This is a genomic window from Glycomyces sp. L485, from assembly GCF_022548875.1.
Lineage (GTDB): Bacteria > Actinomycetota > Actinomycetes > Mycobacteriales > Micromonosporaceae > Glycomyces.
The window spans coordinates 57,672-173,014 of the sequence record NZ_JAKZEW010000003.1 but is presented as its reverse complement, the minus strand read 5'-3'; the positions used below and the strand labels follow the sequence as shown (position 1 = coordinate 173,014).

Below are 115,343 nucleotides of genomic sequence, written 5' to 3'. Positions count from 1 at the left end.
GTCGACGAGGGCGGCCGCGAGACTGGTCGACACCGACCCGGCCGCCGCGTCCGAACGGCTCGACGAGGTCGAGACGCTCGCGGCCGACGCCATCGCCGAGCTGCGAGCGGTCATCGTCGAACTGCGCCCGGCCGACCTCGACGCCCACGGCCTAGTCGAGACGCTGCGCCGCCACGCAGCCCTGCTCGACAGGCTCCACGACACCGACGTGGTCTTCACCGTGAACGCACCGGTCGACCTGTCCCGCGAACAGGAGGTGGAAGTGCTCCGGCTCGTCCAAGAGGCCCTCGGGAACGCCTTCCGGCACGCCCGCGCCCGCCGCGTCGAGGTCACGGTCGACGCCGAGCGCATCAGCGTCGCTGACGACGGGGAGGGCTTCGACGCCGACGAAGCCGCCACACGCGGGCTCGGCCTGCTGTCGATGCGCGAGCGGGCCAAGGCCCTCGGCGGCTCGCTCGACGTCGCCACCGCATCGGGCGATGGCACCGTCGTCACCTTGGAGCTGAACCGTGACTGACCTGATCCGACTCCTGCTCGTCGACGACCACCCCGTGGTCAGGCAGGGGTTGCGCGCCTACCTCCAGCTCGAAGCGGATTTCGAGGTCGTCGGCGAGGCCGGGGACGGCGAGGAGGCGCTGGAGGCAATCGCCGCATCCGAACCGGACGTGGTGCTCCTCGACCTCAAGATGCCCGGAGTCGACGGCCAGAGTGTGCTGGAGCGCCTCGACGAGGGCGCGCCCCGGATCATCGTCCTGACATCGGCCACCGACGGCGAGCGAGTGCCCGCGGCGATCGAGGCGGGCGCGGCCGGATTCGTTTACAAGGACATTGATCCCGACGCGCTGGCGGCCGCCATCCGGACCGTCCACGCCGGACAGGCGCTCCTGGCGCCCGCGGCGATGCGAGGGCTCATGGCAGGTGGCTCGGGCGCCGCCGCGCCGTCGCTGACGCCGCGCGAGCGGCAGGTGCTGGGCCTGATCGCCAAGGGGCAGACGAACCGCCAGATCTCAAGGGCGCTGGGGGTCTCCGAGAAGACGGTGAAGACGCACGTGACGAACCTGCTCCGCCGCATCGACGCGGCCGACCGGACCCAGGCGGCCTTGTGGGCCGTCCGCCACGGCATCGGTTGAACCGTCTATTGAAGATTCACGAAGCGTGCTCGCTTATGGTCACCGCGTGCCCCTTTCGTGCAAGTCGCTGACGACCCTCGCCCCGCTCGCCGCAGTGATGCTGAGCGCGACCGCCTGCGCCGAGATCGAACCGCTCGAGACCACCGGAGTTTATGAGATCTTCACCGGCTCTAGTGAGAACCCTTGGTGCGGCCGGGAAGATGAGGCCTGGCTGGGGGACGCCGGTGCGGACCTGATGGGAGCGCACTTCGCGGTCACCATGCTGTGCCAATTCGCCGTCGACGAAGTCCCTGAGCACATGGCCGAGCAGACCGAGCGGCTGGCCGATCTGCCACTGCTCGTCGACGGCGCGGAGCTCTTGATCAATCAGCTCGCGCTCACCCCGACCCATCAGCCGGAAGACGGCGGCGGCCCGCTCGAAGTCTGGGTCGAGGCCGGAGACCGGCGGATCGATCTGAAAGCCCTGCCGCCGCGCGGCGGTTTCGTCGCGGTCAGCGTTCGAGCCGGTGAGGACGCTGTGCTGTGGGTCGAGGACGATGGTCGCGCCCAGGGACTCGACTTCCGCACCGGTGAGCAGGTCGACCCGGTCCTCGCCTACTACAACGAAGTCGAACTGGGCGCCTTCGAGCTCGACGGATACGAGTACGAAGACGTCCTCATGCGGAGTAGCGAGTCCATTTGGCATACGACCTGCACCAGCCCTTGGGGTGAGGTCACCCGGGGTGTCTGGAACGAGGATCGGGGCTGGGCGACCGAGGGCACTGTCTTCATCGTCGTCGCGTTCAGGTGGTGCGGTTCCGAGTCGTCCTTCGAGGGAAAGGCGAGTTGGCTGCTCGATCTGGAACGGGCCGTAAGGGTGTCGGATGGCGATTCGACCTATGCGCCGGTGGATTGGACCAAGCGCAACGCCACCGGCAATGCGGTGATGGAGAAGACCGTGTTCGAGGTCCCCGCTGAGGCGACAGGCGTCACCGTCGAATTCGTACCGGTAGGTGACATGCACGACAACCAGAGAGACGAGGGCCTGACACTGGTCGACTCCCTTGAAGTCACTGTATGGGAAGTGAACTTCTGACTCGGCTCTGCAGCAACAGTCGAGGCGTCTGGCGACGTGCCGGCCGCGGGGCGGCATAATACGGGTATGCCCTGGGCCGGGATCGTGCGCGTGTCCGTCATCGTCCTCATCGTCGTGGCGCTGGTGTTCCTCGCCGTCTGGTTCGGGCAGCGGTCACTCATCTACCACCCCGATGAGTCGACCCCGTCCGTCCCTCCCGACGCCGCCGCGGTCACGCTGCACACCGCCGACGGGCTGGACCTCACCGCCTGGGAGTTCGCTCCCGAACCATCCATCGACCGAGAAGCGGCCGTCCTGGTGGCACACGGGAACGCCGGGAACCGGGCCGGACGAGCGCCACTCGGCCGGGCGCTCGCCGCCGAAGGGTTCACCGTGCTGCTGCTCGAGTACCGCGGCTACGGCGGCAATCCCGGTTCACCGAGTGAGAACGGCCTGTACGACGACGCCCGCGCCGCCTGGGGCCACCTGCGGGAACGCTTCGCGGCCGACCGGATCGCCCTGTTCGGCGAGAGCATCGGCGCCGGCGTCGTCACTAGACTGTCCACTGAGGTCGACCCTGCCGCGCTCGTGCTGCGCTCGCCGTTCACGAGCCTGGCCGACGCCGGCAAGGAGCACTACCCACTACTCCCTGTCGACCTGATCCTGCGCGACCGCTTCCCCGTCGTCGAGGACCTCGCTTCCAACGGCGCACCGGTCACCGTCGTCTACAGCGACGCCGACGAGATCGTCCCGGCCGACCAGAGCAAGGCCGTCGCCGGGGCCGCCGAGGCGGCCGGAACCCCGGTGACCCTGGTCCACGTCGAGGCGACCGGCCACAACGATCCCGCTCTGGTCGCCGGCGACGAGGTCGTCGACGCCGTCGTGGAGACGGCCGACGGCCTCGGCCTCACCACCGGTCGTTGACCTGCCCGTCGAGGATCTCGGCCACCGCTTCGGGCCGGGTCATGATCGAGAGGTGATCGCCGTCGAGGCGGCGGACCGGCCAGCCCAGTCGGGACGCCTCGGCCTCCTCGTCGCGATAGCCGTCGCTGAGACGCACGTAGGCGCATCGCCGCGGCGGCCATGACTCCGGCGAAGGCGCGGTCTCCTCGAAATAGGCGAGCGGCGTCCGCGGCAGCTCCCCGATGAAGCGGCGGCGCTGTTCGGGATCGGGGAGGAGCCCTTCGATCACCTCGGGCGGAAACCAGTCGCTCCACCTCGGCAGACGGTCCCCGTCGACCAGGCCCTTCAGGTGCTCGCGCATCTCCGGAGGAACGGTCGCGAACCAGTTCCGGCCCGGGTGAGGCAGCAGCGCATCGACGAACACCGCACCCTCGACCTGCGGGACCGCCGCGGCGATCGCGGGCAGCAGCGCACCGGCGCCGCTGTGCGCCACCAGCGTCACAGGGCCGTCGGGCCCGGCTTCGGCGATCTGCCGACCGACCCGGCCTGCGATCGCCCGATGGTAGGGCGGGTCGGCGTCGAATGCCTCCACGAGCGTCGGCGCCACCACGCGCAGGCCGCGCCGGCGCAGCGAGGCGGCCACCGGCTCCCACGCGGCAGGGCCGGTCAGCGGGCTGTGCAGCAGAGCGATCAGCACCGGTTCACCTCTCGTGGCCGCCGGGGTCGATGCCCTGACGCTCGCCCGTTTCGAGGGCGTCGATGGCGTCGAGCTCCTCTTCGGTCAACGCGAAGTCGAACACTTGGAGGTTCTCGGCGATCCGCTCGGTGTGCGAGGACTTCGGGATGACCACGCACTCGCGCTGGAGGTGCCAGCGGATGACCACCTGCGCGGCGGTCTTCTCGTGGGCCGTGGCCGCGTCGACCACCGCCCGCTCGTGCAGCAGCGAGCCGGTGCGCTGGCCCAGCGGCCCCCACGACTCGGTGGCGATGCCCCTTTCGGCGTGCCAGGCCCGCAGGCGCGGCTGGTTGAAGTACGGGTGCAGTTCGACCTGGTTGACCGACGGCCACGCGCCGGTCTCGTCCTTGACCCGTTCAAGGTGCTCGGGCAGGAAGTTGGACACCCCGGCCGAGCGGATCAGGCCCTCCTCCTTCGCCTTGAGCAGCGCCTGGAACGTCTCGACGTACAGGTCCTGCTTCGGGGACGGCCAGTGGATCATGTACAGGTCGATGTAGTCGGTGCCGAGGTGTTCGAGGGACGCCTCCAGAGCCCGGCGGGCCGAGTCGTAGCCGTGGTGGTCGTTCCAGAGCTTGCTGGTAAGGAACACGTCGGCGCGGGGGAGTCCGGAGTTCGCGACGGCGGAGCCGACGCCGACCTCGTTGCCGTACATCTCGGCGGTGTCCACCAGCCGGTAACCCAGCTCCAGGGCCGTCTCGACGGTCTGCCGCGCCTTGTCGTCTCCGACCTTGTAGGTCCCGTATCCGATGCGGGGCATGGAAACGCCGTCGTTCAGTTCGATCGGTGCGTTGAATTCGGTCATGCCCGCGATCGTATCCATTCGAGCGTGGACCCAAGCCCGTATCGGCTGCCCGAAATCCTCAGGCGCCTTCGCCGAGCGCGGCGCGGTCGGCGTCGACCATGATGCGGGCCAGCTCGTCCCAGTGGACCTTCGCCTTCCAGCCGATCTCGCGGGCGATCTTCGAGGGGTCGCCTATGAGCTCGGGGACGTCCGCGGGCCGTTCGTACCGGTCGTCGTGCTCGACGTGGTCGCGCCAGTCGAGCCCGGCGTGGGCGAAGGCGGCCTCGGCGAAGTCGCGGACGGTGGCGGACCGCCCGGTTGCGACGACGTAGTCGACCGGCTCGGAGTGCTGGAGCATGAGCCACATCGCCTCGACGTACTCCGGCGCGTAGCCCCAGTCGCGGACCGCGTCGAGATTGCCCAGGTAGACACGCTTCTCGATGCCGGCCTTGATGCGGGCGACCGCCCTGGTGATCTTGCGGGTCACGAACGTCTCGCCGCGGCGCGGGCTCTCGTGGTTGAACGCGATGCCGCTGACGGCGAACATGCCGTAGGACTCGCGGTAGTTGACGGTCGACCAGTGCGCGAACAGCTTCGCGATGCCGTAAGGGCTGCGCGGATGGAACGGGGCCCGCTCGTCCTGGGGCGGGGCGGTGAGACCGAACATCTCCGAAGTGGACGCTTGATAGACGCGGGTGTCGATCCCCGAGGCGCGCACCGCCTCCAGCAACCGGATCGCGCCGAGCGCGGTGACGTTCGCGGTGTAGTCGGGCAGGTCGAAGCTGACACGCACGTGGCTCTGCGCGGCCAGGTTGTAGATCTCCTCCGGTCGGATGTCGCGGATGAGGTTGACCAGCAGCCCGGCGTCGGTCACATCGCCCTTGTGGAGGAAGAGCCGGCGTCCCGACTCGTGCGGGTCCTGGTAGACCGGGGCGAGGCGGGAGGTGTTGGCGATCAGCGACGAGGTGTGCCGGACGATCCCGTGGACCTCGTAGTCCTTGGCCAGCAGCAGCTCGGTCAGATACGAGCCGTCCTGTCCGCTGATGCCGGTGATCAGTGCCTTCTTGGCCGTCATTCGCCGCCCGCCTCGTCCTCGCCGTGACCACTGTAGTGCGCCGACCGGCCCAGCCAGTCCGCGCACAGGCTCATGCCCTGCTTCCTGGCCTCGGACATGTCGCCGACGTCGGCGAGGCGCATCGCGCCGTCGGCGACGTCGGCCGAGAAGCAGACCGGGTCGGAGACGGTCGCGTTGTCCTGGCGGGCGAGGATGACGCCTTCGACCAGGCCGAAGACGAGTCGCGAACGCTGGTGCAGCTCGCCTGGCGTGTAGAGGAGGCCGGCGGCGGTCTGGCTCAGCAGCTGCTTGTAGGTGTCGCGCAGCCTGTCGCGCAGGTCCCGGAACGACTCGAAGGCGGGGCGGCGCACCTCCGGCAGCAGGTAGAGTGCCCCCAGGTTGTGCCGGGCTCCGGCCAGCTGGGCGGCGTCGATGCGGGTCAGCGCCCACAAGCGGGCCTCGGCCATCGCCTCGCGCTCCGTCAGCGCCCAGCGGGCGAATTCGAGGGACGGGGCCACGGTGGTTTCGAGGAGGGTGCGAAGCAGCTCCTCCTTCGAGGCGAAGTAGTAGTACATGCTGGCCTGGCGGAGGCCGGCCTTCGCGGTGATCGCCCGCGTGGAGGTGGCGGTGTAGCCCTGGGTCGTGAAGAGTTCGGCGGCGGCGGCGAGGATCTGCTCGCGGGGTTCGGCGCCGTCGTCCTCGGGGGCGACGCGGGGGCGGCCCACTCGCCGCCGGGGTCGCTCTGTCATGGGCTCTTTCGCTGCCATCGAGATCGGTTGTGCCTTCCTGTCCGTGGTGCGCGGCCAAGTCTAATGCAGGCCATGCGGACTCCGCGCGTCTCGACCGAGCGGGCGACCTCCCCCGGCGCATGTGGAAGCGCTTCGCCGGATCGACTCACACGTGCATGTTTCACTTGTGCGGAGAGATTCATGTGAACGAAATAAATTCTATCGACCGATCGAAACCCCGAGGCGGTTGATTTCTGTCAATTGATAGAAATCGGCTCCCGGAAGGTTCCTGATGATACTCCTCGGTGTAGGACTCTCCATCCTCATCGTCCTGGCCATCGGTCTCGCGGTCTCCCGCAAGGTCGAGGGCGACTCCGGACGCTACCTCGTGGCAGGCCGCACGCTCGGTCTGCCGCTCGTCGCCGCCGGGCTCATGGCCCAGGCCGTCGACTCCAACGCCACCCTCGGCAACACCGACCTCGCCTACGGCTTCGGCTTCTGGGCCGGAGCCAGCCTGCCCATCGGCCTCGCCCTCTGCCTGGTGCTCACCGGCATCTTCTTCGCCAAGCCCATGAACGCCGCGAAACTCCTCACCCTGCCCGACTGGTACGCCCGCCGCTACGGCCGACAGGTCGAGGTCTCCTCCTCGGTCCTCATGGTCGTGGCCTATGTCGTCCTCCTCGCCGGGAACCTCGTCGCGGGCGGTTTCCTGTTCGAGCACTTCCTCGGCATCGACTATTCGATCGGAGTGCTCCTCATCGTCGCGGTGGTGCTCACCTACACGGTCGCCGGCGGCATGTTCGCCGACGCGTACACCGCCGCCGCGCAGATGGCCATCACCGTCGTCGCCACCGCCGCCCTGTTCGCGTGGGTCGCCCTCACCCATGGCATCTCCGTGCCGGAGGGCATGGGCGCCTTCGACTTCGAGCAGTTGACCTCCACGGCCGGAGGCGCGCCGATCAACTGGGCGACCCTCATCGCGCTCGGCGTCGGCGACATCGTGGCCATCGACTTCATGCAGCGCATCTTCGCCGCCAAGAGCCCGCAGGTCGCGCGCCGCGCCTGCTTCCTCGGGGCGGCCGGCACGCTCCTCATCGGCATCCCGTTCACCTACGTGGCGCTCTCGGCGGTCGACATCGTCGGAGCGGACGGGGGAGAGGCCGTGCTGTTCACCCTCCTCGAAGACCACGCGCCCACCGGGCTGGCCATGGCGGTGCTGGCGGCGATCGTGGCCGCCTCGTGCTCGACCGCCAACGGGGCCATCCTCGGGACCGGCGCGGTCGTCGCCCGCAACATCGCCGGGATCCGCGACACCGACAACGGCAGGCTTCCGGGCTTGAAGATCTTCGGTGCCGGGAAGGACCCGCTGCTGCGCGCGAGCCGATGGGCGATGTTCCCGATCGTGATCCTGTCGGTGGTCATGGCGGTCCGGGTGCCGCAGACCGGCATCTTGCTCACGCTGGCGTTCGACCTCATGCTCGCCGGGCTGGCCGTGCCGTTCATCGTCGGCCACTACTGGCGGCGCGGCGGGGCGGTCGCGGCCCTGGCCGCGATCGCGGTGGGCACCGGAGTCCGGCTGGTGCTCTTCGCGGTCACGCCCACGATCTACGGTGCACCGAACGACCTGCTCTACTTCGCGAACGACGTGGTGACACCGGCCTTCGACGGCTGGCCCACGTTCATCGCCGTCGCGAGCGGACTCGCGGCCTACGCGGTCGCCGCTCTGGTGCGTCCGGCGAGGGCCGCGCTGACGGCGCCGGCCTCGGTCCCGATCCAGGCCCAGCCGGAGAAGGTTCCGGTGGGGGCCGAGGACTGAGCTGAGCGCGGACGAAGGGGCGCGGGCGGAGCCCGCGCCCCTCGTTCGTGAGCGGTAGGAAACCGCGACGAAACATGAAGGCAATTCCCCCGATCGCAACGAACTGTAGTTTCTATCAAACGATAGAAATTCGAAATCGGAGGCCACGATGACTGATTCCTCGACTTCGACGACCTATGCCGCCCGAGAACACGCCCGCGCGCAGGAGGCCGCATCGACCGCACTCGACCGCCCCTGGGTTCCAGCGAGCGCTTTTCCCGGGGTTCCGGGCGAGCTCGCCGACGAGCACATGGTGTGGGCCGAGACCGTCCGCGGCGGCGGCTACACCCACAAGGTCCTCGCGCCGGGCACCGTAGTCGAACTCACCGACCTCGACGGCGACGCCTGCGCCCAGATCGCACTCGCCTGGGCCGGACGGCCCTGGGAGCGCCTGTGCGTCGCCGACACCGTCAAGGTCCAATGGAGCGCCTACCTCGGCGAGGGCGGCCTCCTCCTGTCCGACCAGGGCCGCGCGCTCGCCAGCCTCGCACTGGACGAATCCGGCCGCCACGACACCTTCTGCGGCGCCGCCACCGCCGCCCAGAACCGGGAGCGCTACGGCGACGGCAGCCCCTGGAGCACCACCCCCGCCGCCCGCGAGCTGCTCAAGCTCGCCGCCGCCAAACACGCCCTCACCGCCCGCGACCTGCCGCCGGTGGTCAGCCTCTTCAAGGGCGTCAAGGCGGACGAGGAAGGCCGCCTCCACTGGACCGGCGGCGCCGGAGCCGGGAAGCGCGTCCGCCTCCGCGCCGAGGCCCCGCTGCTGCTCCTGCTCGCCAACACCCCCCACCCGCTCGACCCGCGTGACGAATACACCGCCACCAGCCTTCGCGTCCTCGCATGGAAGGACCGGCCCACCGCCCCCGGCGACCCCCTGTGGACCTCCACACCCGAGATTCGCCGAGCCCTGTCCAACACCGCCGAATTCCTCGGAGCCGCAGTATGACCGCCAAGACCCTCGCCGAGCACGTCGTCGCCGCCCGCGCGCCCTGGTCCGGCATCGTCGAGGCCGGGCGGTCGCTCACCATCGTCGACCTCGGCGGCAACCAGGCCGTCGACTTCCTGCTCTACGACGCGCACGACACCGACCTGCGCTACAGCGCCCAGAACACCGTCGCCGCCGCCGGCAACCTGTTCCTCACCACCGGATCGGTCCTGCGCGACGTCGAGCACCGTCCCATGGCGACGATCACCGCCGACAACTGCGGCCGCCACGACACCATCGGCGGCGCTTGCTCCAAAGAGTCCAACACCCTCCGCTACGGACACCAGACCTGGAGCCAGCACGCCTGCGTCGAGAACTTCCTCCACGAGGGCGCCAGATGGGGCCTCGGCAAACGGGACCTGACCGGCAACATCAACTGGTTCATGAACGTGCCCGTGGAGGCCGACGGCTGCCTCGGCATCGTCGACGGCATCTCGGCCCCCGGACTGGAGGTCACCGTCCGCGCCGAGCGCGACGTCATCGCCCTCGTCTCCAACTGCCCCCAGATCAACAACCCGTGCAACGCCTTCAACCCCACGCCGATCAAGGTGATCGTGACCGAGGAGGACCCGGCTTGACCTTCGACACCCTGCTCGTCGCCAACCGCGGCGAGATCGCCGTCCGCGTCATCGCCACCGCCAGACGCCTCGGCCTGAAGACCGTCGCCGTCTACTCCGAGGCCGACCGCGGCGCCGCGCACGTCGACGCCGCCGACGAGGCCGTCCCCATCGGCGGACCCGCCCCGGCCGACTCCTACCTGCGCGCCGACGCCGTCCTCGAAGCAGCCCTGGCCACCGGCGCCGGAGCGATCCACCCCGGATACGGATTCCTGTCAGAGAACGCCGCCTTCGCCCGCGCCGTCGAAGCCGCCGGAATCGCCTTCGTCGGACCCACGCCCGCACAGCTCGACCTGTTCGGCGCCAAGCACACCGCCCGCGCCGCCGCCGAGGCCGCCGGAGTCCCGCTCATGCCAGGCACCGGCCTGCTCGGCGACGTCGGCGAAGCGCTGGCCGAGGCCGACCGCATCGGCTACCCGGTCATGCTCAAGGCGACCGCGGGCGGCGGCGGGATCGGCATGCGGCCCGCCTCGACCGCCGAGGAGCTGCGTGGGGCCTGGGAGGGCGTCAAACGCGTCGCCGAGGCCGGTTTCGGCGATGCCGGGCTCTTCCTCGAACGGCTCGTCCGCCGCGCCCGCCACGTCGAGGCCCAGGTCTTCGGAGACGGCGCCGGCGACGTGGTCGTGGTCGGCGACCGCGACTGCTCCCTCCAGCGCCGCAACCAGAAGGTCGTCGAGGAGGCCCCCGCGCCGAACCTCCCGGCTCCGCTGCGCGAACAGATCCGGGAGGCGGCACGGCGTCTGTGCTCCTCGGTCGGATACCGCTCGGCGGGGACCGTCGAATTCCTCTACGACACCGACCGCGGAGACGTCGCGTTCCTGGAGGTCAACACCCGCCTCCAGGTCGAGCACCCGGTCACCGAGGCCGTCTTCGGCATCGACCTGGTCGAATGGATGATCAGACTCGCTCAAGAAGACAAATCGATGATGGGGTGTTCGCTGACGCCGAGCGGACACGCCGTCCAAACCCGCCTCTACGCCGAAGACCCCGGCAAGGGCCACCAGCCGTCCACCGGCACCGTCACCCACCTCCGGCTGCCCGAGCGGGTCCGCGTCGACACCTGGATCGAGGCGGGGACCGAGGTCGGCCCCCACTACGACCCCATGATCGCCAAGCTCATCGCCCACGGACCCGACCGCGCGGCGGCGGTCGCGGCGGCGGCCCGAGCGCTCGGCGAACTCGAGGTCGCCGGGATAGAGACGAACCAGGGCCAGCTCGCCGCCGCCCTCGCCGACGACGCTTTCACCGCCGCCGAGCACACCACCGCCACCCTCGCCGACATCGCTGACCCGCGGCCGCGCATCGACGTCGTCAGCGGCGGCACCCAGACCACCGTGCAGGACTGGCCCGGCCGCGTCGGCTACTGGCAGGTCGGACTCCCGCCCTCCGGGCCGATGGACGACCGCTCGTTCCGACTCGGCAACCGCGCCCTGGGCAACCCCGAGGGCGCACCCGGACTCGAATGCGTCGCCCAGGGCCCGACCCTGCGCTTCAGCGCCGATACCCTCGTCTGCGTCACCGGCGCGCCCACCGAAGTCACCGTCGACGGACGCCGGGCGTCGCAATGGGAACCGGTCACCGTCCAGGCCGGAGCCGAACTCGCGATCGCCGCTCCCCAGCAGAGGGGTCTGCGCACCTACCTGCTCGTCCGAGGCGGCCTCGACGTCCCCGCCTACCTCGGCTCCGCCGCCACCTTCACCCTCGGCGAGATCGGCGGCCTCACCGGAGGCGTGCTGCGCACCGGCGACGTCGTCCGTCCCGCGGACCCCGACGGCCTTGCCGAACCGGCGCCGGTGGCCGAAGCCGACCGGCCGCACTTCACCAACGCGTGGGAGCTGCCCGTCGTCGAAGGCCCGCACGCCGCCCCGGACTTCTTCACACCCGAGGACATGGCTGAGTTCTACGCCGCCGCTTGGGAAGTCCACTTCAACTCCGCGCGTACCGGCGTCCGACTGACCGGCCCGAAACCGCGATGGGCCAGAGAGGACGGCGGCGAGGCCGGCCTCCACCCGTCCAACATCCACGACAACGCCTACGCGATCGGAGCGGTCGACTTCACCGGTGACATGCCCGTCCTCCTCGGACCCGACGGGCCCAGCCTCGGCGGCTTCGTCTGCCCCGCGACCGTCACCTCCGCCGAGCGCTGGAGGCTCGGACAGCTCCGGCCCGGCGACACCGTCCGCTTCACCAGGGTGGACGACACTCCGCCCGTGCTCGCCGAGTCGCCGGCCGGACCCGACCGCCCCGAGGCCGTCTACCGGCGCTCCGGCGACGACAACGTGCTGGTCGAATACGGCCCGCACACGCTCGATCTGGCGCTGCGCATGCGCGTTCACGTGCTGGCCGAGGCGGTCGCCGAGCACCTCGGCGAGGAACTGATCGACCTGACCCCGGGTGTCCGCAGCCTCCAGATCCACTTCGACCCTGCCCGGATCGGCCAGCGCGAACTGGTGGATCTGCTCGGCGGGATCGAGGAGTCGCTGCCCTCGACCGACGAGCTCGCCGTGCCGAGCCGCGAGGTGTGGCTGCCGCTGTCGTGGGACGACCCGTCGACCCGCGAGGCCATCGACCGGTACATGAACGGCGTCCGCGACGACGCCCCCTGGTGCCCGTGGAACATCGAGTTCATTCGCCGCATGAACGGGCTGGACGATGTGGACGAGGTCCACCGGATCCTCTTCGACGCCGAGTACATGGTGCTCGGGCTCGGGGACGTCTACCTCGGCGCTCCGGTGGCGACGCCTCTCGATCCGAGGCACAGGCTGGTGACCACCAAGTACAACCCGGCGCGCACCTGGACTCCGCAGAACGCCGTCGGCATCGGCGGCGCCTATCTGTGCGTCTACGGCATGGAGGGCCCCGGCGGCTACCAGTTCGTGGGCCGCACGGTGCAGGTGTGGAACACCCACCGCCAGCGGGGCCCGTTCGAGCCGGGCAAGCCGTGGCTGCTGCGCTTCTTCGACCGGATCCGCTGGTATCCGGTCGAATCCGAGGAGCTGGGGGAGCTGCGGGCCGAGATGGCCGCGGGCAGGTTCATGCCGAGAACGGTCGAAGGGGAGTTCCGCTACAGCGACTACCGGGACTTCCTCGATCGCAACGCGGCTGGCATAGCCGAGTTCAAGGAGCGCCAGTCGGCGGCGTTCGCGGTCGAGCGGGCCGCCTGGGAGGCCTCCGGTGAGTTCGACCGCCAGCAGGCCGAGCCGGCCGCCGCGCCGCAGTCGGCGATCGAGGCCCCGCCAGGAGGAGCCGTCGTGGAGTCGCCGCTGGCGGCGGCGGTCTGGAAGGTCGAGGTCGAGCCCGGTCAGGCCGTCGAGGCGGGCCAGACCCTGTTCGTCCTGGAAGCCATGAAGATGGAGACGCCGGTCGTCGCCCCGCAGCACGGTCGGGTCCTCAAGGTGCTTGTGGAGCCGGGAAGTCAGGTGGCGGCCGGATCTGCTGTGGCCGTTCTGGACCGGCAGTGAAGGATGGCGGTTCCGCACGCCGCCTGCCATCGGCTTCGCGTCTTCGCTGCTCGTGGAGGAGCGCTCGTCGGTGCGAACGTGCCACCGCGGATACACGAGGGCGGTCGCGCCGCAGCGGTGGCGACTGCGGCGGGGCTCGGTCCGCGCTCGACCGCTTCCAGGTCGATGGCATCTCGGCGCCGACGCCCCGGTCTTCGCCGGCGTGCTCCGCGCCGCCGATCGGGCTCGGGCGATCCGACCGGTCGGATGGTCCCACCGGCGCGCTTTGGTGGTTACCATGTGATCCAGGTATCCCTGCCAACGGAGTCGGTGATAGTGAATGCCCGATATCGAAGTCGACCTGGCCATCATCGGTGCCGGCCCGACCGGTCTCTACGCCGCGTATTACGCGGGATTCAGAGGCCTGTCGACGGTCGTCGCCGACGCGCTGCCCGAGCCCGGCGGCCAGATCACCGCCATGTACCCCGAGAAGCTCATCTTCGACGTCGGCGGCTTCCCCGAGATCAAGGGCCGCGAACTGGTCGACAACCTGGTGCGGCAGGCAGCGCCGTTCCACCCCGACTACCTGCTCGGACGCCGCGCCGAGAAGCTCACGCACGCCGAGCGCGGGCCGGTGCTCGACTTCGACGACGGCACCCGCGTCAACTGCGGTGCGGTCATCATCACCGGCGGGCTCGGCAGCTTCGCCTCCCGGCCGCTGCCCGCCGCGGCCGACTTCGTCGGCGAAGGCGTCGTCTACTTCGTTCCCGAGCTCGCCGCGCACGCCGGAAAGGACGTCGTGGTCGTCGGCGGCGGCGACTCGGCCTTCGACTGGGCGCTGGCCCTGCATCCCGTCGCCCGCAGCGTCACTCTCGTCCACCGTCGCGACCGGTTCCGCGCACACGAGGGCTCGGTGGCCCGCGTCAGGGACCTCGGCGTCCCCATCGTCGTCAACGCGCAGGTCTCGCGCCTGATCGGTGATGAGCGCGTCACCGGCGTCGAAATCGACGTCAAGGGCGAGTCCGAGTCGCGCCGGCTCCCGGCGGACACGGTCGTCGCCGCACTCGGCTTCACCGCCGACCTCGGGCCGATGACCGAATGGGGCCTGGACATCGAGAAACGCTGCATCCTCGTCGACTCCACCATGGCCACCAACCTGCCGGGCGTGTTCGCCGCGGGGGACATCGCCCAGTACCGGGGCAAGGTCCGGCTCATCGCCACCGGCTTCGGCGAGGCCGCCACGGCGGTGAACAACGCCGCGGTCGCCATGAACCCGGACGCCCATCTGTTCCCCGGCCATTCAAGCGAAGGAACGTAAGTCTTAGGATTCGGTTCATGCTTGCCTTGACCGTTGCAGACGGGAACCTCGTGTCCGACACGGTTCCCGACCCGGAACCCGGACCCGAAGAGGTCCTCATCGAAGTCGCCGCGGCCGGAGTCAACCGGGCCGACCTCCTCCAAGTGGCCGGGCACTACCCGCCTCCGCCTGGGGCTCCCGCCTGGCCTGGCCTGGAGGTCTCCGGCAGGATCGTCGCCGTCGGCGGCGACGACAACAGTGCATTGGTGGACACCGAGGTGTGCGCGCTGGTGCCCGGCGGCGGCTACGCCGAGCTGCTGGCCGTCGACGCTGGACTCGTTCTGCCCAAACCCGAGGGTGTGGACCTGATCGACGCCGCCGCCCTGCCGGAGGCGGCCGCCACCGTCTACTCCAACCTCGGCTATCTGCTCGGCCGTCACAAGGAACGGCCGCGTGTGCTCGTCCACGGCGGCGCCGGAGGGATCGGCACCTTCGCGGTCCAGTTCGCCCACAAGCTCATCGGCGCCGAGGTCTGGACGACCGCCCGAGCGGGCACGCAGGAGCGGCTCGAAGCGCTCGGAGCCGATCACGTCGTCGACTACCGTGAGGGCGACTTCGCCGCCGAACTGGCCGCGGCCGACGGCGCCGACGCCATCTTGGACATCATCGGGGCGGCCAACCTCGAACAGAACCTCAAGGCCCTCGCGGTCGACGGTCGGCTCAGCGTCATCGGTCTCCAGAAGGGACGCACCGCCGAGATCGATCTCGGCAGGCTGCTCGCCAAACGCCACACCGTCACCGGCGCTCTTCTGCGCAGCCGCCCCATCGAGCAGCGCCGCCAGATCCTCGCCGAGGTCTTCGAACACGTCTGGCCCGCACTCGACTCGGGGGAGATCAAGCCCGTCGTCACCACCCGCCTGCCGTTCCGGCAGGCTCAGGAGGCCCTCGGCCTCATGGAGGCCGGCGGTCACTTCGGGAAGATCGTGCTCGAGAACTACTAGTGAGGGTCGCCGTCCAGTGCCGTCCGAACGATCGCGGCGATGGCCTTCGCGGCCAGCTCTGACGACAGCGTCGGGTAGGCGCCGTCGAGCGACTGCCCGGGCATGAGCGGCACGTGGACGAACCCGCCGCGCAGGCCCGGGCGGCGGGTCGCCACGAGGTGCATGAGCCGGTAGAACACGGTGTTGCACACGTACGTGCCGGCCGTCATGGACTCCGCCGCGGGGACCCCGGCCGCGCGCGCGGCTTCGACGCACGACCGCAGCGGCAGACCGGTGAAGTAGGCGCCGGGACCGTCGGCGACCAGTACGTCGCCGATCGGCTGGCGGCCGTCGTTGTCCGGCATGGAGGCGTCGACAAGGTTCACCGCCACCCGCTCGACGGCGACGGCGGCCCTGCCGCCCGCCTGGCCGACCGCGACGACCACCTCCGGATCGAACGCCTCGATCGCGGCCTCCATGGACAGGGGTGCGCCCGAGAACGTCACCGGAAGCAGCACGGTCTCGATCACCGCGCCCTCGATCGGGTGCTCGGCGGCCAGCTTGACCGCCTCCCACGACGAGTTGCCGTCTATGAAACCGAACGGTTCGAATCCGGTCAGCAGAACTCGGCGCATGATCACACTCCTTACAAGGGGGCGGGAAGCGCCCGCCGCGGGATACGCGGCGGGCGCGTCGAAACCTTCTGGTTTCAACCGTACTGTCAGGAGCGGCGACCCGGCCCGCAGCGGTCGCGGCATTCGCCGTTCACTCGGTCTCACCTCGGAGCCCGATCCAAGGTCACGGCTTCACTGAGGGAAATACCCAGGGACCGGCCACCCGCGGGCAATGCGTTGGAGCACGGGCGGTGCCGACGACTACCATTGACGCGAATGTGCAGCGCCGGGTCGAGACCCGGCCGAACGTGATCGAGGGAGAACCGTGGCATCCGCAGCGCCGAACAACAGTCCAGCCGTCGTCGAACCGCTCTGGGTGACGGCTGGCACTACGTGCGCCGACGCGGTGGCCGGGGCCGGGCTCCCCGCCCATGGCCCGGACGCGATCGTCGTCGTCCGCGACCCGGAAGGTCAGCTGCGCGACCTGGACTGGGTTCCCGAGGCCGACACCAAGGTCGAGCCGGTCGCGTTGAACAGCCCCGACGGGCTCAACGTCATGCGCCACTCGGCCGCGCACGTCATGGCGCAGGCCGTGCAGGAGCTGCGCGAGGCGAAGCTCGGCATCGGGCCGCCGGTGACCGACGGCTTCTACTACGACTTCGACGTCGCCGAGCCGTTCAACCCCGACGACCTGAAGACGATCGAGAAGCGCATGCTGCAGATCATCAAGCAGGGCCAGACCTTCCACCGCCGCAGGTACGCCTCGCTCGACGAGGCCCGCACCGAACTGTCCGGCGAGCCCTACAAGCTGGAGCTCATCGAGACCAAGGGCGAGGGCACCGACGCCGACGAGGTCATGGAGGTCGGCGGCGGCGAGCTCACCGCCTACGACAACGTCGACCCCAAGACCGGCCAGCGGTGCTGGTCGGACCTGTGCCGGGGCCCGCACCTGCCCTCGACCAGGCTCATCGGGGCGGTCAAGCTCATGCGCTCGGCCGCCGCGTACTGGATGGGCTCGGAGAAGAACCCGCAGCTGCAGCGCATCTACGGGACCGCCTGGCCGACCAAGGCCGAGCAGAAGGAGTACCTCCAGCGCCTGGAGGAGGCCGCCAAACGCGACCACCGCAAGCTCGGCGCGCAGCTCGACCTGTTCTCCTTCCCCGACGAGCTCGGCTCGGGCCTGCCGGTGTTCCACCCCAAGGGCGGCATCGTCCGCCAGGAGATGGAGTCCTACCTCCGGCAGCGGCAGAAGGAGGCCGGGTACGACCTGGTCAACACCCCGCACATCAGCAAATCGAACCTGTTCGAGACCTCGGGGCACCTGCCGTACTACGCCGACTCGATGTTCCCGCCCATGGAGTTCGAGGGCGCCGACTACTACCTCAAGGCCATGAACTGCCCGATGCACAACCTGATCTACCGCTCGCGGGGGCGCTCCTACCGGGAGCTTCCGCTGCGCCTGTCGGAGTTCGGGTCGGTGTACCGCTACGAGAAGTCCGGCGTCGTCCACGGCCTCACCCGGGTGCGCGGCATGACCCAGGACGACGCGCACATCTACTGCACCCAGGAGCAGGCCTCCGAGGAGATCAAGAGCCTGCTGACCTTCGTGCTGTCGCTGCTGCGCGATTACGGCCTCAACGACTTCTACCTGGAGCTGTCCACCAAGGACGACTCGCCGAAGTTCATCGGCGACGACGCCAGGTGGGAGGAGGCCACCGCCGTGCTGCGGGAGGCCGCCGAGGCGTCGGGACTCGACCTGGTGGCGGACCCCGGAGGCGCGGCCTACTACGGCCCGAAGATCTCGGTGCAGGCCAAGGACGCCATCGGCCGGACCTGGCAGATGTCGACCATCCAACTGGACTTCAACCAGCCGGAGCGCTTCGCGCTGGAGTACTCCGCCGCCGACGGCACCCGCAAGCAGCCGGTCATGATCCACCGGGCCCTGTTCGGCTCGATCGAGCGATTCTTCGGAGTGCTCCTCGAGCACTACGCGGGCGCCTTCCCGGCCTGGCTGGCCCCGGTGCAGGCGATCGGCATCCCGGTGCGCGACGAGAACGCCGACTACCTGGACGGGTTCTTCGCGAAGCTCCGCGAGGCCGGGATCCGCGGCGAGGTCGACCACTCAGACGACCGCATGCAGAAGAAGATCCGCAACGCCCAGCAGCAGAAGATCCCCTTCATGGTCATCGTCGGCGACGACGACCAGAACGCGGGCGCGGTCTCGTTCCGCTACCGCGACGGCTCCCAACGCAACGGCGTCCCGATCGACGAGGCCGTCGCCCACGTGGTCGAGGTCGTCGAATCGCGCGTCAACGAAGGCCCCTCGGCCGCGGCCGAAGGCGAGTAGCGAGACGCGGCGGCGCGCACCGCTCGGGTGCGCGCCGTCTCAGTCCTTGCCGCTCTCGCCGAGCCAGCGGGCCAGTCTTCCAGCCCTGGTCAGAGCTGTGAGGCGTTGCTCAGTGGCCTCTCTCAGCCTGGGTGAGGTCACCACGATGAGCTGGTCGCTCGAGCGCAGCCGGTCGCTCATCTCGGGGACGAACAGTCGCTTCTCGCGGACCACCCCGGCGATCGCGCTGCCCTCGGGAAGTCGGAGCTCGAACAGGCGCAGACCCGCCAGACCGGAGCGCTTCGGGATCGTGATCGTCAGGACCTCGCCGTCCACCGCGTCCAGCGGCGCGGTTTCGATCTCGACCTCCTGGACGACCTCTGGGCTCGACAGTCCGAGCCGCCTGGCCACCCACGGCAGGGTCGGACCCTGCAACAGCGTGAACGCCACGACCAGGATGAACACGATGTCCCACAGCGCCTGGCCCCCGGGCAGGCGCTCGGACTGCGGAATGGTGGCCAGGACGATCGGGACCGCCCCGCGCAGCCCCGCCCAAGAGATCAGCGTCTGCTCGCGAAGCGAGAACCGGAACGGCACCAGGCACAGCACCACCGACAGCGGCCGCGCCACCAGCGTGAGCACCGCGCCCAGGATGAGGCCCGGCACCAGCGCGTTCATCAGGTTCGCCGGGCTCGCCAGCAGGCCCAGCATCACGAACATGCCCAACTGCGCCATCCAGCCCAGGCCGGCGGCGAACGACAGTGTCGCCGCCCGGTGCGGCAGGTGCGAGTTCCCGAGGATGAGCGACGCCAGATAGGCCGCGATGAACCCAGAGGCGTTCAGCGCCCCCGCCGCCGCGAACGCCGCCAGGCCGAGGCTGAAGACCGCCAGCGGGTAGAGCCCGGACATCGGCAGCGCCAGGCGCCGCAGCAGCCACGCCCCGCCGAATCCGACCGCCACCCCGATCGCCGTGCCGGCCGTCAACTGCCAGACCAGCGTGCCGATGAGGTTCACCGTGCTCGGGATCCCCGCCGCCGATGAGAACGCCAGAACCAGGATCACCGCCGGCGCGTCGTTGAACCCCGATTCCGCCTCCAACGTTCCCGACAGCTTCTTCGGCAGGCCCACCCCCCGCAACTCGGAGAACACCGCCGCGGCGTCGGTCGAGGCCACCACAGCCCCGAGGATCAGCGAAGTCTGCCAGGAGAACCCGAGCAGATAGTGCGCGCCGAACGCGACGACGGCGACGCTGACTCCCACGCCGGCCGTCGCCAGCAGCCCCGCCGGGGCCAACTGCCCCGAGATCGCCCGCCAGCGGGTCGACAGGCCACCCTCGATGAGGATGAGCGCCAGCGCGAACGTGCCGATGACCTGCGCGATCTCGAAGCTGCCGAACGCGATGCCCAGACCGTCCTCTCCCAGCGCCATGCCGGCGCCGAGGAACACCAGCAGCGCGGGCAGCCCGAGCCGGTGGGTGGCGCGGATGGCCGCGATCGACACGAGCACGGTGGCGCAGCCTATGAGCAATACGAGGTACAGCTGAGGCAACGTCACGCTCCGAAGCATATCCGGGCCTCAAGGGACGAAAGCGGATAGTTTTGACACCGAAGGCGGAGCCCGCGCGCCACTTCGCGGCGGTCGACGCCGCCCCGGGCGGTGGCCTAGGATCGTCTCCGTGAGCCAAGTTGCATCCGAAGGAGCCGGTGTCCCCGACGATTACGAGCGACTGTGGACGCCGCACCGGATGGCCTACATCAAGGGCGAGGGGAAGCCGACCGGGGACGACGCCGACATCGAGGGCTGCCCGTTCTGCGAGATCCCCAAGCTCGACGACGCCGACGGGCTCATAGTCGCGCGCGGCCAGTGCATGTACGTCGTCATGAACAAGTTCCCCTACAACTCCGGCCACCTCATGGTCGTGCCGTTCCGCCACGTGCCGGACTACACCGACCTGGACGTCGAGGAGGTCGCTGAGATGGGCTCGCTCACGCAGGAGGCCATGAGGGTCGTCCGCGCGGTCATGGGCGCCCACGGCTTCAACATCGGGATGAACCAGGGCCAGGTCGCCGGGGCCGGCATCGCCGGGCACCTGCATCAGCACATCGTGCCCAGGTGGGGCGGGGACTCGAACTTCATGCCGATCATCGGCCGCACCAAGACCCTCCCGCAGCTGCTGGCCGACACCCGCACCGAACTGGCCGCCGCCTGGGGTCGGCCGTAATCGCAAGGGCACTATAGAGTCAATACCCACCACCAGCCCAGTGCCCGAACACCCAGTGGGCGACGCCAAGAAATCAGGAGACCATGGCGAAGTTCCTTCGGACCTCCGGACGAGCGGGGCTGCGGCGCTATGTCGACGCCGTGGCGAAGGTCCTCATCCGCATCGGCGTGTCCGCGAACGCCGTCACCCTCGTCGGCACCGCCGTGGTCGTCGTCGCCTCGATACTGCTGCTGTCGCAGGGGCGGCTGCTCGCCGGCCTCATCGTCATCGGCCTCTCGGTACTGACCGACATGCTCGACGGGGCTATCGCCCGCGTCAAGGGCACCACCAGCCGTTTCGGAGCGCTGCTCGACTCGACCTGCGACCGGCTGGCCGACGGCGCGATCTTCGGCGGCCTCGCCTACTGGGCACTCGCCGAGGAGCGGTTCCTCTTCTGCGCGCTCGCGCTGGCGGTGCTGGTCACCTCCCAGGTCGTCTCGTACGTCAAGGCCCGCTGCGAGGGCCTGGGGGTCGAGTGCAACGTGGGCATCGCCGAGCGGCCCGAGCGGATCATCATCGCCGGTGTCGCCGTCGTCGCCGAGATCCTCGGCGTGCCCTACGCGATGGAGGTCGGCATGGCTGTGCTCGCCGTGCTCACGACGGTCACCGTCGTGCAGCGCCTGGTCCACGCCCGTGCGGGCCTGAACGCCCTGGAGCGTGCCGATGCGTGAGCGACTCACCGAATGGGCGTACCTGTCCGCTTGGCGCGGCATCCGCCTCACGCCCCAGAGGCCGGCCTCGGCCTTGGCCCGCCGTTTCGCCGACCGGGCCTGGCAGAAGAACGGCCGGGAGGTCCGGCAGCTGCGGCGCAACCTCGCCCGCGTCGTCGACGGCGAGGTGAGCGAGGAGCTGGTGCGTGAGGCCATGCGCTCCTACGCCCGCTACTGGCTTGAGGCGTTCAGGCTGCCGTCGATGAGCCGCGAGGACCTCGACCGCAGCTTCGAGATGAACGGCTACGAGCCGGTCGCCGAACGCTTCGCCGAAGGCAAGGGCAGCATCGTCGCCCTCCCCCACAGCGGCAACTGGGACTTCGCCGGGGCCTGGGTGCCTCAGATCGCAGGGGACCGGCTCACCACCGTCGTCGAGCGCCTCAAACCCGAGGGCGTGTTCCGCCGCTTCCTGGAGTACCGCGAGTCGCTGGGGATGAACATCGTCCCGGCCTCTGGCGGCGACCGGGACCCGCAGGCGGTGCTGGGCGAGCGGCTCGACGCCGGCGACGTCGTCGCCCTCGTCGCCGACCGCGACCTGGGTCGCAAGGGCATCGAGGTGAAATTCTTCGGCGAGACGACGACGTTCCCCACCGGACCGGCGCTGCTGGCGATCCGCAACAGGGTCCCGTTGTTCACCGCCCGCATCCACTACGAGCCGGACCGGGCCGTCTGCCACATCACCGGGCCGCTCGACACCGGCACCGGGCGGCTGCGCGACCGCGTCGCCTCCACCACGCAGGCCATGGCCGACGCCTTCGCCGAGGGCATCGGCGCCCACCCGCAGGACTGGCACATGCTCCAGCGGTTCTGGTCGGCCGATTTCGAGCGCACGGAGCCCTGATGGGTGACCTGCGGATCGGGATCGTGAGCCCGTACTCCTTCGATGTGCCCGGCGGCGTGCAGTACCACATCCGCGACCTCGCCGAGACCCTCATCGACGTCGGCCACGACGTGTCCGTGCTCGCCCCCGCCACCGACACCAGCGACCTGCCCGACTTCGTCGTCCCCGGAGGCAAGACCGTCGCCGTCCCCTACAACGGTTCGATCGCCCGCCTCGCCTTCGGGCCGCGTTCGGCCGCGCGCGTGCGCCGCTGGTGCCTCGACGGCGGCTTCGACGTCGTCCACGTCCACGAGCCGCTCACGCCGAGCCTGGCGTGTCTGGCCGTGCTCACCGCCCGCTGCCCGGTCGTGGCCACCTTCCACACCGCCATCACCCGCTCGCGGATGCTCGCGGCCGGGAAGAACATGGCGCAACTGGTCCTGGAGAACCTCTCGGCGCGCATCGCAGTCAGCCCCTATGCCCGCAAGGTGCAGGTCGAGCACCTCGGCGGCGGCGCCGTCGAGATACCCAACGGCGTCCCGGTCGCCTTCTACCGCAAGGCCGATCCACTCGCCTCCAAGCCCGAGGGCGCCACCATCGGCTTCATGGGCCGGTACGGTGAGCCGCGCAAGGGCTTCGGGATCCTCCGCGACGCCTTCGCCCGCCTCGCCGCAGACCGGCCCGACCTGCACCTTCTCGTCGTCGGTAGCGGCGATCCCGATGCCGCCGTCGCCGGGCTCGCCCCCGACGTCGCCGAGCGCGTCCATTTCCTCGGCGCGGTCCCCAACGGGGAGAAGGCGAGCATGCTCGCCAGCGTCGACCTCTACGTCGCCCCCAACACCGGTGGCGAGTCGTTCGGCATGATCCTCACCGAGGCCATGGCCGCGGGCACGTGCGTGCTCGCCTCCGACATCGAGGCGTTCAGGAGCGTCCTGGACGACGGCCGCGCCGGCGGCCTGTTCGCTGTCGGCAACGCGGCCGACCTCGTCGAGAAGGCCGGCCGGCTCCTGGACGACGCCGCCCTGCGCGCCGAGTACGTCGAGGTCGCGAACGAATGGGTCAGACGCTACGACTGGCCCGAGGTCGCCGCCCGGGTCACCGAGGTCTACCGCGCCGCGATCGAAGCAGGCGCCGAGCGGCGTTGAGCGCCGGAATCTTTACCCGGCGTGACTTTCCGGGTACATAATGAGGGCAGCGGTCCGTGTATCCCCGTGCAGCCGCACGCGCACGGATCGGACGGAGGGCTGTCGTATGGCCGATGTCTCACGCAGGGGTGACCTCACAGGCCACCCGGACGTCCATGAAATGCGAACCCGCTACGCCAGGATGATGGGCCGGAGGGACGTGGCGTTCATCGACGCCCCGGTATTCCTGCTCGGCCTGTACTGCGTCATCTCTCCCTGGGTGGTGAACTTCTCGGCCACCCAGGCTGAGCTCGCGACGCACAACCTGGTCGTCGGCATCGCGATCGGCCTGCTCGCGCTCGGATTCACCGTGGCCCCGGAGCGCATGTACGGCATGAGCTGGGCCATGAGCGCGATCGGCATCTGGATGATCTTCTCGCCATGGGCGGTCGGTACCGATCCCGGCACCGGGGTCATCTGGAACAACATCATCATCGGTGCGCTCGCGTTCCTGCTGGGCCTCGTCTGCGCCCGCCAGGTCATGAGCCGCCGTGAACGGAACTCGACAGGGGAGTGACGGCTATCGAAGGAACACCGACGAAGACTTGAACGCGGCGCCCGCGTCGAAATCGCCCAGGAGCGGTCCGGCGGCGGGCGCTCGGCCGTGACCGGCCCGGTGGGCGCCTCGGGCCGCACCGGGCCGCACCGGGCCGCACCGGGCCGCGAGCCGCGCCCCATTACGATGATCCGGATGTGGTGGCTGGCAGTACTCGTGGCGGTCGTGGCAGTCGTCGGCGCCTATGCGACATGGACGGTCACGCGGGTCGAACGCCTGCACCGCCGTGCCCGCACCGCCGAGACCGCGCTGCTCGCCAAGCTCGACGAGCGCGCCGAGACCGTCCTCAAGTTCGTCGGCCGCCCCGGATTCGAGGAGGCCGTCGCCCTCGCCTTGTCCGTCGTCGCCGTACCCGCCGACACCCGCCGACAGCGTGAACTGCGCGAATACGCCGAGAACGACCTCACCCGGGCCCTGAGGGAGCTCGACGACGGCCACATCGGCGCCGGCGACCTGGAGGCCGCCAATCGGCGCGTCGCCCTGGCCCGCCAGATCCACACCGACTTCGTGCGCGACGCCGTCGCCTCCCGGTCCCTGCCGATGTCCGTGGTGCTGCGCCTTCACCACCGGCTGCCCCGCCCGCGGTACTGGGAGATCGACGACCCGCTGCGCTAGCCGCACCTGTCTGTACCAAGGGGCTGTGAGGCCGGTCGCGGCGTAGAATCGTCCAGGTCAGGCACCCCTAACGTTGACCATCAGATGGAGCCGGTGACCGTGTCAGAGACCCAGAAGACCGAGGCCGAAGTCGGGACCGCCCGCGTCAAGCGAGGCATGGCCGACATGCTGAAGGGCGGCGTCATCATGGACGTCGTCACGCCCGAGCAGGCCAGGATCGCCGAAGACGCCGGAGCGGTGGCGGTCATGGCGCTCGAACGCGTCCCCGCCGACATCCGCGCCGAGGGCGGCGTGTCGCGCATGTCGGACCCCGACATGATCGACGGCATCGTCGAAGCCGTCTCGATCCCCGTGATGGCCAAGGCCCGCATCGGCCACTTCGTCGAGGCGCAGGTCCTGGAGACCCTCGGCGTCGACTACATCGACGAGTCCGAGGTCCTCACGCCCGCCGACGAGGCCAACCACATCGACAAATGGAAGTTCACCGTGCCGTTCGTGTGCGGTGCGACCAACCTCGGCGAGGCGCTCCGGCGCCTGTCCGAGGGCGCGGCCATGATCCGCTCCAAGGGCGAGGCCGGCACCGGCAACGTCGTCGAGGCCACCCGCCACATGCGACAGATCCGCGCCGACATCGGCCGCCTGACCAAGCTCGACGAGGCCGAGCTTTACGCCGCCGCCAAGGAACTGCGCGCCCCCTACGAGCTCGTCGCAGAAGTCGCCCGGCTCGGCAGGCTCCCGGTCGTGCTGTTCACCGCCGGCGGCATCGCCACGCCGGCCGACGCGGCCATGATGATGCAGCTGGGCGCCGAAGGCGTCTTCGTCGGCTCCGGCATCTTCAAGTCGGGCGACCCCGCCAAGCGCGCCGCCGCGATCGTCAAGGCCACCGCCTTCTACGACGACCCGAAGGTCGTCGCCGAAGTCTCGCGCGGTCTCGGCGAGGCCATGGTCGGCATCAACGTCGACACCCTCCCCGAAGACCAGAAGCTCGCCGGCCGCGGCTGGTAAATCACCGCAGGCAATAGCGGGCCGGGAGTCGCACTCCCGGCCCGCCTTCGCACTCCGGGCTAGATGTCGAGCAGGTGCCCGCCGGTTGCCAGGTTCGCCTCGCAGCGGTTGGCGAAGGTCCCTGTGAAGAACTGCCACGTCTCGTGCCAGTGGCCGATCATCATCACGCGCACCGGGGCGTATTCCTTGGTGCAGAACCCGCTGACCGGTTCGATCCGCTCGATGGATCCGCCGGCGCCCTCGATCTGAGCGCACGCCTGCTCGGCGTTCGGGTGCTCGCTCCACTCCTGCGGGCAGGCCAGTGAGACGGTGGCCGATTCGCCGCCGTCGACCGCGGACCAGTGGATCATGAACCTGCCGTGCGGGCCGTCCGAGGCGGGAGCGGCCTGCGCGGGAGCGGAGAACGATACGAGTGCGATCGCGCCGAGAGCGGCGGCGATGCGCGCGAGCCAGTTGAACATGGCTCGATCCTAAGTAGCCGGGCGCTTGCAATCGCCCATCGACACTCCGATTTCCGTGCGCGCGCCTACGCTTGAAGCATGAACGCAGACGACCTCGACCGGCTCTCGACCTCGGAGCTTCAGCACCGGGCGTTCGCGCTGGCGCGACACCGCTACGACTGGCGGTTCTTCATCGAGCTGTTCCGCCACACCCCGGCCGCCGGCCAGGCGGACAACCTCGACCCCGACGTCGCCGAGATCGGCGTGGCCATCGACGACCTGGTGGCGATGTGGCGCGAGGCGACCCAGGGACGATGGGGCGAGAGCGAGCCGCTGGCGCGCGCGGCGTTCATCGACTACCTCCGCCGCCACGGCGGGGCGCCGAGCGGTGAAGACGAGTCCCGGTTACTTCGAACTGCGGTCCATCCAGTGCCTGATGTCGGCCGAGAACAGCCACCACAGCGACAGCACCGAGGCGAACACCCAAGGCGCGACCAGGTAGCCGAAGACCGTCGTCATGAGCATGCCCGCGAGGAACAGGACGATCGACGCCGCGATCGCGCTGCGGCGCACCACCTTCATGCGGTTCTTGAACCGCATCGCGCACAGCGCCGCGACGATCGCTGCCAGGATCGTGATCCCGGCGATCGTGAGGTTCGCGGCCAGGAAGCCCGTGGTCTGGTAGTACTCGTGGGCGTCGCGGGCAAGTGACGCGGCCGCCTCGGCGCCCTCGGTCTCGGTGAAGGCCTCGGTGAGGTCGGCGGCCGACATGGACCGGTAGGTGAACACTGTGACGGTCAGGAAGTTGCCGGCCAGCACCGCGAGCGCGGCCTGCACCCACAGGGCGATCCGCAACCGGCGGAACTGCTTCGGCGGTCCCTCGACCTCGTCGTCGTTGTCCTCTGGGCCTGAGGAGGGGCCGAAGTTCGGTTGCGGGAGCATTGGCGATCGCCTTCCGAGCGGTTTAGTGGTTGAACCAGCGGCGGGCGAACCGCTCGGTCAACGTTCCGATGATGGTTACTGGAACGATAGCCAACGCGATGCACAACGCCCAGTACAGGCCGCCGGTGACCATGAGCCACACGAGGCCGACCAGGCTCAAGACCTGGCTGAGCAGGACCAGCAGCCACAGGACCCGCCACTGGGTGCGCAGGAGCAGCACCGCCAGGACCAGGAACAGCGCCAAGGCGCCGAGGCCCGCGGCGCCGCGGTAGACGTCATGCTCGGCGGCGGGCGGGACCAGGCCGCGGGCGGTGTGGTGGGCCAGGACGAGGAGGCCGCCGACGGCGGCGCTGATCGCCGCCTGGAACCACAGGGCGTTGCGTCCGGCCCGGACCGAACGGGGCATCGGGTTGCGCTTGACAATCTCAGGCATGGTCCTAAAGCTCCTAGGGGTGCTGCACGTTCGCCCGCAGAGCCTAACGGATCGGTCCCAGCGTGCAGTAATCGGTCACAGCGCCGATTGCCCAGGTAGGCGGCGCGTTGTGGCCGAACTACCCTTGTATCGCCCGATGAATGCGACATTTGGAGTTCTCTGATGACCGTGGTGCCCGAGATCGGCGTGCTCGCGCTGCAAGGCGACGTCGTCGACCACATGCGCGCGATCGAGGCCGCCGGTGCCCGCGCGGTGCCGGTCCGGCGTGAATCCGAGCTCGACTCGGTCGACGGCCTGGTCATTCCCGGCGGCGAGTCGACCACGATGAGCAAACTGCTGACCGTCTTCGAGCTGTTCGAGCCGCTCGCGAAGCGCCTGGACGCGGGGATGCCCGCGTTCGGGTCGTGCGCCGGCATGATCCTGCTCGCCGGCGAGGTCCTCGACGGCCGGACGGACCAGCGCTCCTTCGGAGCGATTCCGATGACGGTCAGGCGCAACGCCTTCGGCCGCCAGGTCGACTCGTTCGAGTCGCCGGTCGAGTTGACCGGCGTGGAGGGCGGCCCGTTCCACGGCGTCTTCATCCGCGCGCCGTGGGTCGAGCGCATCGGCGAAGGCGTCGAGGTCTTGGGCCGCGTGGACAGCGGGGACGGACCGGCCGCCGAGCCGGGCGGTAGGATCGTCGCCGTACGAGCGGGAGCATGCATGGCGACCTCCTTCCACCCGGAGGTGACGCCGGACGCGCGTGTGCACCGGTACTTCGTGGATATGGTCCGGCGCTCCGGTGCCGGAACGGTTGAGTAGTAGGACAGGGGACTGCTGGCATGAGTGGCCACTCCAAGTGGGCGACGACCAAGCACAAGAAGGCCGCGATCGACGCCAAGCGGGGCAAGATCTTCGCGAAGCTGATCAAGAACATCGAGGTCGCGGCGCGTACTGGTGGTCCCGATCCCGCCGGCAACCCCACGCTCTTCGACGCCATCCAGAAGGCCAAGAAGAGCTCGGTGCCCAACGACAACATCGACCGCGCGGTCAAACGAGGCGGCGGACTCGACGGCGGCGGTGTCGACTACGAGACGATCATGTACGAGGGTTACGCGCCCGGCGGGGTCGCCGTGCTCATCGAGTGCCTGACCGACAACAGGAACAGGGCCGCCTCCGAGGTGCGCGTCGCGCTGACCCGCAACGGCGGTTCGCTCGGCGAGGCCGGCAGCGTCGGCTACCTGTTCTCCCGCAAGGGCGTCATCGCGGTGCCGAACGCCGACGGCCTGACCGAGGACGACATCCTCATGGCGGTCCTCGACGCCGGTGCCGAGGAGGTCAACGACCTGGTCGAGGACGGCTTCGAGGTGCTGTGCGAGCCGACCGACCTGGTAGCGGTGCGCACCGCGCTGCAGGAGGCCGGCATCGACTACGACTCGGCCGAGGCCGGGTTCCAGCCCTCCACCAGCATCGCCGTCGACGCCGAGGGTGCACGCAAGGTGATGCGGGTCGTGGACGCGCTCGAAGACAGCGACGAGGTCCAGAACGTCTACACGAACGTCGACATCTCCGACGACGTCCTCGCCGAGCTCGACGCGTAGGGCGGTCGGCGGCGGGGTACGCCTGCCGAATGACCGACGAGACGTTGAAGATCCCGGCCGGGCCCGTCGAGTTGGAAGGGCACCTGGCGGTTCCCGGCGACGCGGCGGGCGTCGTGGTGTTCGCCCACGGCAGCGGCTCCAGCCGCCACAGCAGACGCAACCAGTACGTGGCCCGGACGCTGAACGAGGCCGGACTCGGCACGCTCCTGTTCGACCTGCTCACGCCCGCCGAGGGCGACGACCGCGCCAAGGTCTTCGACATCGCGCTGCTGGCCGGGCGTCTCGCCGAGGTGACCAGCTGGCTCCAGAGCCGGCCCAGCCCCGAAACCGAGTGGATCGGCTACTTCGGGGCGAGCACCGGAGCGGCGGCCGCGCTGCGCGCCGCCACGGCACCGGGCATCGAGGTGCGCACGGTGGTCTCGCGCGGGGGACGGCCCGACCTGGCGGCCGAGGACCTGCCGAACGTCAGGACGCCGACGCTCCTGATCGTAGGCGAGCGCGACGAGGAGGTCCTGGGCCTCAACTACGCCGCGCAGCGGCTACTGGGCGGGCCGAGCCGGATCGCGATCGTCCCGGGAGCGACGCACCTGTTCGAGGAGCCCGGTGCGCTCGATTCGGTGGCCCAACTCGCCCGCGACTGGTTCAACGAACATCTGGGCCCCGCCTAAGCGGAGTCAGGCCCTGACCGCTCGTCGAGCAGCTCGCGGACCTCGTCGTCACTGGTCTGGTCGAAGACCTGGTACGACTGGCCGACCGCGGCGAACGGCTCGGGGTTCATCGCGCACACCATCTCGTCGACCAGGCCCTCCAGCTCCCGGCAAGCTGAGACCGGTCCGGTCGGGACGGCGACGACCAGCCGCTCGGGGCCGAGGGACCGCACCGCCTGAATCGCCGCGCGCATCGTCGAACCGGTGGCCAGGCCGTCGTCGACCAGCAGTACCGTCTTGCCCTTGAGCTCGAGCGGAGGACGGTCGCCGCGGTAGGCGCGCTCGCGCCGGCTCAGCTCGACCGACTCGCGCTCGGCGACCCGCTCGATCTCGCCGCGGCTCGTGCCGCTGAACCGGACCACTTGGTCGTTGAGCACGGTGACGCCGCCGCTGGCGATGGCGCCCATGGCCAGCTCCTCGTGGCCGGGGACGCCGAGTTTGCGGACCGTGAACACGTCCAGCGGAGCCCGGATCGCGCGGGCGACCTCGTGGCCGACCGGCACCCCGCCGCGCGGCAGTGCGAGCACCAGCACGTCGGAGCGGTCCCGGAACCGGTCGAGCAGCGCGGCCAGCGCATGCCCGGCATCGCGCCGGTCGCGAAACACTCGGTTGTGCATATCGGGGAGGTGCCCGGCCCGGCCCGGGATAAACGAAAGCGGCCGGCCGCCCGCGTCTTAGGCCGCGACAGGCCGCCTGCGGTAGACGCGGATGGTCGCCACCACCGCGATCGCCGTGCCGATCCCGTAGACCACGATGCCCCCGGTCATGCTCGCCAGGCTCACCCCGCCCAAGGTGGCCAGGGCCGGAAGCGCGCCGCCGGCGGCCATCTGGAGCGAGCCCATGAACGCCGAAGCGGTTCCTGCGACCTGCGGCCGCTGCGACGACATAGCCGCCGCCCCGGCGTTCGGGAAGATCACGCCGCAGCCGAACATCATCGAGGCGATCCCGATCGTCACGCTCACGAGGCCGACCAGCCCGAGCATCTGCACGCCCGCGATCCAGGCAACCCCCGTCAGGGAGATCGCCAGGCCCACGACCATGCGGGCGCCCGACTCGACGCGGTCGATGAGCACCATGTTCGCCTGGTTGCCCAGCAGCAGCGCCAGCGTCCCGACACCGAAGACCGCCGAGTAGGCCCCTGCCGAGGCGCCCAGCTCGTCCTGCGAGACGAAGCTGAACGTCGAGACGTAGGTGAACAGCATCGAGAAGTTCAGGCACACCACAAGCGTCGGCGCGATGAATCGCGGATCGCGCACCAGGCCGCCGATGGTCGCCGCGAGCTCGCGGCCCGTCTGCGACTGCCGCTGGTCGGCCGGGAGGCTCTCGGGCAGGTAGTGCCACACCAGGACGGTCGCCAGCGCCGACATGACCGCCATGAACACGAACACGATCGGCCACGGGCCGACGTGGATGAGCTGCGCCCCGATGATCGGGCCGAGCATCGGCGCGAGCATCGTGATGAGCATCATCTTGGCGGTGAAGCGGGTCATGGCGTCGCCCTCGAAGTGGTCGCGGATGACCGCTCGGGTGATGACCATTCCGGCCGCGCCGCTCAGGCCCTGCACGAACCGGATGGCGATCAGCTGGTCCGCGGTGGTGGCCACGGCGCACAGCAGCGCGGTCAGCGTGAACACGCCCATGCCGATGAGCAGCGGGCCGCGGCGGCCGAACCGGTCCGAGAGCGGTCCGATGACGGCCTGGCCCAGCCCGAGGCCCACCATCATGGACGTCAAGGTCAGCTGGATGTGGTTCTCGGTCGAGCCCAGGGCTTCGGCCATGTTCGGGAAGGCCGGGAGGTAGAGGTCGGTGGCGAGCGGCGCGGTCGCGGCGAGCGTGCCGAGCACGAGCACCATCATGGTGATGTAGCGGCGCGAGTGGCCGCTCTGGGCGGCCCCCGGATTGAACGCGGCAGCGGACACAGTCAACTCACAGAAGTCTTGGGGATGCGGAAGAGATCGGGGCCCAGGGCGGCGTCTTCGTCTCCTGGCCTCAACGAACGTAACCCTCTTCCTAGCCGCTCGGCAAGTGATTTATGGGGGATGCCACGAGCGTCACGGGAAACTCCTGTCATTCCTCCCGGATAAGCTGGCGCGAACGACAGATCGGAGGCACGAGTGCGCGTCATGGGGATCGACCCGGGGCTGACCCGCTGCGGCGTCGGCGTCGTCGAAGGACGGCCCGGTGCACCCGGCCGGATGATCGCGGTCGGTGTCGTCCGCACCGATCCCGAAGCGCCCCTTGCTGATCGGCTGCTCGCATTGGACGACGGCCTGCGAGCGCACATCGAGGACCACCGGCCCGAGGCCGTCGCCGTCGAACGCGTCTTCAGTCAGCACAATGTGGCCAGTGTCATCGGCACCGCGCAGGCCTCGGGCATCGCGCTCCTGGCCGCCGCCCGCGCCGGGATCCCCACCGCCACCTACACGCCCTCCGAAGCCAAGGCCGCCGTCTGCGGCAACGGCACAGCCGACAAGCGGCAGGTCACCACCATGGTCACGAGAGTGCTGCGCCTGAGCGAGCCGCCCAAGCCCGCCGACGCCGCCGACGCGCTGGCGATAGCCATCTGCCACCTTTGGAGGGGCGGCATGAAGGCCAGGCTCGCCGCGGCGCAGTCGGAGCAGAGCCGAGGACCGAGATGATCGCGCAGCTTACGGGATCCGTTGCCTCCGTGGGGGAGTCTTACGCCGTCATCGATGTCGGCGGTGTCGGTTACGCCGTCCACGCCGGTGCCCACACCCTCGCCAACCTCAACGTCGGCTCGCAGGTCGTCCTCCACGTCTCCACGATCGTCCGCGAGGACTCGATCACCTTGCACGGCTTCAACAGCCCCGTCGAGCGGGATCTGTTCGAGCTGCTCCAGACCGCGCAGAAGATCGGCCCGCGCATCGCCCGCGACGCGATCGAGGCCCTCCGCCCCGACGTCATCCGCCACGCCATAGCCACCGGCGACACCGCCACACTTTCGCGGATCCCCGGCGTGGGCAAGAAGAGCGCCGAGCGGATCGTCCTCGACCTCGCCGACAAGATCGGCCCGGTCGACACCGGCCTGCCCAAACAGGCCGGTTCGCGCCCCGGCGGCTGGCGCTCCCAAGTCAGCCAGGGCCTCCAGGCGCTCGGCTGGTCTGCGAAGGAGGCCGAGGCGGCGATCGAGAAGCTCGACGCCGAGGGCGTCGACGGCGCCGACGTGCCCACGCTGCTGAAGCAAGCCATCCGACTCCTCGGGAAGCGATAGGCCATGGACGAACCCGAATACACCCCTGAGACCGAGTTCAGCTCTGACGAGTGGGCCGCGGCCCTGACGGCCGCCGAGGCCACCGAGTTCGACCGCCTCGCCGAGGCCGGCATCCGTCCCGGCAAGCTCGACGACGTCATCGGGCAGACCAGGGTGCGCGAGCAGATCAGCCTGCTCCTCGAAGGCGCCCGGCGCCGCGGCTCGTCCCCGGACCACCTCCTGCTGTCCGGTCCGCCCGGACTCGGCAAGACCACCCTGGCCATGATCGTCGCCACCGAACTGGGCGTCGGCCTGCGCCAGACCTCCGGGCCGGCCATCGAGCGCTCGGGCGACCTCGCCGCGATCCTCACCAGCCTCGGTCCCGGCGAGGTCCTCTTCATCGACGAGATCCACCGCATCGCCCGCCCCGCCGAAGAGCTCCTCTACACCGCCATGGAGGACTTCCGGGTCGACGTCATCGTCGGCAAGGGCCCGGGCGCCACCGCCATCCCGCTCGAACTCGAACCGTTCACCCTCGTCGGCGCCACCACGCGCGCCGGGCTCCTCACCGGGCCGCTGAGGGACCGCTTCGGCTTCCTCGGCCAACTTGAGTTCTACGACACCGCCGAGTTGGAGGCCATCGTCAGTCGCTCGGCGGGAATCCTCAACGTCGAGACCACCGACGAGGGCGCCGTCGAGATCGCCTCCCGCTCGCGCGGCACGCCGCGCATCGCCAACCGGCTGCTGCGCCGCGTCCGCGACTTCGCCCAGGTACGCGCCGACGGCACCATCACCAGGACCGTCGCCGCCGAGGCCCTCGCGCTGTACGACGTCGACGACCTCGGTCTCGACCGGCTCGACCGAGCGGTTCTCGGAGCCCTCGTCAAGACCTTCGGCGGCGGACCGGTCGGCATCGCCACCCTGGCCGTGGCCGTGGGTGAGGAGTCCGACACCGTCGAGCAGGTGTGCGAGCCCTACCTGGTCCGGGCCGGTCTCCTCGCCCGCACGCCCCGCGGCCGCGTCGCCACCGCCGAGGGCTGGCGCCACCTCGGAATGACCCCGCCCTCCACCGACGGGCTCTTCGAGGCCGGCAACGCGTAGGGTGGAAGACGCAGCGGGCTCTGGCCTGCGCTGACGCGCACGTTAGACTCCGCTGGCAACAGACAGCCACCAATGAAAGGCACCAGCGTGCAAGACCTGTCATTCCTGATCATCATCGCGGGGTTCATCGCCCTGATGTACTTCGTCATGATCCGGCCCCAGAAGAAGCGGCAGCGCGAGCAGCAGGAAATGCAGAACAAGGTCGAGCCGGGCACTCGCGTCATGACCATCGGCGGCCTGTACGGCGCCGTCGTGGACTCCGATGACGAGACCGTGACCCTGGAGGCCTCCGACGACGTTTTCCTGGTGTTCGCCCGCCAGGCCATCGCCCGTGTGCTGTCCTCCGACGAGGAGAACCCCGCCGAGGAGGAGGAGTCCTCCATCAGCGAGGAAGAGGCCACGCTCACCGACGAGGACCTCGAGAAGCTCCGCTCCTCCGACGAGGGCGACGACAAGCACACCGGCAAGTCCGACCGCAAGGAGTACTAGGAAGGACTCCGGTCTCGGCGAGGCCGGCGAACCCCTGCACGGCCGCACACGACGGCGCCCGCAAGTCCGACTTCAGGCGGGGCGAAGCCGTTGAGAGCGGCCGTCTAGAATGAGCCGCGCCGACACTGCGTGTGCAAGGCCACTCCCTCCGATCGGCGCCCGCCCGAACGGCGGAGCCACGGAGGCCGGCACAGCCGGACCGGGCCCTCCCTGTGCCCGCTCCGCATCGACTCGAGGAAGAGACTGACCATTGCCGTCGAACATGGGTGCAACCACGGGCGCTGACCGCCCACGGAAGAAGATCCAGCGCAAGCGCCTGCCCGTCGCCCCCTACTTCCTGGCGCTGCTGGCCGTCATCGGGGTCCTCTGGGCCGCGTCCGTGGCCGGAGCCGGATGGAAGTTCCCCACGCCTAAGCTCGGTCTCGACCTCCAGGGCGGGCTGTCGATGACGCTCACCGCCTACCAGCAGGGCTCCGACGAGCCGCCGGACGCCGAGACCATGGAGCAGGCGCGGCAGATCATCGAGAGCCGCGTCAACTCCACCGGTGTCTCCGAGCCCGAGGTCTACGTCGAGGGCAACGAGAACATCGTGGTCAACGTCGCGGGCAACGACACCGACGAGGACGCCCTGCGCGACGTCGGTGCCCCCGCCGAGCTGCGTTTCCGCATCGTCACCGACCTCACCGCCGACGCCTCCGGCCTGGAGGACCTCGCCGGGACCGAACCGGACACGAGCGGTGAGGAGTCCTCCGAGGGGGAGCCCACCGAGGACGGCGAGACGCCGACCGGCGAAGACGGCGAAACCCCCGCGACCGAGGAGTCGACCGACGACACCTCCGGTTCACCCCAGGTCGGGACCTCCGATGAGAACATCACGATCGACGACGTGTGGGCAAAGGTCGGCGAGGAAGCCGCAGGGGTCGCCCAGAGCCTGACCGCCGCTCCCGACGAGGCCACCGCGGCCGGACTCGAGCCCTTCGGCGAGCTCACCGCCGAGGAGGTCGGCCTCCTGCCGGCCAGCGTCCAGTTCTACGTCCCGCAGATCACCTGCGAGCAGCTCGACGCCCGCCCGCCCGGGTCGGTCCAGCAGGCGGACGTCGAAGTCACCGCCTGCTCCGCCCCCGAGCCGATCTCCGAAGAGGACGGCGCTCCCTCGATCTCCTACAAGTACCTGCTCCAGCCGGCCACCGTGCTCGGCTCCGACGTCACCAACGCCGACGTCGGCAGCGACCAGGCCAACCTCAACCGGTTCGTCGTCCAAGTCGAGTTCACCAGCGACGGCGCCGCCAGGTGGGGCTCCCTCACCAGCGAGAACGTCGGCCAGCAGGTCGCCATCGTCCTCGACAACGAGGTCGTCAGTGCACCGGAGATCCAAGAGGCCTCGCGCAATTCCACCCAGATCTCCGGCGACTTCACCGCCACCGAGGCCAACCAGCTGGCCGACCAGCTCAACTTCGGCTCCCTGCCGACCACGTTCGTCGTCGAGACCCTCAACCAGGTCACCGCGACGCTCGGCGTCGAGCAGCTCGAAGCGGGCCTGCTCGCCATGGTCATCGGCCTCGCGCTGGTGTTCCTGTACTGCCTGGCGTACTACCGCGTCCTCGGCTTCGTGGTCCTCGGCAGCCTCTTCGGAGCCACCGTGGTCCTGTACCCGCTCGTGGCCCTCCTGGGCTCCCAGATCGGACTGACCCTCACGCTCGCCGGCATCGCCGGCTTCGTCGTCGCCATCGGCATCACCGCCGACTCGTTCGTCGTCTACTTCGAACGGATCAAGGAGGAGATGCGCGACGGGCGGTCGGCCCGCTCGGCCGTGCCCAGGGCCTGGGTCCGAACCAGGCGCACGATCCTCTCGGCGAACACGATCTCGATCATCGCCGCGCTGGTGCTCTACATCCTGGCCATCGGCCCGGTCCGGGCATTCGCCTTCGCGCTCGGAATCTCCACCCTCGTGAACATCCTGGTGGTGTTCCTGTTCACCCATCCGATCGCCGAATGGATGGCACGCGGCAGGATCCTCAACAACGTCCACCTGTCCGGGCTGCACTCCAGGGCGATCCCGGCCCCCGGCAAAGCGGCATCGCGCGGTTAAGGAGCACCCATGAGCACTGAGCAGAACAACGCCGAGACCAACAGGCTCTCCGTGTGGAGCAAGCTCTACCGGGGCGAGACCGACTTCCAGTTCGTCGCCAGCCGCAAGCGCTGGTACCTCGGGTCGGCAATCGTCATCGCAGCCTGCATCGTGATCATGCTCATCAGGGGTTTCACCCTGGGCATCGACTTCGCGGGAGGCAACCAGTACACCGTCCCGACCGGCGGCTCGACGATCACCGACGTCGAGAACGCCGCCGCGGGAGCGGGAGCCGACGTCGCCTCCGGACAGATCGCCGGCGTCGGCCAGGACCAGACGTTCGTCATCCGCACCGCCGAGCTCGACGGCGACACCTCCCAGGCCGTCCGACAGGCCATGGCCGACGAGGTCGGCGTCAGCTCCGACCAGATCTCCGTCTCGGAGGTCTCGGCCACCTGGGGTGCCGCGGTCTCCCAGCAGGCGCTCATCGCGCTGGTCGTGTTCCTGTTCCTGATCACCGTGTTCATCTGGCTGCGTTTCGAGCGGCGGATGGCGATCGCCGCGCTGGCCGCGCTCGGGCATGACCTCGTGCTGACCGCCGGGATCTTCTCGCTGGTCGGATTCGAGGTCACGCCGTCGACGATGGTCGGCATGCTGACGATCCTCGCCTACTCGCTGTACGACACGGTGGTCGTATTCGACAAGGTCCAGGAGAACACCGCGAACCTGCTCCAGACGCGGCGACAGACCTTCGCCGAAGGCGTCAACGAGGCCGTCAACGAGACGCTCATGCGCTCCCTGAACACCTCGCTGATCGGTGCCCTGCCGGTGGGCGCTCTGCTGTTCATCGGCGTCGGCATGCTCGGCGTCGGCACCCTCAAGGACCTGGCGCTGGTGCTGTTCGTCGGCATCGTCACCGGTACGTACTCCTCGGTGTTCCTGGCCGCCCCCTGGGTGGTGGACATGGCCGAGCGCCACCCGGTCTACAAGAAGCACAACCAGAAGGTCGCGAACAAGCGCAGCGGCGGGACCGACGAAGGCGACGAGGACGACGACCGGCTCCGGACCGCCAAGACCAACGAGGTGCCGCTCGAGCTGCTGGAGGAGACGACCGCCTCGGTCGGCGCCCCCAGCTCGAGCCCCTCGCGCCCGCAGCAGCGCCGCAAGAAGCGCCGCTGACGATCTGAGAACACGTCAGAGCGGGCGGATCCGGTTCCGGGTCCGCCCGCTCTTCGCGTTCACTGAGCGTGGCAGGCTATTCGTCCCGCTTGCTCCTCATCTTGGAGATGGCGCGGACCACTCGCGAAAGAGTACGACCGCGCCTGAGATACGCCCCCAGTCGATCCCCGAACGCGACTCCAGGCCATACCCGGCCACCGGCCCCGAGAGGACCGCCTGGCAGTCCACGCACCGCATCGACTGGAACGAACCCGCCGTATGAAGCCTGGAGCGTCGATCGGCTCCGGCGACAGCCTGCGGTAGCTGAGATCCGATGGGATGCTGGACGAATGGACGACTCCGGCCGCGACTACCGGCCGCCGAGCGAATCGCCTCCGCCAGGGACGCCAGCGCCAGGCGGGTATCTTCCGGAGCGCGGACCGTCGCCGCACGGTGGACCGCCGTTCCAGGCGCGGCGACAGCCGAAGCAGCCGTTGCCCAAGGCGGTGCTGTGGGTGATCGCGGGTGCAATCGCGGCCGTCATGTTCACGGTCGGCGTGGTCACCGGAGGCGTTCTTTACAGTCCGAAGCCTGGCGAGGTTCCGATCGCGACCGAACCGACGACCAGCGCTGAGGAAACGGTGACCGGCGAGCCGTCCCTTGAGCCGGAAACGGATGATGCGACACTCATGCTCGATGCGGCGTTGACGGAATGCGCCGAGGGCTCCGAGTTCTTCCGACTCGGCGACAACGGCCGCACGATCATCGGTGAAGGTATTGCCGCCGAGGACAACGCGGATGATTCTGTGGAAGAGCTCGCCTGCATACTGGGATTCCTCGGTGCCTCCGAGGCGGACCTATCGCACATCTCGTCGACCCGTGCAATAGACGGCCGACAAGAGGCGGAGTTCGGGTCTTATCTCGCGGCCTGGACGTATGGTCCAGACAGCGGTCTGCACATGACAATCACCGTGAATGAGTGATACGAAGGCGCTCTACCACGAGATCCGAGGAAGGCGTCCTTCTCCGGACCGACCGGGAAGCCGACCCGCCAATCGGCGTTGTGCGGCAGCGGCGATCTGTCTGGCCTGGAACGGGAGTCGACGACGTCGGAGGTGCGCTTCGAGGAGCCCGGCAATGGGCGTGGGGGCGTTGGCGGGAGTGATGAAACCAGGTCGAACGCTGGTTCGGCCTCATCCAGAACAAGCTGCTCGCCCGCGGTGAGTTCGACTTGACCGCCGACTCAAAGCCCAGATCGACGCCTGGGTCAAGCACTACGACACCGAACCCAACCCTTTCGTCTGGACCAAGCCCGCCAAAGAGAACATCGGGAAGCACCTGCGAATACAAGACCGACTATTGCAACGAACCTCCGGATCAGGACACTAGGCGATCCGGCGCGAGAAGACCGTCCTTATCGAGGTCGGCGCTTGCCTTAGATGAGGCTCGGAGGTGCTCCTCGCTGAGAATGCCCGCGCGATACGCGAGCGCGCCGAGCGCCTCCGCCGACGGCGCGCCGAGCGTGTCGGACATATCGCGGATGTCGCGGTTGACGGTGCTACGCGAGAGGAAGAGCTCCCTGGCGATGGCGTCGCGCGTCTTTCCGCGGACCAAGTGGATGAGGATCTGACGCTGGCGAGGGGTGATGTGCTCGATGGGATCGAGGTCTGGGTACTGGCTGCCGGGCATCCGAAGTTCTCCTAGCTACGCAGATTGCATACGATCGGGCCTATTTGAACCGTATTCAGATGGTGCAAGTCGGAGGTTTAGCCAATCGGTCGTCGGATCGGATCGACCGGTCATGCGGTGCTCGGGCTTGCTCTCAGGAGCATGATGCCGATGCCCGCTTACAGTTGACTTACTCGATCCTTCGGCTCTTCGGCGGCCTCGGTGGACCGCGGATCCAACCGAATCGGTCTGCCGGGCGTCGTCCGGGTTCCCGCGAGATGCCAGCGCGCGATACTGCGAATCGGCGCAAAATGCGCATTCAGATGGGCAGGCGAGTCCGCCCTACCCTGTCCGGACCAGGCATTCCCTAGCAAGGCCGGTGACGAATGCAAGCAGCGTCAGATTCTTTCGAGCTCAAAGTACTCGGTCCGATGGAGGTGACGAGAAACGGCGAGCGACTGCTCCTGAGGGCCCAAGCCCAGCGGAGGCTGTTGGCCGGACTGCTTTCGAAGACGGGGCATCCGGTGACTGTGGATTCACTGATTGAAGCGATCTGGGGCGAGGAACTCCCATCGAATGCGCGAAGCGCGTTGATGGTCCACATGCATCGACTGCGCCATAATCTGGGCGATCCAGCTCGTATCGCCCATCAAGTAAATGGCTACCGCATCCAGGTCAGCGCGGATGAATTCGACGCGAAGGCATTCGACGAACTGGCGACCGCCGCGCGACGCGCACGGGGCAAGGGGGACCTTGAGCGGGCCCTTTCCTTGTTCACTGCAGCAGCGCAATTGTGGCGAGGGGCGCCGTTCGACGACATCCAGGCGTTCGGCATAGTCGCCCGAGAGGTCCAGCGCCTTGAACAGGACCGTCTCCTCGCAGGGCAGGAGCTGCTCGAGGTCAGGCTAGACCTTGGCGACCATTACGCACTGATCGCCGAGATCGAACCGTTGTCCAGAAGCAATCCGTTCAGTGAGCGGTTGGCCGCCCTGCGAATGCTCGCGCTGTACCGTGCTGGCCGACAGGGCGAGGCGCTCCGGGTCTTCCACGAGACCAGAAGAATACTGCGGGACGAGATGGGCATCGCGCCCGGTGCGCAGCTACAGCGCGTCCACGAGGCGATACTGTGCCACGAGGGGATTTTGGATACAGTCGCAACAGAGAGCCTTGACGGGACGTGGACACCGCTTGAACGGTCGGTGGTCGAGGCGGGCGCCACAGAGCCGGCCCGCCCACGCGAACTGCCGGCTGGTGTCATCGACTTCACCGGGCGCGTCGCCGAACTGATCGAACTGGAGTCCGTGCGTCTCGGAGACGAGGAAAAGGGAATACCGCCCTCGACCGTCGTGGTCATCGCGGGAATGGCCGGTGTCGGCAAGACCTCCATGGCGGTCCATTGGGCGCACCGGATAGCCGACGAATTCCCCGACGGACAGTTGTTCGTGAACCTGCGCGGGTTCTCCCCGCTGCCCTCGCTCCGTCCCATCGAGGCGCTCTCGTCCCTGCTGAGATCGCTCGGACTCAGCAGCGACCTGATCCCGACCGAGCTCGAACAGGCGGCCGCCAGGTTCCGCACCGAGACGGCCGGGAAACGCATGCTGGTCCTGTTGGACAACGTCGCCTCGGCCGAGCAGGTGATCCACCTGCTCCCGGGGGGCTTCGACTCGCTGGTGATCGTGACGAGCCGCGACCAGCTCGGCGGTCTCCTCGCACAGCGAGGCGGCTTCCTCATGCAACTCGCTCCCCTGTCCTCCGAAGAGGCCGGAGAGCTCCTGAAGACACTGCTGCGGGTGCCGCGCTCATCCGATCGGCCCGAGGTCCGCGAGCTTGCGTGGCGCGGCGGCAACCTTCCGCTGGCGTTGCGCATAGCCGCGGTCTTGACCGGAGCACGGGATCCCGAGGGCGTCGCCGCGCTCGCGCGTCTGTTCACCTGGTACGCGGACGTGACCGACGCCGTGAGCGGCCTCCTGTACTCCGGGCACGCGAGACTCACTGCCCCCCTCGCCCAGACGGAATCGGCGGTGCCCGGATCGGAAAAGGCATTTCGCTGGCTCGAAGACGAGCGGCAGAATCTCCTGTCCGTGGCACGGTCGTCCAGTGCCAGCGGCTTCGGGTCGGTCGCCTGGCGGCTCGCCGACGCCCTGAGGGGCCACGCCTGGGTCGAATGGAGCGCGACCGATTTCCTGGCCCTGGGCCATGCGGCCCTGCAAGGAGCCCGAGGAGAAGGCAGCCGCGCCGGGGAGGCGGTCGCAGAACTCGCACTGTCGACCGCCTACCTCAAGGCGCAGGTCTTCACGCGGGTCATTCCGCACGCGGAGCGTGCGATCGAACTGTCGCGTGGCCTCGGCTGGGACGCCGGGCGCGCCTCGGCCAACCACAATATGGCCGTCGCCTGCTGGCAGGGGGGCAGGCTCCAGGACGCCGCCGACCACGGCGAGGCGGCGCTCGGGATCAACCGCGCCGGTAACCGCCTTCGGGCACAGTGCGTCAATCTTGGTGCCCTAGCGGTGACGCGCGGCGCGCTGGGAGATCTGCGAGAGGAACTGCGGCTGCACCGAACCGGGCTGACCATCGCCGAACAGATCGGCAGCATCACCCTCCAGGCCACGCACCTCCGCGACCTCGTCCTGACACTCATCGACCTGGGTCGCGTGGCCGACGCCGAAGTGCACGTGGATCGGCTGGTCAGCCTCGAGGCGGGCGGCGAAGGCACGCTCAGCCGGGGGACCTGCGAGACCATGGCGGCCCTGTACTCCGAGCTGGGAGACCAGGACACCGCCCTGAAATACGCGCGCGCGGCCGTCGACAAGGCGTCAGAAGAGGGCGCGCGACGACACCTCGCGTCGGGACTCACGGAGGCGGCGATCGTGCTCAACCGGCTCGAGCGGCACCGTGAGGCGGTGGGCACGTCGACCCGTGCGCTGGAAGTCACCGGCACCGACCTGATAGGAGCGAGGATCGATGCCTTGACCGCCCGGTCGGTCGGGCACATCGGCCTCGGCGAGGTCGCCGTGGCGAGACGGGACGCCGAGGAGGCACTGGAACTCGCGGCCGCGGGGGGCTTTCGGATCGCCGCGGGACTGGCACTGAACCTCGTGGCTGAGACCGACCTACGTCAAGGGGCGTTGGAGAGCACCGCCGAATCGGCGCGTCGGGCGGCCGCGATTCTCGGCGCGGCCGGACACCGGACGGGGGAAGCCTGGGCGCTGTGGCTGCTGTCGCGCTTCGCCGCCGAGTCGGGCGGTGCGGAGGTGGCCCGTCAACTCCGGAGCCAGGTTGCGCGGGTGCATGCCGAGATCGGCGTCCCGATTCCCGCGAGATTCGCGATCACCGCGGACACAGAGGGATGCGCCAGGATTCGGTAGGCAACGTGCCGACGGCGGTGTCGACATCCAGGGCAGGTAGTGCGCCATCGGGCGCACCGTTGAGCCGATCGATTCAACCTGCGTCGCAAGACTTGTGCGGCGCATCGTTCGCTGCAATGGTGATTCACGCCGGATGCCGATGGCTCCCAAAGGCGATATCCACAAAATACTGACAAGGAGGAGCGGTTCATGATTATCAGATCGAGACTGCGCGTGTCGCTGGTTCTGGCGCTCGCGTTGATCCTCGCAGCCGGATTGGTGACCGCCGACCCGGCCGCGGCGAGAGCCGATGGCGATGAACTCGTCCCGGCGGGCGAATCCGAGCTCGGTGCGATGCTGGAAACCCGGTACGAATCGCAGCCGGACGGGTACTTGAAGATAACCGAGTATGAGGGTGGCACCGAGGTCGTCGGCGTTCTCGCCGGCTGCATCCTGACCTCCATCGCATACAAGCCCAGAAAGTCGACATCGGGACGTATACGCGGGTCGGGATACTACAAGATCTCAGGGTGCGGGAGCAGTCCTTTTACGGTCACACTCAGCGTCAAGGCGCACTCCTACAGGGACTTGTGGGACACGCTGACTTCATGGAGCTTCCGGACCTATCCACCGACCAGCGGCAAAGTCAGCACCAGCACGTCTTGCCAGAAGGGCACCGTGGCCACTGAGCTGCTGATCAAGCGGAACAGCACCGAACACTGGCACAGAAGCGCGTCGTTGTACGTTACGTCGTGCTGATGAGCAGCCGAAAGGAAAGAACCGTGAAGTATCGACGATTTTTCACCAAACTGGCGGTGACGCTGACGGCCATAGGCGTCGGAGTGCTCGGCGCGGTCGTACCGGTATCACCCGCAGCAGCTGCGGCTTGCTCCCTCACCACTGAGATCAGCAGCCCGTATAGGTCCGGGTCAAAAATCCACACCACATACCGTATTCAAGTATCCGGGTGTGCCGGCAAGTACTGGACGGCATACAGCCATCTCCACGGGCCCTCGAAAAACAGCCGTACTAAAACCTACAGGGGGAATCTCCACATCGTGTACACATTGACAGCGCCTTGCAGGACAGGAACGTACCGGTCGTACCTGCAGGTCATCGGCGAAGGCTTCGATGGCTTCAGGGAGACCGCGCGGTATATCAGCTGCTGAATGGCAGCCTGCCCCTGGTCGGGACCTTCGATATAGAGCGGTCATCAGGTTGATGACCGCTCTTGAAGACTGTGGTTATGCCGCCACTGGAATCAGGGCTTGACCAAGTTCCCGAGGGTTCGGTTTGGCGAGTGATGCCAAGGAAGGGCAGGGTTCGTCCGGGTTCGGCACAGCGGCGAGTTGGCGCCTGGCAAGGCGTCTGCGGCCCACAGCTGTTCGTATGGTCAGGGCTTGGATTCGGCTCCGGTCAGGCGGTAGGCGTCGTAGACGCCGTCGATCTTGCGGATCACCTTGATGATGTGGTCCAGATGCTCGGGGTTTGCCATCTCGAAAGTGAAGCGGGACAAGGCGACGCGGTCCCTCGTGGTGGTGACCGTGGCCGACAGGATCGACACGCGCTCTCCCGACAGGACCTGGGTGACGTCGGCGAGCAGCCGGTGGCGGTCCAGTGCCTCTACCTGCACGGCGGCGACGAAGGTCGCCTGGTCGTCCTCGGCCGACCAGCGGACTTCAAGCACCCGGTCAGGTTGCAGCTCGACGCGCTCCTCGGCGTTCTCGCAATCGCGGCGGTGCACGCTGATCACGTGGTAGCGCGTGGCGAAGCCGATGATCGAGTCGCCAGGGATCGGGTTGCAGCAGTGGGCAAGGCGCACCGGCATGTCGCCCTCGTCCATGCCCGCCACCGTCACTCCGACGTGGATGTCGCCGTGCTCCTCGGGCACGATCCGCGCCGGCTGGGTCGGGGCCGTCGCCTCCGCCATGTCCTCGGTGGCGCCCTCGGCGCCTCCCTGGACCTCCAACAGGCGCGTCACCACATGCGTCGGGCTGATGTGGTGCTCGCCGAGCGCCGCATACAGCGCCTCGACGTCCTTGAGGTTCAGGTCCTTCGCGAGCGACGTCAGGTTGTCGTGCGTCAGCATGCGCTGCATCGGCAAACGCCGCTTGCGCATCGCGCGGGTGAGCTCTTCCTTGCCGAGCTCGATCGCCTCCTCGCGCCGCTCGCGCTTGAAGTGCTGCTTGATCTTCGTCCGGGCGCGCGGGCTCTTGACGAAGTTCAGCCAGTCCTCGCTGGGCGAGGCGTCCTGGGAGTTGGACGTGAACACCTCGACCACGTCGCCGTTCGACAGCGTCGACTCCAGCGGCACGATCTTGCCGTTGACCTGAGCGCCGATGCACCGGTTCCCGACCTCGGTGTGAACGGCGTATGCGAAGTCCACCGGTGTCGACCCCGCGGGAAGCGCGATCACATCGCCCTTGGGAGTGAACACGTACGCCTCGGATGACGCCAGGTCGAAGCGCAGCGCGTCGAGGAACTCCGACGGGTCCGCCGCCTCGCGCTGCCAATCGAGCAGCTGGCGCAGCCAGGCCATGTCGTCGATGTGCGCCGGCGGACCGGCCACGGTGGAGTTCTTGGTCTCCTTGTACTTCCAGTGCGCCGCGATCCCGTACTCGGCGGTGCGGTGCATCGCCCACGTGCGGATCTGCATCTCGACGGGCTTGCCGTTCGGTCCGATGACCGTCGTGTGCAACGACTGGTACATGTTGAACTTCGGCATCGCGATGTAGTCCTTGAAGCGCCCCGGCACCGGCTGCCAGCACGCGTGGATCACCCCGAGCGCCGCGTAGCAGTCGCGTTCGTTCTCGACGAGGATCCGCAGGCCCACCAGGTCGTAGATGTCGTTGAAGTCGCGGCCGCGCACGATCATCTTCTGGTAGATCGAATACAGGTGCTTCGGCCGCCCCGACACCTCCGCTTTGATGCGGGCGTCCTTGAGCTGCTCCTTGACCTGCGCGGTGACCTGCTGGAGCAGCATCTCCCGCTGCGGGGAGTGCTCGGAGACCAGCCGCGCGATCTCGGCGTACCGCTTCTTGTACAGGGTGGCGAAGGACAGGTCCTCCAGCTCCCACTTGATGGTGTTCATGCCCAGGCGGTGTGCCAGGGGAGCGAGGATCTCAAGAGTCTCGCGGGCCTTCTGCTCCTGCTTCTCCGGGGCCAGGAACGTCAGCGTCCGCATGTTGTGCAGCCGGTCGGCGAGTTTGATGACCAGCACGCGCGGGTCCTTGGCCATCGCGACGACCATCTTGCGGATCGTTTCGGCCTTCGCCGCGTCTCCCAGCTTCACCCGGTCGAGCTTGGTCACACCGTCGACGAGCAGCGCGACCTCGCCGCCGAACTCCTCGGAGAGCTCTTCAAGCCTGAAATCGGTGTCCTCGACGGTGTCGTGCAGCAGCGCGGCGACGAGCGTGTTCGTGTCCATGCCGAGTTCTGCGAGGATCGAGGCGACAGCGAGCGGGTGGGTGATGTACGGGTCGCCGGACTTGCGGAACTGGCCGTTGTGCAGCTCCTCGGCGCGTGTGTACGCCTGCTGAAGCAGCCGCACGTCGGCGCGCGGGTGGGCGGCGCGGTGGGCCGCGACCAGCGGTTCGAGGACCTCGGGCAGCGTCGAGGACTGCCACGGAGCGTTGAACCTCGCCAGGCGGGCGCGCATGCGCCGCCCTGTGGGGGGCCCGACCGAGACGTCGGCCTCCGAGCCGGAGGCCGACGTCTCGGTGTCAGCGGGCTTGCCGCTGGGCCCTGCGGCTCGTTCGGTAACCACCGTCGCCTCCTCGAAGCTCGAATCGCCGGTATCGCTCATCAAGCTTAGGTTCCCATCCTATCCACAGCCAGCTGCGGGTCGAGCGGTGTGAGGTCACATTGCGCCCGCGGCGGCGACCTCCTCGACGACGTCGAGGCCCGAGGTCACCTGGCCGAGGATCGTGTAGGAGGCGGGGTTCAGCGTCGAGTCGTCGTAGACGATGAAGAACTGGCTGCCCGTGGTGCCCGCGCCGGCGTTCGCCATCGCGAGGGTCCCGGCCGGGTAGTTGTTCTCGCCGTCCGCGGGCAGGTTCTCCTCGGCCATCTGGTAGCCGGGGCCGCCCATGCCCGCGCCCTCGGGGGTGCCGGCCTCGATCGCGGCGCGCGCGTCGGGGTCGCCGCACTGGAGGACGAAGATCCCCTGGGTCACCAGGCGGTGGCACTGCGAGCCGTCGAAGTAGCCCTGCGAGGTCAGATACGTGAACGAACCGGCGGTGCAAGGGGCGTTCGCGGTGTCGATCTCGGCGGTGATGGCGCCCACGCCGGTCTCGATCGTCATCTCCTGCGTGCCGACCGCGGGCTGCTCGGCCGGCGGTGCCTCGGAGCCGGTCGTCGGCGTGTAGACGCACTCGGCCGTCTCGCCCGACTCGGGGTCGCTCATGGTCATCGAGTCGATGATGACCTCCTGGACCGGTAGGCCGTCCGGCACAGCGGTCTCGGTGGACTCGGTGGGAGCCTCGCTGGTCGCCGTGTCGTCCGAGGCGGTCGATCCAGCCTCGTCCCCGTCCTCGTCGGAGGAGAAGACCGTGACGGCGATCCAAGCGATGAGCACCAGCGCGACGAGCCCGCCGACGCCGCCGATGCTCCACCAGACGGTGCGCTGCTTGCGTTCCTGCTCGGCCTTCTCGGCCATGCGCTGCTGGAGCTGCTGGCGGGCGGCCAGACGCTGGGCTTGTTTCGACACCGTCGGTTCTCCTTCGAATCGGGGGTTATTCGGTCTCTGCCGCGGTCGGGGTCTCGGTGACCTCGCTGGTCGGGGCCTCGCCGTCGGTCGGCTCCACGGTGGGCATCTCGCTGATGTCCTCGGCGGGGGTCTCGGTGACGGCCGGGGCCTCGACGGGCTCCTCGGAGTCGAAGAACCCGGTCTGCCACAGGTACCCGGCGGTGAGGAGCACGATGATCGCCAGCAGTCCGAATGCCGCCTGGAGCCGGCGCCTGCGGCGGAATTTGCCCGCCAGGCGCGCATTCTTCTTCGCGTTCGCGATGCGCTGCTTGCGCCGCTCCATGTGCTTGGACTTGGCGGGCACTGCGGGGCCTCCTCGGTTGACCAGCTCGTACTAGGGGTTATGCGAAAGGGAGTGTATCGGGCGCTGTCAGGCGGGCCACTCTTGCCTGCCAGGTGTATCCTGAGGCGCGGCTAGGGAAGGGGGAGCGGGTGCTCATCGAGACACTTGTGGCTGATGCGTTCGGCACGAACTGCTACGTGCTGGCCGACGGCCGCGGCTCAGAATGCGTCGTCGTCGACCCCGGCATCGGCATAGCACCGCGCCTCGAAGACGTGCTCGCCGAGCGCAGGCTCAAGCCCGTCGCCGTCGTCCTCACCCACGGGCACCTAGACCACACCTTCTCTGTCGCGCCCGTCTGCGGCGCCAACGACGTGCCCGCCTACATCCACTCCGGCGACGCACACCTCCTGGAGGACCCCACCCGCGGCTTCGGTCCCGGCACCAGCGCCATGTTCGGCACCGGCCTGGACTGGACCGAACCGGACGACGTCGAGATCCTCGCCGACGGCGGCGTCTTCGAGCTGGCCGGCATGCGCTTCAGGGCCGACCACGCCCCAGGCCACACCGAGGGCTCGACCATGTTCCACACCGGCGACGGCGCGAACCCGCACACGCTCACCGGCGACGTCCTCTTCGCCGGCGCCATCGGCCGCACCGACCTGCCCGGCGGCAGCGACGATCAGATGTGGGACAGCCTGAAGCACAAGGTGCTGCCGCTCGACGACGAGGTCGTCGTCCTGCCCGGTCACGGCCCGCGCACCACCATGGCGACCGAGCGCGCCACCAACCCCTACCTCAAGCGGGTGGCGGCGCGGCCCCATCGCTGAGCGCCGCCGCACATCGATCGCAGCCAGTCCGAACGAGGAGACAGCCATGTCACGACCCCAGCCGCTCTCGGGTTTCCCCGAACTGCTGCCCCGGCAGCGCATCGTCGAGCAGCAGGTGGTCGACCATCTCCGCCGCGCCTTCGAACTGCACGGCTTCGCAGGCGTCCAGACCCGCGCGGTCGAGTCGATGGACCAGCTGCTCCGCAAGGGCGAGACGTCCAAAGAGGTCTACGTGCTGCGCCGGCTCCAGGCCGAGGCCGACTCCGGCGAGGCCGGTCTCGGCCTCCACTTCGACCTGACCGTACCCTTCGCGCGCTACGTGCTCGAGAACGCCGGCAAACTCCAGTTCCCGTTCCGCCGCTATCAGATCCAGCCGTGCTGGCGAGGCGAGCGCCCCCAGGAGGGCCGCTTCCGCGAGTTCTGGCAAGCCGACATCGACATCGTCGACCGCGATGACCTGCCCGCCCACTACGAGGTCGAGATCCCGCTGGTCATCGCCGACGCGCTGCGCGGCCTGCCGCTGCCGCCGGTTCGCATGCACGTCAACAACCGCAAGCTCTCCCAGGGCTTCTACCAGGGCGTCGGCATCGGGAACACCGAGGAGGCCCTGCGGATCATCGACAAGCTCGACAAGATCGGCGCCGAGGCCGTAGCGAAGCTCCTCATCGACCAGCTCGATGCAACGACCGAGCAGGCCGACGCGTGCCTCAAGCTCGCCGCGATCTCCTCGACCGACACCTCGTTCGTCGACGAAGTCAAGGCCCTCGGCGTCAGCGACCCGCTCCTCGAGGAGGGCCTGGCGGAACTCGCCGCAGTCGTCGAGGCCGCCGCAACCGAGGCGCCCGGCCTCGTCGTCGCCGACATGAAGATCGCCCGCGGCCTCGACTACTACACCGGCACCGTCTACGAGACCGTCATGGAGGGCTACGAGAGCCTCGGCTCGGTGTGCTCGGGCGGCCGCTACGACACGCTCGCCTCGGACGGCAAGAACACCTACCCCGGCGTCGGCCTGTCGATCGGCATCTCGCGCATCCTGGTGCCGCTGCTCCAGTCCGGGAAACTGACCGCGACCCGCGAGGTCCCGACCTGCGTGCTCGTCGCGCTGGCCGACGAGGACGGCCGGTCGGAGGCGAACGCGCTGGCGCAGCGACTGCGCTCGCGCGGCGTCGCTACGCAGGTGTCGCCCTCGGCGGCCAAATACGGCAAGCAGATCAAGTTCGCCGACAAGCGCGGCATCCCGTTCGTACTGTTCCCGGGCGACGAGCTCCAGATGAAGGACATCCGCTCGGGCGAGCAGGTCCCGGTCGACCTCGACTCCTGGGAACCGCCGACCGAAGACCTGCACCCGCGCATCGTCAGCGCCTGACGCGCCGCGACCGACCCGAGGACGTATTCGGTCCGGTCGCGGTTCGATCGACCACCGTCCGCCGCTTGATCGCGGCGGCGGAGGTCGTCCGCGCCGATGCGGCTTCTAGGGCGATGCGCTTGCGGCGCACCGGCATGCCGAGAGTCGGATTGGCGACGCCCCAGGCCGCGGCCTTGCAGACCAGCTCCTTGTACCGGGCGGCGATCCGGCCGCGAAGCGAGAACGACAAGGCCCGGTCGTTCGCGGTCACGTACTGGATCAGGCCCTCCTTGCGGCCCAGGCTGATGCACTGGTTGAAGTAGCGCAGCGGCACGTGCGGGCACTTCCCTCCGGTCAGGCGGGCCGCGATCGCGTCCGCGGCCTGCCACGCCATAGGCGTGCCCGAGGCGCACGACATCCGCAGCGGCTCGCCGGTGTCGCCCATCGCGTAGCCGGCGTCCCCGACCGCGTAGACGTCCGGGTGCGAGATCGAACGCATGGTCCCGTCCACGATGATCTGGCCCGTCCCGGTGGTCTCCATCGGCGTCGCCACCGCGATCGGGTGGACCGCGAAACCGGCGGTCCACACCGTCACCGCCGAAGGGATCTCCCTGCCGTCCAGCGTGACGACCGCACCGTCCTCGACGCGCGCGACCTCGGCGTGCTCGTGCACGGTGACGCCGAGCCCGGCGAACACCTTCGACAGGTGCTCCTGGGCCTTCGGCGAGAACCGGTCGCCCAGGTCGCCGGCGGTCGCCAGCGCGACATTCAGGTCGGGCCGGGCCTCGGCGATCTCCGCCGCGGCCTCCAGTCCGGTCAGGCCCCCGCCGATGACGGTGACGGTCTGTCCGGCGTTCGCGCGCGCCAGGCGCTCACGCAGCCTCAGTGCGCCGGGGCGGCTCGCGATCTCGTAGGCTCGCTCGGCGGCCCCGGGGACCCCGTGGTCGTTCCAGACGCTGCCGAGGGCGTAGACGAGCGTGTCGTACTCGATCTCATCGGCCCCGTCGGAGTCGAGGACCGTGACGGTATTGCGGTCGACGTCGACCGAGCTCACGCGGGTGAGGCGGAGCCGCACGCCGGTGCCCTCGAACATGTCGGCGAGCGGCCTCGGCTTGAGGTCCTGGCCCACCGCGAGCTGGTGCATCCGGACCCTCTCGACGAAATCGGGCTCGGCGTTGACGAGGGTGATCTCGGTGTTCCCCGGGTGGAGGCGCCTGGCCAGGCGCCCGGCGGCGCCGGCTCCGGCGTATCCGGCCCCGAGAACGACGATGCGGTGCTTCACAACATGGTTCGGGTCGTGTCCCATGACCTACTCCTGTCTGGTTCGGTTCGCTCCCTGAACCGGGCGGCGTCGCGAAACCTGACAGGAACGGGACGTGAAGTGGGTCACCAGAAGGTTCCGAGCGGTGCTCCGTGGTCGCGTTCGGCCCAGCGCCTCGTGGCTCGCTCGAGCTTGTCCGGGTTGGCCTGGTTCCGGACGCCGGCGATGCCGTCCTCGGCGATCTCGAACGACATGATGCCGACGACCTTGCCGTCCACGATCGCCACGGCCGCCGGTCCGCCGTTGACTACGGCGGCCCAGACCTGGGCGCTGCCGCCGATCATGTCCCGCTTGCCGCCGCTCGGCTTGAACAGGCCGCGCAGGAACTTCGCCACCGCGAGCGCACCGGAGACGGCCTTCGCGCGGGCGGGGATCTTGCCGCCGCCGTCGCCGACGCTGATCGCGTCGTCGGTGAGGAGCCTGACCAGCGGTTCGGTCTCGCCGCTGGCGGCGGCGGCGAGGAACTCCTCGACGATCCGGCGCGTTGCGACCGGGCCGACCTCGACGCGCGGCCTGCCTGCGAGGTGGCGCTTGGCGCGGCTGAAGGTCTGCTGGCTGCCGGCCTCGGTGATGTCGAGGATCTCGGCGATCTCGGCGTGGCTGTGTGAGAAGGCCTCCCGCAGGACGTACACGGCTCGCTCATTGGGGGAGAGCCGCTCCATCATGGTGAGCACTGCCAGCGAGACCGACTCGCGCTGCTCGGCGGTCTCGGCCGGGCCGAGCATCGGGTCGCCGTCGAGGACCGGCTCGGGCAGCCACTGGCCCACATAGGTCTCGCGCCTGGCCCGGGCCGAGGTGAGCTGGTTGAGGCACAGGTTGGTGAGGACCTTCGTCAACCAGGCCTCGGGCACCTCGATGCGTTCGCGGTCGGCGCCCTGCCAGCGCAGGAACGTCTCCTGGACGGCGTCCTCGGCCTCGCCCGCCGAGCCGAGCATGCGGTAGGCGATTGCCTCCAGGCGGGCCCTGGAGGCCTCGAAGAGGTCCACCTCTTGTTGAGGGAGCGGCATGGGCCGATCCTAGGGGGTGTCCGGTGATTCCGGCCGGGCTGTGCCCGGTCCACCCTTGGCAACCCTTCGCGTTCGACGCCTGTCGTTACACCTCGCGGACGCAGTAGATCGCGTTGATCGAGTCGACCTCGGGATCCCAGTCGCGCCCGGCCGTGACGGCCGTGTCGGTGAAGTAGTACTGGGTCCATTCGAGGCCTTCGCAGGCGTCGGTCGCCGCGGCCGAGTGCCACGGGTCCTCGGGATCGGGGTCGTCGGGGTTCTGCTCGATGTGCAGCACCAGCCAGTAGGCGGTCTCGGCGTCGCAGGCGACGACGTAGAAACCCTCCTTGACGTCCTCGATGCACTCGTCGACCTTGGGGAGCCGGTAGACGGCCTCGTCGCCGGCCTCGCTCGTCGCCTCATCAGGCGTCGGCTCGGTGGTGGCGCCCTCTTCGGACGGTTCGGCCTCGCCGGTGGTCTCGTTCCCGGTGGCGACGTCGTCGTCCTCGCCGGTGAGGGTCATGCCGATGAAGACGGCGCCGCCGGCGATCGCTACGACGATGACGACGAGGGTGAGGATCAAGGGCAGGTTCGACGACCTGCGGGGCGGCAGGGGCGCGGGCTGGCCGGGTTGGAAGGCCTGTCCGGGCTGGTAGGGCTGGCCGGTTGTCGGGACGCCGGGCGGGACGCTGCCGGGGGCGACGCTCATCGGCGGGTTCGGGTAGGCGGGCTGACCGTATCCCGCCTGCCCTTGGTGGTCCGGGCGCGCGTAGGGGTCGGCGTCTGTGGTGAAGTGCTGGGGCTGCGACGGCTGGCCGTACCCGGGCTGCTGGTTGGGGTCGTAGGGGTTCGGGGGCGGGTAGGTCATCTGGTTCTCCATTGGCGTCGCCGGGCAGAGGGGGTGGCTCCCAATCGTCGCAGTCCATCATATGAGGAGTGTGCGAGCGCCCCTGGAACGACGAGGGCCACCCCGGCGTAGCCGGGGCGGCCTGGAAGGGTCGGGCCTGTTAGAGGGCGGTGTAGCAGAACAGACTCGTGACGGCCGTGCTGTTCTCGACGGCGAGCGAGTCCGCGGGCCGCTCGCTGAGCCAGGCGTAGCTGTCGCCGGCAGTGCATTCGTCGGTGGCCTTGGTGTAGAGCTCGTCTTCGGTCATCTCAGCCGGAGGGTCGACCGCGATCACATCGGCGACCTCGCCCACCGCGTTCGGTGAGGAGCAGTCGACGGTGTACCAGTAGTCGGGGTCGTTGTCGAAGCACTCGTCGACGTCCGGCATCCGCGGCGCCTGCCCTTCGGCGTTGGCCTTGTCGACCGCCTGGAGGCAGAAGGCGTAGTCGATGTAGAAGTCCGCCTCGGTGTAGACGTAGTAGAAGTCCTTCCACACCTGGCCGTGCTGGTAGCTCATGATCTCGGCGCCGCACAGCTCCGTGAACTCGTCCAGGGACTCCACGTCGCCCGTGATGTCGACCTCGGTCTGGATGTCGGTGTCGACCTTGGTGATCTCCCAGAACGCCTCGTCGGCGGAGCAGTCGACGACGAGGCCGTCGGTCGGGTCGGACGCGGCGCCGTCCTCGGCGCTGGTGTCCCAGTCCTCGATCAGGCAGTCGCCCTCGGAGGCGCTCGGGGAGATCTTGTCGTCGTCGAGGCTGTCGATTGCCTGGCCGACGCTCTCGCCGCCCAGCACCTTCACCAGGACGACGACGCCGCCGACGACGAGTACGAGGGCGAGGCCGCCGAGTTTCCACAGCAGGCCTTTTCCGGTGGACTTGGCGAAGTCGCCGAAGCCGCCTCCGCCGCCGGGAGCGGGCGTGGCCGGCGGCGGCGGAGGGGCGCCGTAGCCGGGCTGCTGGGGAGGCGGGTAGCCGGGCTGCTGGCCGTATCCGGGGGGCGGCTGCGTCGGCTGCTGCTGCTGTGGGTACCCACCCTGCTGCGGGGGATATCCCGGCTGCTGGGGCTGCTGCCCGTATCCGGGGGGCGGAGGGTTGCCGCCGGGTGGGAGGTAGGTCATTGGTGAATTGCTCCTTGGAAACGTACTGTTGCAGTGCCGGGAGGGGCCTACAGGCGCTGATCCGGCAGCGCCAGGGGGATGGCTCGCAAAGCCGAGCCGTGGCAGGTGCCTCGATCGCGGAGACGGGCACCGTGGAATTTCAACACTCTAACCACCCGGCGCCACGCTGCCGCACGCCGATCCGACGGGGAACATCCGTTGCACGGCTATTACGAAACCGTTGCACAACGACTGGTCGACCAACGTGAGAAACGACGCTAGCTGCTCGTATCGTAGGACGAGGGTGTCCGGTAGATGAGCGATGCATTACACTCGTCTGACACTTTGCATTCTTTCGGGCCGACGTCGTCCCGTATGAAATACCGCCGTGTTCCAGCGCCCCACTTGCTGGAGCCCTCGACGACGAAGGAGGCCAAGGTTGCGTTCTGCCCTGAACACCGAACCAGGTCTTTACCGCCCCGACTGGGAACACGACGCCTGCGGCGTTGCCTTCGTTGCGGACATGCAAGGCCGGGTCGCCCACAGCGTAGTCGAGCGCGGCCTGTCCGCGCTCGTGCGCATGGAGCACCGCGGTGCCACTGCGCCCGACCCCGACTCGGGCGACGGCGCCGGCATCATGCTCCAGATTCCCGACGCCTTCTACCGCGACGTGGTCGATTTCACACTTCCCGAGGCGGGTCACTACGCTTCCGGGCTGATCTTCACCCCTGAGGACGACCAGTCCGCCCTGCGCGTCCGCACCATAATCGAGAAGTACGCCGTCACCGAGGGCTGCCGCGTCGTCGGCTGGCGTGACGTGCCCGTCGACCCCGGTCCCCTCGGCGACGGCGCGCTGGCCTCCATGCCCCGCGTCAGCCAGGTCTTCCTGGCCGCCGAGGACGAGACGGCCGCCGGAATCGAGCTCGACCGGCTCGCCTATGCCGTGCGCAAGCAGGCCGAGCGCGAACTGCGCGAGCGCCACCTCGACGGCTCCGCCATCGTCAGTCTCTCGGCCCGCACCATCGTCTACAAGGGCATGCTCACACCCGCCCAGGTGCCCCAGTTCTACCCCGACCTGTCCGACGAGCGCCTCGCCAGCGCCATCGCCCTGGTCCACTCCCGCTTCTCCACCAACACGTTCCCGTCCTGGCCGCTGGCCCACCCGTTCCGGATGGTCGCGCACAACGGCGAGATCAACACGATCCGCGGCAACCGCAACTGGATGACCGCCCGCCAGGCCGAGCTCGCCAGCGCGCACCTGCCCGGCCGCCTGCGCCGCCTGTTCCCGATCAACACGCCCGGGGGCTCGGACTCGCTGGCGTTCGACGAGGTCGTCGAGCTGCTGCACCTGGGCGGGCGCAGCCTGCCCCACGCGATGCTCATGATGATGCCCGAGGCGTGGGAGCACAACGCGACCATGGACCCCAAGCGGCGCGACTTCTACCGCTACCACGCGGCGATCATGGAGCCCTGGGACGGCCCGGCGGCCGTCTGCTTCACTGACGGAACGCAGATCGGCGCCGTGCTCGACCGCAACGGCCTGCGCCCCGCCCGCTGGTGGCGCACCACCGACGACGTCGTCGTCCTCGCCTCCGAGTCCGGCGTCGTCGACTTCGCGCCCAGCGAGGTCGCCGAGAAAGGGCGCCTCCAGCCCGGCCGGATGTTCCTGGTCGACACCGCCCAGGGCCGCATCGTCGACGACGAGGAGGTCAAGGACGAGCTCGCCGGCGAGCACGCCTACGGCGACTGGCTTCACGCGGGCCTCATCCGCCTCGAAGAGCTGCCCGACCGCGAGCACGTCGCCTACAACTCCGAATCGGTGCGTCGCCGCCAGCTCACCTTCGGCTACACCGACGAAGAGCTGCGGATGATCCTGGCACCGATGGCCTCCTCGGGCGCGGAGCCGGTCGTCTCCATGGGCTCGGACACGCCCATCGCCGGGCTCTCCAAGCGGTCCAAGCTGCTCTACGACTACTTCACGCAGCTGTTCGCGCAGGTCACAAACCCGCCGCTCGACGCCATCCGCGAGCAGCTGGTCACCGCGATCGGCACCATGATCGGTCCCGAGGGCAACATCCTGGAACCCGGCCCGCACTCGTGCCGCCAGATCGAGCTGGCCCGCCCGGTCCTCGACAACGACGAGCTGGCCAAGATCCTCCACATCGACGAGGACGGGGACATGCCGGGCTTCAAGGCCGTGCGCGTCTCCGGGGTCTACAAGGCCCGCCACGGCTCACGCGGCCTCAAGGACCGCCTGGTCGAGATCTGCCGCCACGTCTCCGAGGCCATCGAGGACGGCGTGCGCATCCTCGTGCTCTCCGACCGCGACTCCACCGCCGACCTCGCGCCGATCCCGTCGCTGCTGCTGACCGCCGCCGTCCACCAGCACCTGGTGCGCGAGCAGACCCGCACCAAGGTCGCGCTCCTGGTCGAGACCGGTGACTGCCGCACCGTCCACCACGCGGCCGTGCTCCTCGGCTACGGCGCCGCCGCCGTCAACCCGTACCTGGCGTTCGACTCCATCGAGGAGCTGTGCGACTCCGGCGTCGTCGACGCCGAGCCGGCCCAGGCCGTCCAGAACTACATCGACGGCCTGTGCAAGGGCGTGCTCAAGGTGATGTCCAAGATGGGCATCTCCACCATCGCCTCGTACACCGGCGCGCAGGTCTTCGAGGCCGTCGGCCTCGACGCCGACTTCGTCGACCGCTACTTCAAGGGCACCGACTCCCGCATCGGCGGCATCGGCCTCCAGACGTTGAGCAAGGAGGTCGCCGAGCGGCACCGCCGCGCCTACGAGCAGAAGGTCGACCCCGACCAGCCGCTGCCCCCCGGCGGCGACCACCAGTGGCGCCGCGAGGGCGAGGTCCACCTGTTCAACCCTGAGACGGTGTTCCTGCTCCAGCACGCGACCCGTTCGGGCCAGTACGAGGTCTTCAAGCGCTACACCGAGAAGGTGGACGCGCTGTCGGCCGACTCCGGGCTGCTGCGCGGCATGCTCGACTTCGACACCGCCTCGCGCCAGCCGGTGCCGATCGAGGAGGTCGAGCCGGTCGAGTCGATCGTCAAGCGGTTCCACACCGGCGCCATGTCCTACGGCGCGCTCTCGCAGGAGTCGCATGAGACCCTCGCGATCGCCATGAACCGCCTCGGCGGGCGCTCGAACTCCGGCGAGGGCGGCGAGGACGTCGACCGCCTCTACGACCCCGAGCGGCGCAGCGCGATCAAGCAGGTCGCCTCGGGCCGCTTCGGCGTGACCTCGGAGTACCTGGCCACCGCCGACGCCATCCAGATCAAGATGGCCCAGGGCGCCAAGCCCGGCGAGGGCGGCCAGCTGCCCGGCAAGAAGGTCCACCCGTGGATCGCCAAGACCCGCAACGCCACCCCCGGCGTCGGGCTCATCAGCCCGCCGCCGCACCACGACATCTATTCGATCGAGGACCTGGCCCAGCTCATCCACGACCTCAAGCACGCCGGAGGCGGCGACGCCGAGGTCCACGTGAAGCTCGTCAGCGAAGTCGGTGTCGGCACCGTCGCCGCCGGCGTCTCCAAGGCCAAGGCCGACTCGATCCTCATCTCCGGCTACGACGGCGGCACCGGCGCCGCCCCGGCCAACTCGGTCAAGCACGCCGGGACGCCCTGGGAGGTCGGCCTGGCCGAGGCCCAGCAGACCCTCATCCGCAACGGCCTGCGCGACCGCGTCAAGGTCGAGGTGGACGGCGCGATGAAGACCGGCCGCGACGTCGTCGTCGCCGCGCTGCTCGGTGCTGAGGGCTTCGGCTTCGCCACCGCGCCGCTGGTCGTCGCCGGCTGCGTCATGATGCGCGTGTGCCACCTCGACACCTGCCCGGTCGGCGTCGCCACCCAGGACCCGGTCCTGCGCGAGCGATACACCGGCAGCCCCGAGTTCGTCGAGAACTTCTTCCGCTACATCGCCGAAGAGGTCCGCGAGTACCTCGCGAAGCTCGGCTACCGGTCGCTGGACGAGGCCATCGGGAACGTCGAGCGGCTGCGCCAGATCGCCGGCGAGAGCCGCAAGGCCGCCCGCATCGACCTGTCCAACGTCATCGCGCCGCCACCGGAGGGCACGCGGGTCCGGGTCCGCGACCAGGACCACGAGGTCGGCAAGTCCTTGGGCGCGTCGCTGGTCGACATCGCCGGGCCCGCGATCGAGGAGGGCCGGACCGTCGCTCGCGAGCTCGCGATCCGCAACACCGACCGCTCGGTCGGCGCGCTCCTGGGCGCCGCAGTCAGCCGCAAGCACCGTGAAGGCCTGCCGGACGGGTCGATCGACCTGACCTTCCGGGGTACCGCAGGGCAGTCGTTCGGCGCGTTCCTCACCCGCGGCGCCTCCTTCAAACTCATCGGCGACGCCAACGACTACGTCGCCAAGGGGCTCTCGGGCGGGCGGATCGTGCTGCGGCCCGACGCCGGGGCGCCGTTCGCCGCCGAGGACAACGTCATCGCGGGCAACACCATCCTCTACGGAGCCACCTCCGGCGAGGTGTACATCCGCGGCAAGGTCGGCGAGCGGTTCGCCGTCCGCAACTCCGGCGCCGTCGCCGTCGTCGAGGGCGTCGGCGACCACGGCTGCGAGTACATGACCGGCGGCACAGTCCTGGTCATCGGGCCCACCGGCCGCAACTTCGCGGCCGGCATGTCCGGCGGCGTCGCCTACGTGTGGCGTCTCGACGAGGGCCGCACCAACACCACGCTGGTCGACCTGGACGAGCTCGGCGCCGCCGACATCGACCTGGTCCACAACCTGCTGCTGCGCCACGGCCGCGCGACCGGCTCCTCGGTCGCCGCCGACCTGCTCGGCAACTGGCCCAAGGCCGCATCCGGTTTCACCAAGGTCATCCCCACCGAGTACAAGGCCGTGCTCGCCGCCCAAGCGCAGGAGAAGGAGGCGCAGCATGCCTGACCCCAGCGGATTCCTCGAACACGGCCGCGAAGTGCCGAAGAAGCGGCCGGTGCCGGTGCGCATCCTCGACAACCGCGAGGTCTACGAGCGCACGAGCCGTGAGCTGGTCACCAAGCAGGCCTCACGCTGCATGGACTGCGGCATCCCGTTCTGCCACAACGGCTGCCCGCTGGGCAACCGGATCCCCGAGTGGAACGACCTGGCCCGCACCGGACGGTGGAGGGCCGCGATCGAGCAGCTCCACGCCACCAACAACTTCCCGGAGTTCACCGGCAGGCTCTGCCCCGCCCCGTGCGAGGCCGCCTGCGTCCTCGGCATCGGCGACGACCCGGTGACCATCAAGAACATCGAGGTCGAGATCATCGACCGGGCCTTCGACGACGACTTCGTCGTTCCGCGCCCGGCCGAGTTCTCCACCGGCAAGTCCGTCGCCGTCGTCGGCTCCGGCCCGGCCGGCCTCGCCGCCGCCCAGCAGCTGGCCCGCGCCGGCCACGCGGTCACCGTCTACGAGCGCGACGACGCGCCCGGCGGCCTGCTGCGCTACGGCATCCCGGACTTCAAGCTGGAGAAGCGCCACATCGACCTTCGCGTCGAGCAGATGCGGGCCGAGGGCGTCGAGTTCGCCTGCGGCGTCAACGTCGGCTTCGACCTGTCCGCCGAAGACCTGCGCGAGCGCCACGACGCCGTCGTCTTGGCCGTCGGTGCTCTCGAGGGCCGCGAGACCGACCAGGACGGCCGTGAACTCGCCGGCATCCACCAGGCCATGGAGCACCTCGTCGGCGCCAACCAGGTCGCTGCCGGCAAGGCCCCGTTCGCGCCCATCGACGCGCGCGGCAAGCACGTCGTCATCATCGGCGGCGGCGACACCGGCGCGGACTGCCTGGGCGTGGCCCACCGGCAGGGCGCGGCATCGGTCCGCCAGCTCGACCTGTACCCGATGCCGCCGGCCGAGCGAGACGAGGACCGCGACCCGTGGCCCACGTGGCCGGTCATCGTGCGCAGCTACCCGGCCCACGAAGAGGGCGGGGAGCGCAACTACGGGAGCGCCGCCGCCGAGTTCATCGGCGACGAGCGCGGACACGTCCGCCAGATGCGCCTCTCGGAGGTCACCGTCGACAAGTCCCAGGGCCGCCGCGACGTCATCCCGGTGCCCGGCACCGAGCAGATCGTCCCGGCCGACCTGGTGCTGCTGGCGATCGGCTTCGCCGGCACCGAGGACCAGCAGCTGCTGCGCCAGCTCGGCCTGGAGCGCAGCCGCCGCGGCGTCCTCGACTGCGGCGCCGACTGGCAGACCGACTCGCCCGGAGTGTTCGTCGCGGGCGACGCGCACCGCGGCGCCTCACTGATCGTGTGGGCGATCGCCGAGGGTCGCGCCGCGGCCGCGGCCGTCCACCGGTACCTCGGCGGCGAAGTGGCCCTTCCCGAACCGGTCACCGCCGACGCACAGCCGCTTACCGCATAAGTGCGAATGCGCCGAATTGCGCGCGGGCGTACAATACCCCGCGCGCAATTCGGCGTTCCTCCATTTTGCAATCGGACTCCATTCGCCTCCCGGTGAATTCCGCCTCTCAACTGCGGTGACCTCGTGAGTGCGAATCGGCGTCCGATATAAGCTCACGGGGTGACTCGTAGAGCAAAAATCGTCTGTACCATCGGGCCCGCGACGGCCACGGCCGAACGCATGGCCGGCCTTATCGACGCCGGTATGAATGTCGCCCGAATGAATTTCAGCCACGGCAACCAGGCCGACCACGAGGCCGTCTATCAGATGGTCCGCGAGGCCGCTGACGCCGCGGGCAAGCCCGTAGCCATCCTGGCCGACATGCAGGGCCCCAAGATCCGCCTGGGCAGGTTCGCGAACGGCTCGGAGCAGTGGGACGCCGGGGACCGCATCTTCATCACCTCCGACGACGTCGACGGCACCCACGACCGCGTCTCCTGCACCTACAAGAAACTCCCCGCCGAGGTCACCAAGGGCGACCGGCTCCTGGTCGACGACGGCAAGCTGGCCCTGGAGGTCCTCGGCGCGACCGACACCGACGTCGAGTGCCTCGTCGTGGAGGGCGGCCCGGTCTCGAACCACAAGGGCCTGTCCCTGCCGAACGTGAACATCTCGGTGCCGGCTCTGTCGGAGAAGGACATCTCCGACATGAAGTTCGCGCTGAACCTGGGCGTCGACCTCATCGCCATGTCGTTCGTGCGCCACCCCGACGACGTCCGCCTGGGCCACAAGGTCATGGACGAGGTCGGCGTGCGCCGCCCCATCATCGCCAAGGTCGAGAAGCCCGAAGCCGTCGACCGCCTCGAAGAGATCGTGCTCGCCTTCGACGGCGTCATGGTCGCCCGCGGCGACCTGGGCGTCGAGATGCCCCTCGACGAGGTGCCGCTCGTGCAGAAGGAGATCATCCGACTCTGCCGCGAGAACGCCAAGCCCGCCATCGTGGCCACCCAGATGCTCGACTCGATGATCGAGAACGCCCGGCCCACCCGCGCCGAGGTCTCCGACGTCGCCAACGCCGTCCTCGACGGCACCGACGCGGTGATGCTCTCGGGCGAGACCTCGGTCGGCAAGTACCCGATCGGGACGGTCCGCACCATGGCCAAGATCGTCAAGACCACCGAGTCCGGCCCGGTCGGCCTGCGGACCATGCACCACGAGCCGAGGACCAAGCCCGGAGCCGTCACCGCCGCGGCCGCCCAGATCGCCGAGGCGATCGACGCGAAGGTCCTCGTGGCCTTCACCCAGACCGGTGACACCGTCAAGCGCCTGGCCCGGCTCAAGCCGAAGCAACCGATCGTCGGCATGACCTCGATCGAGAGCGTGCGGAACCAGATGGCGCTCTCGTGGGGCGCCGACGCCTACCTCGTCGAGCACGTCGACCACACCGACTCCATGTTCCAACTGGTCGACAAGACCATGCAGGAGCAAGGCCTGGCCGCGCCCGGCGACATCGTCGTCATCGTGGCGGGCACACCGGCGGGAACGCCGGGCTCGACCAATACCGTCCGGGTCCACAAGATCGGATCGTAAGTGCCTGAGGTACTGGTAGGCCAGGACGCCGTCGACTCGCTCCTGGGCGTCCTCGACCTGGAGCAGATCGACACCGGCCTGTACCGCGGTCCGCGCGCCGAGGTCGGCCTGCAGCGGGTCTTCGGCGGTCAGGTGGCCGGGCAGGCGCTCGTCGCAGCCGGGCGCACCGTCGCCCCCGATCGGCGGGTCCACTCGCTGCACGGCTACTTCGTGCGCCCCGGCGACTCGTCGAAGCCGATCCTCTACCAGGTCGAGAACATCCGCGACGGCCGCTCCTTCTCGGTGCGGCGCACCGTGGCGCTCCAAGGCGGGCGGACGATCTTCTTCATGTCGGCCTCCTTCCACACCGGGGAACCGGGCCTGCAGCACGCCGACCCCGCCCCGGACGACCTGCCCGCGCCCGAGGACGTGCCGACGATCGCCGAGCGGCTCAAGGCCGACGCGGACCGCCTGAGCCTTTGGGCGCGCATCCCGCGCCCGATCGACGTGCGCTACCTGGGCGGGTCGGGGTTCCTGCGCACTCGCGAGCGTCCGGCCGAGCCGCGGCAGCGCGTCTGGATGAAGGCCGACGGGAAGCTCCCCGACGACCCCCTCATCCACGTCTGCGTGCTGACCTACGCCTCGGACCTGACACTGCTCGACTCGGTGCTCAGCCGCCACGGCGCGGTCTGGGGCCCGGGCGGCTACCTCGGCACGAGCCTGGACCACGCGCTGTGGTTCCACCGCGGGTTCCGCGCCGACGAGTGGATCCTGTACGACTCGGAGTCGCCGACCGCGGCGAGCGGCCGCGGCCTCGCCCAGGGCCGCTTCTTCGATCGCGATGGCAACCACATCGCCTCCGCGACCCAGGAGGGCTTGCTGCGGGAGACTCCCGGAGTGCCCCCCGGCATCCCCTGAACACCGAATACCCCGAATGCGGTGAATGCCACGGTTCGGAGGGGTCGATACCGCGGGACGGGGACTGCTAAGGTCTCCAATCGTCCCCGGTATCGCCCCCTTTTTGTCAGCCCGGTCTGCCCGACCGGGATAATTCGCGCCCGGTAACCGTTCGGAGACCGACATCCATGCGTCTGACCAACGCGACACAACAGGCCAAGACGTCCAATGGCGACGACGCCGCACCGACAGCGGCACCGAATGAGCGCCCCAGCCACTGGCGCCCCGACATCGAGGGCATGCGGGCCGTCGCGGTGGGCGTCGTCATCGCCGCCCACATCGGCTTCCCCTACACCGCCGGAGGCTACGTCGGCGTCGACGTCTTCTTCGTCATCTCGGGCTTCCTGATCACCTCGCTGCTGCTGCGCGAGATCGACCGCACCGGCACGATCTCCCTGACCGGCTTCTACGCCCGCCGGGCGGTACGGCTCCTCCCCGCCGCCGCGATCGTCCTCCTGGCGACGTTGGTGGCCGCCTGGACATGGCTGCCGCGCACGCGTCTGGGCGAGATCGCCGCCGACACCGCCGCCGCGGTGCTGAACGTCATCAACCTGCGGCTCGCCGCAGAGGGCACCGACTACCTGAACGCGAACTCAGACCCTTCGCCGCTCCAGCACTTCTGGTCGCTCGCAGTCGAAGAGCAGTTCTACCTGGCATGGCCGCTCATCCTGATCGCCATCGTCCTCCTCGGGGCCCGATTCGGCCGCCCCGGCAAGTTCCAGGCACGCCCCAACCGCGGCCTCGTGCGCACCGCGGCGATCACCGGCTTCCTCATCACCGCAGGCGCCGTCTCTTTCTACCTCAGCGCCAGCAGGACCGTCGACGATCCCATCTGGTCCTACTTCGGCACCCACACCCGCGCATGGGAACTCGCCGCCGGAGCGCTCATAGCCGTCGCCGCCTCCAAACTCGGGCGCGTGCCCGCGCCGCTGGCCGCGATCGCCTCCTGGACCGGCCTGGCCCTCATCGTCGCCTCGGTCTTCGTCCTCGATGAGGAGACCGTCTTCCCCGGTTCTGCCGCGGCCATGCCCGTGGCCGGCGCCGCGCTCGTCATCGCCGCCGGCTGCGTCCCGCACCGCTTCGGCGCCAGGACGCTCCTCGGCATCGCCCCCGCCCAGTACATCGGCAAGATCTCCTACGGCCTGTACCTGTGGCACTGGCCGCTCATCATGATCGGACCCGCCGCGCTCGGCATCGAGGAGCCCGGGCTGCACCACTACCTGCTGCTCATGCTCATCGCGTTCCTGCTGTCGGTCGCCACGTTCCACCTGGTGGAGAACCCGATTCGCACCCGCAAGCGCCTGGTGCGGGTGCCTTCCCGCGCCCTGGCGATGGGAGGCGCACTCATGAGTTGCGCGCTGGCGGCGTCGTTCGTCGCGGTCACCCAGCCGGCGCAGAACGAGGACGGTCTCGCGGCCGAGGAGGTCACGGGCAACGACGTGACCGTGTGGCAGCTGCTCGGCGACTCCTCCGAGGTGGAGGACGTCCCGGCGAACCTGACGCCCTCGCTCGACAGCGCCAAGGAGGACAAGCCGCTGTCCTACGAGCAGGGCTGCATGACCATGCAGGCCGGCACCGACCTGGCCGATGGCTGCTGGTTCGGCGACCCCGACGGCGGCAAGACCATGGTGTTGTTCGGCGACTCCCATGCGGCCCAGTGGTTCCCGCCGCTCAATCAGCTCGCGCAGGCTTCGGGCTGGCGGATGCTGGTGCTCACCAAGGCCGCATGCAGCGCGCCGATCGTCGAGGAGTTCAACGGCGAGCGCGGCCGCGAGTACACCGAATGCACCGAGTGGCGCGACAAGGCGTTCGACGAGATCGAGGAGGTCGAGCCCGACCTGGTCGTGGCCTCCACCTCGGACAACAAGGAAGTACTGGGGGGCGACCCCGACACCGAGTGGGTGGACGGCTGGATCGAGACGACCGAGCGTCTCTCCGGAGCAGCCGACGAGGTCTACGTCATGGCCGACACCGCCTGGGGCGTGGGGAACGTGCCGGACTGCCTCTCCGAGCACCCGGACGACGCCAGGCAGTGCGTCAACGACCTCGAGGACGCGATCGTCTTCCCCGACCGCCGCGAGGCGGCGATGGAGGCGGTCGCCGACGCCGGGGCGAAGGTCATCGACCCGATCCCGTGGATCTGCGACACCGAGGAGGGCAAGTGCCCGGTGGTCGTGGGCAACCTCCTGGTCTACCGGGACGACAACCACCTGTCCTCGCGGTTCGCCTCGGAGCTGGCCCCGCAGCTGGCCGCCGTCATGCCGATCGAGGGCGAGCCGAATGAGAGGCGTTAGCGGCGGGCGGCCTTTGACGATGTCGACCCGGAGCAGGTGAATGTAGGCTCTCCTCATCTATTAATCGCGCCAAGAGGAGAAGCCGCAATGCACCGAGTTGCCCCGTGGCTCAAGGCGGTCAACGTCGTGCTGACCCCGACGATCGTCAATAGACGGAACAAAGTCGACAAGGTCATCGACCGCGCGGTCCACGAGGCCGAGGTCAAGACCGACGGAACCGCCTCCGGTGACGAGCAGTTCATCGAGGACATGCGGTTCCTCCTGCGCTGCTTCGCCGACGTCGACGGTCTCACGCCCGCCGGCTGGGTGGGCACCGCGGGCGACATCGCCTCCCGCATGGAGAACCGCTTCCGCATCCGCAAGCTCCACGCCCAGCACCCCGAGATCGCCGACGAGCCCATCGAGCGGCCCGTCGTCATCGTCGGCATGCCGCGCACAGGCACCACCCTCACCCACCACGTCCTGGCCCAGGGCGCCGACCACCGCGCCCCGCTCATGTGGGAGCTCCTCCACTGCGACCTCGGCGACATCCCCGAGGACGTGCGCGCCAAGTACATCAAGCAGGCCGAGCAGATGGTCGCGGGCGCCGAGAAGGCCTCCCCGATGATGGTGAAGATCCACAAGCTCGGCGCAGACAAGCCAGAAGAGGACGTCTTCGTCCTGCCCCACGGCCTCATCTACGTCGTCCGTGCCCACATGCCCCGCTACGAGCAGTGGATGCTCGACCGCGACTACACCGCCGACTACCAGTACCTGAAGCAGGCGCTCCAGGTCCTCCAATACGGGCGCGAGCGGCGCAGATGGGTGCTCAAGTCCCCGGCCCACCTGTGGAGCCTGGAGACCCTGCTCAAGGTATTTCCCGACGCGCAGATCGTGTGGACCCACCGCGACCCGGCGACCGTGATGGGCTCGATGTGCTCGCTCGCCGAGACGAGCATGTCCGTCCACGTCCGCGACCCCGACCCGCATCAGATCGGGAGGACCTGGCTCGGGATGCTCGCCACCGGCGTCGGCCGGGCGCGCGCCGCCCGCCGGAACCTCTCCGACGACACGATCATCGACGTGCCCTACCGTCACCTCGCCGAGGAGCCGGCCGAGCGCTTCCCCGAGCTGTACGCATGGCTCAGTGCGCACTGGGGCACCGCCGAGCGGCGCAGCCTCGACCAGGCGCGGACGCGGGCCGGAGGCGGCGGCGGCCACGTGTACGACCTGGCCCGCTACGGCATATCGAAGCGGGAGATCCAGCAGGCCTTCGGCGACTACGGTCCCTTCGTGGCCGAACTCGGCGAGTCGTAGCAGGCGTTGGAGAACCGATCGGGGCCGAGCATCAGCCCTCGGTCTCCTCCATCATGCGCTTGATATTGGTGAGGGAGCGCTTCATCGCCGTCGAGAGTCGGTCCTCCAGCGAGTCGTCGACCGGGAACCTCGCGACGACGGTGAGCTTTGTGGTGCCCGGCCCCAGGGACTCGAAGACGGCGCGACCGGGGATCTGCATCGGGCCGTCGGTGATCAGGGCGCCGAACGCCCGATCGCGTTCGAACTCGACGACTTCCACGGTTCCTTCGACTGGGGTGCCTGACCGGCTGTTCCTTCGCTGAATGACCGTGCCGACATCGAGGGGCTCTTGCGAGTCGAGCCACAGCTCGATGTCCGGATCCCAGCGCGGGTGGTTCTGGACGTGATCGTCCGCGTAGAAGGTGAAGACCTCGCCGACAGGCCGTTCGATGACCTCGGATACTGCGATGCTGACCGCCATTCTCCCTCTCATTCCCGAATCATGGGCAGGCGTCTTCGAGCAATGGTCGATAGGGGCATTGTGAGGGCGCCGGCGGCCGCGCGCCCTGCGAATGCGGGTTTCGATCCTTCTCTCTGCGATGTCCCGGTCTCGATCCGGTCGACTTTGCGGTCGAGGACGACGGCCGTTTCAACGGAGGTCTTCCCCATTCCCCCCTAGAGATCGAGCGCGAAGCCCCACAGAAGCACGTCCGGCACCGGCTCCCAGTCGAGCTGCGGCGCGCGCTCGAATCCGAGCCGCCTGTAGACGCGGTGCGCCGCAGCCATCGTGGTCTGGCTGCACAGGACGACGCGCTTCGCGTCGAGCTCCCGGGCGCGTTCGACGCAGGCGGACGCCAGGGCGGCGCCCAGGCCGCGCCCCCGTCCGGCGGGAGCGACCGCGAGGGCCCGGACCTCGGCCTCGGACGGCCCTGCGAGCTGCGCCAGCGGGCTGCCGGGCGGCACCAGCGTGACGCCGCCCATCACCCGCTCGCTGTCGGCGGCAACGAGTATCTCGGCGCCCACGACGCGCGAGCCGACATCGCGCAGGAATTCCGCGTACGGGTCGTCGGGGCCGGTGAGGAAGCCGTCGTGCAGATAGGCGTTCACGACGATTTCGCCGAGCGCCTCGTACTCGGCCCCGTGGACCGGGCGGATCTCGACCGCGCTCACAGGGATGCTCCTTCGAAATTATCGACACCGGCGAACGGGCCGGATTCCTTGCGACCATACCCGCTGACGGGGTTCAATTCTGAAAGCGCATTCCGAATCTTGGAAGGACCGATCCTTGAGCCACGACGTCATCCGCAACCCGATCCTCCCCGGTTTCCACCCGGACCCGTCCATCGTCCGGGTCGGCGACGACTACTACCTGGCGACCTCGACGTTCGAGTGGTGCCCCGGGGTCCGCCTGCACCACTCGCGGGACCTGGTGAACTGGCGGGCGCTCGGCGGCATCGCGGACTCCTCGCGCCTGCTCGACCTGACCGGGGTCCCGGACTCCGGCGGCGTGTGGGCCCCGGACCTGACGTACGCGAACGGGCTCTTCCACCTGGTCTTCAGCGTCGTCGACAACTACGCCCACGGCTATAAGGACTGCGCGAACTACCTGACGACCACCGCCGACCCCGAGGGGCCGTGGTCGGACCCGGTCCGGCTGCCGGGCAGGGGATTCGACGCCGCGCTGTTCCACGACGAGGACGGATCCACCTGGCTGCTCAACATGATCGCCGTCTCGAAGCCCGGGAAGGGATTCTCGGGAGTCGAGATCCAGCGCCTCGAGGGCGGCAAGGCGGTCGGCGAGCCGACGCTGCTGCTGGGAGGTAGCCCGGCGGGCCTCACCGAAGGCCCGCACCTGTATCGCAAGGACGGCTGGTACCACCTGCTGGCGGCAGAGGGCGGCACCGGCTTCAACCACGGCGCGATCACGGCGCGCTCGCGAAACCTGCTGGGCCCCTACGAACTCGATCCGAACGGCCCGCTCATGACCGCCCGCGACAAGCCCGAGCTGGAACTGCAGAAAGCCGGCCACGGCTGCCTCGTCGAGACCCAGACGGGGGAGTGGTACATGACCTACCTGACCGCGCGTCCCTACACCCAGAGCAAGGGCCTCTCGGCGCATGGGCGCGACCGGGTGGACCGGTGCGTGCTCGGCCGCGAAACGGCGATCACACCGGTCGAGTGGGTCGACGGCCGGCCCCGCGTCGCGGGCGCGGCCCCGGCCGTGGAGGTCCCGGCGCCCGACCTGCCGGCGCACCCTTGGCCCGAGGCTCCGACTCGCGACGAATTCGAAGCCCCCGCGCTCGATCCGCGGTGGAGCACGCTGCGCCGCCACCCGGCCCCGGACTGGCTGAGCCTCACGGCCCGGCCCTCGCACCTGCGGGTCCGAGGAGGTCAGTCCCCGTTCGCCCGTCGCTCACCGAGTCTGGTGGCCCAGCGGGTGACCGCTCAGCACGGCGTCTTCGAGGCCGGCATCGAGTTCGCCCCCTCCACCGAGTACCAGACCGCCGGGATCGTCGCGTACTACAACGCCTACAACTGGCACTACCTCCAGGTCGCTCTGGACGAAGGCAGGACGACGCTCTCGCTGGTGACCTCGGACCTGGGCCACCGTGACCACCGGCCGATCGCCGAGGTCGGGCCGCGGCTCGACCTTCGCATCGTCCTCGACGGCCCGACCTTGCGCTTCGCCTACCGTGAGACCGAATGGACCGACACGGGCCTCGAAGCGGACGCGACGATCCTCTCCGACGAGTACGGGACCGTGGTGAGCGATGGGATGCTCCACGCCTTCGGCTTCACCGGGGCGTTCGTCGGCCTGTGGGTCCAAGACCTCGCGGACGAGGGCGGCCACGCCGACTTCGAGTACGCCGAGTACCGCCCCGAGCCGTAGCGCGAACGGCCGAGGCGGTCCACCCGCCTCGGCCGTTCGACCGCCTTGCTGACGCGTCGCCGCTCAGCCGTCCTTCGTAACCGACTCCACGCCCACGAGCTCGTCGTACTCGCAGGAATCGTCCGGCTCCTCGACCCAATCGACTTCGACGGCACCGCCTTCGGCCTCGTCTTCCGCCGATCCCAAGGTCGTCCCTCCGATCGTGACGGTGTCGCCGTCGGAGACGACGACCTCGCTCGTCTCGTTCTCGAAGCGGATCGAGCCGTCCTCGACTGCGACGCGATCGTCGGGCCAGGCCAGCAGCATCCGCTTCCCGCCTTCGGCCTCCACCACGACGCAGCCGCCGTCGAGATCGACGGTGCCTTCGCCGGCGAGCGCGGCGCTCCCTGCGTCGGCGGGGGCGTCGTAGGTGGCCGGCGAAATGTCGCTGCCGCCGCAGGCGGTGAGCGTGAGCAGTGCCGAAGCGACCACTGCCGCGAATCGACGTGGCGAGCGGCTCGAACGTTCGAGGCGAGTTCGTCTCATCGTGTCGTCGTTCACTGGGTTCGCACGGTGACGCCGATTGCCTCGTCGTAGAGATCCGCGACCGAGAAGACGTCCAGGCCTCCGCAGTATCCCTTGGTCGAACCGTAGGCGCGGTTGCCGAACGACCATCCGCCGCCGGAGTCGCCACCGATGACGACGCGGCCGTCCATCTGCACGAGCCGGTTGTTGAAGACGCCGCTGACGGTGCAGCTGACCGAGACGTCGTTGACGTCGAGGCTGCAGTCGCGGCTGTTCGAGGAGCGGCCGTAGACGCAGATGGACTCGTTGACGCTGATGTTCGCGCGCGCTTCGAGAGCGGTCGTATCGCGGAGGGTCCCGGAGGAGGCGTAGAACTCCGCCGGTTCGAGGTGGGTGGAGGTCTTCCATTCCACGTCGCCCCATTGGCCGCGGTGCTGCGATTGGTGGGACAGCGCCCAGACGCCGACGCCCTGCTCGACGATCTGGTTGATGCCGTCGCAGTGACCGGCGGTGGTCACTCCCGTGGTGCCGCTGCCGTTGACGACCGTCCAGCCGCTGGTGCACTCGTTGACGCCGTCGTCGCGGACTCGCGCCCCTCCGAAAGCGTGGAGGTCGTCGGCGATCGGTTCGTCGGCCACGGAGAGTTCGACGTCGTCGGCGAGTTCGGTCGGCAGCGCGGTGAGCAGGACGTCCGCCGCCGGAGCGTAGGCGTCGTAGACGGTGACGTCGATGCGGCCGCCGCCGTCGAGATCGAAGCCGGACGCGATCTGGTCGATGCCCTGTTCCGACAGTGCTCGGTGGACGGCGATCTCACGCTCCTCGAGTTCGAGGAACGAGTACGGCTGGCCGTCGACGATGCGGATGCCGAGGTCCTCGGCGTCTGAGGCCACCCAGCCGGGGGACTCTCCTTTGAGGTAGAGGATGGGCGGGTCGGCGGGGTTGTCGGGCAGTTCGCTGCCGATGAAGGCGTCGGGCTGGGAGGCCGCGAGTTCCTCGGCGAGCTTGCCGACGATTTCGGCGTTCCGGTATTGTTGTTCGGCTTCTTCGAGGGTCCAGCCGCGCGGCTTGGCGGTGAGGGCGAGATCCTCTTGGAGCGCTTCGCGTTCGGTCTGGTGCGTTGGTTCGGCGTCGTCCTTGGGCTCTTGCGCGCCCGCGGGGCCGGTGGCGAACTGGGTGAGCGTCAACGCTGCGATCGCCGTGATCGATGCTGAGATTCGTCGCATGATGCCCTTCCTCCGTGCATGTGCACAGGATTGGGATGGGGGAGTTTCACCTTAGGTTACAGAAATTTACGGAAGGTGCTGTACCGGTTACGGCACAGAGTGTGCCAAAGTGAACTCTCCACGAAGGAATCGCCGGTCGACCGCCGCTATCGCGAGCGCGGCGGGCCGACCGACTCGCGTACGACGATGTGGGTGCCGAGCACGACCTGGTCGGCCGCCGACTCCTCGTCGCGGTGGATTGCCAGGCGAACCGCCGTGCGGCCCAGCTCCTCGTGGGGCACGTGGACGGTCGTGAGCGCCGGTGTCAGGTCGGAGGCGAGGGGGATGTCGTCGAAGCCGACGACGGACATGTCCTCGGGTACCCGCAGGTCGAGCTCGCGCAGGGCCCTGAGGACGCCCGCGGCCACCATGTCGGTGGCGCCGAAGATCGCGGTTATGTCGTCGCGTTCGGCCAGGAGGCGCTTGGTGGTCTCGTAGCCGCTGGCCTTCGAGAACTCGCCGGGGAGTACGAGCGACTCATCGAAATCGACGCCGTAGTCGGCGTGCGCGCGCCTGAAGCCCGCGACGCGCTCGTCGGTGGTCGAGAAGCCCCCGCTGGCGCCTATGTACGAGATCTTCCGGTGTCCGGCCGACAGCAGGTGCGAGGTCATCGCATAGGCCCCGCCCTCGTTGTCGTAGTGGACGGTCGTGGCCGGGACGTCCTGGCCCAGTGAGGGCCGCCCGCACAGCGCCAGGTGGGAGCCGGACTTGTCGAGCGCCTTCGCGAAGTACGTCATCCGCTCGGTGTAGCTCTCGTTGTCCCAGGCGCCGCCGACGACGATCACGGCCTCGGCGTGCTGCTCGCGCATGAGTTCCACGACCGCCAGTTCACGCTCCGGATCGCCGTGGGTCGTGCACAGCAGGCACAGCCGCCCCTCGGAGGAGGCCTGATGCTCCACGCCGCGCGCGATGTAGGCGTAGAAGGGACCGGTCACGTCGTCGACGACGAACGCGACGGTCTTCGTCGTCGCGCCGGCGAGGGCCCGCGCGTGTGCGTTCACCACATAGTCGAGCTCGCGCATCGCCCGAAGCACCTTCGCCCGCGTGGCCGGGGCGACGGGGTAGTTCCCGGCGAGCACACGGGAGACGGTCGGCACCGAGACTCCGGCGCGCGCCGCCACGTCCCTGATGGTGGGCCGCTTTCCGCTGTCGGATCTCTTGGGCACGTGACGCCTTCTCTCAACAATGGTTCTCCGCCAGACTAGTCCAGTGCCTGTGAGTTCGCCCGTTCGGTGCGATATGCCCCCGCCGGGGGAGTCCCGGCGGGGGCGTCGTTCATCGGACCGCGGCCTCGAATCCGACCGTGAAGACGGTCGGCTCGGCCATGAGCCGGTGCTGCGGGAGGACACCAGGCCCGCAGGATGCCGTGCCGACGCCCTGAAGTGCCGCATCGACGTTGACGTAGAGCCGGTCGTGTTCGACCAGGTCGGTCGGGTGCTTCGCGGCGTCCAGATCCTCCGGTGTCCACGGCCGTACGGTCAGTGCGAAGTGCGGGGCGCCGTAGATCTTCAGTCGGCGGTCGCCGCCGGTCAGTGACGCCCAGCGCACGTCGGCGCGGCTGCCGTTCTCCTGCGGGAACACGTACGGCGTCTGCATCCGGGCGACGGTCGCGCTGTAGCGGCCGACCCGGGCAGCGGCCCGCGTGTCGGGGTAGGCCTCGCCGGGACCGAGCCCGAACCACGTGACCTGGTCCAGGTCCTTCGGCAGCGCCATCCTGAGGCCCAGCTTCGGGATCGGCCCGGTCCATTCGCCCAGCGGGCGCACTTCGAGTGTCAGCCAGGCGCGGGCGTCTTCGAGCCGCCAGCGGTAGAGCGCCTCCATCGCGATGTCGGTCGCCGCCGGGGCGACTCGCGTGCGGACGACCGTGTGGCCGTTCTCTTCTCCGAGGTCGAGCAGTTTGTGCTCCAGGCGGTGCAGGCCCGCCTCGCGCCACGGCTTCGCGACGCTGCCGGCCCAGCCGAGGAGGTCGTTGTCGGTCGGGGCGCGCCACAGGTCGAGGCGCGGGCCCTCGATCGCCAGCCCGCCGAGTTCGACGAGCCGCCCGCGGGCGTCGAACACCGCGCCGGTGCCGCCCGACTGGGCGCCGGGCTCGGCGACCGGCCCGCCGGCGTCTACCAGGCCCTGGCCCCAGGCGATCTCGTGGCCCTCGTCGGCCCAGGCCGTGTCGGCCGCGAGCACGGCGCTGACGGTGACCCACCGCTCGCCGGTCGGGGCGTCGGCGCAGGCCTTGCGTAGTTCCTCGGGCCAGGGCACGACGGCCGAGTCACCGGCCGCCACGGCGGGCACGTCCAGGCCGCCGCTCGCGACCGGTTCGCCGTCGTCTTCGACTCGCCAGGTGAAGTCCAGGTGCGCGGTGCCGGTGAAGTCGTGGCCGTTGGCGACGGTGATGGCGCGGCCGGCCGTGTCGACGCCGATTCTGACCGGTTCGATGACCTTCTTGTACTCGATCAGGCCCGGGGAGGGGGTCCGGTCTGGGAAGACCAGGCCGTCGGCGATGAAGTTGGCGTCATGGAGGGGTTCGCCGAAGTCGCCGCCGTAGGCGAAGAAGTCGCGGCCGTCTTCGGTGCGCTGGAGGACGCCGTGGTCGATCCATTCCCAGACGAAGCCGCCCTGGCAGCGCGGGTGCTGCTCGAACAGGCGCTGGTATTCCGAGAGGCCGCCGGGGCCGTTGCCCATCGCGTGTGCGTATTCGCACAGGATGAACGGGAGGTTCCGGCGGTGCTCGTCGAGTGCGGGGTCCTCGGTGGGCCGTTCGGCCTTCTGCCCGATCAGGTCGGTCTCGGCGTGACTGGTGTACATGTGGCTGTAGACGTCGACGTAGCCGGAGTCCCAGTCGCCCTCGTAGTGGCGGGGCCGGTCGGGGTCGCGCTGCTCGGCCCATTCGGCCATGGCCTTGAGGTTGTCGCCCTTGCCTGATTCGTTGCCGAGGGACCACATGATGATCGAGGCGTGATTCTTGTCGCGTTCGACCATGCGCTGCATACGGTCTAGGTAGGCCTCGCGCCACCGGGGGTCGGCGCTGGGGTTGCCCTGCCATCCGATGTGGACGAATCCGTGGGTCTCCAGGTCGCATTCGTCGACGACCCACATGCCGAGCTCGTCGCACAGGTCCAGAAAACGCCGGTCGGGCGGGTAGTGGCTGGTGCGAACGGCGTTGATGTTGTGCCGCTTCATGATTTCCAGGTCCTGCCGCATGGTCTCCACCGACAGGGTGCGGCCGGTCTCGGGATGCCACTCGTGGCGGTTGACCCCGCGCAGCAGGATCCGCTTGCCGTTGACCTTGAGCAGGCCGTCCTCGACGGCGATGGTGCGAAAGCCCAGGCGCAGTCTGACACGCTCGGTCGCGGTGGCGACCTCGGCGTCGTACAGGCGCGGGGTCTCGGCCGTCCACGGCTCGACCGGGATACCGGTCGACTCGCCGACGGCGATGTCGATGCCCAACTCGGGGACGGTCACGCGGGCCCCGTCCGGGCCCTCGACGCGGAGCGTGCCCACTCCGGTGCGGTGGTCGTAGTCGGCATGGGCGAACACGTCATCCAGGCCGCCGTCGGGGCGGTGCAGCACCGTCACGGAGCGGAAGATGCCTGAGAGCCACCACATGTCCTGGTCTTCCAGGTAGGAGGCGGCCGACCATTGGTGGACGCGGACGGCGACGGTGTTCGCGCCCTCGCGGAGGTGCTCGGTCACGTCGAATTCGGTGGGCAGGCGTGAGCCTTTGCCGTCGCCTAGGCGGGCGCCGTTGAGCCAGACGGCGAAGCAGGAGTCGACGCCCTCGAAGCGCAGCACCGTGCGTCCGGCGCCGGGCCAGTCGGCGGGGATGGTGAAGGTGCGCCGGTACTCGCCGGTGGGGTTGGCGTCGGGGATGCGGGGCGGGTCGATCGGGAAGGGGTAGACGGTGTTGGTGTAGGCCGGCTTGCCGTAGCGCGGCTCGTCGGCGATGCCGGTCATCTGCCACATCGACGGCACGGTGAGCGTTTCCCAGTCCGAGTCGTCGTGGCCGGGCTCCTCGAACCCGTCGGCCAGGTCGTGCAGACCGGCGCCGAGGCGGAAGCGCCAGTCGCCGTCGAGGCTGAACGTGGCCGCGTCCGAGGGCGGGGCCGCGCGGGGAGCGAGTCGCCCACTCCCGGGGCTAACGCTTTCCACGTAGTTGAAATCGGTTCGGCTCATCGCCAGGGTCCCTTCAAATGTGCAGATCGTCCAGCGCGGCTGCGGCTGCCGGAGCGCAACGACGCGGAGCTTACTCGATCCTCATGCCTGACACCAAAGTCGCGTTGGATCGACACGGTGGGCCAGGGGTTCGCCCGCTGCCAGGCGTTCGGCCTCCTCGACCATGCGAAGGCCCATGCGGGCGAGCTCGTTCCCCTGGGAACCCGCGACATGGGGCGTGAGGAAGACGTTCGGCAGGTCGAACAGGGGCGATTCGGGCGGCAGCGGCTCGGGCTCGGTCACGTCGAGCACGGCCGACAGGCGTCCTTCTCGCAGTTCGGCGATGAGCGCCTCGGTGTCGACGAGGCTGCCGCGCGCGGTGTTGACGACGACGGCGCCGGCCTTCATGGCGGCGAGCCGCTCGGCGTCGATGAGGTGCACCGTCTCGGGCAGGGAGGGGGCGTGGACGGAGACGATGTCGGCCCGCGCGACGAGCTCGTCGATCCCGACGAGCTCTGCGCCGAGCTTCGCGGCCTCGGCCTCGTCGACGAAGGGGTCTGCCAAGAGGATCTCGAAGTCGAACGGCTGCAGCAGCTCGATGACGCGACGGCCGATCTTGGAGGCGCCGATGACGCCTATGACGCGTCCGAAGTTGCCGACCTCGGGATGGATGTAGCCGAGCACGAAGGAGCGTTTCACCCGGAAGTCCTCTCGCAGGCCGAAGATCCCTTTGCCCGCCATGAGGATCGAGGCGAGCGTGTACTCGGCCACGGGGACGGCGTTGGCCCCGGCCGAAGAGGAGACGGCGATGCCGCGACCCCAGGCCGCCTCGGACAGCCATTTGACCGTGCCGGCTGTGTGCAGGACCGTGTGGAGGCTGGGCGCGGCCTCGATCGCGGCCGCGTCGAGACTGGGCGAACCCCAGCCGGAGACGATGACCTCGGTTTCGGCCAGAGCCTCGGCGGTGCGCGGCTCGTCGAAGCGCTCCGCCACTGCGCCGGGGTCGATGTCGAGCACGGCGGTCAGGCGCCGCATGAGCGGCTCGGGAAACAGCCGGGGAAGGTGCTCGGGGCTCATGGCGAAGAGGGCTCGGGGTCGGTCTGCCACGGGTGGTCCTTCAATCGGTGCGAGTAGATATCGGTTTCTACCGTAAGGCCGTTGAGTCGGATTGTCGAGGGCATTCGGTCGACAATCTTCGCGCCGCAGGCGGCGAATCCACGCTCACGGCACATGACTAGCGAGGTTGCACTGAGGATCGCACAAGCGGAGACGCCCCGATGCCGGATCGCGCTCGCGGACGAGTGCGCCAATTGCGAAGAGACCGGTATCTACAGCTATCGGGAGCTGTGCGCCCTCGCGATGAACGCCCTATCGGAGCCTCAGCTCTCGACGTCCTCGGGGCTCGGCAGCGCACCAGGAAAAGGAAGTCCTCGATGGAACAGAGCGGCCGCGTCGCCGCCGGAGGACTCCTAGGCCCCCGGCGACGACGCGGTCTAAGGCCCGGTCGGGTTCGCTCAGGAGCGCACCATCGGCGCCTCAGGTCCACCGACCGGCGTCGGTGCGACGGTGATCAGGAGACCGGCTTCATCAGCTCCGAGAAGACGTACGTCCCCTCCGGATAGCGCGCCTCGGCGTGCGACCGCAGCTCTGGGGTCACCAGGGTCGTGTCGACCCGGGCGACGCCGTGCTCCTCATCGACCGAGCCGCCACTCACGACCTCGGGGAATTCCTCGGCCAGCTCCTCGATGACGCCCTGGAGCTCCGCTGCCGACAGTTCCTCGGACGGCTCGGGCATCTCGGGCTCGGTGTACTCCAGATGCGGGTAGTCGGCCATGTCGATCTCGTCGCTCGGCACCGGGTCCTCCGCGAGCCGGAAGGCCTCGCCGTCGAACGTGCCGGTCAGCACGTAGCTGCCCCAACTGGTGCCCTGGGCCGTCTCGTGCTCGACCGCGTCCCATTCCCAGCCGGCGACATCCAGACCGCCGCCCAGCGGGGGATAGGACTGGGCGACCGCGCCGGTCAGCTGCGGCCCGTGCTCAGGCGTCTCGATCACCGTGACGATGCCCTGGTAGACCTCTTCATCCGTGGTCTCCCGGCCGGCGCCGCCGCTCGGATCCTCCGATCCGTCGCCCCCGGCTCCGCAGGCCGCGAGCGTGAACAGCGCCACCGCGGGAGCGAGGCGCAAAAGTGTCATTCGTGTCGTCATACCCCTTCGACGCCGCGAACGGAAATCCGGTTCCCGGTTGTCGGGTCCCGGTGCTAGGTTCACGAGGGCACTCACCCGGCACCCGCTGCCCGCCTTGGAGGAACACCTCAACATGAGCCAACGCATCCATGCCCGAGCGACCCTCGCGGCAGGCGTCACCGTCCTGTTCTGGTCCTCGGCGTTCGTCTCGATCCGCGACGCCGGACGGTACCTCGACCCGGGCCCGCTCACACTCGGGCGCATGGGCATCGCCGCGATCGTCCTGCTCGCAGTCTGGGCGTTCAGGCGCGAAGGGCTGCCGGATCGCCGCGCCTGGCCGGGCATCGCCGTCGCGGGAGTCCTGTGGTTCGGCGTGTACATGGTCGCGCTCAACTGGGGCGAGCAACTCGTCGACGCCGGCACCGCCGCGCTCATCGTCAACATCGGGCCCGTCCTCATCGCCCTGCTCGGCGGCTGGCTCCTCCAAGAGGGCTTCGCGCCCCGCCTGTTCATCGGCATGGCCGTCTCCTTCGCAGGTGTCCTCATTGTCAGCTTCTCCATGTCCGGACAGGGCGCGACCTCGGTGCTCGGTGTCGTCCTGTGCCTGGTCGCGGCCGTCACCTACGCCGTCGGCGTGGTGGCGCAGAAGCCGACGCTTCGCTACGCCTCGCCGCTGCAGTTCACGACCTTCGGGTGCGCCATCGCCGCCGTCCTGTGCCTGCCGTTCGCCCCCGCTCTGGTCGCCGGCCTCGGCGACTCGCCGCCCGCGGCGGGCCTCCACGTGCTCTACCTCGGCGTCTTCCCGACCGCGCTGGCGTTCATGACCTGGGCTTACGCGCTCCGACTCACCACCGCCGGCAAGATGGGCGCGACGACCTACGTCGTCCCGGCGCTGGTGGTGCTCATGTCCTGGCTGTTCCTGTCCGAGGTGCCGGGCTGGCTGACCTTGGGCGGCGGCGTCCTGTGCCTGGCGGGCGTGGCGATCTCGCGATCGCGCGGCAGGTCCGCCAAGGAGGCCGCGGAACTCACCGTGGCAGTGCCTCAGCCAGTCGAGCCAGACGCTCCCTCCACGCGGCCTTAGCGTTCGCCGCCTCGTCGGCCGAGGGCAACATGGTGGTCTCGACCTGGATCGCCGTCCTCCCCGGGCCCTTCTCGTCGAGGTAGAAGTTGACGCGGCTGCCGTCGGAGGCGTCGAAGCGGACCGACTTCGGGGGCGCCGCGCTGCGCTGGGTCAGTGCCAGGTCGTCGAGCCACAGCGCGAGGCGCTCGTCGTCGGCGATCCATTCGAACGCGGTCGCGGGGTCGACCTGGACGGTCTTGGAGGCGCTGGCCGAGAAGGTCCCGTCGGGGCGCTGGCCGGGCTCGCGCACGCCGCGCTCCTGCTCGTAGCCGACGGTGATGGACTGCGCCCACCAGCCGTCGACGCCGAACTCCTTGACCAGGAGGTGGGCGATCGCGGTGTGGTCGAGCTTCGTGGCGTCGTGTTCATCGAGGATCGCCAGCCAGGTCTTCCAGTCGACGCCGGTGCCCTCGATGAGCGCCTGGTCCGACATGGTGTCGCGGCGGCGGGAGGTTGATTCGCCCATGAGCTCAGCGTAAGCGAGCGGTGGCCTCGCAGTGCCCGAACCGGCCGCGCCGCTCCCTGCGGCGGAAGCGCCTGATAGGACAACTGTGTCTGATATGACTGATATAGACAATAATTTCTGCAAATTGACTGACTTGCTATGTTCTGATGCTTTCGTGAATGTTGCCGACTGATCAAGCCTGCAGTGCGAGGACCAGCGGATGCACAGCCTTCGCCCCCGCCCGCCGCAACTGCCTTGCCGCCACGGTCAGCGACCAGCCGCTGTCGCGCATGTCGTCGACGAGCAGCACGCTCGCCGCCGGCAACTCGAAGTCCACGGTGAACGCGTCGAGGACCTGCTGGAGCCGCTGAGCGCTGTTCGAACGCCGCGGACCCGCCTCCGCGCCGGGCGGGCGTCCCAGCGCGCCGAGGTAGTCCATGCGCCCCAGTTTCGCGATCCGCTCCGCCAGCCCGTTCACCAGCACCGGCCGACGCAGCGAGCCCATCGAGACGACCGCCGACGGCCGCTCGCCCCAATCCCAGGCCGCCAGCACCTTCACCACCGCCGCGAACACGTCGCCGGGCACCTCGCGATCGGCGCCGTCGGACAGCAGCTCCCGCAGCGGCCCACCCCAGCCGATGTCCGAGAGCCGGGCCAGCGCGCGACCGGACTCTGCGCCCTCCTCGGCGGCGATGCGGCCCTTCAGATCGATCCCGACGGCCTGCATGCCGGTGGGCCACATGCGCTTCGCCTCGAACACGACGCCCGGCCGCGACAGCGCCGCCGCCGCGCCGTCCACGACCTCGGTCGACACGGCGGCCTCGACACGGGAACCGGTGCAGTTGTCGCACCGCCCGCACGGGTCGGCCTCGGCGTCGTCGAGCTCATTGCACAGGAATCGGAGGCGGCACTCCTCGGTGGCCTCGTAGGCGAGCATCCGCCGCTGCTCGTGCGCTCTGGTGGCCGCGACCTTCGCGTAACGCTCGGTGTCGTACGCCCAGTTCGCGCCGGTGGCCTCCCAGCCGCCCTTGACGCGGCGGACCGCGCCGTCCACGTCCAGGACCTTGAGCATCATCTCCAAGCGGGTGCGACGCAGGTCGACGCGGGTCTCCAGTGCCGCCGTCGACAGCGGACGGCCTTCGGCCTCCAGCACCCGAAGGGTCTGGCGCACCGCCTCCTCGGCGGGGAACGACAGCGACCCGAAGTACTCCCAGATCGCCCGGTCCTCACTGCCGGGCATGAGCATCACCTCGGCGCGCTCGCACGCCCTGCCGGCCCGGCCGATCTGCTGGTAGTACGCCACCGGCGACGACGGAGCTCCCAAATGGACCACGAAGCCGAGGTCGGGCTTGTCGAAGCCCATGCCGAGCGCGCTGGTGGCCACGAGCGCCTTGAGGTCGTTGCCGAGCAGCGCCTCCTCGCGTTCGAGCCGCTCGGCGTGGTCGGTGCGGCCGGTGTACGAGGCGACCGCGTGCCCCCGCCCGGACAGGTACTCGCTGACCTCCTCGGCGGCGGCCACCGTGAGCGTGTAGACGATGCCCGAACCCGGCAGGGCGGGCAGCCGCTCGTCCAGCCATGCCATGCGGTGGGCGTTGTCGGGCAGGTCCACCACCGACAGCCGCAGCGACTCCCGGTCCAGGCTCCCGCGCAGCACCAGCGTGTCCGAGCCGGACCGGTCGAGCTGGTCGGCGACGTCGGCACTGACCCGGGCGTTGGCCGTCGCCGTGGTGGCCAGGACCGGGACCGACCCGGGCAGGCCGTCGATGAACGTCGCGATGCGCCGGTAGTCGGGCCGGAAATCATGGCCCCAATCCGAGATGCAGTGCGCCTCGTCGACGACGAGCATCCCGCAGTCTGAGGCCAGCTTCGGCAGCTGGTAGTCCCTGAACGCCGGGTTGTTGAGCCGCTCGGGGCTGATGAGCAGCACGTCGACCTCGTCGGCGGCGATGGCCTCGTTGACGGCCTCCCAGTCCTCCAGGTTCGCCGAGTTGATCGTGCGCGCCCGCACCCCGGCCCGCTCGGCCGCCTCGATCTGGTTGCGCATCAACGCCAGCAGCGGCGAGACGATCACCGTCGGCCCGCGGCCGGCCCGGCGCAGCAGCGCCGTGGCGACGAAGTACACCGCGGACTTCCCGAAACCGGTGCGCTGCACCAGCAGCACCCGGCGCCCCGAGCCGTCGCACAGCGCCTCGATCGCGCTCCACTGGTCCTCGCGCAGCCGCGCGTCCTCGCCGGCCAGAGACCGCAGCAGCCGCTCGGCCTCGTCCCTCGTCGCGCTGCCGACGGTGCTCCCGGTTCCTGCCATGCCCACCGTTGTACCGCACCGGTGCGACAGGCCGTGACACCACCGGGCTCAGAACTCAGGTGGCGAGCTCCATCGCGAGCAGCTTGAGGTCGTACACGTACATGCGCTGGCTCGCATCGGCCACACCCCTCGGACTCACCTCGACGCCGTCCTCGCGGAGCAACTCGGGCACCTCCCGGCCGTCGCGGCCGTCCGACCACCGGAAGCCCTCCGAGACCTTGCCGGCCGCAGTCAGCACCCGGTGGGCCCGGGGCACGCCGCCGTCGCGCATGAAAGCCCCCACCTGCCGCGGCCCGGTCCCGATCAGCTCGGCCAGGTCGCCGTACGAGGTCCAGGTCCCGTCGGGCAGCGCCTCGACCACCCGCCGCACCAACTCCCAGTCCTGCTCTGTCGCCACGCCCGCCAATGTACGCGACGGGCGTCGCGCGCCACTGCGGCAGTCCAGACGTGCTACCGGACGTTCGCAGGGTGTTAACGTCGGAGCTGACAGGGGAGCCGATCCGGCTGAGAGTGCGGAACCGTCCGCAGACCCTCAAACCTGATCCGGGTAGTACCGGCGTAGGAAGTCGTCTGCCGCTGTCGAATCGTGTCCACGCATCTTGAAAGGCAGCGCCCATGCCTACCACCGACAGCCTGACCTCCACCGCGCGCTGGCGCACCCTCGACATCGTGACCTGCGCGGTCATCGCAGTCGCCTTCGGCATCGTCTTCTGGGCCTGGAACTTCCTCTGGGCCGCCCTCGAAGCGCCCTTCTCGTTCTACCCGCCTCTGCGCGCGGTGATCTACGGCGTCTGGCTCATCCCCGCGGTGCTCGCCCCGCTCATCGTCCGCCGACCCGGCGCCGCCGTCTTCACCGAGGGCCTCGCCGCCGTCATCTCGGCGTTCCTCGGCTCGTTCTGGGGCATCATGGTCGTCTACCAGGGCCTCGTCCAGGGTCTCGGCGGCGAGCTGGCCTTCGCCTCGGGCCGCTACCGCCGATTCGGGACCGGCACCGCAATGTTGGCCGGCGCCATGGCCACCTTCGCCGCCACCGTCTTCGACGCCTTCGCGTGGTACCCGCATGCCGACTGGCTCACCTTCCGCCTACCGTTCATCGCCATCGCCACCGTCTCGGGCGCGATCATCGCCGGACTCGGATCGAAGGCCCTGGTGGGAGCCATGCAGCCTACCGGCGTGCTCGACCGCTTCCCGGCCGGGCGCGAACGCCGCCGGATCTGACGCGACGATGCTCTCCGCCGAGTTCCGCGGCTTCACGTGGCGGCACGCCGGGCGCCGCGCCCCGGCCGTCGCCGACGTCGACCTGCGCATCGAGGCAGGGGAGCGGGTGCTGCTGCTCGGCCCCTCCGGCTCGGGCAAGTCGACGCTCCTCGCAGCGCTCGCCGGGCTGCTCACCACCGACTCCGGCGACCACGACGGCGAAGTCCTCCTCGACGGCAAGGAAGCGGCCGGACAGCGCGGCCGCGTCGGCATCCTCTTCCAAGACCCCGAGACCCAGCTCGTCATGGCCCGCAGCGGCGACGACGTCGCCTTCGGACTCGAGAACCAGGCGGTCGCCCCCGACGAAATCTGGCCGCGCGTCCACGAGTCCCTGGAGATGGTCGGATTCCCCTACACCACAGGGCATCCGACGCACGCGCTCTCCGGAGGCGAACAGCAGCGCCTGGCACTCGCCGGGGTCCTGGCGCGCAGGCCCGACCTGATCCTTCTCGACGAACCGACCGCCAACCTCGACCCCGAAGGGGCCGACTCGATCCGCGAAGCGCTGAGGACCGCGCTGGCCGACACAGCCGCGACCCTGATCGTCGTCGAGCACCGAGTCGCCGACATCCTGAATCTCGTCGACCGCGTCATCGCGCTCGGCCCCGGCGGCGCCGTCCTGGCCGACGGCCCGGCCGAGGCGGTCTTCGCCGAGCACGGCGACATGCTCGCCGAGCAGGGCGTCTGGGTGCCGGGAGCGGAGCCGCCGTCCCATCCGGACGCGAACCCAGGCGAGACCCGTCTGCGCGGCGAGGCCCTGACCCTGGTCCACTCGGGCGCCGAACGCCCCGCTCTCGACGGCGTCGACTTCGACCTCCGCGCAGGCGAACTGCTCGCAGTCACCGGCCCGAACGGCTCGGGCAAGTCCACGCTCGCGCTCCTCGCCGGCGGCCTTGTGCGACCGACCAGAGGAACGGCGACCGTCCCCGGGGAGTCCTGGCCGCTGCACCGCCTCCCGGCGCGCCGACTCGCGACCCGGGTCGGCACGGTGTTCCAGGATCCCGAGCACCAGTTCGTCACCGGAACCGTCCGGGACGAACTCGCGTTCGCGCCGCATGCCGCGAAATGGTCGCGCCGGCGGATCGACGCACGCGTGTCCGAACTGCTCGAACGACTCCGCCTCGCGCATCTGACGGAGGCCAACCCCCACACCCTCTCGGGCGGGGAAGCCCGCCGCCTCTCGGTCGCGAGCGCGCTGGCCGCCGCGCCGGAGGTGCTCCTGCTCGACGAGCCGACCTTCGGGCAGGACCGGCGCACCTGGGGCGAACTGGTCGACCTGACCGCGTCCATCCGCGACGAGGGCACGGCGTTGCTGGCGGTGACCCACGACCGTGATTTCGCGGCCGCCCTGGCGAGCCGAGAGCTGGTGCTCAGAGCCGGCCGGACCCACGCGGAGGCGAACCGATGCTGACGATCGAGCCGATATGCGATCCGCGGGCGCCGATCGCCCGGGCGAACCCCGTGGCGAAGCTGTTCGCTGTCGCCGCCGTCTCGACCACCGCGCTCCTGGCCGGCGACTGGCTGACGCCGCTGCTGCTCCTGGCGGCCCTGATCGCGGTCGTTCCTTTCGCGGGCATCCGCCTCGGCCCGCTCCTGCGGCGCCTGAGGTGGCTGCTGGTCGCGGCGGGAACGGTGGCGGTGGTGAACACGGTCTTCGCCGCCGAGAAGACCGGCACGGTTCTGTTTTCCGCGGGACCATTGGAGATCACCTCGGACGCCTCGATCGACGGCGTCGCGCTTGGCCTGCGGGTCTGCGTGGCCGCCACGGCGGGAGTCCTGGGGTTCGCCACAACAGACCCGACCGACCTTGCCGACGCGTTCACTCAGCAGCTCCGTACGTCTCCGCGCTTCACCATCGGCTCGCTGGCGGCGCTGCGCATGCTTCCGCTGCTCGGCGCCGAATGGCAGCAGATCACGACCGCCCGACGCGCCCGGGGCATGGAGGGCGGCAGGAACCCGGTGCGCCGTGCGCGACTGTTCGCCTCGACGATGTTCACCCTTCTTGTGGGGGCGATGCGTCGGGCGGGTCGACTGGCCGATGCGATGGACGCCAGGGGCTTCGATTCCGAGATCCCGCGCACCCACGCCCGGATTCAGCGAATGCGCCGGACGGACTGGCTCCTCCTGGCCGGGGCGATCACCGTCGCGATCGCCGCTGTCGCCGTCAGCTTCGCCTACGGCACCTTCGACCTGCTCGCGTAACCCGCTTCAGCGCCCGAGCGCGGTCCGCATCGCGGCGACGCGCGGGTCGTCGCCGGTCTCATCCCACTCGGGGACGGACACGGCCCAGGCCGCGTCGTCGTGCCCGGGCGTCGCTCAGGTCTCGGCGACGCCTGCGCGGGGGCCGGGTTCGCAATTCGCAGGGGGGATCACCCCGATGGCGGCGAGGTGCCCGCGTGCGGCCGAGATCGCCTCGGGAGTGGACTCGAAGACGTTGCGAGCCTCATGGAACCGGTCGAGGAGGTCGACCGCGGCGAACGCCTTGGCGTGTTCGGGCCGCATCCCCGACAGGTACACGGCGATGCCGCGGTGTTCGAGGCGTTCGACGGCGTCGCGCAGGACCAGCGCGCCGGTGGCGTCGATCGCGCTGATGCGGGAGAGGCGCAGAATGACGATGCGGACGTCGGCGGTCTCGGTGAGGGTGAGCAGGAACCGGTGGGCGGCGGCGAAGAACAGCGGGCCGTCGATGCGGTAGGCGACGATGTGCTCGGTCAGCAGCGCTTGCTCGGCCAAGTGGTGATCGCCCTCGGCGAGTGGAACCGTCTCGATGCGGGCCGACGCCGCGATCTTGCTCAGCGCGAAGGCGCCGGCCACGATCAGACCGCAGATGACCGCCCACACCAGATCGATCGCGATGGTGACGGCCGCGGTGAGGGCCATGATGATCGCGTCCGAGCGAGAGGCCCTGGCCAGGACCTTGACCGAGCCGACCTCGATCATGCGGACCGCGGTGGCCAGCAGCACCCCGGCGAGCGCGGCGAGCGGGATGTGGGCGACCAGAGGCGCGGCGGCGAGCATGATGAGCGCCAAGACGAGCGCGTGGGTGAGCGCGGCGAGCCGGGAGGCGGCGCCGGAACGCACGTTGACTGCGGTGCGGGCGATGGCGGCGGTGGCGGGGACCCCGCCGAACAGGGGCGCGGCGATATTGGCCAGGCCCTGGCCGAACAGTTCCCGGTCGGGGTCGTGCCGGGATCCGACGGTCATGCCGTCGGCCACAGTGGCCGACAGCAGTGATTCGAGCGCCGCCAGCGCGGCCACTGCGACGGCGGCTCCGGCCAGTCCCGGGATCGCGGCGGGGTCGAGGAACGCCAGCGACGGGGCGGGCAGGGTCGAGGGCAGAGCGCCGATGGCGGGCGTCTCCAGGCGAGCGAGGACCGCCGCGGCGGTCGCGGCGGCGACCGCCAAGAGCGAGAACGGGATCTGGGGGCGCAGGCGCGCCCCGACGAGCATCACGGCGGCGACGCCCCCGGCGAGGGTCAAGGCGGGCCAGTCGGGGTCGGCGAAGTAGTCGCCGAGGGCTCGCCATGCGATCAGGGCGACCTTCTCGCCCTCAGGCGTGTTCACGCCGAGCGCGGCCGGGACCTGCTGGAGGAAGATCACCGCGGCGATGCCGACGGTGAAGCCCTCGACGACCGGGGCGGGGATGTAGCGGACATAGCGCCCGGCCCTGGCCAGCGCGAGCGCGATGAGGATCAGGCCGGCCATGAGGCCGACGGTGAGGACGCCGCCGGGGCCGTATTGGGCGACGATGGGGACCAGGACGACCGTCATCGCGCCGGTCGGTCCGGACACCTGGAAGTCGGAGCCGCCGAAGATCGCGGCGAGGGCTCCGGCGACGACGGCGGTGGCGAGCCCGGCGGCGGCGCCGAGCCCGGAGGCGACGCCGAATCCGAGAGCGAGCGGGAGCGCGACGACCGCGACGGTCAGCCCGGCGAGCAGGTCGCGTCCCGGTGAGCGGCGAATCGTCGCCAGGTCATCGCGGCCGGGCAGCAGGCGGCGGAGGCGGTGCCAGGAGGCGCGAGCCGTGATGCGGGCGCTCACGCTTCGGCCGCCGCGGCGGTGTCTGTCTCGCGGAGCTCGTCGAGCAGTTCGGCCTGGCCGGCGAGCATCTCGGTGAGGATGCGCCGTGCGGCGCGCATCAGGTCGGCCACGTCTGGGCCGGCGAGGGCGTAGGTGACGGTCGATCCCTCCCTCGCCGAGGTGACGATTCCGGCGCGGCGGAGCACCGCGAGCTGCTGGGACAGGCTGGAGGCCTCCACGCCGATGTCGGCGAGCAGCTCGCGGACTGGTTTGGGGCCCTCTCCGAGCAGTTCGAGTACGCGGATGCGCACCGGATGGCCCAGCATCCGGAAGAACTCGGCCTTCGCCTGGTACAGCGGCACCGCCATGAAGGTCTCCCAACCCGATCGCTTGTTTGACTAATTGAATACTTCTTCAAGTCATTGATATCAGGCGGCTTCATGAAATGAGGCGTCGGCCACGATCCTGGCGGAGCATGCGGCGCGGCCTGAGCCGTCCTCGACGGCTCGGGCGCGTTTCATCTGGCCGGTCTTGTCCAACCGGCGGGGCCCCTTCCCGCTCCTCGACTGCCGGCTCGGCGAACTGGGCGGCGTACAGGCGGCCTCCGGCCTCAGTGGTTCCCCCTGGCCGCCCTGCTCCACCACCTGGCCGTGCTCGATGACGACGATGACGTCGGCGTCCCGGATCGTCGAGAGGCGACAGGCGATCACGAAGCTCGTGCGGCCTCGGCGCAGCGCCGCCATCGGTGGCCCCGGAGAGCGCCTGGATCCGGCCGCGTCGAGCGCGCCCTTGTCACTCCCGGGACGAGCTGCTCCAACAACTGATCGACCCGGACCGGCGCTGGTCCCCCATCAGTTGAATCCTGAGTGGATTCACCGTCGGTGACGGTGAAGTATGCTTGGGCGACACCGAATTACGAGTACCGGCATGCGGTGGTCGACAGCCGGGCAAGTGCACGGGTCCCCACCGTTCGGGACGAGGCGTGCCCGGATCCGGTTCGCGCCCTCCCAGCCGGAAGGGAGCGTCCATTGAAGCTCGAACCCCTGGACATCGGCAGAACCCTCGCCGTCACCTTCGAGCATGGCGAGGACTTCTTCAAGGCCCTGCGATCGGCCTGTGAGGAGGCCGGCATCCGCCAGGGATACATTCCGCTGTTCTTGGCCGGCCTCTCGGAGGCCGAGCTCGCGGGCACCTGCGAGAAGCCCGAGGACCCCGCCGCCCCCGTGTGGTCGGCCGTACACCTCACCAATCTCGAAGCGGTCGGCGCGGGAAGCATCGCCTGGGACGAGTCCTCACAGGCAGTCTGGCCACACATCCACCTCAGCGTCGGCACCAGACAGCACGGTGCCGTCGGATACACGAGTCACCTGCTCGGCGCCACCGTGCAGTTCCTCACCGAGATGATCATCGTCGAGGTGACCGCCCCGCAGGCCCGACGCGTCAAGAACCACGCCCTGTACGACGTGCCCGTCCTCAGCTTCGAAGACTGACGTACGTCGCGACCGATGAGAATGGGGCGGAAGACGATTAGACCGCGCTGCATGTCGTCCACCCGGATCCGGAGTCGGCCGAGCCGATCAAGTCCGGCAACCGCCGGTCACTCCCACTGCTCGGGGACACAGGCGTGGTCGTTCTCCACTGAGACCGGTCAGCACGGCTGGGACGCCTTGAGCGAGAACATGAGCGGCAACCGCGGCTGCCCCTCCTTCGCTCTGAAGTAGCCGTCGTCGTGTCGTACGAGCTCCTGATACCGCTGGAACAGCGTCATGTCGAACTCGTGGAGGAAGTCGATCCGCAGCCCGGCGGCCGCGATCGCGGTGACGATGTCGCCGAGCGTGTGTTCCCGCTCGAAACTGCGATTGTTGACGGTCGGCGCCTCGAAGTCGGTATAGGTCCCGGGACTGTCGCCGATTTGCGCGTCCCGGTTGAAGTAGTCGTTCTCGACGACGGTGCCGCCGGCCCAGCCGAGCACATGCGTGAACGGGTGGAACTCCGAGACGTACAGGAACCCGCCCGGCGCGACCAGCTGCGCGGCCGTTTCGGCCCAGCGCCGGATGTCGGGGAGCCAGTCCAGTGCGCCGATGCCGGTGTAAACGATGTCGTAGTCCTCGTCGGGAACGGCCGAGGCCGCCTCGTACACGTCCGCCACCACGAACTCGGCGCGGTCGGGCCCGAGGCCGATCTCGGCCGCGAGCCCGCGTGCCACCTCTACCGCGGGCTCGGAGAAGTCGAGGCCGACCACCTTCGCGGCGCCGCGCCTCGACCACGACAGCGTGTCCTGCCCCATGTGGCATTGCAGGTGCAACAGGCGCTTGCCGCTGACGTCGCCGACCTCGGCGGCCTCGAAGTCCCTGATCTCGTCCCGGCCGTTGCGAAACGCGTCCTGGTCGTAGAATTCGCTGGCCGCGTGGATCGGCACGCGCTCGTCCCACATCGTTCGGTTCGTATCGATCCACTCGGCCCATTGCTCTCGGGAGGCAGTCATGTCGTGATCGTGGACCGACAGCTGCCACCGTGACAACCGATTTACGCGGCGATTCCCGCGTCCTTCCTTCGGATCGGCACCTTCCTCAGCGCCGCAGGTAGGCCACCTTCGTCGGCTCCGGCCACTTGGCGCCCTGGCCGGTGACGGGCTGCGGGTCCGGAGCGAGCAGCTCGAAGTCGTAGTCCTGGAGCAGCCGCGCCAGCACCACCGTCATCTCGAGGTAGGCGAACCGCATGCCCAGACACCGGTGGAGGCCGCCGCCGAAGCCGATGAGTCGCCGCAACTGGTCGGGCTCGTCGACGTAGCGGTCGGGCCTGTAGGCGTCCGGCTCGGGGAACTCCTCTGGGAGCCGGTGCGTCATCGCAGGGGAGAGCATGACCATCGACCCGGCCGGAATCTCGTGCCCGTCGACCTCCATCGGCTCGACGGCGCTGCGGACCGTCATCGGCGCTACCGGGTGGAGCCGTTCGGACTCGTGCAGGCAGCGGTCCAGATGCGCCAGCCGCCTGACGTCCTTGGCGTTCATGACCTCCGGGAGGTGGCTGAGCTCCGCGCGCACTCTCTCGAGCTCGGCGGGATGCCGCAGCAGGTCGATCAGGCCCCATGCGATCTGCCCGGTGGTGGTCTCGTGCCCTGCCCACACCAGCATGATGATCAGGTGGATGAGGATGTCGTCGGGCACCGGCGATCCGTCGTCGTATTCGGCCTTGACGAAGGAGTCCAGGAAGTCCTCGCCGTCGCCGGGCTCTTCGCGGCGCCGGTCGACGATGTCCTGGAGCCGCTCGCGGATGCGGCGCCCTGCGGCGCGGCTGCGCAGCAGGTGGGGCGCCGGCAGCCAGCCGGGGGTGACGAAGTCGGCGCCCTCGGAGAACCGGCGGAACTCCGCGAACCAGTCGGTCGTGGTGTGGGCGAAGCGCTCCCCGAGGAACGCGTGCGCCGCGACGCGCATGATCAGGGGTCCGAAATCGTCGGGGATCGTGAACACGCCAGAGTCGCCGAGCCCGTCCTTGAACGACTTCGCCTCGTTCTCCATGACCTCGACGTAGGTGTCGAGCTGGCGTCCCTGGAAGCGGGGCAGCACGACCTGGCGCTGGCGCTTGTACTCGTCGTAGGGTGCGAAGAAGTAGAAGTCGGGACTGAACATCCGCAGGAAGAAGGGGTAGGCGGTGCGGATCGACAGCTTGCGGTCGGTCTCGGCGAAGGTGAGATCGTTGTGCTCGCTGCCGAGCAGGACCACGGTGTCCTTCATCGGCAGCCGGAGCCGGAACATGGAGCCGTGCTCGCGATGACCGCGCCTGAAGAGCCCGAGCGGATCGCGCGTGAGCTCGACTGCGTGCCCGACCAGCGGGCGGGCTCCCGAGAGGATCGGGATCGACGTGCTCGTATTCATATGTCACCTCAAAGGATTGCTTTGGTCCTCGTCGACGTGAGCTGCCGGTGGGGATCAACTTGGCCAGAGCTCATCGGCGGTTGGGGTTCGCCGAATGTGTTCGAATCGTAACCACTGTCGCGCGGGTCGCGCAACCATGAGGACGGTCGGCGTCCGGAAGCGTCAGGGGCCGGACCTATGCTCGGATCTGCTGGAAGGAGACGGATGTGGCAGAGAGTGTGATCGTCGGGGAGGACGGCTTGGCGCGCTGCTCGTGGGGTGCCGAACCGGAGCTCTACCGCGAGTACCACGACGGCGAGTGGGGCAGGCCCCTGCGCGGCGACGACGAGCTGTTCGAGCGGATCAGTCTGGAGGCGTTCCAGTCGGGGCTGTCCTGGCTCACGATCTTGCGGCGCAGGGTCTCGTTCCGCGCCGCGTTCGACGGCTTCCGGATCGACGAGGTGGCGGCCTACGGCGACGACGATGTGGGGCGGCTGCTCGGCGACGCCGGCATCATCCGAAACCGCGCGAAGATCCTCGCGACGATCGCCAACGCCCGGGCGGCGCAGGCGCTCGACGGCGGTCTGACGGAGCTGATCTGGTCGTTCGCGCCCGCCGGGCGCGAACGACCGAAGACGACGGGCGAGATCCCGGCGGTGACCCCGGAGTCGACGGCCCTGTCGAAAGAGCTGAAGCGGCGCGGCTTCACATTCGTGGGGCCCACGACGGCCTACGCGATGATGCAGGCCATCGGCATGGTCGACGACCATGTGGTCGACTGCCATGTGGCCGTGGGGCCCTGATCGGTCGGGAACGCCGGTGAGCGCAACGGAGCGGTCGAACCCCGGATGGCGACCCGGCACGGCATGGTCTGCACGCCCCGATCGCGCTCGTCGTCGATCGCGTCGAACAGCGCCCTGACGGCGGGCCTGCCGAGCTCCTCGAGTTTCATGTCCATGCTGGTCAACTCGGGGCGCGAACCGGTGGCGACGCCTCCCAGCCCATCACGGCGACGTCTTCGGTCACTGACCTGCCGCGCTCCCGCAGGGTGTCGAGCCCCGGGCCACTTGGTCGCCGCCGCACAGCACGGCGTTGATCTCGCAGTGGCGGTCCAGGAGGATTCCCCCCGTCGAGGTGTGGCCGACCGGCTCCGAGTCGGCCTCCTCCAGCACGGCCATCGCGCCGGTCACGCGGTTTCGCCACATCGGACAGCGTCGCGGTGCGGTCGCTGCGCGAACCGTCCGGTCTGGCCATCGCGTCTTCCTCGCGTCCTTGCCGGTGCCAGCTGTGCCGCGCCGAGGTGTCGCCTCCAGTCGACCGGTGGAAAATCTGCCGACCGGTGTCTCGGCGGACAAATTTGCCTATCGGTGACGGAACAGATACATACATAGTGATGCATTGACAATGGTCTCTAAAGGGTCATAATATTTCATCAGCCGCAGATCTGAAACTCTTTCGGCCCCACCCGACCTACCATCCGACATCACGGAGGCACGCATTGACGCAACGTCATCCGTCCACCCGACTCATCGCGACCGCAGCCGCCCTCGTCTTCGCCACCGGGCTCGTCGCCGCGGCGACGCCGGCGACGGCACAGCAGGCCATCGGCTACCCCGTCTTCACCGGCGGCGACGCCGTCCCCGACGAGCCTGTCGAATACACAGTGGACGGAATGATGCCGGCCATGTACGCGGCCGAGGACGACGGCACAGACTTCTGGATGGACCGCCTCCTGGCCCGCGAGGGCGATGACCCCGCCGGGGACCAGTGGCTCATGACCCGCGGCCGGGCCCTGCTCATGCGCGTCCACGACCCCGAGGTCATCGGCTTCGGCGGCCGGCTGGCGTACTACGACCCATTCTTCGACCGCACGAGCAACGCCGACGGCTTCACCATCACCATCGGCGACCACGATTTCTCCGAGGTCGTCGACGAACGCCGCCAGACTCCCAGCCATTGGAGCAGCGTCCACACCAGCGGCGACCTGACAGCCGAGGTCGACAAGTTCATCACCCATGACAACGTCGCCGTCGCCAACGTGACCGTCACCAACGCGGGCGACGCCGCGGCCCTCCCGCTGCGCGTCGAATCCGACCTCGCCTGGCAGGCCGACGGAGACGAGCTCACCGGCGTCCTCGATGTCCAGAACTCCTGGGACGAACGCCTGACCACCGTCTTTCCGCGCCTGTCCGGTACCGGCCTGTCCCCGCGGGACGGTGCCCTGATCGGCGAGCTCGACCTTCAGCCGGGCGAGTCGGCCGCTTTCAAGGTCCAGCTCGGCATGATCGCCGACGAGATCCCCGAGTCCGCCGAGGAATACGACGCCTACCGCGACGCCGCGCCCGAGGACGCCTTCGCCGAGCACGTCCGAACGTACAACGCCTGGTGGGCCGAGAACCTGCCCTACTTCGACGTCCCGGACGAGGAGATGAAGAAGTTCATCTACTACCGCTGGTGGCTGATGCGCTACAACTACATCGACGCGGACATCCCCGGCAACGACTTCCAGTTCCCCACCTCCATCGAGGGCGTCACCGGCTACAACAACGCCATCGCCCTGACGGTCCCCATGTTCATCGACGACCTCAAGTACCTCCGGGACCCCGCCTACTCGTACGGCCCGTGGGTCTCCACCGGCGAGAGCTCGCGCGGCGGGCGCTTCATGGACAACCCCGGCGACCCCGAGAACTGGTCGAACTCCTACACCCAGTACATCGCCGAGGCCGCCTGGCGCAGCTACCAGGTCCACGGCGGCCAGGCTCCCATCGTCGAGAACCTCGCCCGCTACGCCGAAGGCGACGTCAAGGGCCAGTTGGAGACGTTCGACACGAACGACAACTGGCTCATCGAGTACGACTGGGGCGCGATGACCGGCAACGACGCGGACGCGGTCTCCTTTCACTGGAGGGACGGCAACCTCGACCGAGCCGAATCGGCCTACCAGTACTCGGGCGCCGTCGCCGCCGCCGAGGCCTACGAACTGCTCGGCGAGAGCGCCAAGGCCGACGAGATGCGCGACATCGCGGGCAATATCCAAGACGCCCTCACCGACGTGCTGTGGAACCCCGACTCGCAGCTGTTCGAGCACGTCCACGTGGACTCCGGCGACCACGTGCCGTGGAAGGAGATCAACAACTACTACCCGTTCTCGGTGGTCGCCGTATCATTAAAAANGCCGTGGAAGGAGATCAACAACTACTACCCGTTCTCGGTGGGAGCCATCCCGAACGAAGAGCCCTACACCGAGGCGCTGCGCCTGTTCGCCGACCCCGAGGAGTACCCGCTGTTCCCGTTCTACACCGCCAACCAGGCCGACAAGGCCGAAGCGGCCGAGCAGGGCATCCCGGGCTCGAACAACTTCTCCCAGATCAACTCCACCGTCCAGTTCAGGCTGTTCTCCTCGGTGCTGCGCGACTACGACACCGACGCCATCACCTCCGAGGACTACAAGAAGCTCCTGTACTGGAACGCCTGGGCCACCTACATCGACGGCGACACCGCCTGGCCCGACGCCAACGAGTTCTGGGCCGACTGGAACCCCGAGGACCAGCACATCGACTACCGCTCGTGGATCCACCACACCACCCTCGGATCCAACATCTGGACCGTCGTCGAGGACGCGATGGGCCTGCGCCCGAGGGGCGACGACGCCGTGGAGCTCTCGCCGATCGACGTCGGCTGGGACCACTTCACCGTCAACCACCTGCGCTACCGCGACTCGGACCTGACCATCACCTGGGACGAGCCGGGCGACGGCGTCGATCACTACCCCGGCGTGCCCGAGGGCTATTCGGTGTTCATCGACGGCGACCTGGCCTTCGCCGTCGACAGCCTCGTCCCCGCCGTCTGGGATCCCGACACCGGCGAGGTGGAACTGAGCGGCGGAGGCCATGTCCTCTGCAGCCGCGCCATGCAGGGCCTGTCGGAACCGATCGACGTCGAGCACTACGGCCGCGTCGTCGACGTGTTCGCCAAGGCCGGCGCCGACCTGACCGGTGACGCCGAGAACCTCGCCGAAGGCGCGGCGGCCTCGGCCTCGCACACCGCCGACGGCACCAGCGTCGGAGGCGCTGTCGACGGCACCACGATCAACGAACCATACTGGGGCAGTGGCGGTTCGGGCAACGACTCCGACTGGTACGAAGTGGACTTCGGTGAGGCCGAGCACGTCGACGAGGTACGTCTGTACTTCTACCGCGACCGCACCCCCGAGGGCCAGCTCGAACCGGCGACCTACCAAGTCCAGTACCACGACGGCGCAGAATGGGCCACCGTCCCGGGCCAGGCCAAGGATCCGGCCGTGCCACGCGCGAACTACAACAAGGTCGAATTCGACGAGGTCGTCACCGACCGGCTCCGCGTGGTCATGGACCACCAGTCCGGGCACACGACCGGTCTCAAGGAGTTCCAGGCATTCCGCACCCGGGAAGGCGCCCCGGCGGCGGAGAACATCGCGCCGTACGTCGTGGCCCGCCACGACCCGTCCTACCGCAGTCCCATGCAGGCCAGGCTCACCGGCACGGTCAAGGACGACGGTCTGCCGCTGTCCGGCGAACTGGCCGGCGGTTGGTCGGTGATCGACGGGCCCGGCTCGGTCATCTTCGAAGATGCCGCCGACGCGACCACCGTCGCCACCTTCACCGCCCCCGGCGAGTACACGCTCCGGCTCACCGCGTCCGACGGCGAACTCGAAACCGCCTCGACGGTCACCGTCGCCGTCGCCGGATCCGACGGGCGGACCAACGTGGCACTCACCGCCGAGCCTTCGGCGTCCTATACCTCGTCATGGGAGGACGTCTCGGCGATCAACGACGGCATCGACCCGCCCAGCTCCGATGACGCTCAGAACGACCGCTGGGGCACCTGGCCCGAGGAGGGCGAGCAGTGGGTCCAGCTCGACTGGGACGAACCGGTGCGCATCGGCGGGGCCGAGACGTACTTCCTCGACGACGGGGACGGCATTCGCGTCCCGGGCGAATGGAGGATGCAGCATCTCGACGGCGGCCAGTGGGTCGACGTGAACGCCCACGGCGCCTACGGAGTCGAGGTCGACCAGTACAACGCCGTCGACTTCGACCCGGTCACCACCACCGCCGTGCGGGCGGTCCTGCAGAGTGACGCGGCGTCGGTCGGCATCCTCGAATGGAAGGTCCTCGCCGAGGCGCCGGAGTCGGTGCGGCACGTCCACCAGTCCACCGTCGCCGGCGTCGTGCCCGACCTGCCTGCCACCGTCACCGGCGTCTACGCCGACGGCACCCGCCTCGATCTCCCCGTCGTCTGGGAGGAACTCACCGAGGACGACGCCGCCGAGCCGGCCACGAGCATCGCGGTGAACGGCCTCGTGACCGGCCTCGGTCTCCGAGCGAGCGCCACCGTCCACGTCAGGCTCCATGCCGACGTCGAGATCACCGCGCTGGAGACCGAACAGGTGACCACTGTGGCAGGCAGCGCACCGCAGATGCCCGCCACCGTCACCGCCGTCTACAACGACGGTTCCAAGGACAACGTCACAACGACCGTGAACTGGGACGACATCGACCCGTCCTCGTACGCCGAACCAGGCGCCTTCACCGTGAACGGCGCCATCGACGGGACCTCCCTCACCGCCGAAGCAGTCGTCACCGTCGAATCCAGTCAACTCCAACCAGCACAAGGAGAAAGTCTTGGTCAAGTGAAATCCGACTGAAGTCGGAGGTGTGTACCTCGTCCTCCATCGCTGCGCGAACGACGCGCCGCCCTCGGATTGTCAGGAGGCCCGGGCCCGCTCGATCATGTCGGGCGGCCGCCGTCGACGTGCTCCCCACCGCGATCGTGCTCGAGGCCCGCACCCGGCCGGCCGCGAGATCGCGGCCTGACCGTGCGGACATCCGGCCAAGCCCCCGAATTCGGGAGCAACTCTGAGGCAGGATGCGAGAGTCACGGACCTTCGTCCCTGTCGTGCCGAAGCGGTGACGAGAAGACTTGGACCGAGGCGGATCCGCGCCGCCGGTCTCCGACACCAACCGTCAGAAAGGTTCAAGCATGCGCGTGGCCGTGTTCAGCACCAAGTCCTACGACGAGGCGTTCCTCCGGGAGGCCAACCAGGGCCCCGCCCACGAGCTGGTGTTCCTGGAACCGAGGCTCAACCGCGACACCGCCGCGCTGGCCTCGGGGTGCGAAGCGGTGTGCGCGTTCGTGAACGACGACCTGAGCGCCGACGTGCTCACCGAGCTGGCGCAGCGCGGGGTGCGGCTGATCGCGCTGCGCTCGGCCGGGTTCAACCACGTCGACCTGAGGGCCGCAGCCCGGCTCGGCCTGACCGTCGCCCGAGTGCCCGGCTACTCGCCCTACTCGGTCGCCGAGCACTGCGCCGCGCTCATCCTGTCGCTCAACCGGAAAGTCCACCGCGCCTACAACCGGGTCCGCGAGCACAACTTCGCGCTCAGCGGCCTGCTCGGCTTCGACCTGCACGGCCGCACGGTAGGCGTGATCGGCACCGGGAAGATCGGCCAGTGCTTCACGCGGATCATGACCGGATTCGGATGCAGAGTGCTCGCCTACGACCCGTACCCCGCCCAGGCGGCCCGCGACGCCGGAGCCGAGTACACCTCGCTCGAGGATCTGCTCGCGCAGTCGCACATCATCGCGCTGCACTGCCCGCTCACACCGGAGACGTTCCACCTCATCGACCGGGAGCGGATCGACCTGATGCGGCCGGGCGCCATGCTGGTCAACACCAGCCGCGGCGCGCTCATCGACACGTCCGCCGTCATCGACGGCCTCAAGAGCGGCAGAATCGGCTACCTCGGGCTGGACGTCTACGAGGAAGAGGTCGACCTGTTCTTCGAAGACCTCTCCGACCGTGTGATCGACGACGACGTCTTCGCCCGACTGGCCACCTTCCCGAACGTGCTCATCACCGGCCACCAGGCGTTCTTCACCGCCGAGGCGCTCGAGAACATCGCGGCGACGACGATCGCCAACCTGACCGCGTTCCAAGACGGCGCGGCGGGACCGAACCTGGTCACCCTCGACGACCTCTGAGCTCCACATCCTCAGCGCCGTGTACGCGGTGACATTTCCCGGCTTCCAGGACTGAACATCCCAATCACACCCGATACCATCGACGCATGTCCCCGACGCCCGAACCCGAACCACCCGGACCCGGTTCGCCTCGACCGCATGTCCCCATCGACGAACTGCTCGCCGATCTCAGCTCACGCGTCGACGAGATCGTAATGGACCGCGAGCGGCTCCGCGCCCTGCTCGACGCCGTCATCGGCATCGGGTCCGACCTCGAACTGGCGGCCATCCTCGACCGCATCGTCGTCGCCGCATGCACACTCGTCGACGCCCGATACGGGGCGCTGGGCGTCCTCGACGACTCCGGCGGCCTGGCCGACTTCCGCACCCACGGACTCACCGACGACGAAGTCGCCGCACTCGGCGAACCGCCCGCCGGACGGGGAATTCTGGGGCACATCATCGACGTGCCCGAACCGATGCGCCTGGCCGACCTCGGCAGCCACCCGGCCTCAGTCGGATTCCCGCCGGGCCATCCGCCGATGCGGACCTTCCTCGGCGTCCCCATCAGAGTCCGCGACAAAGCCTGGGGCAACCTGTACCTCACCGAGAAGCAGGGCGGCGGCCAGTTCACCGCCGACGACGAGGCCATCATCCAGGCGCTCGCGGCCGCCGCCGGCGTCGCCATCGACAACGCCCGGCTGTACAACGAACTGGCCGCCTCGCAAGCCGACCGGGAACGACTCCTGATCTTCCGCGACCGCGACCGGATCGGCCGCGACCTCCACGACCTGGTCATCCAGCGGCTGTTCGCCACCGGCCTGCAACTGCAAAGCGTCATCCACCTCGTCGACACCCCCGAAGCCACCGATCGGATCAACACCGCCGTCGACGAGATCGACGGCGCCATCTCCGACCTCCGAGCAGCGATCTTCAGCCTCCACACCGACACCGAACAGCAGCTCTCGACGACTGTCCGCGGCCTGATCAGCGTGGTGCGCCACCAGCTCGGCTTCGCCCCCGACGTGAAATTCCAAGGCCCCGTCGACAGCGGCGTCTCCGAACCGGTGCGCATCGAGGTCCTCGCGATGCTGCGCGAAGCGCTCAGCAACGTGGCACGCCACGCCCAGGCCAAGCACGTCACGGTCACCGTCTCCGTCTCCACGCAGGACCTCACGGTCACCGTCGTCGACGACGGCTGCGGCATCCCGCCCACGGCACCGCGCAGAGGACTGGCCAACCTCGCTTCCCGAGCCGAGTCCCTGGGCGGTACCTTCACCTTCGGCGACGCCGAACCGACCGGCACCGAACTGCGCTGGTGCATTCCGCTCTAGCGGGCACCGAACAGCCTCGTCGCCAACACCGCAGCCTGCGTGCGGCGCTTGAGGCCGAGCTTGGCGAGAATGCGCGTCACGTAGTTCTTGACGGTCTTCTCCGCCAGATGCATCTGCTCGGCGATCTCCCGGTTCGTCATGCCCTCACCGATCAACTCCAGGATCCTCCGCTCCTGCTCGGTCAGCGCCTCCAACTCCGGTGAACGCTGCGGACCGGAACGCAACCGCTCCAACACCGCACCCGTGACCCGCGGATCGAGCAGAGAAGCGCCCGAAGCCACCTTTCGGACCGCATCGACCAGATCCGTGCCGCGGACCTGCTTGAGCAAGAACCCCGCCGCACCCGCCTTGATCGCGGCGAACAGGGTCGCATCGTCCTCATACGAGGTCAGCACCAGCACGGCGATCGATTCGTCCGCGGCACGGACCTGGCGGCACACCTCGACACCTTCGCCGTCGGGCAAACGCGCGTCGACCACCAGCACATCCGGTCGGCTCGCGGGAACGCGACGCAGCGCCTCGGCGACCCCGGCCGCCTCGCCGACGACCTCGATATCGCCCTCGCGCTCCAACATCTCGCACAGCCCACGCCTGACGACCTCGTGGTCGTCCAGCAAGAACACCCTGATCACATCTCGATTCATCACTCAAGTATCGGCCAGGACTCGGCCGATGCCACCCGGCACAGGTCCGCCCCGCAAGGGACGTTGGTCCCGCCCGTCCCCACCGGGACCAACGTCCCCGCAGCCGACGGCGTTCGACTCTGTCTCGACCCTCGCCGCACGACCGATCGTGAAGGGAACACTGAACCGCAAGGAGCGATCATGACCGACCGAAACGTCCGCCCCGTCGACGCGCTCGCCGCAGACGGCCGCATCGTCCGCCTCCGACGGACCACCGCAGACGACGTCCCCGCACTGCTCGCCATGCACGACGACTGCACCGCATCCGACCTGCGCCAACGCTTCTTCGCAACCGGGTCGGGCATAGTCAGCTCCGAAGTCGGCCGCCTGGTCGGGCTCAACACCTCCGGCGATGGCGCCGCCATCGTCGCGGTCGACGACGGCATCCCCGTCGGGGCCGCCTCCTTCGAGCGATACCCCGAGAGGCCCGAACGCGCCGAGCTCGGCCTCATCGTCGTGCCCGGCCACCAGCACCGCGGCATCGGCACACTCATGCTCGAACACCTCGCCGGCATCGCCGCCTCAGAAGGCGTCAAAGAACTGTCCGGACAGATCCTCGCCGGAAACACGCCCATGCTGCGTCTCGCCAAGAGCCTCGCCCCCGGAACCGCCATGCCGTTCCAAGACGGCGTCGTCGACCTCCTGCTCACCGCGGACCTCGACGAAGCGCTCGCCGAAGACATAGCAGGACGCGAGCGCGCCGCCGAGCGACACTCACTGCGCCCACTGCTCGAACCCCGCTCGGTCGCGATCGTCGGCGCCAGCCGCTCCGGTCGCGGCGTCGGCCACGAGGTGCTGCTCTCCATCATCGACGGCGGCTTCAACGGCCCGATCTACCCCATCCACCCGATCTCCACAGAACTGGCGGGCCTGCCCGCCTACGCCTCGCTGAGCGACCTGCCCGGACCGCTCGACCTCGTGATCGTCGCCGTCCCGGCACCAGCGGTCGCCGCCGTCATCCACGACGCCGGGACCGCGGGAGCCCGCGCCGCCGTCATCCTCAGCTCCGGCTTCGCCGAGACCGGCGACACCACCGCCCAAGCGGAACTCGTGCGCATCGCACGCGACCACCACATGCGCCTGGTCGGACCCAACTGCCTCGGCATCGTCAACACCGACTCGCACGTGCGCCTCCAAGGCAGCTTCGCGGTCGAGGCACCCGTCGCCGGAGGCCTCGCGCTGGCCTCCCAGTCAGGCGCGGTCGGCATCGCCGCCCTCGCACACGCCACCCGCACCGGCCTCGGCGTCCACTCGTTCGTGTCACTGGGCAACAAGGCCGACGTCTCCGGCAACGACCTGCTCTCCTACTGGTACGACGACCCCGACTGCAAAGCCGTCGCCCTCTACCTCGAATCATTCGGCAATCCGCGCAAGTTCGCGCGCGTCGCCCGCGCCGTCGCCCGCCGCAAGCCGGTCCTGGCCGTCAAGGGAGGCCGCAGCGACTCGGGCCGACGCGCCGGGCTCTCCCACACCGCCGCCGCGGCGAACTCCGACACCGCGGTCGCCAGCTTGTTCTCCCAAGCCGGCGTCATCCGCACCGACACCCTCGAAGCGATGATCGACACCGCGCGCGTCCTGGTCGATCAACCGCTGCCGAAAGGCGGGCGCATAGGCGTCGTCGGCAACGCCGGCGGAGTGGGCGTCCTCGCCGTCGACGCCGCGGCCGCCTCCGGCCTGGACGCCCCCGCCCTCAGCGACGGCGCCCGACGGAGCCTGGCCGCCGCCGTGGAGGACGCGGCGTCACCGGACAACCCGATCGACCTCGGCGCCGCGGCCTCACCGGAGGCCTACATCGACGCGATCGCCGCCCTCGGCGACACCGGCGAGGTCGACGCCCTGGTGGCCGTGTTCGCCGCGACCCGGACCAACGACATCACCGGGAACCTCGACGCCATCGCAGAGGCGCTCGACGCCCTGCCGGACCTCCCGGCCGCCGCGGTGGTCATGGGCCTGTCGAACGCTCCGACCTCGCTAGGAGACCGCAAGATCCCGGTGTTCGACTTCCCCGAGGACGCGGTGGCGGCGCTGGCCCGTGCGGTCGCGTACGGCGCCTGGCGCGAGCGCCCGCTCGGCCGGCGTCCGGAACTTCCCGGCATCGACCCGGCCGGAGCACGCGCGACCGTCGAACGCATGCTCGCGGCGGGGGAGGGGTGGAAGCTCGCGGCCGAGGCCATCGAGCTGCTGGAGTGCTACGGCATCCCGGTGGTCACGACCGAGCCGGTCGACACGAAGCGGGACGCGGTGAGGGCAGCGCACGCCCTGGGCTACCCGGTGGCGGTCAAGGCCGATGACACGCGCCTGATCCACAAGTCCGACGCGGGCGCGGTCCATCTGGGCCTGACCTATGACGCCGAGGTGCGATCGGCGTTCAAACATGTCTCCGACGTCATCGAGGGCGACGGCGGCACGGTGGTCGTGCAGCCGATGGTCGAGGCCGGTGTCGAGCTGGTCGCCGGGGTGACCCATGACCCGCTCTTCGGCTCGCTGATCATGTTCGGCCTCGGAGGCGTGCACACCGACGTACTGGGAGACAAGGGATTCAGGCTCCTGCCTATCACCGACACCGATGTCGACTCGATGTGGCGGTCGCTGAAGGCGTCGAAGCTCCTGACCGGTCACCGCGGCTCGGCGCCGGTCGACCTGGAGGCTCTGACCGATCTGCTGGCCCGCCTGGGCCGTCTCGCCGAGGACTTCCCCGAGATCGCCGAACTGGACCTCAACCCGATCATGGCCGGTCCGGACGGCGTCCGCGTCGTCGACGTCAAGCTGCGGCTGGCGCGTATCGGCGATGAGCCCGACGCGGTGGCACGCCGACTCCGCTGAAGGACGCACGAAAGCGGGCCGCGACCTCGCCGAGGTCGCGGCCCGCTTTCGTGGTTGCTACTTGAGCCACGGGTTGGCACGGACCAGCCTTAGGCGGCCCCAGGCCTTGCCTAGGCCGAGGGTGTTCTCGGCGCCGGCCATGGCGAGTCCGATGAGGATTCCCGCGTAGATCAGGTGGTCGTCCATGAACGGGTTGTTCTCGGGCGCCAGCGCGGCCGTCCACATGAGCACGAGCATGAGCGCTCCCGAGGCGGATGCGATGCGCATGCCGATGCCGAGGATGAGGGCCGTGCCGATCGCGCCGAGGCCGACCATGAACAGCACGTCGGCGAAGGTGGAGCCGGCGAGGCCCTGGTAGAAGTCCGCGAACGGGCCCCTGGTGGCGAAGGACAGGTAGCCGGTGGTCGGGCTGCCGCCGTCGATCCAGGCCGCGTCCCGTTCGGTGGCGAAGCCGAGGCCGAAGGTCTTGTCGAGGAACGCCCAGAGGAAGACCCAGCCGAGGGCGATGCGGAGCCCCGCCCACACGTAGTCGACGGCCGGTGTGCGCGGCGCCGGCTGCTGCGAAGCGGCTGCGTTGTCGGCTTGGTAAGAGGTGGTCATTGGAAGGTCCTTTCGAGTTCGGCCACCGCTTCCGGTGACAACTCGAGTCAACCGCGGATCCGGGTGCGAACCGAGAGGTCGGATGGTGTGAGACAGTGGGACGAACGTCCTGGGCGCGGGTGGAGAGAAGGTCCCGGAGAGCGTGAGAGGGCGGCCGCCCCAGGTGAGCGGCGCAGGAGCGCGATCGCCGGTCACCCTCTGATGGACTCGGCCAGCGTCTTGGACATCCCCTTGAGGCCGAGTTCCATGGTCTGCCACGGAATCCCGCCGTGGAACGGCCTGCCGGCCCTGAACTGCTGCGGCAGATAGATCCCCAGCGCCTTCTTCCCGAGCCGCCAGATCGGTGAGACGCCGACGAGGTAGTCGTCCGCGGCGTCGTCGCGGACGCGCACCGGGTGGGCCGGGTCGCCGGTCGGCTCCAGCGGCACCTGCGCGAACGTGGCCTTGTCGAACATCTCCATGACGCACATGCTCACCGGGTCGAAGCGGCGGGGATTCGGCACGGCCGCCGGGTCGACCCTGGAGGCGATGTCGTCGGCGACGGCGTCGGCTTGGAGGAACGCCAGGAACGCCTGCTTGACGGGGAAGTCGCCGGCGTCGCCGGGCGCGTAGACGTCCCGGACGCCCTCGACCCTCCGGGTGAGCATGTCGGTGAGCAGGAATCCCCGCTCGTCGGTGGGCAGGTTCGGGAAGTCCGCGGCTGCGACGTAGGGCGCGAAGGAGACCAGCAGGTCGTAGGTGTGCACGGTGCCGTCGGCGAAGGCGACCCGGTCCGGTTCGACTCGGGTGGCGACGGCTTCGGTGTAGCCGTTGAGGCCGCGGTGGGCGAACTCTTCGGACACGACGTGGTCCAGGCCGGAGCCGAACGCCTGGACGTAGGTCGACTCGAAGGTCGCGAAAGTGATGCAGACGCGGTCGCGCACGTGGTGGCGGCGCAGCCAGGTCTCCAGCATGAACGCGATCTCGTAGAGCGGGCCGGCGCACTTGTTCCCGGGAGGCACGAGGAACAGCACGTGCCGTTGCGCCCCTTGCCGGGCGGCGGTCAGGACCTCGTCCAGGGAGGCGCCGAGCGAGCGCATCTGCTCGGTCGTCCAGATGCCCTGGGCGTGTTCGGCCAGGCCCGGGATCTCTTCGGGCCGCATCGCCGAGCCGGTGGCGAGCACCAGGTAGTCGTAGTCGACCCGGGTGCCGTCGACCAGTTCGATCCGCTTGTCGTCCGTGTCGACGCGGGACAGCGAGCCGGCCACCAGTTCGATGCCGCGGCGGCCGGCCGGCAGCTCCAGCGGGATGCGGAGCTTCGCCTCCTCGCCGCCGAACGGGATATAGATGGTGTTCGGTTTGAACAGGAAGTCGTGCCGGTCGGCGACCAGGACCAGCTCCACCCTCTGTCCGAGGTGCCCGCGAAGCGTGAAGGCAGTCTCCAGGCCGGCGAAACCCCCGCCGACGATGACGACTCTTGGGGTGGCTTTCATGGTCCCTCCCGTGCTGTATCGGTTCACCCCAATATCAGCACCGCCGCATCGTCCCCGACAGTGACCAACCGCCCCTCAGGGCGGGACCTCGGTATGCGCCGACCAACAGTCCCGTGAGCAGCTCGACTACGGGCAGGAACCAAGACCGGGCGGGGAAGGGCGTTGCGGCAGTGCCTTCTCCGGAAGCTCCTGATGACATCTGATGTAGATGCTCAACGATTCGGTCCGGGCCCGGTCGGGTCCTGATCTCCTCGACTCTCGCGAACCGCGCATCCGGTGAATTCGGCCACGCTCGCCCAACCGTCGGGAAAAGCACGGGGTGTGACACCCCTGCTGCGCTCTAGGCTGGAACCCGCCGGCTAGCCGCTCGGCCAGTCGCCGCCCGCACCGCCTGGAGCCCCGCCACGTGATCGCCACCGCGCCCCGCACGACCGAAAACCGGTTCTACGGCCCCCGCATGGTCGTCGTCGCCACCATCGCGATGGGCCTGACCGCCCCCGGACAGACGGCGTCCATCTCCGTCTTCATCGACCCGATGATCGACGAGATCGGCGTCAGCCGCACCGTCATCTCCACGGCCTACATGATCGGCACCCTGACCGGCGCCTTCGCCCTGCCCTGGATCGGACGCGCCGTCGACAGATACGGCACTCGGCGCGCCATGGCCGTCATCGCCGCCGCCTTCAGTCTCTCCCTCGTCGGACTCTCCCTCGCCACCGACATCATCGGCCTCGGCGCCGGCTTCGTCGGCATTCGAATGCTCGGCCAGGGCGCACTCGGCCTGTGCGCCGCCACCCTCGTCTCCCGCTGGTACGAGAAGCGCCGCGGCACGGTCCTCGGCCTCCAAGGCGCCATCGGCGGCGGCATCATCTCCGTCTCACCAGTCGTCCTCGAACGCCTCATCTCCGCAACCGACTGGCGCACCGCCATGCTCGTCGAGGCCGCCATCGTCGCGCTCGTCGTCATCCCCTTGTCGGTCCTCCTGGTGCGCAACCGGCCCTCCGACATCGGCCAATGCGTCGACGGCGACCCCGCCAACGGCAAGAAGGCCGAGGCCGAATCCGGGATGACGCGCGGGCAGGCCATGCGCCACCCGTACTTCTGGGTCCTCGTCGCCGCCGTCGGCACCCCGGGCTTCTTCGGGACCGCCATCGCCTTCCACCAGATCGCACTGCTCGGCGAACGCGGCCTCTCACCCACCGAAGCCGCCGCGAACTTCCTGCCCCAGACCATCGCCGGAACCGTCGCGACCCTGCTGCTCGGCTACCTCGTTGACCGCGGACGCCCCCGCATACTCCTGGCCGCCTCCATGCTCGCGTTCGCGCTCGCCGTCGCCTGGGGCGCCGCCGTGGAACCCGGCTGGTCCGCACTCGGCTTCGGCATGGCCATCGGCGCCGCCGGCAATGCCCTGCGCGCCATCGAAGGCGGCATGACCCCGCGACTGTTCGGCACCGCCCACATCGGCGCCATCAGAGGCGTCGTCGCCTCCTTCACCATCGCCGGCACCGCGTTCGCACCGGTCCTGTACTCGCTGTTCTACGGCTGGACCGGCTCGTTCCAACTGATCCTGTGGCTCTCGACGATAGTGCCGCTCGCCGTCATGACCGCCGCCCTCATCACCCCGCTCCCGCACCACACCGCGCCGAAGACACAGGAAAACCCCGGACACGGAACGAATGAACATTCTGCGCCGGGGCGGGAAGTGTAGCCCGCTGCGCTCTTACGAACTGGACATCCGTGTCTTCGCAGGTGGACGGGCACCGTTCGTCATGGGAGTCCATCAGAGACGTTGCAGCCCTGAATAACTCAGGCCAGCGACGCGGTCAGTCACCGACGCAGGGGCGATCTCTTGCGGCCCAGCGGGAAGCGGCGGACACCGAGCGCGGCCAGGCCTTGAGATAAGACCCCTGTTGCGCTGGGCCACTAGAATTTCCGGTCAGCCGTCCCCGGCCCCTTGGAGACCATGATGTTCGGCATGCTCGCCCCTTGCCCCGCCCGCACACCCGAAGCACTTCGGCCCCGCTGGATGGGCCATTTTTGTGGCCTGTGCCTCGAACTTCGCGACGACGCCGGACACGCCGCGCGCCTGACCACCAACTTCGACGCGCTCGCCCTGTCGGTCCTCGTCGAGGCCCAAGGCGAGGCGGGCGCTGACAGCCGCACCGCGGGCCCGTGCGCGCTGCGTGGGATGCGCCGCCAGCGCATCCCGACCGGGGATGGGCCTCGCCTGGCCGCAACCGCCTCCCTGCTGCTGGCATCGGCGAAGCTCAGCGACCACATCGTCGACGGTGACGGCTTGGTCGCCCGTCCCGGGGTGGCGGGTCTGGCCGCCCGCACCGCCGACCGCTACCGGGCGAAGGCGACCGCAATCGGTGGCTCGATCGGACTTCCGGTCGACCGCATCGTCGCTGCGATCGAACGGCAACAGACCATCGAAAATCAGGTTGTCCGCGGCACCCCCTTGGAGGCGGTCACGGCGCCCACCGCTGAGGCCACCGGCGAGCTGTTCGCCCACGCCGCGGTCCTGGCCGGACAGCCCGGCAACGCCGATCCCTTTCGCGCGGCCGGAGAGGCCTTCGGAGCGCTCGCCCACCTGCTCGACGCCGCCGAGGACTACGAAGCGGACGCGCAACGCGGCGCCTGGAACCCCTTGCACGCGACCGGCACCAGCCGCGACCAAGCACGCCGCGCCGCCCGCCGCCTGCTCACTGATATGAAGACGGCCTTGGAAGCCGCCTCTCTGGTCGACGCGACCATGGTCCGCCTCCTTTTGGACCGCTACGCGGGCCACGCGGTCGCCAAGACCTTCGGTTCGGTCTGCGCGTCCACCTCGCATCAGCGGCCCGGAGCTGAGCCGGGACGGCCGTACGGTCCCCAGAACCCGCCTCCCGGACAGGAGCACTCCGGCTATCAGCCGCCCAAGAATGGTTGGACGCCCGGCCGGGGCTTCTGGGGCGGGCTGTGCGGCTTCATGGTCCTGTGCTGCACCTGCCAGATCTGCTGCGCCAGGCATTACGTGGATTCGTGGAGCGGCCAGATTCGTGAGGGCTGCCTCCGCGACGGTGATTGCAATTGCGACTGCCCGTGCGACGACTACTGCTCTCAGGGCTGCGACCAGTGCTGCAAAGACTGCGACGCCTGCTGCAAAGGATGTGGCGGTGGCTGCGACGCCTGCCGCAAAGGATGTGACGGTGGCTGCGACGCCTGCTGCACCGGGTGTGGCAGTGGCTGCGAGACCTGCAATTGCAACTGCGGCTGACGAACACTATTTCAGCGGGTTTCCCGAAGGAACTCCGGGGCTTGAGCCCCGGGGGGAATTCGGGGCGATTGCTTGCTCGCAGTCCCGCGGAGCGGGACTGGGCTGACCTGGCCTATGACTCAGGCCGTTTCTGGTTCTCGATGTACTCCTTGATGATCGCCAACGGTGCACCCCCGCACGAGGCGGCGAAGTAGGACGGTGACCAGAAGTGGTCGCCCCAAAGATACTGGCGGATATGGGCGCTGAACTCCTTGCGGAGCAGGCGCGCGGAAACCCCTTTGAGTGATCCGACGAGAGTGGAAAGGGTCAGACTAGGCGGGTAGTGGACGAGCAGGTGCACGTGATCTGTTTCACCGTTGAACTCGACCAGTTCGGCCCCGAACTTGTCACAGGTGTCGCGCATGATCTGCTCGCAGCGGGTCAGGATCGCGTCCGTGAACACCGATCGCCGATACTTCGGAGTGAAGACCAAATGCGCGTGGAGGTTGAAGACAACGTGTCTTCCCCTGCGTATATTCGGGTCTGGCTCCCATCGAGGTGACATAGACAGAATGCTACCCTGGGGTTGTGAAGCAGGTCGTGGTGGTGAAACTGGTCCCGGACGCGGCCTCGCGTGCGGTGCTGGTCGAGACGCTTCGGGTGTGCAATGCCGAGGCGAACCGGATCGCCGCCATCGCGTTCGCGCACCGTGACACCGAGACCGGGCGGATCGAGCGCGAGTACGCGCTCAGGGGCCGGGTCTATGCCGAGGCGAAGGCCACCGGGATCGGCTCCCAGCTCGCGCAACACGTAGTCAAGAAGGTCTGCGACGCGTATCGGACGGTGTATGCCCAGGCCCGATCCGGCCTGCTGCGCGGGCGGCGTCCCGCGAAAGCGCTGGCCAAACCGGTGGCGTTCCGTGCCGGGGCAGCGCAGCCGTTCGACGACCGGTGCCTGTCGTGGGACCTGGAGGCGCGGACAGTGTCGATCCGAGCCGCTGAGGGGCGGTTGCGGGGTATCGGTTTCGCCTGCTCGAAGCAGGACTTGAAGGTCTTGAGGGCGCACCGGCAGGGCGAGTTGGACCTGTTCGAACGCGACGGCGAGCTGTACTTGGCCGCGACGGTCGACATCCCCGAGGCCGAGGCGATGCCGGACCCGGTCGATTTCATCGGTGTGGATCGAGGCGTCGTCAACCTCGCCACCACTTCGGATGAGGTGAACTTCCAAGGCAAGGGCCTGGAGCGGTACCGGCGTCGGATGGCGCGGGCCCGCGCTGAGTTGCAGGCCAAGCAGACCAAGGCCGCGAAGCGGCGACTCAAGCAGCGGGCGCGGCGGGAGTCGCGGCACGCGGCGCACACCAATCACAAGATAGCGAAAGCGATCGTGTCGGCGGCCGAACGCACCGGTCGCGGGATCGCCCTCGAAGACCTTGAGGGCATCCGCGAGCGGGTACGGCTCACCCGGTCCCAGCGCGGCAGGATCTCGAACTGGCCGTTCTACCAGTTGGCGCAACACATCGCGTACAAGGCGAAGCGGGCGGGTGTGCCGGTCGTCGTCGTGGACGCTCGGCACACCTCACAGATGTGCCCGCTGTGCCACCACGCGGAACGGGCCAACCGAAGATCGAGAGACAGATTTGAATGTCGTGGGTGCGGTCTCGCTGGACCGGCCGACGTCATAGCCGCCGTGAACGTGCGTGCACGTGGCCGGATGGCTTGGGCTGTGAGTCAAGGGTCCCGAGTGGCCGCATAGCGGCCGCGATCTACCCGACCACGTCGCAGCCAGCGACGGCGGACGAGGTACAAGCCTCCGGATTCATCCGGAGGTCACTTGACGAATGTATGTCCGTTGTCTGGAAGTTGAGAACCGTGCACTGAAGTTGCACTTCGACGAGGGCATGAGGCTTGCAGCACCGTGTCCGGCAAAGCGGGGGACCTCAGAGGGGTCGCGAACCTGGGGGAGGCTCCACCAAAGCTTGCCGCACCAGGGCGGGGGTGCGCTGACTCTGGAGAAGGCCGCGCCATACGGGAGGCTGTGGACGACGCCTAGATCCGTTTATGTGTCGTCCACAGATAGCGGCACACGGCCGCACGTGAAAAACCGCCGCCGACCGGTGCTTGCACCGGTCGGCGGCGGCTCTCTGTAGCTTGAGCTGGGATGCTCCCCAGTAGCCCGGGTGGGACTCGAACCCACACTGTACGGGTTTTGAATCCGTCTTCTCTGCCAATTGGAATACCGGGCCGGACACCGAACTCCAAGGATCGGACCGCAGAACATGATACCCCCGGGGTGCGGAGGCCGACAGTCCGGCCCGGCCGTCCGAAACGCTCGACATAGGGAGATGCATCCGAAGCCCTCGCCGGATAAGCTAACTTCCTGGTGTGCCTTCACTGCCGCACGCCCGACCACCAGACGCGCATGAAAGGTACGGACACGCATGACGAGCAAGGCCGCCGAGGAGCCGCGCAAGCGCGTGCTCATCGCCGAAGACGAGGGGCTCATCCGCCTCGACCTGGCCGAGATGCTCACCGAGGAGGGCTACGAGGTCGTAGCCGAGGCGGCAGACGGCGAAGCCGCCGTCAGGCTCGCCCAAGAGCACCAGCCCGACCTGGTGATCTGCGATATCCAGATGCCGATCATGGACGGCCTCCAAGCCGCGGAGAAGATCGTGTCCGCGCGCATCGCGCCCGTCGTGATCCTCACCGCCTTCAGCCAGCGCGACCTCATCAACCGCGCCCAGTCCGCAGGTGCCATGGCCTACCTCGTCAAACCCTTCCAGAAATCCGATCTCGTGCCCGCGATCGAGCTCTCGCTCACCCGCTTCGCCGAGATGACGGCCCTGGAGAAGGAAGTCGAGAACCTCACCGAGCGCCTCGAAGTCCGCAAGCTCGTCGACCGCGCCAAAGGCCTGCTCATGACCCAGTACGGCATGCCCGAGCCCGACGCCTTCCGCTGGATCCAGCGCGCCGCGATGGACCACCGGCTGTCGATGAAGGACGTCGCCAACCGCGTCATCGACGAAGCCAAGGAGAAAGAGGCTCAGGAAGCCGAATAGGTCCCGCACGTCCAGGCCCGCGAACCCTCGCGGATTTCGAGCGGTTCGCGGGCTTCGCCGCGCAACCCACCGGACATGCCGTTTCGGGCCTGCCCCCGCTTGTCGGAGGCGGTCGATAGGCTCTGAGGCGTGACCGCTTCGCAATCTCGCCTGCTCCTGATCGACGGCCATTCGATGGCCTACCGCGCCTTCTTCGCGCTTCCCGCAGAGAAGTTCTCCACCGAAGACGGCCAGGTGACCAATGCCGTCTACGGCTTCGCGTCCATGCTCATCAACCTGCTCAGAGACGAGAAGCCGACGCATATAGCCGTGGCCTTCGACATCTCACGCAAATCCTTCCGCACCGAGGAATACGCCGAGTACAAAGCCGGCAGAGCCGTGACCCCGCCGGAGTTCAAGAGCCAGATCCCGATCATCCAAGAACTCCTCCAAGCCCTCGGCATCAAATGGCTCACCAAGGAGAACTACGAGGCCGACGACATCATCGCCACCCTCGCGGCCAGGGGCGAAGCGGCCGGAGCGGACACCCTCATCTCCTCCGGCGACCGCGACGTGATCCAACTCGTCAACGACGCCGTCACCCTGCTCTACCCAGTCAAGGGCGTCACCGATCTCGCCCGTTACACCCCCGACTTCGTCGAGGACAAATACGCCGTCACTCCCGACCGCTACCGCGACCTCGCCGCCCTGGTGGGGGAGAAGTCCGACAACCTCCCCGGAGTCCCCGGCGTCGGCCCCAAGACCGCCGCGAAGTGGATCTCCAAGTACGGCTCCCTCGACGCCCTGGTCGGGAAGATCGACGAGATCGGCGGCAAAGCCGGACAGAGCCTGCGCGACCACCTCGACGACGTCCTCCGCAACCACCGCCTCAACGGACTCGTCCGCGATCTCGACCTGCCCGAGGGCATCGACGACCTCACCTGGAAGGGCTGGTCGGTCGAGGAGACCAATCAGCTGTTCGACGCCCTCCAATTCCGCACCCTCGGCGAACGCATCAACGCCGGCCTCGGCGACAAGTCCGTCGGCGAAGCCCCGCCGCCCAAGGAGACCGAGGCCGATGACATCCACGCCGCCAAACTCGAACCCGGCGGCATGGCCGCCTGGCTCGACCAGCGCAGCGGCGACGTCGCGATCGCCTACACCGGCACCTTCGAATCGGGCGCCGGCTCGTTCGACTCGATCGCGCTGGCCGAGGGCGGCGAAGCGCTCTGGTTCGACCCCTCGCAGCTCGACGCCGAGGACGACCGGGCCTGGGCCCGGTGGCTGTCAACCGAACGGCACGGCAAGATCGTCCACGACGTCAAGGGCTTCACCTGGGGCGCCGACGCCGCCGGATGGCCCCGGCCGGCCGGCCTGAAGGCCGACACCGTCATCGGCGCCTACCTCCTCAAGCCCGAGCAGCGCAACTACGCCCTCGGCGATCTGGCCATGCAGTACCTCGGCCGGGAGATCGAGACCACCGCGCAGCAGACGAATCAGGGCACTCTTGTCGGGCTCGATGCGGTGATGGCCGACGACGACTCCCGCTTCGAAGCCGACTGCGCCGCCGCCGGCGTCATCGGCGAGCTCGCCGCGGCCGAGACCGAGCGGCTCGCCGAGCGTCGGCAGGCGCGGCTCGCCGAAGAGATGGAGTACCCGCTCACCGGCGTCCTGGCGCGCATGGAGATCACCGGTATCGGTGCCGACGAAGGCCACTTCGCCGATATCGAGGCGAGCTTCGCGGGCAAGGCGAAGGAGGCCACCGACCAGGCCCACGCGATCGTCGGCCGCCAGTTCAACATGGGCTCGCCCAAGCAGCTCCAGGAGATCCTGTTCGACGAGCTGAAGATGCCCAAGACCAAGCGCACCAAGACCGGCTACACCACCAACGCCGAGGCGCTCGGGCAGCTGTACACCAAGACGCGGCATCCGCTGCTGGAGCAGCTGCTGCGCTACCGCGACGTCGAGAAGCTCAAGCAGATCGTCGCGAGCCTCAGGGCCACGATCCAGACCGACGGGCGCATCCACACCACCTTCCACCAGACCGTCGCCGCCACCGGCCGCCTCTCGTCGTCCGACCCGAACCTGCAGAACATCCCGGTGCGCTCGGAGGCCGGACGCGACATCCGCGCCGGATTCGTCGTCGGTGAAGGCTACGAGTCGCTGATGACGATGGACTACAGCCAGATCGAGATGCGCATCATGGCGAGCCTGACCGGCGACGAGGGACTCATCGACGCCTTCAGGTCGGGGGAGGACATCCACCGGGCCGTCGCCGCGAAGGTCTTCGGCGTCGAGCCGGCCGAGGTCACCGCCGAGCACCGCCGCAAGACCAAGGCCATGTCCTACGGCCTCGCGTACGGCCTGTCCACGTACGGACTCAGCCAGCAGCTGGGGATCTCCACGGAAGAGGCCCAGCAGCTGGCAAACGATTACTTCGACCGCTTCGGGAAGGTCCGCGACTACCTGCACACCGTAGTCGAGGAGGCCCGAAAGACCGGCTACACCGAGACGATCATGGGCCGGCGCCGCTACTTCCCGGATCTGACCAGCGACAACCGCCAGCGCCGCGAGATGGCCGAGCGAGCCGCGCTCAACGCCCCGATCCAGGGCAGCGCCGCCGACATCATGAAGACCGCGATGCTCGACGTCGACCGCGAACTGCGTGCGCAGAAGCTCGACTCGCGGGTCCTTCTCCAGGTTCACGACGAGCTGGTCTGCGAGGTCGCCCCCGGGGAGGCGCAGCGTCTGGAGAAGCTTGTGAGCGAGCAGATGTCCAGCGCAGCCGAGCTGGCCGTACCGCTCACCGTCTCGGCCGGCTTCGGCGACTCATGGGAGGCGGCCGCCCATTAGCGGTGTCTGCGGACACCGGAACCGGCCCGGGCTGGCGCGGGGTTATCGCACACGGTAACCTGGGATGGCCTAGGCATGTCTGTGTCCTCAGAAGGGAGCAGGACACGAGCCGGTGACGGCAAGACGGCCGGGCAAATGCAACTGCGAGCATTCGCGTCTCGCGCCTCACGGCGACGCCAGCGGAGCCGTAAATCGGGACGGCGCGAGCGCGAGTTGACGAATCTGAACGTATCCGGAGCACCAGCCCACATGACGAGCAGCATCGAGGCCACCTCGAGCAACGCTGAGAACAGCACCACGGTCGACGAATTCGCCTCGGACGAGGATCTCCTCGCCGCGATCGACGCGACCATCAAATACTTCAATGACGGCGATATCGTCGAAGGTACCGTCGTCAAGGTCGACCGGGACGAAGTCCTGCTCGACATCGGCTACAAGACCGAGGGCGTCATCCCCTCGCGCGAGCTGTCGATCAAACACGACGTGGACCCTGAAGACGTCGTCACTGTGGGCGATCACGTCGAGGCCCTCGTCCTCCAGAAGGAGGACAAGGAAGGCCGCCTGATCCTGTCCAAGAAGCGCGCCCAGTACGAGCGCGCCTGGGGCACGATCGAGAAGATCAAGGACGAGGACGGCGTCGTCCGCGGCTCGGTCATCGAAGTGGTCAAGGGCGGTCTCATCCTCGACATCGGCCTCCGCGGCTTCCTGCCGGCCTCGCTGGTGGAGATGCGCCGCGTGCGCGACCTCCAGCCGTACGTCGGCCGCGAGCTCGAAGCCAAGATCATCGAGCTCGACAAGAACCGCAACAACGTGGTCCTGTCGAGGCGCGCCTGGCTGGAGCAGACCCAGTCCGAGGTCCGCACCGAGTTCCTGCACCAGCTCGCCAAGGGCCAGGTCCGCAAGGGCACGGTCTCCTCGATCGTCAACTTCGGCGCCTTCGTCGACCTCGGCGGAGTCGACGGCCTGGTCCACGTCTCCGAGCTGTCCTGGAAGCACATCGACCACCCGAGCGAGGTCGTCGAAGTCGGCCAGCCGGTCGAGGTCGAGGTGCTCGAGGTCGACCTGGAGCGCGAGCGCGTCTCCCTGTCGCTGAAGGCCACCCAGGAAGACCCGTGGCGCCAGTTCGCCCGCACCCACGCGATCGGCCAGATCGTGCCGGGCAAGGTCACCAAGCTCGTCCCGTTCGGCGCGTTCGTCCGCGTCGAAGACGGCATCGAGGGCCTGGTCCACATCTCCGAACTGGCCGAGCGCCACGTGGAGGTTCCCGAGCAGGTCGTCAAGGTCGGCTCCGACGCCATGGTCAAGGTCATCGACATCGACCTGGACCGTCGCCGGATCTCCCTCTCTCTCAAGCAGGCCAACGAGGCCTTCGTCGAGAACGAGGAGCAGTTCGACCCGACGCTGTACGGCATGGCCGCGCAGTACGACGACCAGGGCAACTACATCTACCCGGAGGGCTTCGACTCGGAGACCGGCGAGTGGATGGAAGGCTACGACGAGGCCCGCGAAGAGTGGGAGCGCCAGTACGCCGAGGCCCGCACCCGCTGGGAGGAGCACGGCAAGCAGATCTCCGA

The 115,343-nt window shown here is 69.1% G+C and carries 95 protein-coding genes, 1 tRNA gene, 3 pseudogenes and 1 riboswitch (2 of these 100 cut by a window edge); of the genes and pseudogenes, 57 read left to right on the top strand and 42 right to left on the bottom strand.

Annotated elements, in window-relative coordinates:
• The 4 genes from L0U85_RS03245 to L0U85_RS03230 form a co-directional block, all read left to right on the top strand.
• Window positions 1-517, top strand: partial view of a GAF domain-containing sensor histidine kinase gene (locus tag L0U85_RS03245; RefSeq protein WP_241376272.1) — the 3' end only. Its footprint begins 605 nt before the window's first position; only the last 517 of its 1,122 coding nucleotides appear in the window; its start codon lies off the left edge, out of view; it ends in the stop codon at window positions 515-517.
• Window positions 510-1,130 carry a response regulator transcription factor gene (locus L0U85_RS03240; protein WP_241376270.1) on the top strand — a complete coding sequence of 207 codons (621 nt, stop codon included), beginning with the start codon at window positions 510-512 and terminating at the stop codon, window positions 1,128-1,130. The genes L0U85_RS03245 and L0U85_RS03240 overlap by 8 nt, the downstream gene beginning before the upstream one ends.
• A 46-nt stretch (window positions 1,131-1,176) precedes the next feature.
• Entirely contained in the window at window positions 1,177-2,205 is a 1,029-nt protein-coding gene (locus tag L0U85_RS03235) for a hypothetical protein (protein ID WP_241376268.1), read from the top strand.
• 66 nt (window positions 2,206-2,271) lie between these two features.
• The gene (locus L0U85_RS03230) at window positions 2,272-3,108 is read left to right on the top strand and encodes an alpha/beta fold hydrolase (RefSeq protein ID WP_241376266.1); all 837 of its coding nucleotides are present in this window, start codon (window positions 2,272-2,274) and stop codon (window positions 3,106-3,108) included.
• On the opposite strand, the gene L0U85_RS03225 is transcribed toward L0U85_RS03230, so the two are convergent.
• The 4 genes from L0U85_RS03225 to L0U85_RS03210 are packed head-to-tail and all read right to left on the bottom strand — an operon-like array spanning window position 3,092 to window position 6,407.
• Window positions 3,092-3,784 carry an alpha/beta fold hydrolase gene (locus L0U85_RS03225; RefSeq protein WP_241376264.1) on the bottom strand — a complete coding sequence of 231 codons (693 nt, stop codon included), beginning with the start codon at window positions 3,782-3,784 and terminating at the stop codon, window positions 3,092-3,094. The genes L0U85_RS03230 and L0U85_RS03225 overlap by 17 nt on opposite strands.
• A 4-nt stretch (window positions 3,785-3,788) precedes the next feature.
• Window positions 3,789-4,625, bottom strand: coding sequence for an aldo/keto reductase (locus tag L0U85_RS03220; protein ID WP_241376262.1), 837 nt, complete (start codon window positions 4,623-4,625; stop codon window positions 3,789-3,791).
• A gap of 58 nt (window positions 4,626-4,683) precedes the next feature.
• The gene (gene gmd, locus L0U85_RS03215; RefSeq protein ID WP_241376261.1) at window positions 4,684-5,679 is read right to left on the bottom strand and encodes a GDP-mannose 4,6-dehydratase; all 996 of its coding nucleotides are present in this window, start codon (window positions 5,677-5,679) and stop codon (window positions 4,684-4,686) included.
• A complete protein-coding gene (locus L0U85_RS03210; protein ID WP_277605306.1) occupies window positions 5,676-6,407 on the bottom strand; it encodes a TetR/AcrR family transcriptional regulator in 732 nt (243 codons plus the stop codon). The genes gmd and L0U85_RS03210 overlap by 4 nt, the downstream gene beginning before the upstream one ends.
• Window positions 6,408-6,678: 271 nt before the next feature.
• Between L0U85_RS03210 and L0U85_RS03205 the strand changes: the two genes are divergently transcribed.
• The 6 genes from L0U85_RS03205 to L0U85_RS03180 all read left to right on the top strand — a co-directional run bounded on the left by L0U85_RS03205 (window position 6,679) and on the right by L0U85_RS03180 (window position 15,581).
• Complete coding sequence (locus tag L0U85_RS03205) at window positions 6,679-8,202, top strand: sodium:solute symporter family protein (RefSeq protein WP_241376259.1); 1,524 nt, start codon at window positions 6,679-6,681, stop codon at window positions 8,200-8,202.
• Between the two features lie 148 nt (window positions 8,203-8,350).
• Window positions 8,351-9,187 (top strand): urea amidolyase associated protein UAAP1, encoded by an 837-nt coding sequence (locus tag L0U85_RS03200; protein WP_241376257.1) that lies wholly within the window; start codon window positions 8,351-8,353, stop codon window positions 9,185-9,187.
• Window positions 9,184-9,804, top strand: coding sequence for an urea amidolyase associated protein UAAP2 (locus L0U85_RS03195; RefSeq protein WP_241376256.1), 621 nt, complete (start codon window positions 9,184-9,186; stop codon window positions 9,802-9,804). Before L0U85_RS03200 ends, L0U85_RS03195 begins: the two co-directional genes overlap by 4 nt.
• Complete coding sequence (locus tag L0U85_RS03190; RefSeq protein ID WP_241376255.1) at window positions 9,801-13,304, top strand: 5-oxoprolinase/urea amidolyase family protein; 3,504 nt, start codon at window positions 9,801-9,803, stop codon at window positions 13,302-13,304. Before L0U85_RS03195 ends, L0U85_RS03190 begins: the two co-directional genes overlap by 4 nt.
• 319 nt (window positions 13,305-13,623) lie before the next feature.
• Complete coding sequence (locus tag L0U85_RS03185; RefSeq protein ID WP_241376254.1) at window positions 13,624-14,601, top strand: NAD(P)/FAD-dependent oxidoreductase; 978 nt, start codon at window positions 13,624-13,626, stop codon at window positions 14,599-14,601.
• 17 nt (window positions 14,602-14,618) lie between these two features.
• Entirely contained in the window at window positions 14,619-15,581 is a 963-nt protein-coding gene (locus L0U85_RS03180; protein WP_241376252.1) for a zinc-binding dehydrogenase, read from the top strand.
• On the opposite strand, the gene pcp is transcribed toward L0U85_RS03180, so the two are convergent.
• Window positions 15,578-16,195, bottom strand: a complete 618-nt coding sequence (gene pcp / locus L0U85_RS03175; RefSeq protein ID WP_241376250.1) for a pyroglutamyl-peptidase I — start codon at window positions 16,193-16,195, stop codon at window positions 15,578-15,580. The two genes, L0U85_RS03180 and pcp, sit on opposite strands and share 4 nt — an antisense overlap.
• A 304-nt stretch (window positions 16,196-16,499) precedes the next feature.
• On the opposite strand from pcp, the gene thrS reads away from it, so the two are divergent.
• Window positions 16,500-18,521 carry a threonine--tRNA ligase gene (gene thrS, locus L0U85_RS03170; protein ID WP_241376249.1) on the top strand — a complete coding sequence of 674 codons (2,022 nt, stop codon included), beginning with the start codon at window positions 16,500-16,502 and terminating at the stop codon, window positions 18,519-18,521.
• A gap of 39 nt (window positions 18,522-18,560) precedes the next feature.
• On the opposite strand, the gene L0U85_RS03165 is transcribed toward thrS, so the two are convergent.
• Complete coding sequence (locus L0U85_RS03165) at window positions 18,561-20,054, bottom strand: potassium/proton antiporter (RefSeq protein WP_241376248.1); 1,494 nt, start codon at window positions 20,052-20,054, stop codon at window positions 18,561-18,563.
• 121 nt (window positions 20,055-20,175) lie between these two features.
• Here L0U85_RS03165 and L0U85_RS03160 point away from each other — a divergent pair, with 121 nt between their 5' ends.
• The 7 genes from L0U85_RS03160 (at window position 20,176) to pdxS (ending at window position 25,650) form a co-directional block, all read left to right on the top strand.
• Complete coding sequence (locus tag L0U85_RS03160; protein WP_241376247.1) at window positions 20,176-20,721, top strand: HIT domain-containing protein; 546 nt, start codon at window positions 20,176-20,178, stop codon at window positions 20,719-20,721.
• A gap of 83 nt (window positions 20,722-20,804) precedes the next feature.
• Window positions 20,805-21,431 (top strand): phosphatidylinositol phosphate synthase, encoded by a 627-nt coding sequence (pgsA, locus tag L0U85_RS03155; RefSeq protein WP_241376246.1) that lies wholly within the window; start codon window positions 20,805-20,807, stop codon window positions 21,429-21,431.
• Window positions 21,424-22,311 carry a phosphatidylinositol mannoside acyltransferase gene (locus L0U85_RS03150; RefSeq protein WP_241376244.1) on the top strand — a complete coding sequence of 296 codons (888 nt, stop codon included), beginning with the start codon at window positions 21,424-21,426 and terminating at the stop codon, window positions 22,309-22,311. Before pgsA ends, L0U85_RS03150 begins: the two co-directional genes overlap by 8 nt.
• Window positions 22,312-22,319: 8 nt before the next feature.
• The gene (locus tag L0U85_RS03145) at window positions 22,320-23,435 is read left to right on the top strand and encodes a glycosyltransferase family 4 protein (RefSeq protein WP_347177345.1); all 1,116 of its coding nucleotides are present in this window, start codon (window positions 22,320-22,322) and stop codon (window positions 23,433-23,435) included.
• A gap of 106 nt (window positions 23,436-23,541) precedes the next feature.
• Entirely contained in the window at window positions 23,542-23,991 is a 450-nt protein-coding gene (locus L0U85_RS03140) for an SPW repeat protein (RefSeq protein ID WP_241376241.1), read from the top strand.
• Between the two features lie 87 nt (window positions 23,992-24,078).
• The gene (locus tag L0U85_RS03135) at window positions 24,079-24,645 is read left to right on the top strand and encodes a hypothetical protein (RefSeq protein WP_241376238.1); all 567 of its coding nucleotides are present in this window, start codon (window positions 24,079-24,081) and stop codon (window positions 24,643-24,645) included.
• A 99-nt stretch (window positions 24,646-24,744) separates the two neighbouring features.
• Window positions 24,745-25,650 (top strand): pyridoxal 5'-phosphate synthase lyase subunit PdxS, encoded by a 906-nt coding sequence (gene pdxS, locus L0U85_RS03130; RefSeq protein WP_347177340.1) that lies wholly within the window; start codon window positions 24,745-24,747, stop codon window positions 25,648-25,650.
• Window positions 25,651-25,709: 59 nt separating this feature from the next.
• On the opposite strand, the gene L0U85_RS03125 is transcribed toward pdxS, so the two are convergent.
• Window positions 25,710-26,111, bottom strand: coding sequence for an SSI family serine proteinase inhibitor (locus L0U85_RS03125; RefSeq protein WP_241376236.1), 402 nt, complete (start codon window positions 26,109-26,111; stop codon window positions 25,710-25,712).
• Window positions 26,112-26,189: 78 nt separating this feature from the next.
• On the opposite strand from L0U85_RS03125, the pseudogene L0U85_RS21070 reads away from it, so the two are divergent.
• Window positions 26,190-26,459: pseudogene (locus L0U85_RS21070) on the top strand (hypothetical protein); the annotation flags it as partial.
• Between the two features lie 36 nt (window positions 26,460-26,495).
• Here L0U85_RS21070 and L0U85_RS03120 read toward each other — a convergent pair.
• Window positions 26,496-27,032: a hypothetical protein gene (locus L0U85_RS03120; RefSeq protein ID WP_241376234.1), complete on the bottom strand. Its 537-nt coding sequence runs from the start codon at window positions 27,030-27,032 to the stop codon at window positions 26,496-26,498.
• A gap of 22 nt (window positions 27,033-27,054) precedes the next feature.
• Entirely contained in the window at window positions 27,055-27,465 is a 411-nt protein-coding gene (locus tag L0U85_RS03115) for a hypothetical protein (RefSeq protein ID WP_241376233.1), read from the bottom strand.
• A gap of 162 nt (window positions 27,466-27,627) precedes the next feature.
• Here L0U85_RS03115 and pdxT point away from each other — a divergent pair, with 162 nt between their 5' ends.
• The 3 genes and pseudogenes from pdxT to L0U85_RS03100 all read left to right on the top strand — a co-directional run.
• Window positions 27,628-28,266 (top strand): pyridoxal 5'-phosphate synthase glutaminase subunit PdxT, encoded by a 639-nt coding sequence (pdxT, locus tag L0U85_RS03110; RefSeq protein WP_277605305.1) that lies wholly within the window; start codon window positions 27,628-27,630, stop codon window positions 28,264-28,266.
• A gap of 20 nt (window positions 28,267-28,286) precedes the next feature.
• Window positions 28,287-29,045 (top strand): YebC/PmpR family DNA-binding transcriptional regulator, encoded by a 759-nt coding sequence (locus L0U85_RS03105; protein WP_241376229.1) that lies wholly within the window; start codon window positions 28,287-28,289, stop codon window positions 29,043-29,045.
• 35 nt (window positions 29,046-29,080) lie between these two features.
• Window positions 29,081-29,713 (top strand): annotated as a pseudogene (locus L0U85_RS03100) (alpha/beta family hydrolase); the annotation flags it as partial.
• On the opposite strand, the gene L0U85_RS03095 reads toward L0U85_RS03100, so the two are convergent.
• A complete protein-coding gene (locus L0U85_RS03095; protein ID WP_241376226.1) occupies window positions 29,710-30,369 on the bottom strand; it encodes a phosphoribosyltransferase in 660 nt (219 codons plus the stop codon). The pseudogene L0U85_RS03100 and the gene L0U85_RS03095 sit on opposite strands and share 4 nt — an antisense overlap.
• Window positions 30,370-30,426: 57 nt before the next feature.
• Window positions 30,427-31,671 carry a multidrug effflux MFS transporter gene (locus L0U85_RS03090; protein WP_347177344.1) on the bottom strand — a complete coding sequence of 415 codons (1,245 nt, stop codon included), beginning with the start codon at window positions 31,669-31,671 and terminating at the stop codon, window positions 30,427-30,429.
• Between the two features lie 195 nt (window positions 31,672-31,866).
• Here L0U85_RS03090 and ruvC point away from each other — a divergent pair, with 195 nt between their 5' ends.
• The 7 genes from ruvC to L0U85_RS03055 all read left to right on the top strand — a co-directional run bounded on the left by ruvC (window position 31,867) and on the right by L0U85_RS03055 (window position 38,762).
• Window positions 31,867-32,391, top strand: a complete 525-nt coding sequence (gene ruvC, locus L0U85_RS03085) for a crossover junction endodeoxyribonuclease RuvC (protein ID WP_347177339.1) — start codon at window positions 31,867-31,869, stop codon at window positions 32,389-32,391.
• Entirely contained in the window at window positions 32,388-32,984 is a 597-nt protein-coding gene (gene ruvA / locus L0U85_RS03080; protein ID WP_277605303.1) for a Holliday junction branch migration protein RuvA, read from the top strand. The genes ruvC and ruvA overlap by 4 nt, the downstream gene beginning before the upstream one ends.
• Before the next feature lie 3 nt (window positions 32,985-32,987).
• Window positions 32,988-34,064 (top strand): Holliday junction branch migration DNA helicase RuvB, encoded by a 1,077-nt coding sequence (gene ruvB, locus L0U85_RS03075; protein WP_241376220.1) that lies wholly within the window; start codon window positions 32,988-32,990, stop codon window positions 34,062-34,064.
• Window positions 34,065-34,151: 87 nt separating this feature from the next.
• Window positions 34,152-34,553, top strand: coding sequence for a preprotein translocase subunit YajC (yajC, locus tag L0U85_RS03070; protein WP_241376218.1), 402 nt, complete (start codon window positions 34,152-34,154; stop codon window positions 34,551-34,553).
• Between the two features lie 262 nt (window positions 34,554-34,815).
• The gene (secD, locus tag L0U85_RS03065) at window positions 34,816-36,642 is read left to right on the top strand and encodes a protein translocase subunit SecD (protein WP_241376217.1); all 1,827 of its coding nucleotides are present in this window, start codon (window positions 34,816-34,818) and stop codon (window positions 36,640-36,642) included.
• A gap of 9 nt (window positions 36,643-36,651) precedes the next feature.
• A complete protein-coding gene (gene secF / locus L0U85_RS03060; RefSeq protein ID WP_241376216.1) occupies window positions 36,652-37,800 on the top strand; it encodes a protein translocase subunit SecF in 1,149 nt (382 codons plus the stop codon).
• Window positions 37,801-38,129: 329 nt separating this feature from the next.
• Entirely contained in the window at window positions 38,130-38,762 is a 633-nt protein-coding gene (locus L0U85_RS03055; RefSeq protein ID WP_241376215.1) for a hypothetical protein, read from the top strand.
• 394 nt (window positions 38,763-39,156) lie between these two features.
• Here the strand turns inward: L0U85_RS03055 and L0U85_RS03050 are convergent, their stop codons facing one another.
• On the bottom strand, window positions 39,157-39,468 hold the full coding sequence (locus L0U85_RS03050) for a LuxR C-terminal-related transcriptional regulator (protein ID WP_241376213.1): 312 nt from the start codon (window positions 39,466-39,468) through the stop codon (window positions 39,157-39,159).
• Between the two features lie 365 nt (window positions 39,469-39,833).
• Here L0U85_RS03050 and L0U85_RS03045 point away from each other — a divergent pair, with 365 nt between their 5' ends.
• From L0U85_RS03045 to L0U85_RS03035, 3 genes are all read left to right on the top strand, one after another.
• A complete protein-coding gene (locus tag L0U85_RS03045) occupies window positions 39,834-42,812 on the top strand; it encodes a BTAD domain-containing putative transcriptional regulator (protein WP_347177338.1) in 2,979 nt (992 codons plus the stop codon).
• A 189-nt stretch (window positions 42,813-43,001) separates the two neighbouring features.
• Window positions 43,002-43,550: a hypothetical protein gene (locus L0U85_RS03040; protein WP_241376210.1), complete on the top strand. Its 549-nt coding sequence runs from the start codon at window positions 43,002-43,004 to the stop codon at window positions 43,548-43,550.
• A 23-nt stretch (window positions 43,551-43,573) separates the two neighbouring features.
• Window positions 43,574-43,960 (top strand): hypothetical protein, encoded by a 387-nt coding sequence (locus L0U85_RS03035; protein WP_241376209.1) that lies wholly within the window; start codon window positions 43,574-43,576, stop codon window positions 43,958-43,960.
• A 224-nt stretch (window positions 43,961-44,184) separates the two neighbouring features.
• On the opposite strand, the gene L0U85_RS03030 is transcribed toward L0U85_RS03035, so the two are convergent.
• From L0U85_RS03030 to L0U85_RS03020, 3 genes are all read right to left on the bottom strand, one after another.
• Window positions 44,185-46,557 (bottom strand): bifunctional (p)ppGpp synthetase/guanosine-3',5'-bis(diphosphate) 3'-pyrophosphohydrolase, encoded by a 2,373-nt coding sequence (locus L0U85_RS03030; protein ID WP_347177337.1) that lies wholly within the window; start codon window positions 46,555-46,557, stop codon window positions 44,185-44,187.
• 93 nt (window positions 46,558-46,650) lie between these two features.
• Entirely contained in the window at window positions 46,651-47,499 is an 849-nt protein-coding gene (locus L0U85_RS21065) for a peptidylprolyl isomerase (RefSeq protein WP_241376208.1), read from the bottom strand.
• A gap of 25 nt (window positions 47,500-47,524) precedes the next feature.
• Complete coding sequence (locus L0U85_RS03020; protein ID WP_241376207.1) at window positions 47,525-47,842, bottom strand: hypothetical protein; 318 nt, start codon at window positions 47,840-47,842, stop codon at window positions 47,525-47,527.
• A 128-nt stretch (window positions 47,843-47,970) separates the two neighbouring features.
• On the opposite strand from L0U85_RS03020, the gene L0U85_RS03015 reads away from it, so the two are divergent.
• Together L0U85_RS03015 and hisS are read left to right on the top strand one after the other, a co-directional pair.
• Complete coding sequence (locus L0U85_RS03015) at window positions 47,971-48,648, top strand: MBL fold metallo-hydrolase (protein ID WP_241376205.1); 678 nt, start codon at window positions 47,971-47,973, stop codon at window positions 48,646-48,648.
• Between the two features lie 46 nt (window positions 48,649-48,694).
• Complete coding sequence (hisS, locus tag L0U85_RS03010) at window positions 48,695-50,014, top strand: histidine--tRNA ligase (protein ID WP_241376204.1); 1,320 nt, start codon at window positions 48,695-48,697, stop codon at window positions 50,012-50,014.
• Here the strand turns inward: hisS and L0U85_RS03005 are convergent.
• The 4 genes from L0U85_RS03005 to L0U85_RS02990 form a co-directional block, all read right to left on the bottom strand.
• The gene (locus tag L0U85_RS03005) at window positions 50,004-51,275 is read right to left on the bottom strand and encodes an FAD-dependent oxidoreductase (RefSeq protein WP_347177343.1); all 1,272 of its coding nucleotides are present in this window, start codon (window positions 51,273-51,275) and stop codon (window positions 50,004-50,006) included. The two genes, hisS and L0U85_RS03005, sit on opposite strands and share 11 nt — an antisense overlap.
• Before the next feature lie 104 nt (window positions 51,276-51,379).
• Window positions 51,380-52,321 (bottom strand): RNA polymerase sigma factor SigJ, encoded by a 942-nt coding sequence (gene sigJ / locus L0U85_RS03000; protein WP_241376201.1) that lies wholly within the window; start codon window positions 52,319-52,321, stop codon window positions 51,380-51,382.
• An 85-nt stretch (window positions 52,322-52,406) separates the two neighbouring features.
• Entirely contained in the window at window positions 52,407-53,168 is a 762-nt protein-coding gene (locus L0U85_RS02995) for a hypothetical protein (protein WP_241376200.1), read from the bottom strand.
• Window positions 53,169-53,307: 139 nt separating this feature from the next.
• Entirely contained in the window at window positions 53,308-54,306 is a 999-nt protein-coding gene (locus tag L0U85_RS02990; RefSeq protein ID WP_241376198.1) for a hypothetical protein, read from the bottom strand.
• 418 nt (window positions 54,307-54,724) lie between these two features.
• On the opposite strand from L0U85_RS02990, the gene gltB reads away from it, so the two are divergent.
• The 6 genes from gltB (at window position 54,725) to L0U85_RS02960 (ending at window position 66,763) form a co-directional block, all read left to right on the top strand.
• Complete coding sequence (gltB, locus tag L0U85_RS02985; protein ID WP_241376197.1) at window positions 54,725-59,206, top strand: glutamate synthase large subunit; 4,482 nt, start codon at window positions 54,725-54,727, stop codon at window positions 59,204-59,206.
• Window positions 59,199-60,668, top strand: coding sequence for a glutamate synthase subunit beta (locus tag L0U85_RS02980; protein ID WP_241376196.1), 1,470 nt, complete (start codon window positions 59,199-59,201; stop codon window positions 60,666-60,668). Before gltB ends, L0U85_RS02980 begins: the two co-directional genes overlap by 8 nt.
• A gap of 159 nt (window positions 60,669-60,827) precedes the next feature.
• On the top strand, window positions 60,828-62,237 hold the full coding sequence (gene pyk / locus L0U85_RS02975) for a pyruvate kinase (protein ID WP_347177336.1): 1,410 nt from the start codon (window positions 60,828-60,830) through the stop codon (window positions 62,235-62,237).
• Complete coding sequence (locus tag L0U85_RS02970) at window positions 62,238-63,134, top strand: acyl-CoA thioesterase II (RefSeq protein WP_241376194.1); 897 nt, start codon at window positions 62,238-62,240, stop codon at window positions 63,132-63,134. It begins immediately after the preceding gene.
• A gap of 167 nt (window positions 63,135-63,301) precedes the next feature.
• Window positions 63,302-65,467, top strand: coding sequence for an acyltransferase family protein (locus L0U85_RS02965; protein ID WP_241376193.1), 2,166 nt, complete (start codon window positions 63,302-63,304; stop codon window positions 65,465-65,467).
• A gap of 87 nt (window positions 65,468-65,554) precedes the next feature.
• The gene (locus L0U85_RS02960; protein WP_241376192.1) at window positions 65,555-66,763 is read left to right on the top strand and encodes a sulfotransferase; all 1,209 of its coding nucleotides are present in this window, start codon (window positions 65,555-65,557) and stop codon (window positions 66,761-66,763) included.
• A gap of 31 nt (window positions 66,764-66,794) precedes the next feature.
• Here L0U85_RS02960 and L0U85_RS02955 read toward each other — a convergent pair whose 3' ends face one another.
• Both L0U85_RS02955 and L0U85_RS02950 read right to left on the bottom strand, forming a co-directional pair.
• Complete coding sequence (locus L0U85_RS02955; protein WP_241376190.1) at window positions 66,795-67,223, bottom strand: SRPBCC family protein; 429 nt, start codon at window positions 67,221-67,223, stop codon at window positions 66,795-66,797.
• Window positions 67,224-67,417: 194 nt separating this feature from the next.
• Window positions 67,418-67,912, bottom strand: coding sequence for a GNAT family N-acetyltransferase (locus L0U85_RS02950; RefSeq protein ID WP_241376188.1), 495 nt, complete (start codon window positions 67,910-67,912; stop codon window positions 67,418-67,420).
• 115 nt (window positions 67,913-68,027) lie between these two features.
• On the opposite strand from L0U85_RS02950, the gene L0U85_RS02945 reads away from it, so the two are divergent.
• Window positions 68,028-69,632 (top strand): family 43 glycosylhydrolase, encoded by a 1,605-nt coding sequence (locus L0U85_RS02945; RefSeq protein ID WP_241376187.1) that lies wholly within the window; start codon window positions 68,028-68,030, stop codon window positions 69,630-69,632.
• Between the two features lie 63 nt (window positions 69,633-69,695).
• Here the strand turns inward: L0U85_RS02945 and L0U85_RS02940 are convergent, their stop codons facing one another.
• The 6 genes from L0U85_RS02940 to L0U85_RS02915 form a co-directional block, all read right to left on the bottom strand.
• The gene (locus L0U85_RS02940; RefSeq protein ID WP_241376186.1) at window positions 69,696-70,103 is read right to left on the bottom strand and encodes a hypothetical protein; all 408 of its coding nucleotides are present in this window, start codon (window positions 70,101-70,103) and stop codon (window positions 69,696-69,698) included.
• Between the two features lie 65 nt (window positions 70,104-70,168).
• Complete coding sequence (locus tag L0U85_RS02935; RefSeq protein WP_241376185.1) at window positions 70,169-71,359, bottom strand: S1 family peptidase; 1,191 nt, start codon at window positions 71,357-71,359, stop codon at window positions 70,169-70,171.
• A 146-nt stretch (window positions 71,360-71,505) separates the two neighbouring features.
• A complete protein-coding gene (locus L0U85_RS02930; RefSeq protein ID WP_241376184.1) occupies window positions 71,506-72,564 on the bottom strand; it encodes a LacI family DNA-binding transcriptional regulator in 1,059 nt (352 codons plus the stop codon).
• Between the two features lie 109 nt (window positions 72,565-72,673).
• Window positions 72,674-75,565, bottom strand: a complete 2,892-nt coding sequence (locus L0U85_RS02925; RefSeq protein ID WP_241376183.1) for a glycoside hydrolase family 2 TIM barrel-domain containing protein — start codon at window positions 75,563-75,565, stop codon at window positions 72,674-72,676.
• 81 nt (window positions 75,566-75,646) lie between these two features.
• Window positions 75,647-76,651 carry a hydroxyacid dehydrogenase gene (locus L0U85_RS02920; RefSeq protein WP_241376182.1) on the bottom strand — a complete coding sequence of 335 codons (1,005 nt, stop codon included), beginning with the start codon at window positions 76,649-76,651 and terminating at the stop codon, window positions 75,647-75,649.
• 463 nt (window positions 76,652-77,114) lie between these two features.
• A complete protein-coding gene (locus tag L0U85_RS02915; protein ID WP_241376181.1) occupies window positions 77,115-77,738 on the bottom strand; it encodes a hypothetical protein in 624 nt (207 codons plus the stop codon).
• Window positions 77,739-77,862: 124 nt separating this feature from the next.
• On the opposite strand from L0U85_RS02915, the gene L0U85_RS02910 reads away from it, so the two are divergent.
• On the top strand, window positions 77,863-78,810 hold the full coding sequence (locus L0U85_RS02910) for a DMT family transporter (RefSeq protein ID WP_241376180.1): 948 nt from the start codon (window positions 77,863-77,865) through the stop codon (window positions 78,808-78,810).
• On the opposite strand, the gene L0U85_RS02905 is transcribed toward L0U85_RS02910, so the two are convergent.
• The 3 genes from L0U85_RS02905 to L0U85_RS02895 form a co-directional block, all read right to left on the bottom strand.
• The gene (locus tag L0U85_RS02905; protein ID WP_241376179.1) at window positions 78,755-79,315 is read right to left on the bottom strand and encodes a hypothetical protein; all 561 of its coding nucleotides are present in this window, start codon (window positions 79,313-79,315) and stop codon (window positions 78,755-78,757) included. The genes L0U85_RS02910 and L0U85_RS02905 overlap by 56 nt on opposite strands.
• Before the next feature lie 172 nt (window positions 79,316-79,487).
• Window positions 79,488-81,599 (bottom strand): DEAD/DEAH box helicase, encoded by a 2,112-nt coding sequence (locus tag L0U85_RS02900; RefSeq protein WP_241376178.1) that lies wholly within the window; start codon window positions 81,597-81,599, stop codon window positions 79,488-79,490.
• A 55-nt stretch (window positions 81,600-81,654) separates the two neighbouring features.
• Window positions 81,655-81,996: an MGMT family protein gene (locus L0U85_RS02895; RefSeq protein ID WP_241376177.1), complete on the bottom strand. Its 342-nt coding sequence runs from the start codon at window positions 81,994-81,996 to the stop codon at window positions 81,655-81,657.
• A gap of 81 nt (window positions 81,997-82,077) precedes the next feature.
• A riboswitch (TPP riboswitch) is annotated at window positions 82,078-82,181 on the top strand.
• Window positions 82,182-82,214: 33 nt separating this feature from the next.
• Here L0U85_RS02895 and L0U85_RS02890 point away from each other — a divergent pair.
• The 3 genes from L0U85_RS02890 to L0U85_RS02880 are packed head-to-tail and all read left to right on the top strand — an operon-like array spanning window position 82,215 to window position 85,058.
• Complete coding sequence (locus tag L0U85_RS02890) at window positions 82,215-82,817, top strand: ECF transporter S component (RefSeq protein WP_241376176.1); 603 nt, start codon at window positions 82,215-82,217, stop codon at window positions 82,815-82,817.
• Between the two features lie 7 nt (window positions 82,818-82,824).
• On the top strand, window positions 82,825-84,267 hold the full coding sequence (locus L0U85_RS02885) for an ATP-binding cassette domain-containing protein (RefSeq protein WP_241376175.1): 1,443 nt from the start codon (window positions 82,825-82,827) through the stop codon (window positions 84,265-84,267).
• Window positions 84,261-85,058 carry an energy-coupling factor transporter transmembrane protein EcfT gene (locus L0U85_RS02880; protein WP_241376173.1) on the top strand — a complete coding sequence of 266 codons (798 nt, stop codon included), beginning with the start codon at window positions 84,261-84,263 and terminating at the stop codon, window positions 85,056-85,058. Before L0U85_RS02885 ends, L0U85_RS02880 begins: the two co-directional genes overlap by 7 nt.
• A 114-nt stretch (window positions 85,059-85,172) precedes the next feature.
• Here L0U85_RS02880 and L0U85_RS02875 read toward each other — a convergent pair whose 3' ends face one another.
• From L0U85_RS02875 to L0U85_RS02865, 3 genes and pseudogenes are all read right to left on the bottom strand, one after another.
• A complete protein-coding gene (locus L0U85_RS02875) occupies window positions 85,173-86,897 on the bottom strand; it encodes a SulP family inorganic anion transporter (protein WP_241376172.1) in 1,725 nt (574 codons plus the stop codon).
• Window positions 86,894-87,244, bottom strand: coding sequence for a metalloregulator ArsR/SmtB family transcription factor (locus L0U85_RS02870; protein WP_241376171.1), 351 nt, complete (start codon window positions 87,242-87,244; stop codon window positions 86,894-86,896). Before L0U85_RS02870 ends, L0U85_RS02875 begins: the two co-directional genes overlap by 4 nt.
• A 70-nt stretch (window positions 87,245-87,314) precedes the next feature.
• A pseudogene (locus tag L0U85_RS02865) lies at window positions 87,315-87,619 on the bottom strand (hypothetical protein); the annotation flags it as partial.
• Between the two features lie 285 nt (window positions 87,620-87,904).
• On the opposite strand from L0U85_RS02865, the gene L0U85_RS02860 reads away from it, so the two are divergent.
• Window positions 87,905-88,366: a DUF296 domain-containing protein gene (locus L0U85_RS02860; protein ID WP_241376169.1), complete on the top strand. Its 462-nt coding sequence runs from the start codon at window positions 87,905-87,907 to the stop codon at window positions 88,364-88,366.
• Between the two features lie 158 nt (window positions 88,367-88,524).
• Here the strand turns inward: L0U85_RS02860 and L0U85_RS02855 are convergent, their stop codons facing one another.
• Together L0U85_RS02855 and L0U85_RS02850 are read right to left on the bottom strand one after the other, a co-directional pair.
• Window positions 88,525-89,361: a class I SAM-dependent methyltransferase gene (locus L0U85_RS02855; RefSeq protein WP_241376168.1), complete on the bottom strand. Its 837-nt coding sequence runs from the start codon at window positions 89,359-89,361 to the stop codon at window positions 88,525-88,527.
• A gap of 85 nt (window positions 89,362-89,446) precedes the next feature.
• On the bottom strand, window positions 89,447-90,751 hold the full coding sequence (locus L0U85_RS02850) for a cytochrome P450 (RefSeq protein WP_241376166.1): 1,305 nt from the start codon (window positions 90,749-90,751) through the stop codon (window positions 89,447-89,449).
• Between the two features lie 206 nt (window positions 90,752-90,957).
• Between L0U85_RS02850 and L0U85_RS02845 the strand changes: the two genes are divergently transcribed.
• Window positions 90,958-91,533: a DNA-3-methyladenine glycosylase I gene (locus L0U85_RS02845; RefSeq protein ID WP_347177335.1), complete on the top strand. Its 576-nt coding sequence runs from the start codon at window positions 90,958-90,960 to the stop codon at window positions 91,531-91,533.
• Here L0U85_RS02845 and L0U85_RS21060 read toward each other — a convergent pair.
• Together L0U85_RS21060 and L0U85_RS02840 are read right to left on the bottom strand one after the other, a co-directional pair.
• Complete coding sequence (locus L0U85_RS21060) at window positions 91,461-91,682, bottom strand: hypothetical protein (RefSeq protein WP_347177342.1); 222 nt, start codon at window positions 91,680-91,682, stop codon at window positions 91,461-91,463. The two genes, L0U85_RS02845 and L0U85_RS21060, sit on opposite strands and share 73 nt — an antisense overlap.
• Before the next feature lie 70 nt (window positions 91,683-91,752).
• Complete coding sequence (locus tag L0U85_RS02840; RefSeq protein ID WP_241376164.1) at window positions 91,753-91,920, bottom strand: hypothetical protein; 168 nt, start codon at window positions 91,918-91,920, stop codon at window positions 91,753-91,755.
• Between the two features lie 308 nt (window positions 91,921-92,228).
• Between L0U85_RS02840 and L0U85_RS02835 the strand changes: the two genes are divergently transcribed.
• The 3 genes from L0U85_RS02835 to L0U85_RS02825 all read left to right on the top strand — a co-directional run bounded on the left by L0U85_RS02835 (window position 92,229) and on the right by L0U85_RS02825 (window position 99,066).
• Entirely contained in the window at window positions 92,229-96,416 is a 4,188-nt protein-coding gene (locus L0U85_RS02835; protein ID WP_241376162.1) for an Ig-like domain-containing protein, read from the top strand.
• Window positions 96,417-96,751: 335 nt separating this feature from the next.
• Window positions 96,752-97,753: a 2-hydroxyacid dehydrogenase gene (locus tag L0U85_RS02830; protein ID WP_241376161.1), complete on the top strand. Its 1,002-nt coding sequence runs from the start codon at window positions 96,752-96,754 to the stop codon at window positions 97,751-97,753.
• A gap of 86 nt (window positions 97,754-97,839) precedes the next feature.
• Window positions 97,840-99,066: a GAF domain-containing protein gene (locus L0U85_RS02825; protein WP_241376160.1), complete on the top strand. Its 1,227-nt coding sequence runs from the start codon at window positions 97,840-97,842 to the stop codon at window positions 99,064-99,066.
• Here the strand turns inward: L0U85_RS02825 and L0U85_RS02820 are convergent.
• A complete protein-coding gene (locus L0U85_RS02820; RefSeq protein WP_241376159.1) occupies window positions 99,063-99,698 on the bottom strand; it encodes a response regulator transcription factor in 636 nt (211 codons plus the stop codon). The genes L0U85_RS02825 and L0U85_RS02820 overlap by 4 nt on opposite strands.
• 192 nt (window positions 99,699-99,890) lie before the next feature.
• On the opposite strand from L0U85_RS02820, the gene L0U85_RS02815 reads away from it, so the two are divergent.
• The gene (locus L0U85_RS02815; RefSeq protein WP_241376158.1) at window positions 99,891-102,572 is read left to right on the top strand and encodes a bifunctional GNAT family N-acetyltransferase/acetate--CoA ligase family protein; all 2,682 of its coding nucleotides are present in this window, start codon (window positions 99,891-99,893) and stop codon (window positions 102,570-102,572) included.
• Between the two features lie 57 nt (window positions 102,573-102,629).
• Here the strand turns inward: L0U85_RS02815 and L0U85_RS02810 are convergent, their stop codons facing one another.
• Both L0U85_RS02810 and L0U85_RS02805 read right to left on the bottom strand, forming a co-directional pair.
• Entirely contained in the window at window positions 102,630-103,172 is a 543-nt protein-coding gene (locus L0U85_RS02810) for a hypothetical protein (protein ID WP_241376157.1), read from the bottom strand.
• 191 nt (window positions 103,173-103,363) lie between these two features.
• The gene (locus L0U85_RS02805) at window positions 103,364-104,644 is read right to left on the bottom strand and encodes an FAD-dependent oxidoreductase (RefSeq protein WP_241376156.1); all 1,281 of its coding nucleotides are present in this window, start codon (window positions 104,642-104,644) and stop codon (window positions 103,364-103,366) included.
• Between the two features lie 406 nt (window positions 104,645-105,050).
• Here L0U85_RS02805 and L0U85_RS02800 point away from each other — a divergent pair, with 406 nt between their 5' ends.
• A complete protein-coding gene (locus L0U85_RS02800) occupies window positions 105,051-106,352 on the top strand; it encodes an MFS transporter (protein ID WP_241376154.1) in 1,302 nt (433 codons plus the stop codon).
• A gap of 267 nt (window positions 106,353-106,619) precedes the next feature.
• Complete coding sequence (locus L0U85_RS02795; protein ID WP_241376152.1) at window positions 106,620-107,903, top strand: DUF5685 family protein; 1,284 nt, start codon at window positions 106,620-106,622, stop codon at window positions 107,901-107,903.
• A 112-nt stretch (window positions 107,904-108,015) separates the two neighbouring features.
• Here the strand turns inward: L0U85_RS02795 and tnpA are convergent, their stop codons facing one another.
• On the bottom strand, window positions 108,016-108,447 hold the full coding sequence (gene tnpA / locus L0U85_RS02790) for an IS200/IS605 family transposase (RefSeq protein ID WP_241376150.1): 432 nt from the start codon (window positions 108,445-108,447) through the stop codon (window positions 108,016-108,018).
• 23 nt (window positions 108,448-108,470) lie between these two features.
• On the opposite strand from tnpA, the gene L0U85_RS02785 reads away from it, so the two are divergent.
• Complete coding sequence (locus L0U85_RS02785; protein WP_241376148.1) at window positions 108,471-109,634, top strand: transposase; 1,164 nt, start codon at window positions 108,471-108,473, stop codon at window positions 109,632-109,634.
• Between the two features lie 416 nt (window positions 109,635-110,050).
• On the opposite strand, the gene L0U85_RS02780 is transcribed toward L0U85_RS02785, so the two are convergent.
• A tRNA-Leu gene (locus L0U85_RS02780) sits at window positions 110,051-110,124 on the bottom strand.
• 195 nt (window positions 110,125-110,319) lie between these two features.
• Between L0U85_RS02780 and L0U85_RS02775 the strand changes: the two genes are divergently transcribed.
• The 3 genes from L0U85_RS02775 to rpsA form a co-directional block, all read left to right on the top strand.
• Window positions 110,320-110,937 (top strand): response regulator, encoded by a 618-nt coding sequence (locus tag L0U85_RS02775; protein ID WP_241376147.1) that lies wholly within the window; start codon window positions 110,320-110,322, stop codon window positions 110,935-110,937.
• A gap of 129 nt (window positions 110,938-111,066) precedes the next feature.
• Window positions 111,067-113,769, top strand: coding sequence for a DNA polymerase I (gene polA, locus L0U85_RS02770; RefSeq protein WP_241376146.1), 2,703 nt, complete (start codon window positions 111,067-111,069; stop codon window positions 113,767-113,769).
• Window positions 113,770-114,018: 249 nt separating this feature from the next.
• Window positions 114,019-115,343, top strand: the 5' portion of a protein-coding gene (gene rpsA, locus L0U85_RS02765; protein WP_241376145.1) for a 30S ribosomal protein S1. 172 nt of this gene lie beyond the right edge of the window; the window shows 1,325 of its 1,497 coding nt (coding positions 1-1,325); its start codon is at window positions 114,019-114,021; the stop codon falls past the right edge of the window.

What these genes read in the sequence shown, in the direction of transcription:
- L0U85_RS03230 (WP_241376266.1), top strand. Translation starts at nt 2,272, where the DNA reads ATGCCCTGGGCCGGGATCGTGCGCGTGTCCGTCATCGTCCTCATCGTC.
- L0U85_RS03220 (WP_241376262.1), bottom strand. Translation starts at nt 4,625, where the DNA reads ATGACCGAATTCAACGCACCGATCGAACTGAACGACGGCGTTTCCATG.
- gmd (WP_241376261.1), bottom strand. Translation starts at nt 5,679, where the DNA reads ATGACGGCCAAGAAGGCACTGATCACCGGCATCAGCGGACAGGACGGC.
- L0U85_RS03210 (WP_277605306.1), bottom strand. Translation starts at nt 6,407, where the DNA reads ATGACAGAGCGACCCCGGCGGCGAGTGGGCCGCCCCCGCGTCGCCCCC.
- L0U85_RS03205 (WP_241376259.1), top strand. Translation starts at nt 6,679, where the DNA reads ATGATACTCCTCGGTGTAGGACTCTCCATCCTCATCGTCCTGGCCATC.
- L0U85_RS03200 (WP_241376257.1), top strand. Translation starts at nt 8,351, where the DNA reads ATGACTGATTCCTCGACTTCGACGACCTATGCCGCCCGAGAACACGCC.
- L0U85_RS03195 (WP_241376256.1), top strand. Translation starts at nt 9,184, where the DNA reads ATGACCGCCAAGACCCTCGCCGAGCACGTCGTCGCCGCCCGCGCGCCC.
- L0U85_RS03185 (WP_241376254.1), top strand. Translation starts at nt 13,624, where the DNA reads ATGCCCGATATCGAAGTCGACCTGGCCATCATCGGTGCCGGCCCGACC.
- L0U85_RS03180 (WP_241376252.1), top strand. Translation starts at nt 14,619, where the DNA reads ATGCTTGCCTTGACCGTTGCAGACGGGAACCTCGTGTCCGACACGGTT.
- pcp (WP_241376250.1), bottom strand. Translation starts at nt 16,195, where the DNA reads ATGCGCCGAGTTCTGCTGACCGGATTCGAACCGTTCGGTTTCATAGAC.
- pgsA (WP_241376246.1), top strand. Translation starts at nt 20,805, where the DNA reads ATGGCGAAGTTCCTTCGGACCTCCGGACGAGCGGGGCTGCGGCGCTAT.
- L0U85_RS03150 (WP_241376244.1), top strand. Translation starts at nt 21,424, where the DNA reads ATGCGTGAGCGACTCACCGAATGGGCGTACCTGTCCGCTTGGCGCGGC.
- L0U85_RS03140 (WP_241376241.1), top strand. Translation starts at nt 23,542, where the DNA reads ATGGCCGATGTCTCACGCAGGGGTGACCTCACAGGCCACCCGGACGTC.
- L0U85_RS03125 (WP_241376236.1), bottom strand. Translation starts at nt 26,111, where the DNA reads ATGTTCAACTGGCTCGCGCGCATCGCCGCCGCTCTCGGCGCGATCGCA.
- L0U85_RS03120 (WP_241376234.1), bottom strand. Translation starts at nt 27,032, where the DNA reads ATGCTCCCGCAACCGAACTTCGGCCCCTCCTCAGGCCCAGAGGACAAC.
- L0U85_RS03115 (WP_241376233.1), bottom strand. Translation starts at nt 27,465, where the DNA reads ATGCCTGAGATTGTCAAGCGCAACCCGATGCCCCGTTCGGTCCGGGCC.
- pdxT (WP_277605305.1), top strand. Translation starts at nt 27,628, where the DNA reads ATGACCGTGGTGCCCGAGATCGGCGTGCTCGCGCTGCAAGGCGACGTC.
- L0U85_RS03105 (WP_241376229.1), top strand. Translation starts at nt 28,287, where the DNA reads ATGAGTGGCCACTCCAAGTGGGCGACGACCAAGCACAAGAAGGCCGCG.
- L0U85_RS03095 (WP_241376226.1), bottom strand. Translation starts at nt 30,369, where the DNA reads ATGCACAACCGAGTGTTTCGCGACCGGCGCGATGCCGGGCATGCGCTG.
- ruvA (WP_277605303.1), top strand. Translation starts at nt 32,388, where the DNA reads ATGATCGCGCAGCTTACGGGATCCGTTGCCTCCGTGGGGGAGTCTTAC.
- ruvB (WP_241376220.1), top strand. Translation starts at nt 32,988, where the DNA reads ATGGACGAACCCGAATACACCCCTGAGACCGAGTTCAGCTCTGACGAG.
- secD (WP_241376217.1), top strand. Translation starts at nt 34,816, where the DNA reads ATGGGTGCAACCACGGGCGCTGACCGCCCACGGAAGAAGATCCAGCGC.
- secF (WP_241376216.1), top strand. Translation starts at nt 36,652, where the DNA reads ATGAGCACTGAGCAGAACAACGCCGAGACCAACAGGCTCTCCGTGTGG.
- L0U85_RS03055 (WP_241376215.1), top strand. Translation starts at nt 38,130, where the DNA reads ATGGACGACTCCGGCCGCGACTACCGGCCGCCGAGCGAATCGCCTCCG.
- L0U85_RS03050 (WP_241376213.1), bottom strand. Translation starts at nt 39,468, where the DNA reads ATGCCCGGCAGCCAGTACCCAGACCTCGATCCCATCGAGCACATCACC.
- L0U85_RS03045 (WP_347177338.1), top strand. Translation starts at nt 39,834, where the DNA reads ATGCAAGCAGCGTCAGATTCTTTCGAGCTCAAAGTACTCGGTCCGATG.
- L0U85_RS03040 (WP_241376210.1), top strand. Translation starts at nt 43,002, where the DNA reads ATGATTATCAGATCGAGACTGCGCGTGTCGCTGGTTCTGGCGCTCGCG.
- hisS (WP_241376204.1), top strand. Translation starts at nt 48,695, where the DNA reads ATGTCACGACCCCAGCCGCTCTCGGGTTTCCCCGAACTGCTGCCCCGG.
- sigJ (WP_241376201.1), bottom strand. Translation starts at nt 52,321, where the DNA reads ATGCCGCTCCCTCAACAAGAGGTGGACCTCTTCGAGGCCTCCAGGGCC.
- L0U85_RS02995 (WP_241376200.1), bottom strand. Translation starts at nt 53,168, where the DNA reads ATGACCTACCCGCCCCCGAACCCCTACGACCCCAACCAGCAGCCCGGG.
- L0U85_RS02990 (WP_241376198.1), bottom strand. Translation starts at nt 54,306, where the DNA reads ATGACCTACCTCCCACCCGGCGGCAACCCTCCGCCCCCCGGATACGGG.
- L0U85_RS02980 (WP_241376196.1), top strand. Translation starts at nt 59,199, where the DNA reads ATGCCTGACCCCAGCGGATTCCTCGAACACGGCCGCGAAGTGCCGAAG.
- L0U85_RS02965 (WP_241376193.1), top strand. Translation starts at nt 63,302, where the DNA reads ATGCGTCTGACCAACGCGACACAACAGGCCAAGACGTCCAATGGCGAC.
- L0U85_RS02960 (WP_241376192.1), top strand. Translation starts at nt 65,555, where the DNA reads ATGCACCGAGTTGCCCCGTGGCTCAAGGCGGTCAACGTCGTGCTGACC.
- L0U85_RS02955 (WP_241376190.1), bottom strand. Translation starts at nt 67,223, where the DNA reads ATGGCGGTCAGCATCGCAGTATCCGAGGTCATCGAACGGCCTGTCGGC.
- L0U85_RS02935 (WP_241376185.1), bottom strand. Translation starts at nt 71,359, where the DNA reads ATGCGACGAATCTCAGCATCGATCACGGCGATCGCAGCGTTGACGCTC.
- L0U85_RS02925 (WP_241376183.1), bottom strand. Translation starts at nt 75,565, where the DNA reads ATGAGCCGAACCGATTTCAACTACGTGGAAAGCGTTAGCCCCGGGAGT.
- L0U85_RS02915 (WP_241376181.1), bottom strand. Translation starts at nt 77,738, where the DNA reads ATGACACTTTTGCGCCTCGCTCCCGCGGTGGCGCTGTTCACGCTCGCG.
- L0U85_RS02910 (WP_241376180.1), top strand. Translation starts at nt 77,863, where the DNA reads ATGAGCCAACGCATCCATGCCCGAGCGACCCTCGCGGCAGGCGTCACC.
- L0U85_RS02905 (WP_241376179.1), bottom strand. Translation starts at nt 79,315, where the DNA reads ATGGGCGAATCAACCTCCCGCCGCCGCGACACCATGTCGGACCAGGCG.
- L0U85_RS02900 (WP_241376178.1), bottom strand. Translation starts at nt 81,599, where the DNA reads ATGGCAGGAACCGGGAGCACCGTCGGCAGCGCGACGAGGGACGAGGCC.
- L0U85_RS02890 (WP_241376176.1), top strand. Translation starts at nt 82,215, where the DNA reads ATGCCTACCACCGACAGCCTGACCTCCACCGCGCGCTGGCGCACCCTC.
- L0U85_RS02885 (WP_241376175.1), top strand. Translation starts at nt 82,825, where the DNA reads ATGCTCTCCGCCGAGTTCCGCGGCTTCACGTGGCGGCACGCCGGGCGC.
- L0U85_RS02880 (WP_241376173.1), top strand. Translation starts at nt 84,261, where the DNA reads ATGCTGACGATCGAGCCGATATGCGATCCGCGGGCGCCGATCGCCCGG.
- L0U85_RS02870 (WP_241376171.1), bottom strand. Translation starts at nt 87,244, where the DNA reads ATGGCGGTGCCGCTGTACCAGGCGAAGGCCGAGTTCTTCCGGATGCTG.
- L0U85_RS02855 (WP_241376168.1), bottom strand. Translation starts at nt 89,361, where the DNA reads ATGACTGCCTCCCGAGAGCAATGGGCCGAGTGGATCGATACGAACCGA.
- L0U85_RS02850 (WP_241376166.1), bottom strand. Translation starts at nt 90,751, where the DNA reads ATGAATACGAGCACGTCGATCCCGATCCTCTCGGGAGCCCGCCCGCTG.
- L0U85_RS21060 (WP_347177342.1), bottom strand. Translation starts at nt 91,682, where the DNA reads ATGAAACTCGAGGAGCTCGGCAGGCCCGCCGTCAGGGCGCTGTTCGAC.
- L0U85_RS02830 (WP_241376161.1), top strand. Translation starts at nt 96,752, where the DNA reads ATGCGCGTGGCCGTGTTCAGCACCAAGTCCTACGACGAGGCGTTCCTC.
- L0U85_RS02825 (WP_241376160.1), top strand. Translation starts at nt 97,840, where the DNA reads ATGTCCCCGACGCCCGAACCCGAACCACCCGGACCCGGTTCGCCTCGA.
- L0U85_RS02815 (WP_241376158.1), top strand. Translation starts at nt 99,891, where the DNA reads ATGACCGACCGAAACGTCCGCCCCGTCGACGCGCTCGCCGCAGACGGC.
- L0U85_RS02810 (WP_241376157.1), bottom strand. Translation starts at nt 103,172, where the DNA reads ATGACCACCTCTTACCAAGCCGACAACGCAGCCGCTTCGCAGCAGCCG.
- L0U85_RS02805 (WP_241376156.1), bottom strand. Translation starts at nt 104,644, where the DNA reads ATGAAAGCCACCCCAAGAGTCGTCATCGTCGGCGGGGGTTTCGCCGGC.
- L0U85_RS02795 (WP_241376152.1), top strand. Translation starts at nt 106,620, where the DNA reads ATGCTCGCCCCTTGCCCCGCCCGCACACCCGAAGCACTTCGGCCCCGC.
- tnpA (WP_241376150.1), bottom strand. Translation starts at nt 108,447, where the DNA reads ATGTCACCTCGATGGGAGCCAGACCCGAATATACGCAGGGGAAGACAC.
- L0U85_RS02775 (WP_241376147.1), top strand. Translation starts at nt 110,320, where the DNA reads ATGACGAGCAAGGCCGCCGAGGAGCCGCGCAAGCGCGTGCTCATCGCC.